The 115343-nt window shown below is 63.4% G+C and carries 102 protein-coding genes (2 of these 102 cut by a window edge); 49 read left to right on the forward strand and 53 right to left on the reverse strand.

Annotation, left to right across the window (positions count from 1 at the left end; genetic code table 11):
• The 3 genes in view from JWR51_RS13355 to JWR51_RS13365 are tightly spaced (each overlapping or abutting the next) and all read right to left on the reverse strand, a layout consistent with a single transcriptional unit that may run on beyond the window.
• On the reverse strand, positions 1 to 110 hold the 5' end (the start) of the coding sequence (locus JWR51_RS13355; RefSeq protein WP_299748151.1) for an ABC transporter permease. Its footprint begins 880 nt before the window's first position; 110 of the gene's 990 nt are visible here — the first part of the coding sequence; it begins with the start codon at positions 108 to 110; its stop codon lies beyond the left edge, outside the window.
• Positions 107 to 1705, reverse strand: a complete 1599-nt coding sequence (locus tag JWR51_RS13360; protein ID WP_299748153.1) for a sugar ABC transporter ATP-binding protein — start codon at positions 1703 to 1705, stop codon at positions 107 to 109. Before JWR51_RS13360 ends, JWR51_RS13355 begins: the two co-directional genes overlap by 4 nt.
• Complete coding sequence (locus JWR51_RS13365) at positions 1693 to 2793, reverse strand: sugar ABC transporter substrate-binding protein (protein ID WP_299748155.1); 1101 nt, start codon at positions 2791 to 2793, stop codon at positions 1693 to 1695. Before JWR51_RS13365 ends, JWR51_RS13360 begins: the two co-directional genes overlap by 13 nt.
• Positions 2794 to 3184: 391 nt before the next feature.
• Here JWR51_RS13365 and JWR51_RS13370 point away from each other — a divergent pair, with 391 nt between their 5' ends.
• Positions 3185 to 5263 carry a hydantoinase/oxoprolinase family protein gene (locus JWR51_RS13370; RefSeq protein WP_299748157.1) on the forward strand — a complete coding sequence of 693 codons (2079 nt, stop codon included), beginning with the start codon at positions 3185 to 3187 and terminating at the stop codon, positions 5261 to 5263.
• On the forward strand, positions 5260 to 7032 hold the full coding sequence (locus JWR51_RS13375) for a hydantoinase B/oxoprolinase family protein (protein ID WP_299748158.1): 1773 nt from the start codon (positions 5260 to 5262) through the stop codon (positions 7030 to 7032). The genes JWR51_RS13370 and JWR51_RS13375 overlap by 4 nt, the downstream gene beginning before the upstream one ends.
• Before the next feature lie 70 nt (positions 7033 to 7102).
• On the opposite strand, the gene JWR51_RS13380 is transcribed toward JWR51_RS13375, so the two are convergent.
• The 18 genes from JWR51_RS13380 to JWR51_RS13465 all read right to left on the reverse strand — a co-directional run bounded on the left by JWR51_RS13380 (position 7103) and on the right by JWR51_RS13465 (position 28296).
• Entirely contained in the window at positions 7103 to 8260 is a 1158-nt protein-coding gene (locus tag JWR51_RS13380) for an ABC transporter substrate-binding protein (protein WP_299748160.1), read from the reverse strand.
• Positions 8260 to 9258 carry a GntR family transcriptional regulator gene (locus JWR51_RS13385; RefSeq protein WP_299748162.1) on the reverse strand — a complete coding sequence of 333 codons (999 nt, stop codon included), beginning with the start codon at positions 9256 to 9258 and terminating at the stop codon, positions 8260 to 8262. Before JWR51_RS13385 ends, JWR51_RS13380 begins: the two co-directional genes overlap by 1 nt.
• Positions 9259 to 9408: 150 nt before the next feature.
• On the reverse strand, positions 9409 to 10251 hold the full coding sequence (locus tag JWR51_RS13390) for an NAD(P)-dependent oxidoreductase (protein ID WP_299748164.1): 843 nt from the start codon (positions 10249 to 10251) through the stop codon (positions 9409 to 9411).
• Positions 10248 to 11219: a mannonate dehydratase gene (locus tag JWR51_RS13395; RefSeq protein WP_299748166.1), complete on the reverse strand. Its 972-nt coding sequence runs from the start codon at positions 11217 to 11219 to the stop codon at positions 10248 to 10250. Before JWR51_RS13395 ends, JWR51_RS13390 begins: the two co-directional genes overlap by 4 nt.
• Positions 11220 to 11285: 66 nt before the next feature.
• Entirely contained in the window at positions 11286 to 12290 is a 1005-nt protein-coding gene (locus JWR51_RS13400) for an ABC transporter ATP-binding protein (protein ID WP_299748168.1), read from the reverse strand.
• Positions 12283 to 13335 carry an ABC transporter ATP-binding protein gene (locus JWR51_RS13405; RefSeq protein ID WP_299748170.1) on the reverse strand — a complete coding sequence of 351 codons (1053 nt, stop codon included), beginning with the start codon at positions 13333 to 13335 and terminating at the stop codon, positions 12283 to 12285. The genes JWR51_RS13400 and JWR51_RS13405 overlap by 8 nt, the downstream gene beginning before the upstream one ends.
• A 3-nt stretch (positions 13336 to 13338) precedes the next feature.
• Positions 13339 to 14235 (reverse strand): ABC transporter permease, encoded by an 897-nt coding sequence (locus JWR51_RS13410; protein WP_299748172.1) that lies wholly within the window; start codon positions 14233 to 14235, stop codon positions 13339 to 13341.
• 9 nt (positions 14236 to 14244) lie between these two features.
• Positions 14245 to 15243, reverse strand: coding sequence for an ABC transporter permease (locus tag JWR51_RS13415; RefSeq protein WP_299748174.1), 999 nt, complete (start codon positions 15241 to 15243; stop codon positions 14245 to 14247).
• A gap of 72 nt (positions 15244 to 15315) precedes the next feature.
• Positions 15316 to 17106 (reverse strand): ABC transporter substrate-binding protein, encoded by a 1791-nt coding sequence (locus JWR51_RS13420; protein WP_299748176.1) that lies wholly within the window; start codon positions 17104 to 17106, stop codon positions 15316 to 15318.
• A 477-nt stretch (positions 17107 to 17583) separates the two neighbouring features.
• Positions 17584 to 18555 (reverse strand): hypothetical protein, encoded by a 972-nt coding sequence (locus JWR51_RS13425; protein WP_299748177.1) that lies wholly within the window; start codon positions 18553 to 18555, stop codon positions 17584 to 17586.
• Positions 18552 to 20408, reverse strand: coding sequence for a glucose/sorbosone family PQQ-dependent dehydrogenase (locus JWR51_RS13430; RefSeq protein ID WP_299748179.1), 1857 nt, complete (start codon positions 20406 to 20408; stop codon positions 18552 to 18554). The genes JWR51_RS13425 and JWR51_RS13430 overlap by 4 nt, the downstream gene beginning before the upstream one ends.
• Positions 20409 to 20457: 49 nt before the next feature.
• Positions 20458 to 21615 (reverse strand): mandelate racemase/muconate lactonizing enzyme family protein, encoded by a 1158-nt coding sequence (locus JWR51_RS13435; protein WP_299748181.1) that lies wholly within the window; start codon positions 21613 to 21615, stop codon positions 20458 to 20460.
• Between the two features lie 10 nt (positions 21616 to 21625).
• On the reverse strand, positions 21626 to 22837 hold the full coding sequence (gene manD, locus JWR51_RS13440; protein WP_299748183.1) for a D-mannonate dehydratase ManD: 1212 nt from the start codon (positions 22835 to 22837) through the stop codon (positions 21626 to 21628).
• 21 nt (positions 22838 to 22858) lie between these two features.
• A complete protein-coding gene (locus JWR51_RS13445; protein ID WP_299748185.1) occupies positions 22859 to 23971 on the reverse strand; it encodes a lactonase family protein in 1113 nt (370 codons plus the stop codon).
• A gap of 58 nt (positions 23972 to 24029) precedes the next feature.
• Positions 24030 to 25079 carry a mannonate dehydratase gene (locus tag JWR51_RS13450; protein WP_299748186.1) on the reverse strand — a complete coding sequence of 350 codons (1050 nt, stop codon included), beginning with the start codon at positions 25077 to 25079 and terminating at the stop codon, positions 24030 to 24032.
• 27 nt (positions 25080 to 25106) lie between these two features.
• Complete coding sequence (locus tag JWR51_RS13455; protein WP_299748188.1) at positions 25107 to 25991, reverse strand: carbohydrate ABC transporter permease; 885 nt, start codon at positions 25989 to 25991, stop codon at positions 25107 to 25109.
• Entirely contained in the window at positions 25991 to 26911 is a 921-nt protein-coding gene (locus JWR51_RS13460; protein WP_299748189.1) for a sugar ABC transporter permease, read from the reverse strand. The genes JWR51_RS13455 and JWR51_RS13460 overlap by 1 nt, the downstream gene beginning before the upstream one ends.
• Positions 26912 to 26973: 62 nt before the next feature.
• Positions 26974 to 28296 (reverse strand): extracellular solute-binding protein, encoded by a 1323-nt coding sequence (locus JWR51_RS13465; protein ID WP_299748191.1) that lies wholly within the window; start codon positions 28294 to 28296, stop codon positions 26974 to 26976.
• A gap of 234 nt (positions 28297 to 28530) precedes the next feature.
• On the opposite strand from JWR51_RS13465, the gene JWR51_RS13470 reads away from it, so the two are divergent.
• Both JWR51_RS13470 and JWR51_RS13475 read left to right on the forward strand, forming a co-directional pair.
• Positions 28531 to 29181 carry a GntR family transcriptional regulator gene (locus JWR51_RS13470; protein WP_299748193.1) on the forward strand — a complete coding sequence of 217 codons (651 nt, stop codon included), beginning with the start codon at positions 28531 to 28533 and terminating at the stop codon, positions 29179 to 29181.
• A gap of 284 nt (positions 29182 to 29465) precedes the next feature.
• On the forward strand, positions 29466 to 31190 hold the full coding sequence (locus JWR51_RS13475) for a PQQ-binding-like beta-propeller repeat protein (protein ID WP_299748195.1): 1725 nt from the start codon (positions 29466 to 29468) through the stop codon (positions 31188 to 31190).
• Positions 31191 to 31244: 54 nt separating this feature from the next.
• On the opposite strand, the gene JWR51_RS13480 is transcribed toward JWR51_RS13475, so the two are convergent.
• Positions 31245 to 31946 (reverse strand): hypothetical protein, encoded by a 702-nt coding sequence (locus JWR51_RS13480; RefSeq protein WP_299748197.1) that lies wholly within the window; start codon positions 31944 to 31946, stop codon positions 31245 to 31247.
• Between the two features lie 125 nt (positions 31947 to 32071).
• Here JWR51_RS13480 and JWR51_RS13485 point away from each other — a divergent pair, with 125 nt between their 5' ends.
• Complete coding sequence (locus JWR51_RS13485) at positions 32072 to 32590, forward strand: cytochrome c (RefSeq protein WP_299748199.1); 519 nt, start codon at positions 32072 to 32074, stop codon at positions 32588 to 32590.
• Positions 32587 to 33339, forward strand: a complete 753-nt coding sequence (locus tag JWR51_RS13490; protein ID WP_299748201.1) for a pentapeptide repeat-containing protein — start codon at positions 32587 to 32589, stop codon at positions 33337 to 33339. Before JWR51_RS13485 ends, JWR51_RS13490 begins: the two co-directional genes overlap by 4 nt.
• Positions 33340 to 33389: 50 nt before the next feature.
• On the opposite strand, the gene JWR51_RS13495 is transcribed toward JWR51_RS13490, so the two are convergent.
• Together JWR51_RS13495 and JWR51_RS13500 are read right to left on the reverse strand one after the other, a co-directional pair.
• Positions 33390 to 33788 (reverse strand): PepSY domain-containing protein, encoded by a 399-nt coding sequence (locus JWR51_RS13495; protein ID WP_299748203.1) that lies wholly within the window; start codon positions 33786 to 33788, stop codon positions 33390 to 33392.
• A 123-nt stretch (positions 33789 to 33911) separates the two neighbouring features.
• Positions 33912 to 34586 (reverse strand): phosphatase PAP2 family protein, encoded by a 675-nt coding sequence (locus JWR51_RS13500; RefSeq protein WP_299748205.1) that lies wholly within the window; start codon positions 34584 to 34586, stop codon positions 33912 to 33914.
• A 138-nt stretch (positions 34587 to 34724) separates the two neighbouring features.
• Between JWR51_RS13500 and JWR51_RS13505 the strand changes: the two genes are divergently transcribed.
• The 4 genes from JWR51_RS13505 to JWR51_RS13520 all read left to right on the forward strand — a co-directional run bounded on the left by JWR51_RS13505 (position 34725) and on the right by JWR51_RS13520 (position 38231).
• A complete protein-coding gene (locus tag JWR51_RS13505; RefSeq protein WP_299748207.1) occupies positions 34725 to 35324 on the forward strand; it encodes a hypothetical protein in 600 nt (199 codons plus the stop codon).
• Positions 35325 to 35359: 35 nt separating this feature from the next.
• Positions 35360 to 36130: a hypothetical protein gene (locus JWR51_RS13510; protein WP_299748364.1), complete on the forward strand. Its 771-nt coding sequence runs from the start codon at positions 35360 to 35362 to the stop codon at positions 36128 to 36130.
• 87 nt (positions 36131 to 36217) lie between these two features.
• Positions 36218 to 36889 carry a response regulator transcription factor gene (locus JWR51_RS13515; RefSeq protein WP_299748209.1) on the forward strand — a complete coding sequence of 224 codons (672 nt, stop codon included), beginning with the start codon at positions 36218 to 36220 and terminating at the stop codon, positions 36887 to 36889.
• On the forward strand, positions 36882 to 38231 hold the full coding sequence (locus tag JWR51_RS13520; RefSeq protein WP_299748211.1) for a HAMP domain-containing sensor histidine kinase: 1350 nt from the start codon (positions 36882 to 36884) through the stop codon (positions 38229 to 38231). The genes JWR51_RS13515 and JWR51_RS13520 overlap by 8 nt, the downstream gene beginning before the upstream one ends.
• Here JWR51_RS13520 and pdxY read toward each other — a convergent pair.
• A complete protein-coding gene (pdxY, locus tag JWR51_RS13525; RefSeq protein ID WP_299748213.1) occupies positions 38218 to 39066 on the reverse strand; it encodes a pyridoxal kinase in 849 nt (282 codons plus the stop codon). The genes JWR51_RS13520 and pdxY overlap by 14 nt on opposite strands.
• 157 nt (positions 39067 to 39223) lie before the next feature.
• On the opposite strand from pdxY, the gene JWR51_RS13530 reads away from it, so the two are divergent.
• The 6 genes from JWR51_RS13530 (at position 39224) to JWR51_RS13555 (ending at position 45470) form a co-directional block, all read left to right on the forward strand.
• Positions 39224 to 40834 (forward strand): ABC transporter substrate-binding protein, encoded by a 1611-nt coding sequence (locus JWR51_RS13530; protein WP_299748215.1) that lies wholly within the window; start codon positions 39224 to 39226, stop codon positions 40832 to 40834.
• Positions 40835 to 40989: 155 nt separating this feature from the next.
• The gene (locus JWR51_RS13535; protein ID WP_299748217.1) at positions 40990 to 41979 is read left to right on the forward strand and encodes an ABC transporter permease; all 990 of its coding nucleotides are present in this window, start codon (positions 40990 to 40992) and stop codon (positions 41977 to 41979) included.
• Positions 41976 to 42806, forward strand: a complete 831-nt coding sequence (locus JWR51_RS13540; RefSeq protein WP_299748219.1) for an ABC transporter permease — start codon at positions 41976 to 41978, stop codon at positions 42804 to 42806. Before JWR51_RS13535 ends, JWR51_RS13540 begins: the two co-directional genes overlap by 4 nt.
• Positions 42803 to 43585: an ABC transporter ATP-binding protein gene (locus tag JWR51_RS13545; RefSeq protein WP_299748221.1), complete on the forward strand. Its 783-nt coding sequence runs from the start codon at positions 42803 to 42805 to the stop codon at positions 43583 to 43585. Before JWR51_RS13540 ends, JWR51_RS13545 begins: the two co-directional genes overlap by 4 nt.
• Complete coding sequence (locus JWR51_RS13550) at positions 43582 to 44361, forward strand: ATP-binding cassette domain-containing protein (RefSeq protein ID WP_299748223.1); 780 nt, start codon at positions 43582 to 43584, stop codon at positions 44359 to 44361. Before JWR51_RS13545 ends, JWR51_RS13550 begins: the two co-directional genes overlap by 4 nt.
• A gap of 2 nt (positions 44362 to 44363) precedes the next feature.
• A complete protein-coding gene (locus JWR51_RS13555; RefSeq protein ID WP_299748225.1) occupies positions 44364 to 45470 on the forward strand; it encodes an aminotransferase class V-fold PLP-dependent enzyme in 1107 nt (368 codons plus the stop codon).
• Here the strand turns inward: JWR51_RS13555 and JWR51_RS13560 are convergent.
• The gene (locus JWR51_RS13560; protein WP_299748227.1) at positions 45467 to 46366 is read right to left on the reverse strand and encodes a LysR family transcriptional regulator; all 900 of its coding nucleotides are present in this window, start codon (positions 46364 to 46366) and stop codon (positions 45467 to 45469) included. The genes JWR51_RS13555 and JWR51_RS13560 overlap by 4 nt on opposite strands.
• A gap of 134 nt (positions 46367 to 46500) precedes the next feature.
• Here JWR51_RS13560 and JWR51_RS13565 point away from each other — a divergent pair, with 134 nt between their 5' ends.
• Entirely contained in the window at positions 46501 to 47934 is a 1434-nt protein-coding gene (locus JWR51_RS13565) for an MFS transporter (protein ID WP_299748229.1), read from the forward strand.
• Positions 47935 to 47939: 5 nt separating this feature from the next.
• Here JWR51_RS13565 and JWR51_RS13570 read toward each other — a convergent pair whose 3' ends face one another.
• Positions 47940 to 49781: an EAL domain-containing protein gene (locus JWR51_RS13570; protein WP_299748231.1), complete on the reverse strand. Its 1842-nt coding sequence runs from the start codon at positions 49779 to 49781 to the stop codon at positions 47940 to 47942.
• A gap of 319 nt (positions 49782 to 50100) precedes the next feature.
• Between JWR51_RS13570 and JWR51_RS13575 the strand changes: the two genes are divergently transcribed.
• Positions 50101 to 51060, forward strand: coding sequence for a sensor domain-containing diguanylate cyclase (locus JWR51_RS13575; RefSeq protein ID WP_299748232.1), 960 nt, complete (start codon positions 50101 to 50103; stop codon positions 51058 to 51060).
• Between the two features lie 10 nt (positions 51061 to 51070).
• Here JWR51_RS13575 and JWR51_RS13580 read toward each other — a convergent pair whose 3' ends face one another.
• The 7 genes from JWR51_RS13580 to JWR51_RS13610 form a co-directional block, all read right to left on the reverse strand.
• Positions 51071 to 52783, reverse strand: a complete 1713-nt coding sequence (locus tag JWR51_RS13580; protein WP_299748234.1) for a thiamine pyrophosphate-binding protein — start codon at positions 52781 to 52783, stop codon at positions 51071 to 51073.
• A 13-nt stretch (positions 52784 to 52796) separates the two neighbouring features.
• Positions 52797 to 53867, reverse strand: coding sequence for a 3-isopropylmalate dehydrogenase (leuB, locus tag JWR51_RS13585; protein ID WP_366525590.1), 1071 nt, complete (start codon positions 53865 to 53867; stop codon positions 52797 to 52799).
• Between the two features lie 60 nt (positions 53868 to 53927).
• Positions 53928 to 54899 (reverse strand): tripartite tricarboxylate transporter substrate binding protein, encoded by a 972-nt coding sequence (locus tag JWR51_RS13590; RefSeq protein ID WP_299748237.1) that lies wholly within the window; start codon positions 54897 to 54899, stop codon positions 53928 to 53930.
• 114 nt (positions 54900 to 55013) lie between these two features.
• On the reverse strand, positions 55014 to 55904 hold the full coding sequence (locus JWR51_RS13595) for an isocitrate lyase/PEP mutase family protein (RefSeq protein ID WP_299748239.1): 891 nt from the start codon (positions 55902 to 55904) through the stop codon (positions 55014 to 55016).
• 1 nt (position 55905) lies between these two features.
• Positions 55906 to 57417 (reverse strand): tripartite tricarboxylate transporter permease, encoded by a 1512-nt coding sequence (locus JWR51_RS13600; protein ID WP_299748241.1) that lies wholly within the window; start codon positions 57415 to 57417, stop codon positions 55906 to 55908.
• A 1-nt stretch (position 57418) separates the two neighbouring features.
• Positions 57419 to 57955, reverse strand: a complete 537-nt coding sequence (locus tag JWR51_RS13605) for a tripartite tricarboxylate transporter TctB family protein (RefSeq protein ID WP_299748243.1) — start codon at positions 57953 to 57955, stop codon at positions 57419 to 57421.
• An 83-nt stretch (positions 57956 to 58038) separates the two neighbouring features.
• Positions 58039 to 59754, reverse strand: coding sequence for a thiamine pyrophosphate-binding protein (locus JWR51_RS13610; RefSeq protein WP_299748244.1), 1716 nt, complete (start codon positions 59752 to 59754; stop codon positions 58039 to 58041).
• Positions 59755 to 59911: 157 nt separating this feature from the next.
• On the opposite strand from JWR51_RS13610, the gene JWR51_RS13615 reads away from it, so the two are divergent.
• A complete protein-coding gene (locus JWR51_RS13615) occupies positions 59912 to 60595 on the forward strand; it encodes a GntR family transcriptional regulator (RefSeq protein WP_299748246.1) in 684 nt (227 codons plus the stop codon).
• Here JWR51_RS13615 and JWR51_RS13620 read toward each other — a convergent pair.
• Both JWR51_RS13620 and JWR51_RS13625 read right to left on the reverse strand, forming a co-directional pair.
• The gene (locus tag JWR51_RS13620) at positions 60592 to 61137 is read right to left on the reverse strand and encodes a hypothetical protein (RefSeq protein ID WP_299748248.1); all 546 of its coding nucleotides are present in this window, start codon (positions 61135 to 61137) and stop codon (positions 60592 to 60594) included. The two genes, JWR51_RS13615 and JWR51_RS13620, sit on opposite strands and share 4 nt — an antisense overlap.
• A gap of 1 nt (position 61138) precedes the next feature.
• The gene (locus tag JWR51_RS13625; protein WP_299748249.1) at positions 61139 to 61564 is read right to left on the reverse strand and encodes an OsmC family protein; all 426 of its coding nucleotides are present in this window, start codon (positions 61562 to 61564) and stop codon (positions 61139 to 61141) included.
• 367 nt (positions 61565 to 61931) lie between these two features.
• Here JWR51_RS13625 and JWR51_RS13630 point away from each other — a divergent pair, with 367 nt between their 5' ends.
• The 8 genes from JWR51_RS13630 (at position 61932) to JWR51_RS13665 (ending at position 70447) form a co-directional block, all read left to right on the forward strand.
• Entirely contained in the window at positions 61932 to 63389 is a 1458-nt protein-coding gene (locus JWR51_RS13630) for an ABC transporter substrate-binding protein (protein WP_299748367.1), read from the forward strand.
• Between the two features lie 45 nt (positions 63390 to 63434).
• Positions 63435 to 64382, forward strand: a complete 948-nt coding sequence (locus JWR51_RS13635; RefSeq protein WP_299748369.1) for an ABC transporter permease — start codon at positions 63435 to 63437, stop codon at positions 64380 to 64382.
• Entirely contained in the window at positions 64379 to 65227 is an 849-nt protein-coding gene (locus tag JWR51_RS13640) for an ABC transporter permease (RefSeq protein WP_299748251.1), read from the forward strand. Before JWR51_RS13635 ends, JWR51_RS13640 begins: the two co-directional genes overlap by 4 nt.
• Entirely contained in the window at positions 65224 to 66024 is an 801-nt protein-coding gene (locus JWR51_RS13645) for an ABC transporter ATP-binding protein (RefSeq protein ID WP_299748253.1), read from the forward strand. The genes JWR51_RS13640 and JWR51_RS13645 overlap by 4 nt, the downstream gene beginning before the upstream one ends.
• Positions 66021 to 66764 (forward strand): ABC transporter ATP-binding protein, encoded by a 744-nt coding sequence (locus JWR51_RS13650; protein WP_299748255.1) that lies wholly within the window; start codon positions 66021 to 66023, stop codon positions 66762 to 66764. The genes JWR51_RS13645 and JWR51_RS13650 overlap by 4 nt, the downstream gene beginning before the upstream one ends.
• 15 nt (positions 66765 to 66779) lie before the next feature.
• The gene (locus JWR51_RS13655) at positions 66780 to 67571 is read left to right on the forward strand and encodes a DUF1684 domain-containing protein (protein WP_299748257.1); all 792 of its coding nucleotides are present in this window, start codon (positions 66780 to 66782) and stop codon (positions 67569 to 67571) included.
• 135 nt (positions 67572 to 67706) lie between these two features.
• Entirely contained in the window at positions 67707 to 68681 is a 975-nt protein-coding gene (locus tag JWR51_RS13660) for an ABC transporter substrate-binding protein (RefSeq protein WP_299748259.1), read from the forward strand.
• A 98-nt stretch (positions 68682 to 68779) separates the two neighbouring features.
• Positions 68780 to 70447, forward strand: coding sequence for an iron ABC transporter permease (locus JWR51_RS13665; RefSeq protein ID WP_299748261.1), 1668 nt, complete (start codon positions 68780 to 68782; stop codon positions 70445 to 70447).
• Positions 70448 to 70611: 164 nt separating this feature from the next.
• Here the strand turns inward: JWR51_RS13665 and JWR51_RS13670 are convergent, their stop codons facing one another.
• From JWR51_RS13670 to JWR51_RS13695, 6 genes are all read right to left on the reverse strand, one after another.
• Complete coding sequence (locus JWR51_RS13670) at positions 70612 to 71634, reverse strand: ABC transporter ATP-binding protein (RefSeq protein WP_299748263.1); 1023 nt, start codon at positions 71632 to 71634, stop codon at positions 70612 to 70614.
• A 62-nt stretch (positions 71635 to 71696) separates the two neighbouring features.
• Positions 71697 to 72251, reverse strand: a complete 555-nt coding sequence (locus tag JWR51_RS13675; protein ID WP_299748265.1) for a flavin reductase family protein — start codon at positions 72249 to 72251, stop codon at positions 71697 to 71699.
• A gap of 348 nt (positions 72252 to 72599) precedes the next feature.
• On the reverse strand, positions 72600 to 73589 hold the full coding sequence (locus JWR51_RS13680) for an acryloyl-CoA reductase (protein ID WP_299748267.1): 990 nt from the start codon (positions 73587 to 73589) through the stop codon (positions 72600 to 72602).
• Between the two features lie 239 nt (positions 73590 to 73828).
• Positions 73829 to 74470, reverse strand: coding sequence for a ThuA domain-containing protein (locus JWR51_RS13685; protein ID WP_299748269.1), 642 nt, complete (start codon positions 74468 to 74470; stop codon positions 73829 to 73831).
• 21 nt (positions 74471 to 74491) lie between these two features.
• Entirely contained in the window at positions 74492 to 75592 is a 1101-nt protein-coding gene (locus JWR51_RS13690) for a Gfo/Idh/MocA family oxidoreductase (RefSeq protein WP_299748270.1), read from the reverse strand.
• Between the two features lie 3 nt (positions 75593 to 75595).
• Positions 75596 to 76837 carry an ROK family transcriptional regulator gene (locus JWR51_RS13695; protein ID WP_299748272.1) on the reverse strand — a complete coding sequence of 414 codons (1242 nt, stop codon included), beginning with the start codon at positions 76835 to 76837 and terminating at the stop codon, positions 75596 to 75598.
• A gap of 271 nt (positions 76838 to 77108) precedes the next feature.
• Here JWR51_RS13695 and JWR51_RS13700 point away from each other — a divergent pair, with 271 nt between their 5' ends.
• The 3 genes from JWR51_RS13700 (at position 77109) to JWR51_RS13710 (ending at position 80249) form a co-directional block, all read left to right on the forward strand.
• Entirely contained in the window at positions 77109 to 78365 is a 1257-nt protein-coding gene (locus tag JWR51_RS13700; RefSeq protein ID WP_299748372.1) for an extracellular solute-binding protein, read from the forward strand.
• Positions 78366 to 78517: 152 nt separating this feature from the next.
• Positions 78518 to 79378, forward strand: coding sequence for a sugar ABC transporter permease (locus tag JWR51_RS13705; RefSeq protein ID WP_299748374.1), 861 nt, complete (start codon positions 78518 to 78520; stop codon positions 79376 to 79378).
• Positions 79371 to 80249: a carbohydrate ABC transporter permease gene (locus JWR51_RS13710; RefSeq protein WP_299748274.1), complete on the forward strand. Its 879-nt coding sequence runs from the start codon at positions 79371 to 79373 to the stop codon at positions 80247 to 80249. The genes JWR51_RS13705 and JWR51_RS13710 overlap by 8 nt, the downstream gene beginning before the upstream one ends.
• 303 nt (positions 80250 to 80552) lie before the next feature.
• Here the strand turns inward: JWR51_RS13710 and ugpC are convergent, their stop codons facing one another.
• The 4 genes from ugpC to JWR51_RS13730 form a co-directional block, all read right to left on the reverse strand.
• The gene (gene ugpC, locus JWR51_RS13715) at positions 80553 to 81620 is read right to left on the reverse strand and encodes a sn-glycerol-3-phosphate ABC transporter ATP-binding protein UgpC (protein WP_299748275.1); all 1068 of its coding nucleotides are present in this window, start codon (positions 81618 to 81620) and stop codon (positions 80553 to 80555) included.
• Between the two features lie 107 nt (positions 81621 to 81727).
• Positions 81728 to 82495 carry a pyrroline-5-carboxylate reductase gene (locus JWR51_RS13720; RefSeq protein WP_299748277.1) on the reverse strand — a complete coding sequence of 256 codons (768 nt, stop codon included), beginning with the start codon at positions 82493 to 82495 and terminating at the stop codon, positions 81728 to 81730.
• A gap of 141 nt (positions 82496 to 82636) precedes the next feature.
• Entirely contained in the window at positions 82637 to 83869 is a 1233-nt protein-coding gene (locus tag JWR51_RS13725; protein WP_299748280.1) for a hypothetical protein, read from the reverse strand.
• Positions 83860 to 84447, reverse strand: coding sequence for an SH3 domain-containing protein (locus tag JWR51_RS13730; protein WP_299748282.1), 588 nt, complete (start codon positions 84445 to 84447; stop codon positions 83860 to 83862). The genes JWR51_RS13725 and JWR51_RS13730 overlap by 10 nt, the downstream gene beginning before the upstream one ends.
• A 147-nt stretch (positions 84448 to 84594) precedes the next feature.
• Here JWR51_RS13730 and JWR51_RS13735 point away from each other — a divergent pair, with 147 nt between their 5' ends.
• The 6 genes from JWR51_RS13735 to JWR51_RS13760 all read left to right on the forward strand — a co-directional run bounded on the left by JWR51_RS13735 (position 84595) and on the right by JWR51_RS13760 (position 90835).
• Complete coding sequence (locus JWR51_RS13735) at positions 84595 to 85035, forward strand: hypothetical protein (protein ID WP_299748284.1); 441 nt, start codon at positions 84595 to 84597, stop codon at positions 85033 to 85035.
• A 238-nt stretch (positions 85036 to 85273) separates the two neighbouring features.
• Positions 85274 to 86788, forward strand: coding sequence for a DUF4173 domain-containing protein (locus JWR51_RS13740; RefSeq protein WP_299748286.1), 1515 nt, complete (start codon positions 85274 to 85276; stop codon positions 86786 to 86788).
• Positions 86789 to 86824: 36 nt separating this feature from the next.
• A complete protein-coding gene (locus tag JWR51_RS13745) occupies positions 86825 to 87511 on the forward strand; it encodes a response regulator (protein WP_299748288.1) in 687 nt (228 codons plus the stop codon).
• Entirely contained in the window at positions 87508 to 88503 is a 996-nt protein-coding gene (locus tag JWR51_RS13750) for a HAMP domain-containing sensor histidine kinase (RefSeq protein ID WP_299748291.1), read from the forward strand. Before JWR51_RS13745 ends, JWR51_RS13750 begins: the two co-directional genes overlap by 4 nt.
• Before the next feature lie 287 nt (positions 88504 to 88790).
• Positions 88791 to 89396: a TRAP transporter small permease subunit gene (locus tag JWR51_RS13755; protein WP_299748294.1), complete on the forward strand. Its 606-nt coding sequence runs from the start codon at positions 88791 to 88793 to the stop codon at positions 89394 to 89396.
• Entirely contained in the window at positions 89393 to 90835 is a 1443-nt protein-coding gene (locus JWR51_RS13760) for a TRAP transporter large permease subunit (protein ID WP_299748297.1), read from the forward strand. The genes JWR51_RS13755 and JWR51_RS13760 overlap by 4 nt, the downstream gene beginning before the upstream one ends.
• 187 nt (positions 90836 to 91022) lie before the next feature.
• Here the strand turns inward: JWR51_RS13760 and JWR51_RS13765 are convergent, their stop codons facing one another.
• The 3 genes from JWR51_RS13765 to JWR51_RS13775 all read right to left on the reverse strand — a co-directional run bounded on the left by JWR51_RS13765 (position 91023) and on the right by JWR51_RS13775 (position 93312).
• Complete coding sequence (locus tag JWR51_RS13765; protein WP_299748299.1) at positions 91023 to 92129, reverse strand: TRAP transporter substrate-binding protein; 1107 nt, start codon at positions 92127 to 92129, stop codon at positions 91023 to 91025.
• A gap of 117 nt (positions 92130 to 92246) precedes the next feature.
• On the reverse strand, positions 92247 to 92711 hold the full coding sequence (locus JWR51_RS13770; RefSeq protein WP_299748302.1) for a group III truncated hemoglobin: 465 nt from the start codon (positions 92709 to 92711) through the stop codon (positions 92247 to 92249).
• Positions 92704 to 93312: a metalloregulator ArsR/SmtB family transcription factor gene (locus JWR51_RS13775; RefSeq protein ID WP_299748305.1), complete on the reverse strand. Its 609-nt coding sequence runs from the start codon at positions 93310 to 93312 to the stop codon at positions 92704 to 92706. The genes JWR51_RS13770 and JWR51_RS13775 overlap by 8 nt, the downstream gene beginning before the upstream one ends.
• 159 nt (positions 93313 to 93471) lie before the next feature.
• Between JWR51_RS13775 and JWR51_RS13780 the strand changes: the two genes are divergently transcribed.
• The 4 genes from JWR51_RS13780 to JWR51_RS13795 all read left to right on the forward strand — a co-directional run bounded on the left by JWR51_RS13780 (position 93472) and on the right by JWR51_RS13795 (position 95551).
• Positions 93472 to 94077 (forward strand): superoxide dismutase, encoded by a 606-nt coding sequence (locus tag JWR51_RS13780; RefSeq protein WP_299748308.1) that lies wholly within the window; start codon positions 93472 to 93474, stop codon positions 94075 to 94077.
• A gap of 7 nt (positions 94078 to 94084) precedes the next feature.
• The gene (locus JWR51_RS13785) at positions 94085 to 94627 is read left to right on the forward strand and encodes a flavin reductase family protein (protein WP_299748311.1); all 543 of its coding nucleotides are present in this window, start codon (positions 94085 to 94087) and stop codon (positions 94625 to 94627) included.
• A 71-nt stretch (positions 94628 to 94698) separates the two neighbouring features.
• Entirely contained in the window at positions 94699 to 94983 is a 285-nt protein-coding gene (locus tag JWR51_RS13790; protein ID WP_299748314.1) for a hypothetical protein, read from the forward strand.
• Between the two features lie 217 nt (positions 94984 to 95200).
• Positions 95201 to 95551 carry a hypothetical protein gene (locus JWR51_RS13795; protein ID WP_299748317.1) on the forward strand — a complete coding sequence of 117 codons (351 nt, stop codon included), beginning with the start codon at positions 95201 to 95203 and terminating at the stop codon, positions 95549 to 95551.
• Positions 95552 to 95721: 170 nt separating this feature from the next.
• Here the strand turns inward: JWR51_RS13795 and JWR51_RS13800 are convergent, their stop codons facing one another.
• Genes JWR51_RS13800 through JWR51_RS13815 form a run of 4 tightly spaced genes read right to left on the reverse strand, consistent with a single transcriptional unit; the run spans position 95722 to position 99463 of the window.
• On the reverse strand, positions 95722 to 96750 hold the full coding sequence (locus JWR51_RS13800) for a sulfate/molybdate ABC transporter ATP-binding protein (protein WP_299748320.1): 1029 nt from the start codon (positions 96748 to 96750) through the stop codon (positions 95722 to 95724).
• 15 nt (positions 96751 to 96765) lie between these two features.
• Entirely contained in the window at positions 96766 to 97638 is an 873-nt protein-coding gene (gene cysW, locus JWR51_RS13805) for a sulfate ABC transporter permease subunit CysW (protein ID WP_299748323.1), read from the reverse strand.
• Positions 97628 to 98482, reverse strand: a complete 855-nt coding sequence (cysT, locus tag JWR51_RS13810) for a sulfate ABC transporter permease subunit CysT (protein ID WP_299748326.1) — start codon at positions 98480 to 98482, stop codon at positions 97628 to 97630. Before cysT ends, cysW begins: the two co-directional genes overlap by 11 nt.
• Positions 98483 to 98485: 3 nt before the next feature.
• Positions 98486 to 99463 (reverse strand): sulfate ABC transporter substrate-binding protein, encoded by a 978-nt coding sequence (locus JWR51_RS13815; protein ID WP_299748377.1) that lies wholly within the window; start codon positions 99461 to 99463, stop codon positions 98486 to 98488.
• A gap of 436 nt (positions 99464 to 99899) precedes the next feature.
• On the opposite strand from JWR51_RS13815, the gene JWR51_RS13820 reads away from it, so the two are divergent.
• The 9 genes from JWR51_RS13820 to JWR51_RS13860 all read left to right on the forward strand — a co-directional run.
• The gene (locus JWR51_RS13820) at positions 99900 to 104567 is read left to right on the forward strand and encodes an NAD-glutamate dehydrogenase (protein WP_299748329.1); all 4668 of its coding nucleotides are present in this window, start codon (positions 99900 to 99902) and stop codon (positions 104565 to 104567) included.
• A gap of 224 nt (positions 104568 to 104791) precedes the next feature.
• Entirely contained in the window at positions 104792 to 105766 is a 975-nt protein-coding gene (locus JWR51_RS13825; RefSeq protein WP_299748331.1) for a class 1 fructose-bisphosphatase, read from the forward strand.
• Between the two features lie 237 nt (positions 105767 to 106003).
• Complete coding sequence (locus JWR51_RS13830; protein WP_299748334.1) at positions 106004 to 107266, forward strand: AGE family epimerase/isomerase; 1263 nt, start codon at positions 106004 to 106006, stop codon at positions 107264 to 107266.
• Between the two features lie 212 nt (positions 107267 to 107478).
• Complete coding sequence (locus tag JWR51_RS13835; RefSeq protein WP_299748335.1) at positions 107479 to 108264, forward strand: SDR family NAD(P)-dependent oxidoreductase; 786 nt, start codon at positions 107479 to 107481, stop codon at positions 108262 to 108264.
• Between the two features lie 372 nt (positions 108265 to 108636).
• Positions 108637 to 109509 carry a carboxylating nicotinate-nucleotide diphosphorylase gene (gene nadC / locus JWR51_RS13840; RefSeq protein WP_299748338.1) on the forward strand — a complete coding sequence of 291 codons (873 nt, stop codon included), beginning with the start codon at positions 108637 to 108639 and terminating at the stop codon, positions 109507 to 109509.
• A gap of 3 nt (positions 109510 to 109512) precedes the next feature.
• Positions 109513 to 110352 (forward strand): 3'(2'),5'-bisphosphate nucleotidase CysQ, encoded by an 840-nt coding sequence (cysQ, locus tag JWR51_RS13845; protein ID WP_299748341.1) that lies wholly within the window; start codon positions 109513 to 109515, stop codon positions 110350 to 110352.
• 134 nt (positions 110353 to 110486) lie between these two features.
• Positions 110487 to 111038 carry a PadR family transcriptional regulator gene (locus JWR51_RS13850; protein ID WP_299748344.1) on the forward strand — a complete coding sequence of 184 codons (552 nt, stop codon included), beginning with the start codon at positions 110487 to 110489 and terminating at the stop codon, positions 111036 to 111038.
• Positions 111039 to 111052: 14 nt separating this feature from the next.
• Positions 111053 to 112327 carry an efflux RND transporter periplasmic adaptor subunit gene (locus JWR51_RS13855; protein ID WP_299748347.1) on the forward strand — a complete coding sequence of 425 codons (1275 nt, stop codon included), beginning with the start codon at positions 111053 to 111055 and terminating at the stop codon, positions 112325 to 112327.
• Positions 112324 to 115343: the 5' portion of an efflux RND transporter permease subunit gene (locus JWR51_RS13860; RefSeq protein ID WP_299748350.1), read on the forward strand. It continues 346 nt past the right edge of the window; only the first 3020 of its 3366 coding nucleotides appear in the window; its start codon is at positions 112324 to 112326; its stop codon lies off the right edge, out of view. Before JWR51_RS13855 ends, JWR51_RS13860 begins: the two co-directional genes overlap by 4 nt.

Genomic DNA, 115343 nt, shown 5'->3' on the forward strand with positions numbered 1-115343 from the left:
ATGCCGAAGACCAGGATCACTGCCAGCCAGGCGACGATCAGCCCGTAGCGCTCGCCATTATCGATCCAGCTCTGCCGTCGCGCCGCCCGGGCGGCATCCATATCGCTCATTGTGGGGAAATACCTTCCTGGGCCGTGATGTAGCAGCTCTCGGCGATGGCGGCCTTGGAGATGGCCTCGCCTTCAAGCGTAGCGACGACGCGGCCGCGCGACAGGACCAGCACCCGGTCGCAAATGGCCGCCAATTGTTCGTGATCGGAGCTGGCGCAGACGATCGCCGCGCCCTGCCCGGCCATGGTGCGGATTTCGCCGAACACCTGTTCGCGCGCACCAACGTCGACGCCCTGCGTCGGCTCGTCGAGCAGCACCAGCTTGGGCTGCATCTGAAACCATTTCGACAGCACTACCTTCTGCTGGTTGCCGCCCGACAGAGCGCTCATCAGCGCATCCGGATTGCGTGGCCGAACCTCGAGCGCGTCGTTCAGCTCGGTCGCGCGCTTGCGCATGGCGCCGCGATTGAGCCACAGCCCGCCGCCGAACTGGCCAAGGATGGGCAAGGTCACATTATCGGTCACGCTCAGCGTCGGCACGATGCCGGCGGCGAGCCGGTCGCCGGGGATCAGCACGATACCGGCCTTGACCGATTTGTGCGGCGTCGCCGTCCGCAGCGGATGTTCGGCACCCTCCAGCGACAGGAAGCCGGCTTCCGCCGTGCTGGCCCCGAAGCACAGGTTGACCACGTCGTCATAACCCGAGCCGATCAGCCCCGTCAGCCCGACGACTTCGCCGGCCTTGACCGTCATGGAAAACTCCGCGACGGCGCGACCCTTGAGGCCGGAGACAATCACGGCCTCGGCGCCCAGATCGCGCTTGGGTGGGCGCATCGACGCCAGGTCGACCGAACGCCCCACGATCAGCTCGACGATTTCGGATTTCCTGGCGTCTTTCGTCACCAGTCGGCCCACCACCTTGCCATCGCGCAATACCGTGATCCGGTCGGTGATCTCGCTGACCTCGTCGATATCGTGGGAGACAAAAATCACGCTGGCGCCTTCGGCAACGATGCCGCGCACCAGCGTGAACAGCTTGCGTACATCTTCGGCCGGCAGGAACGGGGTTGGCTCGTCGAGGATCAACAGTTGCGCGGTGGCCGATTTGGCCTGCTCCAACTGATCGAAGGCGCGCACGATGGCCAGCAACGCGCGCTCCAGCGGCGTCAACCGCTCGACCAGCGTCATGGGATCGAGCGACAGGCCCAGCCGGGCAAACAGCGCCAGCGCCCGCTTGGCCTGCTGGCGCCAGCCGATATACAAATGGGCTTCGGTGGCGTTTTCGCCCACCAGCAGGTTTTCCAGCACTGTCATCGATGGCACCAGCGCCAGATGCTGGTGCACGAAGGCGATGCCGAGCTTGCGGAATTCGCCGGCCGAGAGCGGCAAGGCCACTTCCCGACCGCCCACAAACAGGCGCGCGCCGGTGTCGGGGGCGTGGAAGCCAGCCAAAATCTTGATCAGGGTCGACTTGCCCGAGCCGTTCTGGCCGAGCAGGCCATGCACTTCCCCGCGCCGGACGTCGAGCGTGACATCATCGAGCGCGCGGGCGCCGCCAAAATGCTTGGAGAGATGTTCGATCCGTAGCGCCAGGGCTGAGGGATCGGACGATCCCCCAGCCGGCTCAGTGTTGGATTTGGCTGCTAGAGCTTCCATAGGTCCTTGTAACCTGCCAGGTATGCATCGCCATAGCCCTTGGAGGCTTCGGCCGGTGTGCCTGCGGTTGCGGCATTGTCGGCGTCAAAGATCAGCAGCGGGATCTTCGGATCGGTCACCTCGGGCAACCCGCACAGAATGCGCATCTGCGCATCGAGCAGGCCATAGGCGATCCAGTCGAGATTTTCGCCGAGATCCATTTCGACCTGACCGTTCTGAATCATGTCGAGCACGAAGGGCGTACCATTGAAGGTGGCGATTTTGACGTGATCGGCGGCGCCGGTGATCTGCAGCGCCGGAACCACGAACTGGTTCATGCCGTCATAGATCGGGATGATGTAGTTCAGGGTCGGATCGGCAATCACCGCCGACTGAACGGTCGGCTGGATTTTGCTCGCCCAATCGGGGATCGACATGTTCACGGTGGTGAACTTGCAATCGGGGCACTTGGCGAAGGCCTCGGTCAGGCCGGCAACCATGGAGTCGGTCGACAGCACTTCGTTGGTGACCAGCACCAGCGCATTGGTCTTGCCGCCGGTCTTGGCGATGGTCCAGTCGGCCAGCAACGCACCGGCTTCCTTATAGGCAATCGGGATCACGGCGCTGACACCGCCCGGCACGTCCTGGCCGAAGCCGCTGACATGGGAGGCGGTGACGATCGCGCCGGCGTCGCGCGCTGCCTTGATCTGAGGCACCAGCGAGCGCGGATCGGCCCCGGCCAGCAGGTCGATCAGGCTGACCTTGTTGGCAGCACCGTAGTCCAGGCCCTGGGCCCACTGGGTCGGCTGGCCCTGGTTTTCCCAGATCTTGAATTCGAAGCCGACGGTCTTGGCGATTTCGGCCATCGAGGCATTGATCGTCTGCAGGAACGGAACGGCGCTGGAACCGGGGATCGACATGATCGACTTGCCGGCCATGCAGGTTTTGGCGTCGAACGGTTCGCCCGCCGCCGTAAAAGTCGGAATAACGGTGTACTTGTCCAGATTGGCCTGTGCCGCGGCCACCGCATCCTGCGCGGAGGCGGCGCCTATCGTCACCATGCCAAAGGCGAGCCCTAGGCCCGCCAGCGTGAGTGCATTCCTTATCATTACGCTTCCCCTGTTCCCTGTCACGGCTGTGTGCGATCTTAATCGCCACCCGATTACAGTCACTATGTATACAGAGTTCACGACGCACAACCGATTTTCGCAGATTCTGCACGAAGTTTTGCAGATTCTCGGCGCGCCACGGCGGCTCCGATGCTTAATAGCCAAGCTGCGCATAATAAAGCATCATACCGCTCAAACAAGCAGCATTTAGCGGTGAATCCGGAGCCTCCTTGACCACAACGGGCATTTGTCAACGGATGCGGGCCCAATTGCCGGACCGCCGGCCTGTGGCCAAGCGGATAAATTCCACAGGGAAGTCTGCGGATAAATTATGGACTATGCATCCATAGTACCGTATCTCTGCTGAACACGGATCTGAGCGGAGACTGGAATGAAGACCATTGGCGTGGACGTCGGCGGCACGTTTACCGACCTGGTGTTTTGCGACATGACCAACGGCGACATCGCCATCCACAAGGTCGCAACCACCCCGGATGACCCTTCCCGCGGCGTGATGACGGGCATCACCGAACTCTGCGCCGCCAGTGGCGTCGATCCGGCAAGCATCGACTATGTTTTCCATGGCACTACGACCGCCACCAATGCGGTGCTGGAAAACAAAGGCGCCAAGGCCGGCATGATCACCAATGAGGGCTTCCGCGACATCATTCACATCGCGCGCCACCAGCGTGTCGAGCACTATTCGATCATCCAGGAATTGCCCTGGCAGGCGCGCCCACTGGTCAAGCGCCAGCATCGCAAGACTGTCGGCGGGCGCCTGATCCCGCCCACGGGCGAAGAGTTGGTTCCGCTGGACCGCGATGCCGTCCGCCGCGCCGCCGAGGAGCTCAAGGCCGAGGGCGTCGAGTCGGTCGCCATCTGCTTCCTGTTCTCCTATCTCAACCCAGCGCACGAACTTGAGGCCAAGGCGATCGTCGAGGCGGTGATGCCCGACGCATTCGTCACCACATCGGCCTTCATCTCCCCGCAGTTCCGCGAATTCGAGCGCTTCACCACCGCCGCGCTGGCCGCCTTTATCGGCCCCAAGGTCGATCGCTATATCGACCATCTCGATACCGCGCTGAAGACCAATGGCGTGCATGGCGACCTGCGCATTATGGCCTCCAACGGCGGCGTCGCCACCACCAAGATGGTGGTCGAAAAGCCGACGCTGACCCTGCTGTCCGGCCTCGCCGCCGGTGTGCTCGGCGGCAAATGGATCGGTGACATCACCAACCGGCCGCGGCTGATCACCTTCGATATCGGTGGCACCAGCGCCGATATCGGCATCATCGTCGATGGGGTGTTTGCCGAAACCGATGCGCGTTCGACCTCGATTGCCGGCTTCCCGCTGCTGATGCCGATGATCGACATTCACACTATCGGCGCCGGCGGCGGCTCGATCGCCCATGTCGACCGTGGCGGCGCCTTCCGCGTCGGTCCGCAATCGGCAGGTGCCGTGCCCGGTCCCGCCGCCTATGGCCACGGCGGCAAGGAGCCCACGGTGACCGACGCCAATCTGGTGCTTGGGCGCCTGGTCCCGCAGGACTTCCTGGGTGGCAGCATGAAGCTGGATGCCGAGGCAGCAACTGAAGTGGTCGGCGAACTGGCGCAGAAGCTGGGTCTATCGCTCAACGAGACCGCCGAGGGCATTCTCACCATCATCAATTCCAACATGGGCAACGCTATTCGCTCGCGCACCGTGCAGAAGGGCATCGATCCGCGCGGCTTCGCGCTAGTCGCCTTTGGTGGCGCGGGGCCGCTGCATGGCGTGGAAGTGGCCAAGATGCTCGGCATTCCCGAGGTCATTGTGCCGCCCTTCCCCGGCATTACTTCGGCCATGGGCCTGCTGACCACCGACCTCAAGTATGACCTGACCCGGACGCAATTCCAGGTGTCGGGCGCCATCGACCTGACGCGCATCAACACTGACTGCGTCGCGATGGAAACCGAACTCTCGGCCCAGTTCGCGGCCGACAAGATTGCCAGTGCCGACGTGTCGTTCCAGCGCACCGGCGATCTTCGCTATGTCGGCCAGGGCTATGAGCTCAAGATCGCCTTCCCAGCCGGCGAGATCACCGAAGCGGGCATGGAAGAGGTTTTCGCGGCGTTCCACCGTGTCCACGCGGCCGAATATGGCCATGCCTTCCCTACCAGCCCGATCGAGATCGTCAACCTGCGCGTCAGCGGCATCGGCAAGATGCCCAAGATCACCAAGCTCAAGCCCCCGGCAGGCGGTTCGCTGGCCGAGGCGCTGGTGCACACCCGCCCCAGCGTGTTCCGCATCGATGGCACCTTGCAGACCTTCGACACGCCCGTCTATCACCGCGAGAAACTGCCCCTGGGCGAGCGCTTCAATGGTCCCGCCATCATCCTGCAGAAGGATTCCACGACCGTCATGACGCCCTATTGCAGCGCCGTGGTCGATCCGTCGGGCTCCATCCTCATCACGCTGGGAGACAGCAAATGACCGAGCAAACCGCAGCCGCCACCCGCGTCGATGCCGTCACCGGCGCCGTGATCCAGGGCGCGCTGGAGAACATCGCCATCGAGATGGGCCACAAGCTGATGCGCATGAGCTATTCCAGCATCATCCGCGAAAGCGAGGATTTCGGCACCGCGTTGACCGACGCCACCGGCCGCCAGATGTGCGAGTGCAAGATGAGCACGCCGCTGCAGTCGGGCCCGATCCCCGGTTATGTGCGCGGCATTCTCAAGCAGTTGAAGGCGCGCGGCCAAACGGTCCAGCCGGGCGACGTCATCATGCATAACGACCCCTATGGCGGCGCCAGCCACGGCCCCGACGTGGGCTTTGCGGTGCCGGTATTCCTCGACAACCAGCTGATCGGCTGGTCCGTCACCACGGCGCACCATCTCGATATCGGCGCCTCCACACCCGGCAGCACCGGCATCGTGGATGCCGTCGATACCTATGCCGAGGGCCTGCAATTCAAGGCCATTAAGGTGGTGGAAGCCGGCAAGCGCAATGAAGCGGTGTGGTCGATCCTGCGCGACAATATTCGCGCCTCGGCGCTGGTCGTGGGCGATATGGAAGCTCAGGTCCAGACGGCCCAGATCGGCGCCGAGCGGTTCCTGGCGCTGGTCAACCAATATAGCCTCAAGACCGTCATGGATGCCTTCGAGGACCTGCTGGATTATTCCGAACGTCTGATGCGCACCGCGATCGCGGCCCTGCCCGATGGCGATTACGCAGCCACCACCTTCATCGACGGCTTCCTCGACGACGCCGATCCGACCCGCAAGGATTTGCCGATCGCCGTAACCCTCAAGGTGCGCGGCGATAGCCTGACGGTGGACCTCACAGGCACGGCCCCGCAATTGCCCGACCGGCCGATCAACATGCCGCTGGTCGGCACGGTCGATATTTCGATCTGGCTGACGCTGCGCTCGATCCTGCTGGATAGCGTGCTGTATGGCGCCATCCCCCAGAACGAGGGCCTGAGCCGTCCCATCACCATTGTGGCCCCGCTCGGCAGCCTTGCCAATCCGATCTTCCCGGCGCCGGTGATCGCCCGCTTCTGCCCTGGCAATGCGCTGGCCGATACGGTGATGAAGGCACTGGCCCAGGCGGTGCCCGAGCAGATTTCGGCCGGCATCGGCAATCTGCGCGTCGTCGCCTTTTCAGGCACCGAGGCCGGCAAGCAATGGGTGCATATGGAAATTCTCGAGGGCAGCTATGGCGGCCGTTTCGGCTCGGACGGCATGGACGCCGTCGATACGCTGTTTGCCAACACCCGCAACAATCCGATCGAGGATATCGAGTCCCACCTGCCCATCCGAGTGGACCGCTATGAACTGCGCGAAAATTCGATGGCCGCCGGCCGCACACGTGGCGGCATCGGTACGATCCGCGAGTTCACCTTCCTGTCCGACGGAGCCTTCTCGGTCGAGGGCGATGGCCACAAGTACAAGCCTTGGGGCTATGACGGCGGCGCCGATGGTTACAATGCCTCGTTGCGGCTGATCCACAAGGCCGGCGGCGAAACGCAACTGGCCTCCAAGGTGCCCTATCACAAGATCAAGGCGGGCGATCACCTGATCTCGCAGGGCCCGAGCGGCGGCGGCTATGGCAATCCGCGCGAGCGCGATCCGGCCTCGGTCGTCTCCGACGTGCTGGAAGGCTTCATTTCCCCTGAGATTGCGGCCAACGAATATGGCGTGGTGATCATCAACGGCACGCTCGACACCACCGCAACCCAGGCCCGCCGCTCGGCCTAGAAACACTGATACCGGCTGTCGCCCTGCCCGGCGACGCCGGGGTGGGGTCGCGCCCCAAGGCGCGGCCCCTTCACCCCTCGAGAAATTCCCGCCAGCGCCGCACCAGATAACTGTGCTCGTCCATGAAGGCGTTCCACACCCGCACCCGCGACATGCGCTCGAAATAGGAGCCGCCCTCGCGCACTTCGCCCGGCGCGATGGCGGCTGCGCCCGTCGGATCGGTCAGCGTGGTTTCGGCGGGCTTGCCGGCATACCAATAGTCCCATTCCGCAGCGCTCAAATGCGGGCGCACCAGATCGGGCAGCACGAAGTAATAGCCCTGCCGGGCCACGATGGCCCCGCCTTTCCCGTTCATCCACCAGTTCAGATAGGCGTAAGCCGCGTCCAGTTGTTCGCCCTGGGCAGCCGAGGAAATGCACAAATCGACGTGCCAGCCGCGATAGCCTTCCTGCGGCACGGCGCAGATCACCGGGATGCCCTGGCGCCGCAACACGGCGATGGCGGGCGAAAACATCGATTGCAACACAGCTCCGCGTTGCATCGACCGCGCCGCATCCTGATAATTGCCCCAGATAGTCTTGAAGTGGCCAATCTTCTTTTTGTGCAACAGGATGTCGACCACCAGATCGATCTCCTCGATGGAAAGGTTGCCCACATCGGCAAAACTCACGCCCTCCGCCGCCTCGACCGCCAGCGCCGCCTCGATCATGCCCAGCACCGGGTCGCTCATGATAGCGACGCGGCCCTGCAGGCGCGGATCGAGCAGCCAGCCCCAGCTATTAGGGGTCCCCTCGGGCCATTCCTTGAGCGCCGAGGGCAGATAGCCGAACGCGTCCACGCCATGCAGCAGCGGCAGCATGACGACTTCGTCGCTGGGCGTCGCGCCGAGCAGCCCTGACGGCTGGCGGAACAATTGGTCGAACACCGAGCCGATGGCGCGCACATCGCCCTGCCGCGCCAACGCCTTGCCCTTGATCTGTGCCCCATTATGAATACGCCGCAGGTCGATCGCCTGGATCGCACGAGCCGTCCAGACCAGATCCACCGTATGCCACTGGTGATAGACATCGAAGGTGTCGGGCCGCGTCACCACGCGTTGCAGGCCCTTGACGCTGTCGATCAGCTCGAACTCGATATCGAAATCGAGATCGCGCGCCGCCGCCTCGAGCACCGGCTTGGGCAGCACTTCGCTGCGGCCGATAACCCGCAACTTGGTCCGAGGCGCCACTAATGCACCCGCGTCAGGTAAGGGGATATTTCGGGGGCATCGAACACCGACAGGACCTTGAGTCGCGCCCGCGCCCGCGCATGGTCGGCGTCAAGATGATGCCGCATCGCCACCAGCGCGCCTTCGCTGTCGCCCAGCAGCATATGATCCAGCACCAAGGCATGCTCGCGCAGCATGTCGGTCTCGTCATGCACACCGATATAGGTGCCGAACAGGCGATTGATCACCAGCGAGATCTGGCTCAGCCGCACCGCCTGCGCCAACCGTTTGTTGCGCAGGGGTCGCAGGCATTCGATGTGCAAATCGGCCTCGATCCGGTCCACCGATGCCTGGGACATGGCGCCCGCCTGTGTCAGTGCGGCATTCAGGCTGGCGCGCGCCGCAAGAGCCGCTTTCTGATCCAGATAGGCCATCGCCGCCGCCAGCGCGCTCGGCTCGATCAGCCGGCGCACTTCATGAGCCTCGTCCAGCATGCGCGCGCCAAAAGGCCCCGCAATCCAATGGGACGAGCGATCCTTGGCGATCAGCCCGCGCGCATCCATGCGCGACAGCACATCGCGCACCACGGTACGGCTGACGTCGAAATAGTCGCCGATCGAGGCCTCCGAAATCTGGAAGGTGCCGAACGGGATGCAGTTCATCACATCGGCTTCGACGGCTTCAAAAATCCGTTCCCAGCTCGCCTGGCCCAGGCTGCTGCCCAGTTCTTCCGGCAGGTCGAGTGTAAGCCGGTGTAGATTGGTGCGCCCCGGCGCCTGCGCCAGCGCGCCCTGCCCCACGACATAGCCTTGCGAGCTGAGCGCCGTCACCACGCCGTCCTGCGCCAAAAGCTCCAGCGCCCGCTTGACCGGCGGCCGGCTAACCCCCAGCCGGTCCGCAACCGCCGAGGTCAGCAGCCGCGTTCCCGCCGGCAAATTCCCCTGAGCGACGTTGCTCGCAAGGACTTCGCGCACGATTTGATAATAAGGCTTGGCCGCACCAGATTCGGATTTCTTCATCGCCGGTTAGCATAATCTACAACAACACATCCGCGAAGAACGATAGCGATCATTTTCAGCGGCCGAGGCCCATCTGTCGACGACGTGGCAATGAGGCTCGAGCTGGTGCTCAAGCCTCACCACCTGTAGTTTCGGTGGCGATGCGATTTCCTACCGCGCTTGCACCATTGCGGCGTCGTGGTTCCAGCCGAGCAGGCGTTCGGCCTTGGCCGAGCTGAAGAAGCTGCTCAACCCGCTCAGGTCCCCGGTGACGGGAATGTCGGGGAAATAGCGTGCCGCGAGGTCGAGACTCGGCACTTCCACGGTCGTGGTCGGCGAGACGATGTAGAACACCTCGTGCCCTTTGAAGGTGGAATTCACGCTGCGCAGGCATGCGTCGGCGGCGGCGTTGAGGTTGGTCCAGGCCCAGAGGTGTTTATCGACATTGGGACCGTGGGCCGGATAGACCCGCGCCGCCATTTCCCGCTCCGGCACCACGTAGTGAAACCGCATGCTGGCGATGGTCATGCCGTCGTAGCGGCGCACGAAAGCGTCCGCCTGCTGCTCGCAGATCCATTTCGAGAGGCTATAGGGGTCTTCACTGTAGTTGGCGTGGGTCTCGTCAAGCGGGAAGAAGTCATAGCGCGGGTGCCGGCTATAGGCGTGGCCGATAGCGTTGACGCTGGAGGCCTGGCAAATCCGCATGATGCCGTTTTCGGCGGCAGCGCGAAGGGCATTGTAGCTACCAACGACATTGTTGTTGTGCACGACATGATCGGGTTGCCGGCCGGGCGAGGGAATGGCCGCCATATGGATCAGCGCGTCGCAGCCGGCGAACGCCGCTACCAGGGCGTCATAGTCGTCCATTTCGGCCTGGATGAAGGTGACGGAATCCGGCAGTTCCTCGTGCTTGGGCACGCGGTCGATACCCACGATGCTGTGGCCCTGCGCCACGGCGAGCGCGGCAATGCCGCGGCCGACCCGGCCGCTGGCTCCGGTCAAGGCAATCTTCATGAAGCGCTCCCGCTGTAGACGGCTTCCTGCAGGCCGCGGATATAGCCGATGGCATAGAGCCGCCCGAACGCCGAATAGCCGGCATTGGCATTGCTGTCGCCCTCGACCGTCGGCACATGATCGGGTCGCAGCACGCCATCAAAACCGATGTCCCGATAGGCTTTCATGCAGGCCAGCATGTCGGTCTTGCCGGCGTCGTGCCAGGTTTCCTCGAACTTGGTGGGCACGCCGCGCACGTCGCGGAAGTGGATGAACGAAATCTTCTTGCCGAACTTGCGGATTTCACGCGGCAGGTCGTCGGTCATCAGGGTGAAATTGCCCTGGCACAGCGTGATGGTGTTCATCGGGCTGGGGACCAGTTCAATCAGGCGCTGGTAGTTTTCGATCGAGCGCATGATGCGCCCCACGCCACGGATCGGCGACAACGGGGGATCGTCCGGATGCATGGAGAGTTTGACCCCCGCCCGCTCGGCGACCGGCAGCACCTTGCGCAGGAAATAGTCGAGGTTGGTCCACAGAGCCTCCTCATCGATCGGTGGCTCCTTGGTCAGATCGGCGGGCACGTCGTTGATGTCAAAACTGGTCACCACCGAGCCACCGCGCGACGGCGTGGCCATATTGGTGCGCACCCAGTTGAAATCGGTCATCCACTCGTAGCACCAGACGGGAATGCCGAGCTTGCCCATGCTTTCGAGCAGGTTGCAGACCACGGCGATCTCTTCGTCGCGACCGGGCAATCCGCGCTTGGCCTTATTGAGCGGTGGGCGGGACTCGATAACACGCAGCTCAAAACCGGCGTCCTCATAGACCTGCTTCATGCGCTGGAGCGGCGCAAGATCGCCAACGGTCTCACCCGCCTGCAGCGTATCGAATGGCAGCCCGCCTACGGCGAGATTGACGCCCGCCTGCTGGGCAAGCTTCCACACCGGGGACGGCGCCGGGGAAATGAATTCGGCAATTTCGAGCATAAAACCTCACTCAGCAAAGACTGGCGCGTGGCCGTGGACGACCATGCATAAGTTGGGATGATTTGATCAGGCCGGCAGCAGTTCGGAAAGCCGCTCGGCCACGATCTCGGGCTGTTTGTCGTGCAGGTAGCACGCAGCGGCCTGACTGGGGTTGATCTGGAACAGCGGCGGACGCGTCTTGCAAATCTCCATCGCCTTCGGACACCGTGCGCGGAACGGGCATCCGGTGCTGACGCTATCGGCCTCGCGCGCAATGATCGGGTGTTCGCCCCAGCGCTGGTTCAGATTGGGCCACGGGATCGAATCCACCAGAAGCTGGGTATAAGGATGCTGCGGCGACTTGATCACCGCATCGACGTCGCCGGCCTCCATCACCCCGCCGCGATAGAGCACGATGATCGACTTGGCGATGTGATAGGCCGTGGTCAGGTCATGGGTGATGTAGATGATCGACACGCCATGGTCGCGCTGCAAATTGCGCAGCGTTTCCAGGATATTGGCGCGCAACGAGGCGTCGACCATCGACACCGGTTCGTCCGCGATCAGCAGGCGCGGCTTGAGCAGCAGGGCGCGCGCGACGTTGATACGCTGACGCTGGCCGCCCGAAAGCTGGTGCGGGAAACGCCCGAGAATGTCTTCGGGGCGCAGGCCGACGGCGGTCAGCGCCTCCTCCATGCGATTGCGTGCATCGGTCTTATTGCGGGCCAGCTTGAACCGCTTGATCGGCACAGTGAGCAGATGATCGACGGTGTAGAACGGATTGAAGACGGCAAAGGGGTCCTGGAACACCGCCTGCACTTCGCGGCGATAGGCCAGGCGGTCCTTGCCGGTGAGACCGGCAATGTTCTTGCCGCGGTAGAGGATTTCCCCGGTCGTCGCGGTGATGAAACCCAGCAGCAGCATGGCAAGCGTGGTCTTGCCGCTGCCGCTCTCGCCGGCCACCGTCATGATGGTCGGCTCGTCTTCCTTGAGGGTCAACGAGATATCGCGCAGAGCGATATTGGCATGCGGGCTGATGATGCCGCGCTGGTAGACCTTGGAGACGTTCTTGAGTTCGAGCAGGTTAGACATGACGCTGGCCCTCCTCCGCATAGAGGTGGCAGGTGACGGTTCGCCCGCCGGCTAGGGTTACGGATTCTGGACGCACCGTGCGCTGCAATTCCTCGGCATGGGGACAGCGCGGGTGGAACGCGCAACCGCTCGGCAAGCGCAGCAGCGACGGCGCGAGGCCCGGAATGCCCTGGAACACGCCTTTGTTGTCGAGATTGGGCAGGCTCGAAATCAGCGCCTGCGAATAGGGATGCTTGGGGTCGGTGAACATTTCGCGCACACTGGCCACCTCAACGAGGCGCCCGGCATACATCACCGCAACCTTGTCGACGAACTGGGCCATCAGGCCCATATCGTGGCCGATCAGGATGACGGCGGCGTTGATCTGGTCCTGCACCCGATCGATGGTTTCCATCACCTGCCGCTGGGTCACCACGTCGAGCGCGCTGGTCGGCTCGTCGGCGATGATGACCTTGGGTTCGAGCAGAATACCGATGGCGATGCAGACGCGCTGCTTCATGCCGCCGGAGAGTTCATGGGCGTACATGCGGAACACGCCGGAATCCAGATCGACGGAGCGCAGCGCGTGCATGCAGCGATCCATGATCGCCGAGCGGCCTTCCCGCGGCATATGGGATTTGATCGCATCGACCATCTGCGCGCCGATGCGCGTCACCGGGTTGAGCGAGTTCATCGCGCCCTGTGGGATATAGGCGATCTTGTCGAGACGGGCGCGGCGCATAGTGTCGTCATCGAGCGCCATCAGGTCGGTACCGTCGACGATGACGCTGCCGCCTTCGATGCGCCCCGGTGGCTTGATCATGCGCATCATGGCTAGGGCCATGGTGCTTTTACCGGAGCCCGATTCCCCGACCATACCGAGTTTCTCGCCGGCGCCGAGCGTGAAGCTGACATCGTCCAGCGCCTTGGCCCGGCCAAGGTCGGTGTAGTAGGTGACTTCGAGGCCCTTGACCTGCAGCACGGATTTGGCGCTGGCCGCGTCGTAGGCTGCGGTGGCATTGCGCGAGCCGGCCTGCGCGCCTGCGGCTTTTGTGTCCATCATCATTGTCTATTCCGACCTGCGTACGCGGGGATTGGCGAGTTCGTCGAGGCCCATATTCACCAGGGCAAGCGCGCCCAGGATCAGGATCATCGCGAAGGCGGGCTCCAGAGGCCACCACCACCAACCGTTGAAGAAGGCACCCTGGCTTTGCGCGGCCCAGATGATATTGCCCAGCAGCGGTTCGCGCAGCGGCCCGAGGCCGAGAACGGCCAGGTAGAACGAGGCGAACACCGCCGAAAACACCTGGCCGACAAAGGCCGCGGCGATGAACGGCAGCAGATTGGGCAGAATTTCGCGGAAGATGATGCCCATGTCGCTGACGCCGGAGAGCTTGGCGACGGCAACGAATTGCCGCTCCTTCATGGTCATCACCTGGGCGCGGATCACCAGGGTCGGCCCCATCCATGCAAGCATGGCAACGATGAGGGCCATGGTGAAGATGGTCACGTCGCGCTTGTCGAGCGAGCCGGCCACCACGACCTGGATCAGCAGCACCGGGATCGGCGTCAGGATCTGGCAGATAGTGCGAACGGTCGAGTCGACCCAGCCGCCAAAATAGGCCGAGGTGAACCCCAGGACCACGCCGACTAGCGTGCCGATGCCGCCGGCGAGCAGGCCTATGAAGGCGGTTTGCCACATGCCCACCACCATGGCCGCCAGCAGGTCGCGGCCGAAGAAATCGGTGCCGAACGGATATTTGAGGCTCGGGGCCTGCTTGAGGCCGGCCGACAGCGGATAGGCATGCTTGGGATTAACCACCATCAGGCCGATCACTGTGAACAGAAACAACGCGACGAGAATGATGACCCCGAGCGCCAACCCCTTGTTGCGGCGCAGATAGCGGAAGAACAGGACGACATTGCTGGGCTGGTTGACGGGGGAAACCATGGTGATGTTTGCCATGATGATCTCCTAATTGGCCCGAATTCGGGGATCGAGCAGCGGGTAGACGAACTCGAGGATCGTCATCAGCGCCGCGATGGCGATGGTGATGAAAATCACGATGCCATAGATTACCGGGAAGTCGTTGGCGCGGATGGCCAGGTTCAACGCCGTGCCAATGCCCGGCAGGCCGAATATGCCTTCGACGATCACCGCCGAGGTGATGACGGTGCCGAGCGCCAGCGCAAGGCCGGTCACCTGCGGCAGCAGGGCGTTCCGAAGGTAGTAGTCCCTGAAGATGCGCCCCCCGGTCAGTCCCTTATGCTCGGCGAAATTGACGTAGTCCTCGCCTTGTATGGTGATGCCCATGCCGCGCATGGAGAGCACCCAGCCGCCCACCGAACCGAAGATCAGGGCCAGCGCGGGCAGGATTTGGTGCTGCATCAGGTCGAGGAAGAATGACCAGGACCAGGTCGGCACGATGCCAGCCGAGTAGGCACCGCCGAGCGGCAGCCATTTCAGGCGGAAGCCGATGAAGAACAGCAAGAGAATGCCCATGATCACCGGTGGCACGCCGGTCAGCAGGATGAATGGTGTCGCGAGGGAACGGAGCCAGCCCGGAGCCTTGGGCCAAGCCGCAACTGCGCCAAGCAGGGTTCCGAGGACAAAACTGACAACGGTGGTGACCAGCAATAGCCCGATGGTCCATGGCAGCGCCTGGGCGATGACCTCGGTTGCGGTGGATGGATATTTGCTGAGCGAGTAGCCGAAATCCAACCGCGAGATATTGCCGAGATACTGCCAGTATTGCTCCAGCATCGGCTTATCGAGGCCGAACTGCTGCTGCATGGAGGCGATCATTTTTTCAATATCACCGGGCGAGAAACCGCCGGTGCGGGCCAGTTCGCCGAAGCGTTCGCGAATGGCGTTGCGCGATGACAGGCGCGGAATGAAGAACACTATGGTCGAGGCGGCCCAGACGACCAGGACGAAAAACAGCAGGCGTTTCACGACGATCTTGAAGTTCAATGGACTAATCCCGAAAGGTCTTGGCCGGCAGGAGGGGTTACGCGCCACCGGCGCGTAACCCTGGAGTGCGGACTACTTGGCGCCTGAAGGCTGCAGCCCGGTGATGACCAGCATTCCGGTGTGAGCCCAGAACGCGCCGTTCGTACCCATCCCGACATTGGTCGAGGACGGCCAGTTCTTCCAATAGTGGTTGTTGTACGGAATACGGTGCAGCCACTGGATGACCGGGACGTCGATGGTATCGCGCCAGTAGATCCCCAGAGCCCGAGCGGCACCGGCGATGAACTTCGGATCCTTCGAGTCGAGCGACTGGATGCTCTCGAGCAGGGCATCGTATTCAGGGTTGGAATAGCGCGAGAACCGGTTATTGCCGGCCGATGAACCGATGGCGTTGCTATACTTGCCGTTGAAGAGGTTGAGCGCTTCGAACGGGTCGAACAGGCTGGCGCCATGACCGAACATGTAGAGGCCGGCCTTGCCGTCGACCATGTTCTGATAGGCGTCGGTACCGAAGTTCACGTTGGAGTCAAAGCCCGCCTGACGCAGCATTTCGGCCAGGATCGGGGCGATGTCGCCGTGGATGTTTTCGAAGGCCTGGATGGTGGCGTCGAACGTCTTGCCGTCCTTCTCCCACAGGTCGTCGCCATTCTTGGCCCAGCCAGCTGCTTCCATCAGCTTGGCGCTTTCTTCGAGGTCGTACTTGCCGGGTTCGTACTTGGCTTCCTCGGCCTTGACTTCAGGCGAGTCGGCGAAGGCCTGCAGGTTCGGGTAGAGCGGGAATGGATAGATCGTAGCGATCTTCGCACCCTCGTAGAGCACTTCATTGATCTGGTCGCGGTTGATGGCGAGGCTGATGGCCTTGCGCACGTTCGGATCGCTGTAGGGCTCGAGCTGGTCGTTCATCCACAGCGAGTTCGGCCACCAGTCGAGATAGCCATAGGGCGACTCGGTGCCGGTCCAGGACTGAACTTCGGGGTTCTGCTGCAGGATGTTGCCGATGATCTGGGCCCGCATGTCCACCGACGAGTCAAACTCGTTGTTGACGATGCGCTGGGCGACCGTATCCATCGGCTGGTTGAGGATATTGACCACAACCACACGCTTCACAGCCGGTTCGGCCATACGGCCGGCTTTGACAGCCCACCAGTCCTCACGCAGGTTGAAGATCTTCTGGTTGGTGTTCCAGGCGACGATATCAAATGGCCCGGAATGAGGAATCGCGTCGCGGCCCGGCGCCTTGGTCGGATCGGCCTGTTCCGACAGATAGCCGGCTGGCACGATTGGAATGCCGGTGTCGAACTTTTCCGTCAGCACTTCGAACTTGAAGCGCGGTGCGGGCGCGTTGAACGTTACCTCGATGGTGAGGTCGTCCTTGGCGGTAACGCTTTTCACCAGCTCGGCGAACTGCACATGGTAGGGCAGCGTCTCATACTTGATCTGGCCTTCGAACGTGTAGACCACGTCCTTGGAGGTCACGGGCGAGCCATCCGACCACTTCGCGTCCTTGTTGAGCTTGATTTCCAACGCGGTGAAGGTGTCGTCGGTATAGTCCATGCTGTCGGCCAGCCACGGGATGAACTCGTTCTTGTAGATGCCGAAGTACATCAGCGGCTCCCACATCAGGTTGTTGCCTTCCTGATGGGTGTAGCCGGGCAGAACCCATGGATTGGTGGTGCCGATGGACGAGCCACCGGAAACGCCCCAACCCAGAATGACCGTCTGGTCGCGCGGCACGTCCGCCAGCGGGCTGGTGGGCACGATTTCGGTAGCGGCGACGGGCGCGGCATCCTGCGCGAACGTCGCGACTGGCGTAAACGCCAGTGCAAGCACTGCTAGTGCTGTAGCGAGTTTGAATTTGACCATGTGACAGCTCTCTCCCTTTGTCTGTCAGTGGATGGAGACGCTTGCGCGCCGAACTTGCAGAAATTGCCGCTCGCGCGCGGCTCCTCGTCCTCCCCTGCCCTCGGCAACCTCAAGTTACCCGGATCGCTTATTTTCTCGCGCCAATCGCGAATACATCGCCACCGACGCAATAGATTATCATGTTGCTTTTCTCGATTGATGAAGTCATAAAAACATCGTCCGCCGAACACAGGTTCGTCAGAACAGTCATCGCGATCGAAAAAACAATATTCGAACCGCCAGCCGTCACAGGACATTTATCCCGTTGCGGCCGGTCTGGCGCTCCTCCGAACCAGTGTTGCCAGCGCCAGCATGACAACCCGGTTTTATTATTATGCCATCAATGATTAGCCGTAGGGATATCCCGAGTCAACGCGCGAAATTGTAACGTTGCAATTCTCGCCTTGGTCGGGAAAAAAGTGATCGCAGCAGCCTCCTTCAGCTCAAAAATGCCACCACACTGTGGCGAATAATGGTGGGTGTTTCGGGGCGGATTTCGATGGCGGTGGCGACGCCCCGCCGGTTGATCGGATTGGGTCCGGTCGAGATGGCGTCGTTGAGATCGAAGGCCGCCGCGATCGGCTCGAGCCCGAGGCCACGATATTGGCCGTTCCAGGGCGGCGCCTCGACGCCACGGTTGGTGTGCCAGATCTGTAGCGACGGCAGTTGCGTGCGGTCCCAGTCGAGGATCATGCCCGCCCCTTCATCGAGCCAGGTGGCTTTCATCGGGCTGCGCATTCCGCAGAGCTGGACATTGAGGTTTTTCTGACTGCGTAGCGGCGGATGGCTCAGGTCTACCGGGCCATTGGCTTGCGGTACGGCGGCGAGACTGGAAAATTCCTGCTCCCCCGCGACCTGGCGCGGATGCACCAGCCCGAAGGCGAACTCGGCCTCGAGCCGCAGCCGCCCCGCCTGCTCAGGCAGCCGAAAAATCGGATGCAAGCCGACCGAGAGGGGCGCTGCCCGGCGGGCGAAGATGGTCAGCGTCGAATCCAGCGCAGGCGCATTCGGGCGAGCCGCCACACGGCGTTCGAGGCGCAGCACCGGCGAGGTTTCGGGATAGTCGAGCGCCAGCGTCACCGAGGATGCATCGGCGGAGACGACGGTCCATTCCTCGTCGGCGGCGGGACCATGGATCGGCCAGTCGCGCGGGCGGTCCATCAGCGCGGCCCATTCGGGCGGCGCACCCGGCGCCGGTCCGCCCGAGCCCATCGGGACGCAGACGAAATCACCGCCCAGCTCGCGCAGATGGCCGATGACGGACATGTCGGTCACGGTGCCCATCCAGGGCGCGCGCGCAAATGGCCGGAACGACTTGCCGCCCAGATCGAAGCGGCAATCGGCCAGCACCGCGGCGGTCGACAAGACCACCGCTTCGCCATGCGCCCATTTGAGAACGTGTTCGCTCACTGGGCAGCACCTGTGATGATGGTCATGCCGTCGAGCGTGGCCGGATCGGGCGGCAGTTCGGCGTCCCCCGCCGCAAGTCCATTGACTGACAGGACATAGGCGATGATGTCGGCGTAATCGCTGGCCGGCAGCGTCCCCGGACGCGACGGAGGCATGGTGTCGTGCGCCTTGCGGTAAAGGTCACCCACCGATTTGCCATTCCAGTTGCCGGCAAAATACTCGCCAGCCAAAGGTGTGCCATAGGTGGCGCTGATCAGGTTCTGGCCGTGACAGGACACGCAGTTGGCATTGTAGGCGATCTTGCCACGATCGGCCTGGGCGGCTGTGAAGCTCGGCGGCAGGCCGGCCGCGGCAGCGGCTTCGCCCGGCACGACCATGAGAGCCTCCGAAGTCGGCGCCGTAGTCGAAGCAGTCTTGCCGGTATAGCTGAACACCAGGATCGAGCCGGGGTTTTGCATCGTGGTGGTGGTGCCGCCGGCCAGCGCTTCAGCCAGCCCGCCCGGATCGGTCGCGACATAAATGGTCTTGCTGTCGGGGCTGAGGGCGACGTCACGGAAGCGGTTTTCAGACTGGAAATAGCGCTCGATCGGACCGCGCAGGGACTTGCCATCGGCGGCGAGCGGCAGGCGGTAAATCGAGCCACGCTTGAGCGTGGTGACGATCAGCGAATTCTCCCAGCCGGGAATGCCTTCGCCGGTGGGCATGTAGGTCTGGATGCTGGACGCCGCCACGGTCGGCCAGCAGATGAAATCCACGCCCTTGCAGACCGGATCGGTGAAATCCCAGTCGCTGGGCACGGTGAACAGGGTCGCCAGCGGGTCCTGCATCGGCTCGGTCCAGCTCGTTTCGTCCTCGACGGGAACGGAAGGATCGATGGTGATATCGGAGAACTGGAGCTGTTCGCAGGGCGTCGTGGCGTCCTTCCAGCGGGCATATTGATAGGCTTTGTCATCGCGGAAGCCCGCCACGTGCGGCCAACCAAAATTGCCGCCGGGGACCAGGATATTGACCTCGTCATCGGTCTTGGGACCCTGCTCCGAGGCATACAGCGTGCCGTCGGGGGCGAAGTCGATGCCCTGCATATTGCGGTGGCCATAGGTGAAAATGTGGCTCACCACGCCGTCGATCTGCGGATTGTCGGCGGGGATCGAGCCATCCAGATCGAGCCGCAGGGACTTACCCTGATAGGCGATGAAATCCTTGGCGGCGAGTTCGTCCGCTGTGGGCAGGCGCTGGGCTTCGATCGGCTGGCACCAATTGCCGAGCTGGTCTTTACCGCCATCGCCGATGGTGTAATAGAGCTTGCCGTCCGGACCGATCTTCATGCGGCCCGAATTGTGGTCGCTGCTCGCCGGCAGGCCGACGATGAGGTCCACCGGATCGATCAGCTTGTCGGTCGCCGCATCGTAGGTCAGGCGGACGATCTTGGTATAGAGGAAGCGATAGGGGCTGGCGGGATCGGTAACCACCGGATCGGCGCCGCGCGCGTCATCGACATAGGTATAGGCGGTATAGACGTAATCGTTGCCGGTTCCCCTGAGCAGGTCGGGATGCAGCGCCAAGCCCAGCAGGCCGTCCTGCCCGCCGGGCGCGGAGACTTCTTCGATATCGATCAGCGTGGTCTTGCTACCGTCGGCGGGGTTGATGCGATCGATGCGGCCGGCTGTGCGTTCGGTGACCCAGAGATAGTTGTCAGGCCCCCAGGTCAGCTCCCACGGCCCTTCAAGACCGGTGGCTAACACCTTCATTTCAAAGGGGACGGTCCCGGCGACGACGGCATCGGGGCTGTCCTGCGCCAGGGCCGGAGCGGCCATGGACAGAAGGGCGAAGACAAGAGCAACGTGACGTTTCATCTCAAGAACCTCCCTACTGCGCCGGTTGATCCGGCGGTTTTCGTTCAGGCTACCAGTTGGTCACCGACCCGTCACGCCGCCGCATGTGCGGCGCCTCCCAGAATTTGAAGCTTGCCGCCGTCAGCGCCGCTTCATTGACCTCGATGCCAAGGCCGGGGCCATCGGGCACTTTATACACAGCACCATCGAGCATCGGCATTTGCGGGAACATCTCCGCCGTCGGCGTGCCATTGTAGAGGTCAGTGGGATTGGCCCGGGTTTCGAGCGCGAAGAAATTGGCCACTGCGGCCGAGAAATGGATGGTCGCGGCCGTGCAGATCGGCCCCAGCGGATTGTGCGGCATCAGGTCGACGTAATGCGCCTCGCTCCAGCCGGCGACCTTCATCGCCTCGGTGAAGCCACCAACATTGCACAGGTCGAGCCGGTTGAACTGATGAATGTCGCGCTCGATGTACGGCAGGAACTGCCATTTCGAGGCGAATTCCTCGCCGATAGCGAAGGGCACATCGGTGAGCTTGCGCAGTGCCTCATAGGCCTCGGGCGTCTCGTCGCGGATCGGCTCTTCTAGGAAATCCAGCGTGCCCGAAGGCATTTTCTGACAGAAGCTGGCGGCTTCGGCCACCGAAAGGCGATGGTGATAGTCGATGCCGAGCACCACCTCATTGCCAAGCGCTTCGCGTGCCTTGGTCAGGAACGTCGCGCTCTTGCCGATGGATTCCCGCGGCTCGAAAATGCCGCCCGGATTGTCCCAGGCGGCGGGGAAGAAGCGGATCGTGGACCACCCGCGCTCAATCAGAGCGCGGGCGGCATCCAGAGTTTCCTCGCCATTGATAGAGCCGGTGGAGGCAAAGGTGGGGATGACGTCGCGGTGCTTGCCGCCGAGCAGTTGATAGACCGGCACACCCAGCGCCTTGGCCTTGATATCGTGCAGCGCGATATCGATTGCGGATTGGGCGGCGAGCAATACCCGCCCCCCCTCGAAATACTGGCTGCGATAAAGCTCCTGCCAGATCGCCCCGATAGCCATCGGATCGCGGCCGATCAGGAATTCGCGATAGTGCTCGATGGCGCCGACCACCGCCTTTTCGCGGCCGGAGAGCCCGCTTTCGCCCCAGCCGAACACGCCTTCGTCAGTCTCGATCTTGACGATGAGCTGGTTGCGGTGGCCGACCCAGACCGGATACGGCTTGATGGCGGTGATCTTCATGGCGCTTGCCTCACCAGCTCGTCATCGAGCCGTCTTGCAGGCGGGCGACCGGCAAATAAGCCTGTTGGTACGGATGCTTGGCGGCGAGGTCTTCGTCGATATCGACACCGTGGCCCGCCACTTCGCCGGGCTGCAGATAGCCGCGGTCATAGCTCCAGGCGCATTTGAACACGTCGTGCATCAGCTCGGTGTAGCCGGAGAATTCCTGGATGCCGAAATTGGGGATGGCGACGTCGACATGGATATTGCACCCCATGGCGATGGGCGACACGTCCTGCGGGCCGTGGCAGGCCGAGCGCACGTGATAGATGGCCGCAAGGTCGAAAATCTTCTTGAGCCCGGTGACGCCACCGGCATGCACCGAGGTGACGCGGGCATAGTCGATCAACTGCTCGGTGATCAGCGTGTGCGTATCGTAGATCGAGTTGAATACCTCGCCCACCGCCAGCGGTGTCGTGGTGTGCTGGCGGATAATGCGGAAGCCTTCCTGCAGTTCGGCGGGAATGGCATCCTCCAGCCAGAATAGCCGGAACGGCTCCAGGTCCTTGCCCAGGCGTGCCGCCTCGATCGGCGTCAGGCGGTGATGCACGTCGTGCAGCAGGTGGACATCCCAGCCCACCGCGTCGCGCACCTTCTCGAACAGCTTTGGCACCAGCGGCAGGTATTTGTGGGTGGCCCAGACTTCCTCATGCGGTACCACGCGCCTATTGACCAGCGCATCCTGGTCCGTCGAATGGCCGGTGCCATAGATCGGCGGCAGGCCGGGAATGGCGACTTGCGCGCGGATGGCCTCAAGCCCCTGCTCCCGCAGCGCCACGACGCCTTCGGCGACCTCGGAAATGTCGAGGCCGCCAACGTGCTTGTAGACCATCACCTTGTCGCGCGAACGCCCGCCCAACAGTTGATAGAGCGGCATATTGGCGGCCTTGGCCTTGATGTCCCACAGTGCCATGTCGATGGCGCCGATCGCCGCCATGGTGATCGGGCCACGGCGCCAATAGGCCCCCTTGTAGAGATATTGCCAGATATCCTCGGTGCGCAGCGGGTCCATGCCGATCAGGGTGGGCGCGACATGGTCCTCAAGATAGGAGGCGACCGACAGTTCGCGGCCGTTCACCGTGCCGTCGCCGACGCCATAAAGCCCCTCGTCCGTAATAATCTTGACCGTGACGAAATTGCGCCCTGGGGAGCAGACGATAACTTTGATATCTTTGATCTTCATGGCGAAGTCCTTGTGGTCTCTTCAGCGGACCGTGGGATGGAAAGCGATGGCGGTGGGCGAGCCGGTCTGGATCGGCGCGCCGAACGGAATGAGTGCCCCGGTCTCGGGCTGGTAGCGGAACAGATTGATGCAGTCGCTTTCCTGATTGGCGACGGCGAGCACCTGCCCCGTCGGATCGAAAGCGAAATCGCGAGGAATGCGACCGCCGGTCGGCGTCGTGCCGATGAATTTTGCGATGCCTGTGGTCTGGTCGATGGCGAAGCCGGCAACGCTGTCATGGACGCGATTGCCTACATAGATGTGCTTGCCGCCGGCCGCGATCCCGATTGCCGAGCCTGACGTGCCCTTGTGACCGCCCGGCGGTAAGGTCGACGCGCTGGACAGCAGGGTGAAAGTCCCATTAGCAGCGTCGAAGGCAAGACTCGCCAGCGTGCAGGTCATCTCGTTGACCAGATAGGCATAGGGCAGCGTCGGGTGGAACACGAAGTGGCGCGGGCCGGAGCCCGGCGGCAAAACGGTTTCGCCATGCGGCGTCAGCGCGCCAGTCTGCGCATCGAAGCGATAGACCAGCAGTTTGTCGATGCCCAGATCGGCGACGACGACGAACTTATTGTCCGCTGTCCAGCGGATACAGTGGGCATGCGGGCGATCCTGCCGCGCCGCGTCGGGACCCTTGCCGTTATGGGTGACTTCGGCCACGAGCGATCCAAGTGTGCCGTCGGCAGCGCGCGGATAGATGGCGATGGATTTGTTCGGCTTGGCGGTGATCGGCAGGCCGCCATAGTTGGCGATGCCGACGAAGCGGCCGGAATTGTCGTGGCTAAAATGCGCCGTGTAGTCGCCGCGGGTCGGCTGCTTGGACAGATATTCCAGTGCGCCGCTGGCGGGATCGATGGCGTAGCCGGTGATCAGGCCCTCGTTCCAGCCGCCCACTTCGCTGACTGCGGCCAGCGACTTTCCGTCTTTCGCCACCTCAACAAAGGTCGGGTTATCGATGCCCTCGGTGATCCCGAGCAACTCAGCCGCACCGGTTTCGAGGTTCAGACGAAAGGCGGCGATGCCTTTGGCGGCGGGCTTGGCGACATAGCCGATGCCACGATTGACGCCACCGACATAGAACAGAACTGAGGGCATACGAACTCCAGATATTCTTGATTGAGCGGCCCGCGCCGATGCGCGGACCGCCCCTACTCTAGGCGGCCTTGAGGAATTCGGCCATGCGGACCAGGCCCTGCATGTAGCCGATGGCGTGCGAGCGCCCGCGATGGTTCCAGTCGCTGTCGCCGTCCATCTTGGGCACGTGGTCGTCGAGCAGGAAGCCGTCGAAACCCAGCTTGGCCAGTTGGACAATGACCTCGGCAGGGTCGAAATTGCCGTCGCCGATAAAGCATTCGGTGAAGTTCGGCACCGAGCCCTGCACGTCGCGGAAGTGGATGTAGGAAATCCGGCCCTTGGGCGCGAAGAAGTCGATCATCTCGGTGACATTGGCTTTGCCGCCCGGCATTTCCGAGCAGCAACCCAGGCACAGGTCGAGCGTCCACGCCTCGGACCGGCCGACCAGGTCATAGGCCTTCTTGAAGTTTTCTGGCTTGTAGAACAGCCGCGCCACGCCACCCAGCATCGGCACCGGGGGATCGTCCGGGTGGAGGGCAAGCTTGAGGCCTTCCTGCTCGGCGACGGGCAGAACCGCGTTCATGAAATAGGTGTAGTTGGACCACATCTGGTCTTCGGTGATCACCGGACCATCCTTGCCGAACAGCGGCATGGACGATGCGCGACCCAAGGTCGTCGGCATGAAGGAGCGCAGCGTCTCGAGGTTGTCCTCATTGGCTTCGACCACGGCCATGTCGAACTGGCGCGCCGTAGCTCCGCCGCGCGTCGTGCCCTTGCGATCGGTGGTCCACACCGAATTGGGCATAAAGTGTAGGCCCAACACCGGAATACCGGCGCGCGCCACGGCCCGGATGGTGGCCTGATAGTTCTCGATCTGCTCGTCGCGGCCGTCCAGCCCCATCATCGCCTTGTGGTAGAAATGCGTAGGCACGTTTTCGATCGCCTCGAATTTGAGGCCGGCGGCTTCGACCTGGTCGACCAGCGCCCGCACGTCGGCCTGTTCCCAGCGGGTATCGCCCGGCAGGGTGGGATTGTTCATCTGCAGGCCGCTCGCGCCGATCTGGGCGGCAAAGCGCAAGCGCTCCTCGCTCAGATCGTGAAACTGCCCAACTGCAACTCTGATCGCCATGTCCGTCTGTCCCTTAATCCTAAAAAATCAGCCTTTGACCGAGCCGTCGGCCAGTCCGGCCACCATGAAGCGTTGCGCCACGAAGTAGAGGATCATCAGCGGCAGCGAGGAGATGACCGCGCCGGCCATCAACGGCCCCCAGGGCAGCACGTCGCTGGTGATGAGATAATTGAGCGCCAATGGCGCGGTGCGCTGGCTCTCCGAGGTGATCAGCACCAGCGCCAGCAGCAGCTCGTTCCACGCCCCGGTGAAGGTGAAGATGGCCACCGCCGCGATGCCCGGAGCCGACAACGGCAGCACGATGCGGAACAGCACGCCGATGCGGCTCAGCCCGTCGATCAGGCCCTGCTCCTCGACCTCGCGCGGCACGCCCTTGAAATAGCCCTGCAGCAGCCACGTCGACAGCGGCAGCGAGAAGGTCAGGTAGACCATGATGAGACCAAACAGCGAATTGCCGAGGCGCAATTGCGCCATGATGATCGACAGCGGAATGAACAGCAGCGAGCCGGGTGTCAGGTACGCAAACAGGATCAGCCGACCCACAAAGCCACGGAACCGGTAGCGGAAGCGCACCATGGAATAGGCGGCGAAGGAGGAGATGATCACCGAGATGATGGTGACGGTGAACGACACGATCAGGCTGTTGCGGATAGCAATCAGGAACTGCCCGTCGCTGAGCAGCTTGCTGTAATTGTCGAGCGTGAAGGTCTTGGGCCACAACGACGGCACGCGATAGATTTCGCGCGGCAGCTTGAGCGAGGTGATGATCATCCAATAGATCGGGAACAGTACCAGCAATACGGCAATGGCAAGCGCCGCATAGCTCAACACACGGCCGATGAGGAACCGGCGGCGGAGGCGTTGGCCGGCCTTGCTCTTGGCGAGCGGGATAGTGGCGGTGAGCGTGGCCATCAATCTTCGTCCCGCATCATCAGTGAGGTGGCGAAGATGACCAGGATTGCGAGGATGGGCAGCATGGCGACGGACACCGCGGCCGCCTCCCCCACGCGCTGGGTCTGCATGCCGAAATAGGCCAGCACGGGGAACACCATGGTGGCGTCGGACGGCCCGCCCGCGGTCAGCAGCCAGACATGTTCGAAGCCATTGGCGGTCCAGATCGACGACAGCAGCGTCGTGACGATCACCACCTGGCGAATGCCCGGAACGGTCACGACCCAGAACCGTTTCCAGGCATTGGCGCCATCGATATGGGCTGCCTCATAGAGGTCCTTGGGCACCGATTGCAGGGCCGCCAGGATCGAGATGAACCAGAACGGAAAGCCGCGCCATACCGAGGCGGCGATAACCGAGCCCATGGCGGTCTGCCGCTGGCCCAGCCAATCGACGACGTGGGGGTAAATGCCCGTGCCGGTCAGCACCAGATTAATGCCGCCGCCGATCGGCTGGTACAGCACGCGCCAGGTCAGGAAAGCGACGAAGGCCGGCATGGCCCAGGGCAGCATGAGGAAAGAGCGGAATATGCCCCGGCCGGGAATGGCCTGATGCACCAGCAGAGCCAGTCCGAGGCCGATCAGCAGCTTGAGCCCATCCGACACCAAGACGATGATCACCGTGTTCCAGATCGCGGCGGTAAAGGTCGCGGATTTCGAGAGGTAGACGAAATTCGCGAAGCCGATGAACTTGCCGACGCTGCCCACCACCTGGTCGGTGAACGACACATAGATGGCGAAGAAAAACGGATAGGCCACGAGCCCGATGATCAGCAGCACCACCGGTGCCACCAGCGCATAGGCAAACAGCTTTGCACGCACACCGGTCGGCAGGCGCCGCCGGCGTGATGGTCTGGTTGATGGGTCTGCGGCTAACGACATGGTCTATCCCGATAGAGAACCCCGGAGGGCCGAGCCCCCCGAGGTCGAATAAATCTGGCGGGTCAGTACTTGTCGTAGATGATCTGGCCCTGGGTCTGGGCTTCGTCCATCGCCTTGTCGAAATCCCAGCCGTCGACGACGACGCGCTGGCACATCTTGGGGATGATGAAGTTGGACGACAGGTCGGCCCAAGCGGCGTTGTAGACATCCGGATAGGCTGGAGCCGTGCCCGCCTTGGCGAGATTCAATAGGCCGGCAAGGATCGGGTTGGTGCCGTCGAAGGCACTCAACTGTTCCTGGTTCTTCAGCACCGGGCCATAGATCGCCACATTGAAATAGGCGTTCATGAATTCGGGCTGCGCCAGGTGTTCCAGCAACGCCTTGGCCTCATCCTGTGCACCACTATTCTTGGTGATCGCGCGGGTTTGCGGGGTGATCGGCGAGATGGTGCCCTTGGGTCCGGCGGGCAGCGGCGAGAAGGCGCTGCCGTCGTATAGCTCCGGATCATCCTTCTTGGCGGCGATGCCGACCGAGCCGGTGTTAGCGATGAAGGCGGCCTGCCCCGAAAGATAGGCCTGATTGTCGCCGGCGCCGTCCCAGGTGGTGTTGCCGGGCGGGAAGATGCCCTTGTCCCAAGCGTCCTTGAGCCAGGTCAGGTAAGTGCGGGTTTCCTCGGACTTGATGGTGACCTTTTTGCCCGCGTCATCGGCGATACGGCCGCCATAGGACTGCAGTACGTTGACCTGCACGTTGGCGTCGCCAACGTTGGACAGCGCCAGACCAAGGCCGGAAACCGGAGATTTATTGACCGCAACGGCCTGCGCCACCAGCTCGTCCCAAGTCTTGGGCGCGTCGGTGAAGCCTGCCGGCTCCAGCAGATCCTTGCGGCGGAGCAGAAGGTTGCCATTGACGCCAAAGGGTATGCCAGTTCGCCCGCCTGCATCGGCGGTGGTATCGGTGGCGCGATCGGTGCCTTCGAACCAGCCGCCCTGCGCGTCGCCGATCTTCTTGTAGAGATCGTCGAGCGTGATGAACTGATCCTGGCGCGACAGCAACAGCAACAAATCCAGCCCGAGATCGAGGGCATCGGGCATGGTGTTGGACGATACCGCAGCCGAGACCTTCTGCACGGTTTCGTTCTGGTTGATCATCACCACTTCGGTGGCGACGCCATTAGCGGCGCCCCAGGCGTTGATGGTGTCGGTCAAAAGCTTGTTGGCGTCATCGGAAAAAATCAGGCCGCCCCAATAGGTCAGCTTCTTGCTTTGCGCGATGGCCGGCATAGGAAAACTGCCCACGGCGGCGATGGCGAGGCTGCTGGCGGCGGTGCCGAGCACCCGGCGGCGCGTCCATCCACGCGCAGCACTAATAGGCTTGTCGTTCATGAAAATCTTCCTCCCACCCCGGCTGGCGCCTTTGCGGCTGCTCAGCAAGACCATCCAGAAGCTGTCGCTGCGGCGGCAGGCGACCATCCGGCGATGACTGCGACCCTCCTCCGGGCCCGACGCGCTCTACTTAAATATATTTCAACGCGTCTAGAAAATGTTAGAGCCGTGTCGTAAGAGCTGTCAACGGCTTATCGCGTCAGAATTACCGATAATCTTCATTGGGGGCATGCAGTGGGTCAGGGGATCGACAATCCCGGCTATCTGGCGTTCGTCGAGGCGCTGCTCGACGGACGGCTTAAGCTTGGGCAAACCCTCACGCAGGAGGAAATCTGCGACATACTCGGCATTTCGCTGTCGCCATTCCGCGAAACCACGACCCTGCTCGAGGCGGAGGGCCTCGTCACCGTGCGCCGCCGCATCGGGCTGACCATCTTTTACCCGGACGTCAAATTCGTCGGCAACACCTTCCAGCTTCGCGGCATCCTGGAGCGCGAGGGCCTGTCCAAATTTGCCCGCTCGGTGGGCAAGTCCTGGCTGTCCAAGACGCGCGCCGACCATGACGCGATCATCAATTTTGTGGAAACGGTCGCCGACCCGGCGGTCTATCGGGAACCGGTCCGGCAACTGGAATGGGCGTTTCACAACAGCTTCATCGCCGCGTTCGAAAATCAGCAGATCGCGGTGATCTACGAGCGGCTGCACCAGAAAATGTACCTGATACGATTGGTCAATCTGGAATCGGTGGACCCCACCAATACGATCAAGTCGATGCGCGAACATGTCGCCGTCATCGAGGCTCTGGAGCGACGCGACGCCCAGGGCGCCGTCGACGCGCTGGACAACCATCTGCGCGGCGTCCTCCATCGCACTCTCACCACCTGAGGCACATCCAAAGCCCGACAATACCGGCCTTTCCGCAATGCCGACTTGGCCGGCGCGACCGCGCGATATTCTGCCAATATGTCTCATTGGTATTTGCATCGACCAGTACGGGGCGGTCCGATTGACAGTGACGTCGGGTACTCCGACTATCCGCTCGTTGATCGCCCGCAGGCACAACAAGCAACTCCCGAGCAACGGCGAAACGTCCACTTGTGGGCGCCGTTACGGCTGACCCAGCGGGCAGGCCGGCTAGGGAATGTGGCGGTATAAAAAGGACCACAACCATGACTTTGAAGATTTCAGCAGCACGCCGTGCGGCGCTGGCTGGCGCTTACGCGTCAGTTCTGCTCGCCGGCGTAGCGGCCATGCCGGCAGTCTATGCAGCCGAAGTAACGGGCGATCGCATCGTCAAGGCCGATAGCGAGCCGCAGAACTGGTTGACCAACAACCGCGACTATACCGCCCAGCGGTTTTCCCCGCTCGACACCATCAACAAAACCAATGCCAGCGGCCTCAAGCTGCTCTACTCGGTGGCGCTGAACAACCTGGTTCCCAACTATACGGAATCGACGCCCCTGGCCGAGGACGGCTTCCTCTACCTCACAGATACCTGGGGCGTGGTCTACAAGATCGACGCCACCTCGGGTGATGTGGGCCGCATCGTCTGGAGCATGGATCCGGGCCAGGAAAAGGCCTCGCAGGCCAATCGCGGCGTGGCTTTGGCTGGCGATTTCGTCATCTCCGTCGCCAATGGCCCTGCCCGCCTGATCGCCTCCAGCAAGGAGACCGGCGAAGTCATGTGGGAAAAAGACGTGACCGGCGATACGCCGCGCGTCGAGCTGACCGGCGCACCCCTGCTGGTCAACGGCAAGATTCTGGTCGGCGCGGCCGGCGGCGATGCGGGCACCCGCACATGGCTGGCGGCGTATGACGTGGCGACCGGCGACGAGATCTGGAAGAAGTACAATATTCCGGCACCGGGCGAGCCGGGTTCGGAAACCTGGACCGACGGCAACAATGCCTGGGAAACCGGCGGTGGCGCCATGTACACGACGGGCAGCTACGATCCGGCCAAGAACCAGCTCTATTGGGGCACCGGCAACCCTGTCCCGCCCTATGATCCGAGCGTGCGCGCCGGCGATAACCTCTTCACCAACAGCGTGCTGTCGCGCAATCCCGATACCGGGGACATGAACTGGTACTTCCAGTACACGCCCAATGACGCCTGGGACTATGACGAGTCGGGTACCCACATCCTGTTTACCAGCGGCGACCAGACCCTGATCACCCATTCGGGCCGCAACGGCTTCCTCTACACCTTTGAGGCCGATAACGGGCTGTTCCTCAAGGCCGAGCCCTATGCCGAAGGCATCAACTGGACCAAGGGCATCGATCCCAAGACCGGCAAGCCGCTGGAATATGACTCGGCACAACAGTTGCAGACCTATTCGGTGGAAACCCACCGTACGGCCGACGAGCCCACCAAGCGCGCCTGCCCGGCCAATGTCGGCGGCAACAACTTCTGGCCCTCGACCCTGAGCCGCAAGACCAACCTGATCTACATTCCGGCGATCACCGGTTGCGTCGAATACACCACCGATCCGGCCAAGCACACGGTCGAGCTGGGCTTTGGCGGCGGCGGCTATGTGGTCAACGAACGTCTCGAAAGCGAGCTGATCGCCGCCGACCCGGTGAGCGGCGAGATCAAGAAGCGCGTCCAGCTCAAGTACCCGAACTATTCGGGCGCCCTGAGCACGGCCGGTGGCCTGGTATTCACCGCCCTGATGGACGGCACGCTGATCGCCTTCGATGACGAGACGCTGGATGAAGTGTGGAAGATCAATGTCGGCGTCGGCTTCACCGCACCGCCGATGACCTTCGCGGTCGGCGACAAGCAGTATATTGCCATCGCTTCGGGCCTGTCCGGCTCGGCGCGCGGCAAGCTGCGCATGACCCCCGAACTGGCCGAACAGCGCAACTCCGCCATGCTGTTCGTGTTCGGTCTCTAGACCAGATGCGGGGCCGGGATTGCCTTGGTGCAGTTCCGGCCCCGCCCCTGACGGTTACATCACATGCATTTCAAACCGGACGCTGCTGTCGAACTGTCCTTCGGTGAACTGGCCGGTATGGGCGTCCACCTGCCGCTGGCCCGCACCACGCAGGTAGCGGGCGCTCACGGCATAATCGATGCCATTAGCCTGCAGCGTGCAGTCCTGCTTGAGGAACACCCCGCTGACCGGCGTCTCGCCGCGCGCGGCGGGCAAGTCGACGCACGTCCAGTCGCCGCCCTGCGGACGGAACCGCGACAGCAGGAACGGCTCAAGGAAGCGCGCCTCGTCGCGGCTGACCGAGGTATCGCGCGGATCGCTGACCAGCCGCAGCCCTTCGACCACGCCCGCTTCGTTGATCAACACCGACATCACCACCGGCATGCCATAAACCTTGGTGCCGGACGCGGCGATCTGCACGTCGAGGTTGTTGGCCTTGGCCCAATATTCCAGCTCGTCGTCATAGCGGAAATACACCTCGCGCCAGCCGCTGGGTTCGGGCGTGCAGGTCATGAAATCGGCGAAACCCGCCAGCGGCAGGCTGGGCGGACCGCCATTGGAGCCGCAGGCAAAATCGGCAAAGCCATCGGGAATCGCCGCGATGGGTTGGCCGAGCTTGATCTTCCACACATCGGCAGCCGGCGGCGCCTCCGCAGCCATGGCCGGAGCGGCGGTCATCAAGGCGAGCAGCACAGCGCGCATGATCGGTCTAGGCATCGATCGCAATCCTTCATCGTGGAGCCATTCCGGCAGTCGGCGGTTGAACTCGCCAACCACTGTAACCGTCGCGCGGGCCACGAGAAGCAATTCACAATATTTCGTTTTTGAAAGGACCCACCATCATGACTACCCTATCCAGCAGGCTGCGCCCGGGTTCCCGTTTCATCCTCGCCGCGGCTGGCACGCTGACGGCGGCGGGCCTGGCACTCGCCTTCGCGACCCCGGCCGCCGCCCAGATGACCGGCGGTGAGCGCATCTATTTCGAAAAGGGCCAATGCAACCAGTGCCATGGCAAGGCCGGCAATGGCGTGGGCGACGACCCGCGCGAAAACGGCGCCAATTTCCGCGAGAGCGGCCTCGACAAGGAGACCATGGTAATGATCATCTCCTGCGGCGTTCCCGGCACCAACATGCCCTATTTCGACAAGTTCTCGTACACCGACGACCGCTGCTACGGCATGACCAGCGAAGACGCCGGCACCGATAAGCCGCAGCAGCCGATCTCCACCTTCCTCGCCAAGCGCGATATCGACGCCGTCGCCGACTACATCCTCGAAACCTTCGTCGGCAAGGGCCCCGCGACCCCCGAGGAACTTGCGCCGTCGGCAGCACCTGCCGCCCCGCCCGAACCCGAGCATTGAGCCAGTTCGTGCAACGGTTCGGCCTGATCGTCCTGCTCGCGCTTCTGAGCGGGCCGGTGGCGCTGGCGCAGGAGGCCGAACCCCCGGCATCCTGCCCCGGATGCAGCCTGCCGGAGGCGCAATACAAACGGCAAAACCTGGCCGGGGCCGACTTTTCCAAAGCGGTCCTGACCGGAGCGATCTTCCACCGCGCCGTGCTGACCGGCGCCGATTTTGCCGGCGCGAACCTCGCCGAGGCCAATCTCAACAAGACCAGCGCCACCCAGGCCGACTTCACCGGGGCGGACCTGACCAATGTGCTGTTCTACGAATCCGATGGCGGCAAGGCCCATTTCGACCGCGCGATCATGCGCGGCGCCAAGATGCAGGGCGCGCGCGTATTCGGCGCCATCTTCGACGGCGCCGACATGAGCGAGGCTTTCCTCATGGGCACCCGGTTCGACGGTGCCAGCCTCAAGGGCACGGTGCTGGAGCGCTCCAACATGACCGATGCGGTGTTTTCGCAGGCCAACCTGGAGGGCGCGCGCCTCGCCAATAGCGGCCTGCTCAATGCACGGCTGCGCGGTACCAACCTGCGCAATGCCGACCTGTCCGGGGCCGACCTCTATCGCGCCGATCTCACCGATGCCGACCTGACCGGCGCCAACCTGTCGGGCGCCCGCCTAAGCCTGGCCCACACCAATGGCGCCATCTTCGACGGCGCCGATCTCACCGGCACCTACATGCCCGACGGCTCGCTGCACGATTGAACGCGACGGCCGGAGTGTCCCCACCCTGGCCGCCGCATGCATGGAACCGATTAGTTGGCGTCTTCGGTTTCCGCGCCGTTATCCTGGCCTTCGTCACCGCCTTCGCTCTCGTCAGCGGCATCGGTGGACGATTTGGTGTCCTGGGACAGGGTTGCCGTTCCGGTCGTCGCGTCGACCACATAATTGGTCTCGGTGCCGTCCTTGGCGACGGCGGTGATCCGGTAGCCCGGCCCGCTCGCTTCCATATCGAGCGACAGCTCCACCACCTTGCCGCCAGATGCGGTCTCAACTGCAGCCACCGCATCGGCCGCCGCGATCTTGGTGGCGCTCAGCGCCTGCATCTCGGTGTCGTTGGGGGCGACCATATCGGCCTGGGCAAAGGCGGCCGTGACCGGTGCGCTCAAGACCAGAGCCAGGATGGCGGTGCTCGTCATCGTATTGAACTTCATTCTCTCTCTCCGTTTGCGACGACGCGCCGTTGCGCCGTCGTGGGAGAGACTTAGGGACCGCGTCTTGCAGCGGCCTGTCGGCGGAGATACGGCTGCGTATAGCTTGCGGCCGAAATGGGGCGCTCAGCGCCGGTTCAGCCCCAGCACATTGGCGCCGACCCAGCATACCAGCGCCCAGGCCGCGCCGAGCGACCAGCCCGCAATCACGTCGGTGGGGTAATGCACACCCAGATAGACGCGCGAGACGCCGACAAGCAGCGTGAGAAAAACGCCGGCACCGAGGCACAGAATTGCCAGCCGCCGGTCGGCGCATAATGGCGCAAGCAGCGCCGCGAGCGTCAGGTAGACCACGGCCGACACGGTCGCGTGGCCGCTCGGAAAGCTCGAGGTGAACACCCGCATCGCCTCCAGCATTTCTGGCCGCGGCCGATCGTAGATCTGCTTGAACACCGATGACAGAATGGTGCCGCTGAGCACCGCGAAGGTCACATAAGCCGCCGTCCAGGGACGCTTGACCAGCAGCAGGCCGATCAGCACCAGGATGACGATCAGGCCGAGCACCGAGAAACTGCCCAGCGAGGTCACGTCGCGGCCAGCCTCTTCAAGCCAGGCCGGCCCGATCGGGTTCATGATGTCGCCGTTGTCGCGCAGCACCATGGTGACGGCGCGGTCGAACACCACCGTATCGCCCTCGATGACCTCATCGGCAACAAAGCCGAAGGCGCCGAGCAACACGGCCAATGCCAGGGCGGCGAACAGGATGGGGCGGCGCGAAGCGGGAATAGTGGGTAACTTCATAGCTCTGCTATGCCATGCCACGCGGGCGGCGTCTCCCACCCGGTTGAATTCTTACACCGATGTATAGCCGCTGACAGGCTGGCGTGACCCAGCCCTGCCTATGGTGAGTTCCAGCCAATCCACGCTTTGGAGCTCACGATGAGACTTTCGCACCTTGCCCTTGCTGTCTGCCTGTTCGTCCTGCCGATAGCGGGTGCCGCGACATTCCCCGCCTTGGCCGCGGTCAAGGTAAGCGAGTTGGGCGACCTCTCGGCCATGCACACCATCGTGGCCGACACCCAGGCCCTGGTGGCGTCCAATGACCTCGCTGGCGCCAAGGCCAGGATCACCGAATTCGAGACGGCATGGGACAATGTCGCCAACGACCTGCGCGCCAAGAATGCGCAAAAGTGGGACGCCATCGACGCCGCCTCCGATGTCGCGCTAGAGGCGGTGCGAGCAGACTCACCGGCGGCCACGTCTGACGCAGCGCTGACGGCGCTCTTGGCCCAGCTCGACAATCCGGGCGCCACCAATGCGGCCGGCGTCGTCACCACCGATACCTCCGGCAAGCCGCTGCCCTGCGAGGACATGCTCGCCCAGTACCGCGCCGTGCAGCCCAAGGCCGCCAGCCTCGACGATGCCACCAAGGCCAAGGTCGCCGACCTCGAGGCCAAGGGCCTGGAGCGCTGCAATGCCGATGACGACAAGCGTGCCGATGACTTCTTCGGCCAGGCCATTCAACTGATAGGTGCATGATGGAAATCGCCAGCACAACACGTTCCGGGCCGGAAATGGCCATCATCGACGGCGTCGAGGCCTATAACCGCGTCCCCCGCGCCACCGTCGATTTCTGGCTGATCAAGCTGATGGCCGTCACCGTCGGCGAAACCGCCGCCGACTTCCTCGCCCTCAATATGGGCATCGGCCTGCAGACCACGACCATCATCATGATGGTCGTTCTGGCCATCGCCATCGGCCTGCAGTTCAGCCGCAGGCGCTATGTACCGTGGACCTACTGGCTGGCCGTGGTGCTGGTCAGCGTCGTCGGCACGCTGATCACCGACAATCTGGTCGATACGTTCGGCATTCCGCTGGAGACCACCACGATCGGCTGCACCATCTTGCTCGCGCTGACTTTCGGTGCCTGGTACGCCAGCGAAAAGACGCTTTCGATCCACACCATCGTCACTACGCGCCGTGAAATCTTCTACTGGCTGGCGATCCTGTTCACCTTTGCCTTGGGGACCGCCGTCGGCGACTACATCGCCGAAACCCTCGGCCTGGGATATCTCGCCACTGGCGGGCTGTTCGCCGCCATCATCGCGCTGATCGCCGTCGCCCATTTCGTGTTCAAGGCCGATGCCATCCTGACATTCTGGCTGGCCTACATCCTGACGCGGCCGCTGGGTGCTTCCTTCGGCGACCTGCTGTCACAGCCGATGGAATATGGCGGGCTGGGCCTGGGCACGATCATCACCAGCGCCATTTTCCTCGCGGTGATCGCCGGCCTCGTAATCTATATGAGCCTGATGGCGCCGCGACGAGATGCCAGCGCGGCATGAGCCCGAAAGGCCATGTGCAGAGGCGGCGATCCCCCGATCGCCGCCCATTTCGTTGACGCGGCCGCTATCCTGATCGAGACTTGCCCCATGCGTATACTGTTCGTCGAAGACGATGCCCGCACCGCCGACTATGTGAACCGGGGCCTGACCGAGGCGGGCCATGTCGCCGATGTGATCCGCGACGGCCGCGATGCCCTGGTGCATGGCATGAACGAGCGCTTCGACGTCATGGTGATCGACCGGATGCTGCCGGGCCTCGATGGCCTGTCGCTGGTCAAGGCGTTGCGCGCCTCCGGCAATACGACCCCGGTCCTGTTCCTCACCGCCGTCGGTGGCGTCGATGACCGCGTCGATGGCCTTGAAGCCGGCGGCGACGATTACCTCGTCAAGCCATTCGCCTTTTCCGAACTGCTGGCCCGGCTGAATGCCCTGGCCCGCCGCCCACCGGCCCAAACCGAAAAGATCAAGCTGCAGGTGGGCGATCTCGAAATCGACCTGGTGCGCCATAGCTGCCGGCGCGGCTCGGTGGCGATCGACTTGCTGCCGCGCGAATTCGCCCTGCTGACCTATCTGATGCAGAACGAAAACCGGGTGCTGACCCGCACCATGCTGCTGGAGCGGGTGTGGGATTTCCATTTCGACCCGCAAACGAGCGTGGTGGAGACCCATATCAGCCGCCTCCGCGCCAAGATCGACAAGCCGTTCGACCGGCCCCTGCTCCATACCATCCGCAATACCGGCTACAGCCTGCATGCTTAAGGCCCTCTATCGCAGCACGCCGTTCCGGCTGATGGCGCTGCTGAGCGTCGCCTTCCTGGTGTTTCTGGGGCTGGCGGGCTTTATCGCCTTCGGGCTGATCCGGGCGGAGCTCGACGCCCGCCTGCAACAACAGCTAGAGCAGACCTTTTCGATCATCGCCCAATCGTATGGCGAGAACGACCTCACCGATCTGGTCGACTTGGTGCGCAGCAATGCTGCCGCCAATCCGGCACTGGAACGAGTCTTTTTGCTGCGCGGTCCGGCGGACGAGGTGCTTGGCGGCAATATCACGACCGCGCCGATGGCCACGGGCTGGTCAGTCGCCACCGCCGCCCAATTGGGCCTGACCGCCGATGACGAACTGTACCGCATCTATTCCGGCCCGGTCGGTGACAACACGCTGGTCGTCGGCGCCAGCTTTGCCGAGACGGACGCCGTGGGCGAGATCGTGCTCAACAGCCTCGGCATGGCCGGGGTCTTCTTCGTCATCCTCGCCATCCTGGCCGCCGTGCTGATCGCCACACGCGGCCAGCGCCGGATGGATCGCATTGCCCATACGATGGCCCTGATCGGTCGCGGCGAGCTGGCGGCTCGCATTCCGGTGCACCGCAACCGCGACGATCTCGACGACCTGTCCACCCAGATCAATCACGCGCTGGAACGGCTGGCCGGTCTCGTGGAAGGCATGCGCCAGGTCAGCGTCGACATCGCGCACGATCTCAAGACGCCGCTCAACCGCCTCAGCTTCACAGTGCAGAACGCCATCGAAAGCGAGGAAGCCGGCCAGTCGGTCGCCACTTTGTTGCAACAGGCGCAGGAGGAGACGAGGCAGATCAACATGACCTTCGAGGCCCTGCTGCGCATCGCCCAGATCGAGTCTGGCGCCAGGCGAGCGCGCTTCAAGGAGGTCGCGGTTGGGCCGATCCTGCAAAACCTGTTCGAAGCCTATGCCGATGTCGTGGAGGAAAACGGCCAGACCCTGACCATCGCCGTCGAGCCGTTGCCCGACATCCAGGGCGACAAGGACCTGCTGACCCAATTGTTCGCCAACCTGATCGAAAATGCCATTCGCCATTGTTCCCCCGATACCACGATCGCCATGTCCGCCAGCACGACCGGCGAGCATGGCTTCGAAATTGGCGTCTGCGACAACGGTTCGGGCATTCCCGATGCCGAACGCGACAAGGTCTTCCAGCGGCTCTATCGCCTCGACAAGAGCCGGAGCACCCCGGGCCATGGCCTCGGCCTGAGCCTCGTCAAGGCCATCGCCGAACTGCACGGCGCCACGATTGTGCTGGCCGACAACAAGCCCGGCCTTTGCGTGCGCGTCAGATTCCCCTGACGCCTCCGGATACCGGGCCACTCGCAAATCGGCGCGGTGGCGTGAACAGCCGTGCCGATTGCCGCACGAGGTCCAACTCCAGCCCATCCTGCGCCACGGTCGCCTCGATGATGGCGAAGACGCCGGAAACCGCGTCGGCCAAGGCATCGGGCGTCGCCCTGCCCTTGAGCGTCGCCGCCACGAACAGCGCGGTCAACAGGTCGCCGGTCCCCGATGCCTTGGTCACCAGCGCCGGCGTCGCCACCCTCCACGCCGCCGCTCGCTCGACCGCGATCGTCTCGATGCTCTGCTCCGCCGGACTACCCGTCACCAGCATAACGCGCTTGCCCAAAGCTTGCGCTGCCGCAACCAGTGCGCTGGTGTCGGGGCTGGCGCGGCCCACCAGTGCGTCGAACTCGAACCGGTTAGGCGTCAGGATATCGGCGAGCGGCACGAGCTGGCCGATAATGGCCTCGCGCACCTCTGCCTTGACGTAGAAACCCGGCCCGAAATCGCCCATCACTGGATCGCAGACATAAAGCAGGCCCGCATTGCGCGCCTTGGCGCGCGTCACGAAGTCGACCACTACCGCAGCGATCTCGGCCGAGCCGATATAACCGGTCATCAAGACGCGCGTGCTTTCCAGCAGTCCGCGATCCTCCAGCCCGGCCAGCAGGTCAGCGACCAGCCCCGCATCCATGACGCGGCCCTTGACGCTGGGATAGGCCGGGTGATTGCTGAGCAGCACCGTTGGCACCGCCGCCACTTCGAATCCGGCCAATTGCAGCGGAAACACTGCCGCGCTGTTGCCGACATGGCCGTGGATAACCTGGGACTGGATGGAGATGACGCTCATGTTATGCCGTTCGCGGTCTTTGCTGTGTTGGGAACCTGGGCCGGTTCGGCAGAATTTTCTAGCCCACGCCGCGTCGGCTAGAATGCCATCTCTGGCATAACCCCACTGAAGGGCTAGAGTAAGAGTTAATTACGCAACCATGACAAGGGCATAGCAGATGACAAAGTTTCTCGTTTCCCGCCGTACCCTGTTGAGCGCCAGCGCCGCGCTGCTGGCATCCACCGCGTTGCCCCGTCTGGCTTTCGGGCAAGATGCCGTCAAGGGCGGCCGCCTCATCGTTGCCGCCGATTCCGAACCGCGCAATCTCAATCCGGCCATCGTCGCCTCCAATGGCGTGTTCTTCATTTCCAGCAAGGTCATCGAGCCCCTGGCCGAAGCCTCCTTCGACGGCGAAAACGGCCTCGCGCCGCGCCTCGCCACTGCTTGGGAGGGCTCGGCCGATGGCCTCTCCGCCACCTTCACCCTGCGCGAGGGCGTCACCTGGCACGACGGCAAGCCGTTCACCTCCGACGACGTCGCCTTCTCCGCGCTCCAGGTGTGGAAGCCGCTGCAAAATCTGGGCCGGCTGGTCTTCGCCAACCTCGAATCCGTCGACACGCCCGATCCGCTGACGGCGATCTTCCGCTTCTCCAAGCCGACCCCGTTCCAGCTCATCCGCAACGCCCTCCCCGCCACCACCAGCGTCCTGCCCAAGCACCTCTATGACGGCACCGATATTGCCGCGAACCCCGCCAATGCCCAACTGGTCGGCACCGGCCCGTTCAAGTTCACCGAATACAAGCCGGGCGAATATTACCTGCTCAGCCGCAACGAAACCTATTGGGGCGAGGGCGAACCGAACCTGGATGAAATCCTCTATCGCGTGCTTCCCGACCGGGCCGCTGCGGCGAGCGCATTGGAAGCTGAAGAAATCCAGCTCGCTGCATTCTCGGCCGTGCCACTGGCCGACCTCGACCGCATCAGCAAGGTCGACGGCATCGAGGTCATCTCGAAGGGCTATGAGGGGCTGACCTATCAGCTCGTCGTCGAAATCAACCATCGCACCGAGCAATTGGCCAACCTCAAGGTGCGCCAGGCCATCGCCCATGCCATCGACAAGAAGTTCGTCGTGGACACCATCTTCCTGGGCTATGCCAAGCCCGCGACTGGCATCGTGCCGCAGAACGCGCCGGAATTCTACGACGCCAGCGTTCCGCAATATGACTTTGATGTCGACAAGGCCAACGCCCTGCTCGATGAGGCCGGTTACGCCCGCAGCGCCGACGGCACCCGGTTCACCCTCCGCCTGCTGCCGGCCCCATATTTCAACGAAACCACCCAGTTCGGCGCCTATCTGCGCCAAGCGCTGGCCGTCGTCGGCATTGACGCACAAATCGCCAACAACGACAGCGCCGCCCACCAGCAGGCCGTTTACACCGATCATGCCTTCGATATCGCGGTCGCTCCGCCGGTGTTCCGTGGCGATCCGGCGATCTCCACCGCCATCCTGGTCCGCACCGCGACCGCCGAAGGGGTGCCGTTCTCCAATCAGGGTGGCTACAGCAATCCGGCGATCGACAAGATCATCGACGACGCCTTGGTAACGGTCGACGAAAAGGCCCGCACGGAGCTTTATAACCAGTTCCAGCAGGCGGTTGCTGAGGATCTGCCCTTGATCAACGTCGCCGAATGGGGCTTCATCACCGTGGCGCGCACCAGCGTGCACAACGTTTCGAACAATCCGCGCTGGGCGGTTTCGAACTGGGCCGATACCTGGATCGATGGGTAATTACCCCCACCTAACCTCCCCCTGATAGGGGGAGGAACCCCTCCGTTAGCGTCGCACAATCTGGCCAAACCCGCCGGTCCGTCCCTCCCCCTATCAGGGGGAGGCTAGGTGGGGGTATCCTTCTCGTAAGACTCAGCCCAAGCCGGAATAACCCTTTGCAGCGTGCCGGAGAACTCGTCATCCGCCGCCTGATCGGCAGCATTCCAGTGCTGCTGATCGTGCTCGTCGGCACGTTCTTCCTGCTCGAACTGGCCTCCGGCGACGCCGTCGATGCCTATCTGGTGTCCAGCGGCGGGGGCGACGCGGCACTAGTGGAAACCCTGCGCGCCGATTGGGGGCTAGATCAGTCTCCCATCACCCGCCTCGGCCTTTATCTGTGGAATATCATACACTTGGACTTCGGCCATTCGGTCCTGCTCAACCGGCCAATCCTCGATGTGGTGCTTGAACGACTGCCGAACACCTTGCTGCTGATGGGCAGCGCCATCGCGCTGTCCTTCGGCATCGGTTCCTTGCTCGGCATCGTCGCTGGTTCCCGCCCCGGAAGCGCCCGCGATCGACTCCTGTCCATCGGCTCGCTGGCCCTTTATGCCGTGCCCAGTTTCTGGCTCGGCCTCGTGCTGGTTGTGGTGTTTTCCGTGCAATTGCGCTGGCTGCCCCTGTCCGGCATCGAAACGCTGGCTTCCGGCAAAGCCGGGCTCCACCGCGCCTGGGACATTTTCCGCCACCTCGTCCTGCCGGTTGGCGCACTGGCGCTGATCTACCTCGCGCTCTATCTGCGCCTGATGCGCGCCGGAATGGTAGAGGTCTGGCGGCAGGATTTCGTACTCGCCGCCCGCGCCAAGGGCTTGTCGCGCCGCCGCATCGTCTGGCGTCATGTTGCCCGCAACGCCCTGTTGCCGCTGATCACCATGCTGGGCCTGCAATCGGCCACCATGCTGGGTGGCAGTGTCGTGATCGAAAGCGTCTTTTCCATCCCCGGCCTCGGCCGTTTGGCGCAGGAAGCGGTCAGTGGTCGCGACACGCCGCTGCTCATGGGTATCATCGTTATCAGCGCCGTACTGGTCATCGTCACCAACCTGATCGTCGACGTGGTCTACGCCCTGCTCGATCCGCGCGTCGGCGCCAGCGAGGCCAGCGCATGAGCTTGATCGCGCGCTTCAGCCGCTCGCCCGAAGGACTGTTCGGCGCCGCCGTGCTGGCCGTTTTGATAGCGGTTGCTCTGGCCGCGCCATTGTTGTTTCCCCGCGATCCGCTCTCCATTGTCGGCCCCGCCCTGACCGCCCCCTTCACCGACTGGGCCCTGCCCCTCGGTACCGACCGGCTGGGCCGCAACGTTCTGGCCGAACTGGCGCACGGCTCTCGCGCATCCCTGCTGGTCGGCTTCGCCGCCACCCTGGCCGCAATTCTCATCGGAGCCAGCGTTGGCACCATTGCGGGGTTTGCTGGTGGCCTGGTCGATGAAGTGCTGATGCGGGTGGTCGACGCCTTCCAGACCGTCCCCGGCTTCCTGCTGGCGCTGGCCTTTGTCAGCGTCATCGGCGCCTCTTTGCCGGTCGTCGTACTCGCCATCGCATTGGGTGCATGGACCGGACCGGCCCGCCTCGCCCGTGCCGAAGTCCTCTCCCTCCGCGAGCGCGACTATGTCGCCGCCGCCCGCGTCATCGGCATGCACCCGGCCGAAATCGCCTTCCGCGAAATCCTGCCCAATGCCCTCGCGCCGGTGCTGGCGCTCAGCGCGGTCATCGTCGCCGGCGCCATCCTGACCGAGGCGGCTTTGTCCTTTCTCGGCCTGGGCGATCCCAACATCGTCACCTGGGGCTCGATGATCGCCGAGGGCCGCGCCGTGCTGCGCTCGTCGCCGTTCCTCTCCATCATTCCCGGCCTTGCGTTGGTCGTCACCGTGCTCGGGGTCTACCTGTTCGGCGAAGGCCTGTCCGAAGCCCTCAGCCGCCGACAGGTGCGGCTGTGACCGTGCTGACCACGATAGAGGATCTGAGCGTCGCTTTTCGCCAGGGCACCAGCAGCGTCACTGCGCTCGATGGTATCAATCTGACCATCAAGAATGGCGAACAGCTGGCCATTATCGGCGAGAGCGGCTCGGGCAAGAGCACACTGGCCCTCACTCTCGCCGGGCTGCTGCCGGCATCCGCCAGGCAGACCGGAACGATTGACTGGCCGGGCGGTCCACCCATTCCCGGCCGCGATATCGGCATGGTGTTCCAGGACCCGTCCGCCAGCCTCGATCCGGTACTGACCATCGGCGAACAGGTCGCCGAAGGCGCCGTGGCGCATCTCGGCCTCGGCTGGAAAGCCGCCGGCCTTCGTGCCCGTGACCTGCTGGCCCGGGTGCAGCTTCCCGATCCCGACAGCCTACTCCGCGCCTATCCACATCAATTGTCCGGCGGGCAGCGTCAGCGCGTCGCCATTGCCGCCGCCATAGCCGCCGGGCCGCGCCTGCTGATTGCCGACGAAGCCACCAGCGCCCTCGACACCATCGTCCAGGCGGAGATCGTGACGCTGCTTCGGAGCCTCGTGGCGGAGGAAGGCATGACGCTGCTCTTCATCACCCACGACATCGCGCTTGCCTCCAGTCTGGCCGACCGCATCGCTGTATTCCGCCAGGCAAAGCTGGTCGAAATCGGAGCCGCTGCCGACATCACAAGGCAACCTCGCGAGCCCTACACCGCGAGCCTGCTCGGCGCCCACATTGACCTGACCACTCCGCCATTGGTCGGAGCACGCGCATGACCGCCCTGCTCGTCGCCGAGGGCCTGGGCAAGTCTTTCCGTCGCGGCGGCGCTCGGCTGGTTGCAGTTGACGGTGCCAGCTTTTCCGTCGATGGCGGCGAAACCCTTGGCATTGTCGGCCCGTCCGGCAGCGGCAAGACCACGCTGGCCCGGCTCATCATCCGCCTGATCGATGCAGATACAGGCACGCTGCGATTCGAAGGCGCCGACCTTTTGGCGCTTCGTGGCAAGGCCCTGCGCGCCACACGCAAACGCATCCAGATGGTATTTCAGGACCCGCTCGCAGCGCTCAATCCGCGCGCCAGCGTGGCCGATGTGATTGGCGATCCGTTGCGCATCCATCGTCTGGCCGATCGCGCCAATCGGCCCGCCGCCGTAGCCCACCTGCTCGATCGCGTCGGCCTCCCCGCCGCTTTAGCCAGCCGAGCCGTCCACGAAATCTCCGGCGGTCAGCGCCAGAGGGTCGCCATTGCTCGCGCGCTTGCTACCGAGCCCCGGCTGATCGTGCTCGACGAGGCCGTGTCCGCCCTCGATGTTTCCGTGCGGGCACACATCCTCAAGCGGCTGGTGGAGCTTCAGGTCGAAAGCGGCATCAGCTATATCTTCGTGTCGCATGATATTGCCGTGGTACGCGCCGTCGCGCATCGCATTGCCATCATGGATCACGGCCGCATCGTGGAAACCGGCCCGACCGCGCAGGTGATCGCCGCCCCGCAATCGGCGACCGGCAAGGCGCTCATCGCCGCCGTGCCCCGCCTCATGCCAGCTGAGGATTGATGATGCCAACCCTTGCTCCCAACCCGCTGCTGGACCTGCAGCCGTTCCCGTCCGAGGGTTATGCCGATATCGTCGATCGCCTGGCTGTCCTGCTCGGCACCAGCAACGACGTATTGCTGGTTCAAGGCGAAGCCATCGTGGCGCTGGAAGCGGCGGCGACCAGCCTCGGCCAGCCTGGATTGACGGCCATCAACATCGTAACCAGCCCCTATGGCCACATGTTCGGCTCCTGGCTGCGCCGGGCAGGCACAACGGTCGTGGACGTCATTGCCGAACCGGGTCTGCCCGTCACTGTCGATGCTGTCCGCAGCGCGCTCGATGCCAATCCGGATGCGCGGCTGCTGGCACTGGTCCATGCCGAATCCGCCAGCGGCATTCTCAACGCCCTTGAACAGATCGCGGCACTGGCGCGCGAACGGGGCATCCTGACCGTGATCGACGCGGTCGCATCTGTAGGCGGCCACGCGCTCGATACCGACGCGCTCGGATTGGATGTCGTGGTCATCGGCGCGCAGAAATCGCTGGGCGGGTCGCCGGGCCTCTCGGCCATCAGCATCAGCCCCGCGGCCTGGAGCCTCGCCGGCCATGCAGCGGCGCCGACAGGTTCCATCCTATCGCTGCTCGATCATCGGCGGCTCTGGCTCGATACCGGTCGCGGCGCCCTGCCTGGCATGCCGTCGGCGCTGGAATTCTGGGCGCTAAGGGCCGCGCTAGAGCGGGTCGAAACCGAGGGCCTGCCGGCGCTGATCGCCCGTCATGTCCGGGCCGCCGATGCCACCCGTTCGAGCCTTGCCGCGCTTGGCTTGACGCCCTGGGTGGCACCAGACCACGCCTCCAACCTGGTCACCGCCGCGCGCTTGCCGGACCACCTCGCTGCATCGCAAGTGCTGGCGGCGACGGGTCACTCGTCCGGACTTTCGGTCGGCGTCGGCAGCATTGCCGAGCGCCTGGTTCGCCTCAATCATACCGGCGGCAATGCCAGCTTTGAGCAAGTTCTGGCCAATGTGGTTGCTTTGGGCGGCGCTTTGGCAAGTCTGGGGGAACAGGTCGACATCGGCGCGGCCGCTGAGACGGTGGCCGACGCTTACCGCGTCAACCGGGCCTCTTAGGGACGTTGCTCGGCGCACACGTCGCGCACGCATTGGCGCAACCAGCGATGGGCGGGATCGGCATCCAGTCGCGGGTGCCAGAGCAGTGAAACCGTAATTTCGGGCATGGAAACTGGCAGCGGAAAACTGTGCATGCCGAGGCGCAGGGGTTGCGTATGCCGTTCGGGAACGCTGGCGATCAGGTCGGACGCTCGAGCCAGCGCTAGCGCTGTCGAAAAGCCGCCGACCACGGTGACGATCTGCCGCTGCAACGCCAACACAGCCAAGGCTTCATCGATCGGTCCCTTGTCGAGGCCCCGTCGGGAGACGTGAACGTGCCTGCCGGCGGCGTAGAGCGACGGCGTGACGTCGCCCAAGCTCAAGGCGTGCCCCAGGCGAACGACGCCGATGAACCGGTCTCGGAACAGGGCCTGTGAACGCACCTCCGGCCCAGTCGTGATGCCGACAACGCCGGTTTCCAGATCGACGCTGCCGTCGCGCAGGGGAGTGCTGTCCTTGTCCGGCTTGGGCACGAAGCGCAGGCGCACTCCAGGGGCATCCTGCTGCGCGCGGGCAATAAGGGCTGGGCCGAAATTCTCGACAAAGCCCTCGTTGGTTCGCAGCGTGAAGGTGTGGACCAGGTGCTGGAGGTCGAGATTTTCCGCGGGACGCAGCACGGCTTCGGCGTCTTCGACGAGTTGGCCGACGCGTGCGCGCAGCTCGAGCGCCCTTGGCGTGGGCACGAGGCCGCGCCCGGCCCTGACCAGCAATGGATCGCCCGTGGTTTGGCGCAAGCGCGCCAGTGCCCGGCTCATCGCCGATGGACTCAGGCGCAACCGCCGGGCTGCGCGCGCCACGCTGCCCTCGGTGAGCAACACGTCGAGGGTCACGAGCAGATTGAGATCGGGTGTCGTCATAGCCCGATCCTTAGCACGGTTGAATCAATATGCGGCGTCAAACGCACGAATAGAGTGCAAACAGTGCGCCTTCCGCCATATATCGACAATGTCTAGGTCTCAGGCAGCTCCGTTGCGGAGCAGGGACAAAGATCATGACGAAGCCAGCCAGTGTCGGACACAATGCCGCCAGCGCAATGCAAGCGCAGTGGGCGCTTGCGGCCCTCTCGCTCTGCATGTTGCTGTCGTCGCTGGGCACCAGCATCGCCAATGTTGGTTTGCCGGTGCTGGCGGAAGCGTTCGACGCTTCGTTTCAGGCGGTGCAGTGGATCGTGCTGGCCTATCTGCTGGCGATCACCACGCTGATCGTCAGCGTCGGGCGGCTGGGCGACCTCACCGGACGTCGGCGCTTGCTGGTGGGCGGCGTGGCGCTATTCACCCTGGCCTCGGTTCTGTGCGGCATCGCGCCCACGCTCTGGGTTCTGGTGGCTGCGCGGGCGGCGCAGGGACTTGGCGCGGCGATCATGATGGCCCTGACCATGGCGTTTGTCGGGGAGTCGGTTCCGAAGGCCGTTGTCGGCCGGGCCATGGGGCTACTGGGCACGATGTCGGCGATCGGCACTGCGCTCGGTCCATCGCTGGGCGGCGTGCTGATCGCGGGGTTGGGCTGGCGGGCGATCTTCCTCGTCAACGTGCCGCTGGGTATCCTGACGCTCGCGCTCGCCTATCGAACCCTGCCCCCGGACCGCCGGCGGCAGAGCGTGGAGCGCGTTCGTTTCGACGTCATTGGCACGCTGGTGCTGGCCCTGACACTCGCCGCCTATGCCCTGGCGATGACGCTTGGGCGCGGCAGTCCGGGCCCGCTCAATGCGGCCTTGCTGCTGGTTACAGTGCTGGGCGTGGGACTGTTCGTGGTCGCGGAAACGAAGGTCAAATCGCCCTTGATCGCGTTGGGGATGTTCCGCCAATCCGGGTTGAGCGCGGGCCTTGCGATGAGCGCGCTCGTATCCACGGTGATGATGACGACCCTCGTGATCGGGCCGTTCTACCTCTCCCGCGCGCTGGGGCTCGCCCCTGTCCTCGTAGGGATCGTCCTGTCGGTCGGCCCATTGGTCGCCGCATTGGCCGGAGTGCCGGCCGGCCGCATGGTGGACTGGGTTGGCGCACAGCGCATGACCATTGGGGGGCTGATCGCGATAGCGCTGGGGTGCTGCAGTCTGGGTCTGATGCCGACCACATTCGGCGTCATCGGCTACAGCACTGCCATCGCGGTCGTCACCGCAGGCTATGGGCTGTTCCAAACCGCCAACAGCACCGCCGTCATGAGCGATATCCGCCCCGATCAGCGCGGCGTCATTTCGGGCATGCTCAATCTGTCGCGCAATCTGGGGCTGATCACTGGCGCATCCGTGATGGGCGCAGTGTTCGCGCTGGGATCGGCGGCAGTTGACGTGGCCACTGCTCAGCCCGCCGATATTGCCACCGGCATGCGGATCACCTTTGGCGTCGCGGCGGTGCTGATCGTGATCGCACTGGCGATTGCGGCGGCAGGTCGGGCGGCGCGGGTTCCGGCTCCCGTCGAGCCGTAACGCTGCTAGGCCCGACGCTGCTCACTGCCAGCCTCAGGCAGCTGCTGGGCAAAGTTCTGCAGCAGGATCATGGTTTCGGCTGCCGAACAGGGCCGCCCGAACAGATATCCCTGCCCCAGGCTGCAGCCGAGTTCCCTCAGCTTGTCGACTTGTTCCGCCGTCTCCACGCCTTCCGCGACGACCCGCATGTTCAACTTGCGAGCGATATCGAGAACGGCGCCGACGATGACCGAACTGGGCGCGCTGGTGGTCAATCGATCGATGAACGACTTGTCGATTTTGATCACGTCGACCGGAAAGCTCAGCAAATGGGTGAGCGAGGCAAAGCCGGTGCCGAAATCGTCGAGCGCCACCAGCAGCCCGCGCTTGCGCAGGGCATCCACCGATTTGGGGATGCGGTTGTCGCTGCCGCCGACGAAGACGGCCTCGTTGACCTCAAGCAGTACGTGGCGCAGCGGCACACCCACGGCCCCAAAGGTGCGGACCAGCCTTTCTTCCAGGTCGCCGCGCTCGAAATCGCCGGTGGTGACGTTGATGCCCACATGCTGGAAATGGATGCCGGCGTCGAGCCAGAGGCGGATGTCCTTGGCAACCTGGCTCAGCATCTGGCCGGTGAGCTGGTAGGCGATGCGCGGGTCGGAAAACGCCTCGTGAAATTCGGCGGCCGAGGCAATGCGGCCATCGGGACGACGCATGCGTGCCAGCGCTTCCAGCCCAACGATATCGCCGGTATCGAGCCGAACGATGGGCTGGTAGTGCGGCAACATCCGCTCGTCCGCGATCGCCTGGCCGACGTCGCGGACCATGTTGATGCGATTGACGATGGCGGTCCGCAGATCGCGGGTAAACGGCACATAGCCACCGCGATTGGTTTCCTTGGCGTGATACAGCGCGAAATCGGCATTCTGGCAGAGCGTGTCGGCGTCCTGGGTCGCAGCGTCGAACAGCGCGCCGCCGACCGTGATGTGCGGCTCGACGCTGTAGCCGGCGGCCAAAAGGAGGCCATTGACCTTGGACAGCACCTTGCCAGCGGTCGCTTCGAGTTCGCCCGCGCTGGTGCAGGCAGGGACGATGATGGCAAATTCGTCGCCCGCCAGGCGGCAGGCGGTCAATGCGGGATCACTGGCGTGGATGCGTTCGGCTATGGTGCGGATCACCGCGTCGCCGGCCGCGTGGCCCATGGTGTCGTTGATGGTCTTGAGCTGGTCGATATCGGCCAGCAACAGTCCAAATGGCGTCCCGCTGGCGATCTGCTGCTGCAGCAGGCCGTTGAAATGCAGGCGGTTGGGAACCCCGGTCAGGGTGTCGAAATAGGCGAGCCGGTGATTGGTGGCCCGAGCTTCCTCATGCTCGATGGCGATGGAGCAAAGATGGACGCTGGTCTGGACGATTAATCGTTCCAGCTCATTGGGACCGCGAGGTTCCTTGAAGTAAAACGCGAAGGTTGCCGCAACGCCGCCATCGCGATTTGGAATGGGCGTGGACCAGCAGGCCTTCAACCCCAACGGGATCGCCAGAGCCTTGTAGTCTTGCCAGAGCGGGTCATGCTCGATGTCAGTGACGAGGACCGGCTCGTTGCGCCACGCCGCCGTGCCGCAGGAGCCGACATTGGGCCCAATGGGCCGGCCATTGATCGCCTTGCTGAAGCTGGCCGGCAGGCCCGGGCTAGCAATCGTATGCAATATGCCCGGCGCCTCGACGGCCAGTATCGTGCAGGTCGTGCCTGGCGCCATGGCTTCGGCGCGCCGACATAACAGGCCAAGCGTCGAGGCCAGCGACTCGCCGCGCGCTATAGCCTCCAGCACCTCGGTTTGCAGGTGCAATAGTGATGCGCTAAGGACACTCATGTTGCACCTCATGCCGGTGACTACGTATTAAACCATAGCTCTAAAGTATGGATGCCGCAGAACCTGCGGTTTTTAAGAGCTATGACAGCACAAGATTAACCTCTCCTGCTCATTGCTATGAGTCAGCACTTCAGCGGCCGCTCTCACCGACTAAAATTATGCCTGTCCCATAGCAGGCAGGCTGCGTACGAAATTTACGCAAGGCCGTGATTTTTCAGGCAGAACAGTTTTATTTACTCTCTGTAGGATATCTTCTGCGGAGGCATTAAATCTGCTTGGGACACCAAGTCAGGCCATCGACCGATTGCCACGAGGTCCCATGGACGACTTTGAATTCTTCGAGGATGACGCGGAGTCGGTCAAAGCCGCGGCTTTGACGCAGCAATCTCTGGTGGACACGCAAAACCAGTTGGGCGCCATGCTCGACGTAATGCCGATCGGCCTGCTGATCCATACCGAGCAGGGCGTGCTATTTGCCAACAAGGAGGCCTGCCGGCTCCTGACGGTGACCAAGCGGGAAATCCTCGGGCACCACCTGCTCGACTATATTCGCTCCGCCGATATCGAGAAGATTTCCCAGCAATTGCGGTCTTCGTTCCTGGGCGAAGGCAAGACCTTCGAGCAGGAAAGCACGCTGCAACGACCGGACGGGTCGCAGCGGCTGGTCAAGTTGATTTCGGGGCGCCTGCCCTGGGATGGCAATCCGGTGATCCAGTTGCTGTTCCAGGACATTACCGACCAGCGGCGCGCCGAGTTTTCCATGCGCCAGCTCACCATTACCGATGAATTGACCGGCGCCTATAATCGCCGGCACGCCAACTACGAGGCGGCGCTCTATATCTGTGCGGACGCGGCTACCCGCCTGCCGCTGAGCGTCATCATGGTCGATATCGATCACTTCAAGCGCGTCAACGACACCTATGGCCATCCGGTTGGCGACATTGCGCTGAAGCACTTGACGCGGCTGGCACACGATTTCGTTCCGACCATCGAGGGCACCGATTCAGCGCTGTTCGCGCGGATGGGTGGCGAGGAGTTCATCATCCTGCTGCCCGGCGTCGAAATCGCTGCAGCCGGCACTGTCGCGGAGCGGTTCCGGCGCGCGGTACAGAACATGAGCATCGCTTTGCTCGACGGCGAGCTGAAATTCACCATCTCGCTGGGCGTCGCGAGCTATCGCGATGCGGACTGCACGTTCGATGGCCTGCTCGGACGGGCGGATGCTGCGCTCTATGACGCCAAGGCCGGCGGCCGCAATCTGGTGCGCCTGGCGGGGTAAATCTGGCGGATCAGCCCATCCACTGGCTGACCGGCGCCTGGGCGTCCTGCAGCGGCTGGGTAATGATATCGACCAGGGTCGGACCATCGTGGCGCACGGCTTCGCGCAAGGTCGCGGCGAGCTGGGCCGGGTCGCTCACCGAATAGGATTTGACCCCATAGGCGGCGGCGACCCTGGCGTGGTCGGTGCGGGAAAAATCAACCGAAAAGTAGCGCTGGTCGTAGCCGGCCTTCTGGCTCGCCTTGATCCAGCCGTAGACGGCGTTGCTGAACACGATCATGGTCAGCGGCACGTTCTTGCGGACGATGGTTTCGAGCTCGCCGACAGTGAAACCGAAGCTGCCATCGCCCATCAAGGCGACGACTTTGCTCGACGGGCTGGCGTACCAGGCGCCGACTGCCGCCGACATGGCATAGCCCAGCGCGCCGTGGGCGCGGTTCGTGATGAAATGGCGGCCCGGCTGCTTCAGGTTGAAATAGGCCGCGACGTAGGGGCATGGCGTGCCGGGATCGGCGACGACGATGGCGTCGGGCGGCAGCACGCGGTTAAGTTCGGCAATGATGCGCTCGGGGCGGATCGGGGTTTCGAGGCTTTCCGCCAGCGGCAGGAACTGCGCACGCCTAGCGGCTTTAGCTGTTGCTACGGCGGCGGTGCCATCAGCGGCCAGTGGATTGCCGTCGGCAATATTGTGCCGAACGGTCGCAGCCAGCGCAGCGAGCGCCAGCTTGGCATCGGCGACGATGCCGACCGTCGTCGGATAGTTGGCGCCGATCACCATGGGATCGATATCGATGTGGACGATGGTGGTGCCACGCTTGGGAAAGCGCCAGTTTTCCGTGGTCGTCGAGCCGGCGCGGCAGCCGATGAACAGCACCAGATCGGCGGCAGCCACAATTGCCCGCGTGGCCATCACGCCGCCATTGGCGCCGACGACACCGGCATTGAGCGGGTGGCTGTCAGCCAGCGCGCCCTTGCCGCTGACGGTGGTGCAGACGGCCATGTTGAGCAGGGTCGCCAAGGCATCCAGTTCGGCGGTGGCGCCAGCTGAGATCACGGCGCCACCGCAGATCACCACGGGATTGGCCGCACGAAGGAGCAACTCGGCCGCGGCATCGACGGCCGCGGTATCGGGGGCGCTACGGCGCGCCGGAGCCGTGGCATGGGCGGGGTCAGCCCACAGATCCTCATCGTCGCGCAGGGTCTGTTTCTGCACGTCATAGGGCAGGCAGATATGGGCCGCGCCTGGGCGGCCGGTGGTCATGGCCCGGAAGGCAGTGCGCATGATGCCCGGCACCTGATCGGGCAGGTCGATCGTGCCGTTCCACTTGGTCACGGGGCGGTAGAGCGCCTGCTGATCCAGCTCGGTCAGCGGGTAGCGACCACGCGAGGTCACCGGCACGTCGGAGGTAATGCCCAGCACCGGCACGGAGGATTCATTGGCCTCAGCCAGTCCGGGCAATAGATAGGTCGCCCCGCCCCCACTCGGGCCTTCGCAGACGCCCACCCGGCCCGATACGCGCGCATAGCCATCGGCCATGTAGGAGGCGCTGCGCTCGTCGCGGGTCAGGATGTGTTCGATGCCGTGATCGAGGCGGTACAGCGCATCGTAGAGCGGCAGGCTGGTATCGCCACAGAGGCCAAACACATGCTTGACGCCGTGCAGTTGCAACATGCGCACCATGGCCTCGGCGCCATTGGGTGCATTGGCCTTGGTGTCGCTCATGGCACTCTCCGGCCTAGTTCAGCGCATTGACGATGATATCGCCGGCCTCGCGCGTGCCGCTGACACTATCGCCCTTCCGGGCAATGTCGCCAGTGCGCAAGCCATCGGTCAGGGCCTTGAGCACCGCTGCCTCGACCCGGTCGGCCTCGGCCGGCAGGTCGAAGCTGTGCCGCAGCATCATGGCGGCCGACAGTATGGTGGCAATCGGGTTGGCCATGTTCTTGCCCGCCAGATCTGGGGCCGAACCGTGGATCGGCTCGTAGAGGCCGAACTTGCCCTCCCCCATCGAGGCGGAGGGCAAGAGCCCAATCGAGCCAGTGAGCATCGAGGCCTGATCAGACAGGATGTCGCCAAACAGGTTGGGTGTCAGCATGACATCGAACTGGGTCGGATTGCGCACCAGCATCATCGCCGCCGAATCCACCAATTGATGGGTCAGCGCCACGTCCGGATATTGCTTGCCCACGGCAGTCACGACTTCGCGCCACAGGCCCATGGTTTCGAGCACGTTGGACTTGTCGATCGAACACACCTTGCCGCGGCGGGTGCGCGCAGCCTGAAACGCCACATGGGCGATCCGCTCGATCTGGCTCTCGGTGTAGCGCATGGTATTGGTGCCGACGCGCTCGCCGTCCTCGATCGTGATGCCGCGCGGCGTGCCGTAATAGATGTCGCCATTGAGCTCGCGGATGATCAGCAGGTCGAGCCCAGCAATGATTTCCGGCTTGAGGCTCGACGCGTCCTTGAGGGCATCGAATAACGTCACCGGGCGCAGATTGGAAAACAGCCCGAATTCCTGCCGCATCTTGCGCAGAGCGAAGCCGGGCTTCTTGTCCTGGGGCAGATGATCGAATTTGGGGTCGCCGACGGCGCCGAACAGGATGGCGCCCGAAGCGCGCACCACAGCCAGGGTTTCCTCCGGCAGCGGATTGCCGAACAGGTCGATTGCCGTGCCACCAACCGGGGCTTCGGTGAAATCGAATTTCAGCCCCGGCCGTTCCAGCACCTTGAGCACCTTGACCGCCTGCGGCACGATTTCCAGACCAATCCCGTCGCCGGGCAATACCGCGACCTGCATGTCAATTCCTGATATAGGCATAAAAGAAATGGCCGCCCGCGAACAGGCGGCCACGCCGATCGATACTTACTTCGGCAGCGCCGCCGTCAAGGCCGTGAGGCGCACGATTTCGCTGTCCCAATATGCGCCGTACTGGGTGTGGTCCATGTACTTCAGTTCCAGACCCTGATCCTGCACGCGCTTGATCATCTCGGGATCGGCGGCCATCTTGCCGATCGCGTCGCTGAGGGCGGTCGCTGCGGCTTCGGGCGCACCGGCCGGCAGGGCGAAGCCGCGCGAGGTACCCGAATAGATCTTGAAGCCGGATTCTTCGGCCGTCGCGACGTCAGGCATGAAGGTGCTGCGCTTGTCGTTGAACACGGCCAGCACGCGGATACGACCATTGGCCACCTGCGCGGTGAAATCGCCGACGCTGCCCTGAACGGCGGTGATGTTGCCGCCCATCAGGTCGTTGAGCGCGAGGCCCGAGTCATTGTGGAACACGGGGGTGAACTTGACCCCGGCGGCCTGCTCGATGCCGATGACGTCGAGATGTTCGCGGCCACCCGGCCCGGTAACGCCAACGGTCAGCTCTTCGGGCTTTTCCTTGGCGGCGGCGATGAAGTCGGCCAGCGTCTGGTACGGGCTGTCGACCTGGACGGCGATTGCGCCGGGATCATAGGCGAAATTGGCGACAGGGATGAAGCTGTCGCGATTGAACTGAGCGCCACGCGCCGCGTCCATCGACAGGGTGATGACGGTGGGCAGCGAGGTCAGCCCGAACGTGTAGCCGTCCTTGGGCGCATCGGCCAAAGCCTGCATGCCGACCTGAAGGCCGGCGCCCGGCAGGTTGACGACCTGATAGCTATTGCCGGGGAATGCGGCTTCGAGGCCGCTCGTGACCAGGCGACCGGTGATGTCCGCGCCGCTCCCGGCAGTAGCGGCGACGATCACCGAGCTGCGCTTGTTGGCTTCGGGGTAAGTCTGGGCCTGTGCGGCGGTGACACCCGCCACGATCAGGCATGCGCCGGCCAAAACGGCGGCAAATCGCTTCGTCATATTTTCCTCCCGGAAGATGTTGCGGGTGCGTCACGTTCTGAACTGACGCTTGACCCTTGAGTAGAGTTATACAACTGGCATTGAGCCATTTGTCAACCAATATGAACCAATCTACTATTGGCTCATATTGGCGTAGTGCCGATCGGCCTGCATGAAGCCATCGAGCCCCAGCAGCGCGCTGCGCTGGTCGAGGCTCATCATCCGATCTGGATAGAATTCGTGCACGCCGCCGGTGCGGGCGAGCGAGGCCATCAGTTCCTGCATGGCGTGGAGCGCGGTCTTCTGCAGCGCGCCCGGATAGGTGACGATGCCATAGCCCATGGCCGCCAATTCGGGATGCGTCAGCAGCGGCGTCTTGCCGCCTTCGGCCATGTTGGCCATCAGGGGCACTTTAAGGTCGGCCAATGCTGTCACATTGCCAGCCAATTCGTCACGCGAAAGGGGCGCTTCGATGAAAATGCCATCAGCCCCCGCCGCCACATAGGCCCGCGCCCGCGCCAAAGCGCGCTCCGGCCCCTCTATCGCCCGCGCATCGGTGCGGGCGATGATCAGCAGGTCCGGATCGGTCCGAGCATCGGTGGCGGCCCGCAGCTTCTGCACCATCTCGTCGACCGGGACGACGTCCTTGCCGGCGAAGTGGCCGCAACGCTTGGGCGCCACCTGATCCTCGAGGAACAGCGCGGCGACGCCGGCACTTTCAAACGCCCGCACCGTGCGCTGTACGTTCAAAGGGTTGCCATAGCCGGTATCGCAATCGGCGATCACCGGCAGGTCGGCGGCCTCGACGATTGCCCGTGTGACGTTGAGGCTTTCGGTGAAACTTAGCAGCCCAATATCTGGGACGCCGAGCGCACTTGCCGCCACCCCGGCCCCCGACACCATCATGGCCGGGAACCCCGCCTGCTTGACCAGCAGCGCGCTCAGGCAATCATAGACGCCGGGGGCGAGCACGCAGGCGCCCTCGCCTAGCAGTTTCCGCAGCGTAGCCTTGTGGGTCTGGCTCATCTCAATCCACCGCATCCGCGCCCAATACGGCGCTGCGCCGCCTCACCTTGCCGCTCCATAGCGGCATGGTGAGAATAATGATGGCGATGACCAGCAGCGAGATCGACAGGGGGCCACGCACCAGGATTTCGAGGCCCCCGCGCGAAATGCTGAGTGCCTGCCGCAATGCGCCTTCCATCAGCGGCCCCACGATCATGGTCAGAGCCAGCGGCGCCATCGGGAAGTTGAGCTTGCGCAGGATAACGCCGAGCAGGCCGAACAGCAGCATGACCCAGACGTCGAAGGGGTTGTTGTTCACCAGGAACGTGCCCAGGCAGATGAACATGATGATCAGCGGATTGAGGATCTTGAGCGGGATCTGCAGCACTTTCACCCACATGCCGACCAGCGGCACATTGAGCAGCAGCAGCATGAAATTGCCCACGATCATGCTGGCGATGATCGGCCACACCACCTGGGGATGCTGCGAGAACAGCAGCGGGCCGGGGGTCAGCCCGTTCATGATGAAGGCTCCGAGCAGGATCGCCACGCTGGGCGAGCCGGGAATGCCCAGGGTGAATAGCGGGATCAGCGCCGCATTGGCATGGGAATTGTTGGCGGTTTCCGGGCCGGCGACGCCCTCGATCGCACCCTTGCCGAAGCGTTCGGGATGGCGCGAAACACCCTTTTCGACCGCATAGGACAGGAACGAGGCCAGCGCCTGCGTGGTGCCTGGGACCAGACCAAGGAAGAAGCCCAGCACCGTGCCACGGGCGATCGGCATGCCGGAATCCTTGAACTCCTGCTTGCTGGGATAGAGCGCCTTCATCGACACATTGGCGACTTTGCCAACCGGGTTTTGCGAGGCCAGCAGCACTTCGGAGAGGCCGAACAGACCCATGACCACGGGGACGAAGTCGAGACCACCCAGCAACGGCGTCAGCCCGAAGGTAAAGCGCGGCATGCCCATGGTGGGATCGGACCCAATCACGCCGAGCATCAGGCCGAATACGGCCATGGCCAGAGCGCGCAGCATGGACTCGCCGGCGAGCAGCGACAGTGTCGCCAATCCGACGGCAAGAAGCGCGAAGAATTCCGGCGGGCCGAAGCGCAGCGCTACGTCGGTCAGCAGTGGTGCGATCAGCACCAGTGCCAGCACCGCGCAGGTTCCGCCGACGAACGAGCCGATGGCGGCGATACTCAGCGCCGCGCCGGCCCTGCCCTGCTTGGCCATCGCCGTCCCATCGAGCATGGTAACCACCGAGGCCACCTCGCCCGGCACACTCAGCAGCACGGTCGAGATCGTGCCGCCATAGTAGCTGCCATAGAAAATGGCCGAGAGCATGATGATCGCGCCGGTTGGGTCCATTCCATAGGTGATCGGCAGAAGGATCACCATGCCGCCGGCCGAGCCGATGCCCGGAAGCACGCCGACCAGCGTGCCGACGAGGCAACCAATCAGCGCATACATCAGGTATTCGGGCGTCAGCGCGGTGCCCAGACCCGCGACGAAATAAGAGAGTGTGTCGAGCATCTTACAATCCGATCGCGGACAGCGCGCCGTAGGGCGCGGGCGGCAGGTAGACATGCAGCCAATTGGAGAAGGCGTAGGACGCGCCCAGCCCGCCACCCAGCGCCACGGCCAGCGCCATCAGCACATGCACGCGATTGACCAGCAGCAACACCAGCAACACGACGAACATCGAGAGCACGAAGCCGAGCGGCACCACGGTGAGGGCAAAGAACCCGACCATGACGAAATTGATCGCCATCTGCGCGCTCGCGGCGGGTTCGGGGATGATCATGTCCTCAAACACGACCGGCATCTTGGACACGAAACTTGCAATCACCGACGCCGCTGACAGCGCGATCAGCAGCAGGCCGAGCCAGAACGGGAAGAAGCCCGGACCCGGGCCAACCGGCGTGTAATAAGACAGTGCCAGTGACTGGACGACGACATAAAGGCCCAATGCAATCAGCACGATGGAGACGCCGCGTTGCAGCGTTACTCCAAGCCGATTATTGGCAGCCACCGCCGCGGGGTCGGGCGGCAGCTCCTGTTCGAGTGTCATTGCATTCTCCTCAACCTGCGAGCTTTGCCAGGTCGGCGGCGGAATATGCTTCCGTCTCTGCCCCGGGCCAGGCCCGATAATACTTACGCCTGTGCGGCCTCTGCCGCACGTTGCCGCTCTGCTGCGGCTGACCTCAGTTTGGTCAGCGTGGTACGCACGCTGATCGCCTCGGGGTCGGTAATCAGTTCGATCAAAGCATTGCCCGGCGCCGCCAAAGCCCGCTCCAGCGCCGCGGCGAAATCCTCCGTCCGCTCGACGCGTTCGGCGGGAATCCCGTAGGCTCCGGCCAGCGCGGTGAAATCGGGATTGACGATGTCGGTCCCCACTTTACGACCAGGAAATTCGCGCTCCTGATGCATGCGGATGGTGCCGTAAATGCCGTTATTGACCACGATGAACAGCACCTTGGCGCCATATTGCACCGCGGTGGCCAGCTCCTGGCCATGCATCTGGAAACACCCATCGCCTGCCAGCGCCAGTATCCGCTGGCCCGGATTAGCAACCGAAGCCGCGATCGCCGCCGGCACGCCGTAGCCCATGGCCCCGGAGGTCGGCGCCAGTTGCGTGCGATACTGCCGGAATACCCAATGCTTATGCAGCCAGCCGGTATAATTGCCGGCGCCCGAAGCCACGATAGTGTCTTGCGGCAGGCGCTGGCGCAATTGGGTAATGACCTGACCCAAATCGACGGCAGCGCTGGTCGGCTGGGGGACGAGGCTTGCCTCATAATCGGCGCGCGCGGCGCGCACCCAATTTTTGCGGACCGCGCTGGCGATGGCGGGCAGGCCAGCCAGCGCGGCCGCCACCAGGCTCGGCGCCGCGTTTATAGCGAGGTCGGCCTGATAGACGCGTCCGAGCTCTTCGGGATCGGAATGGATATGCACCAGCGGCTTGCCGATGCGTGGCGGCTTGAGCGCCGCATAACCCGCAGTGGTCATTTCGCCCAGCCGCGGCCCCAGGGCCACGACCAGATCGGAGGCCGCCAGCCGCGCCATCAGGCTCGGTTCAGCGCCAATGGTGAAATGGCCGACATAGTTGGGATGGGTATTGTCCACATAATCCTGACAGCGCAGTGACACAGCCACCGGCACGTCATGGGCTTCGGCGAAGGCCAGCAGTTCAACGCCGGCCTGCCCGGTCCAGCCACCGCCGCCGAGGATCAGCAGCGGCTTTTCGGCCGCATGGATCATGGCGGCGAGCTTGTGGATATCGCTGCTTCGCGGCGCGGCCGGAATTGGTTCAGCACGCAGGCCGATTTCGATATCGCCGGCCACCAATTCGCTCAGCATATCTTCCGGCAGCGACAGCACCACCGGGCCCGGCCGTCCGGCCATGGCCGTCTGGAAGGCGCGATGGACATATTCGGGAATGCGGCGCGCATCGCTGATTTCGGCTGCCCATTTGGCCAGCGGCGCGAACATGGCGGGGAAGTCGACTTCCTGGAAACCCTCGCGATCCTTGATCTCGCGCGATACCTGCCCGATGAACAGCACCATCGGCGTGGAATCCTGAAATGCTGTGTGTACGCCCGTCGAGGCATTGGTTGCACCTGGTCCGCGGGTGACGAAGCAAACGCCGGGCCGACCGGTCAGCTTGCCATGGGCTTCGGCCATGTTGGCGGCGCCGCCTTCCTGGCGGCAAACCACCAAGTTGAACTCATCCTGGCGATCGTGGAAGGCATCGAGGACGGCAAGATAGCTTTCGCCGGGAACGCAGAAGACCTGGTCAACGCCCTGTTTATGCAGGCATTCGACCAGCAATTGTCCGCCAGTCCGCGCCAAGCCGGCCGTTAACGCCATACCATCCCCTCCCTGGGTGATCCAATTCCGGATTAATCCGGCCATTTCTGGACCAATAGCGTCTCGCCGGAATGGTTGCAAGCTTGTTTTCGCCAGTGTAAGTGCCAATATGGCGATGAACCAATTCGATTTGCCGCGATCAGGCGACGAGGAAAATATGGGTACCAGAGCGGCATCGGACGGCAGCAGCCAGGCGATTTATGAAGACTTGCACCGGCGCATTGCCGAAGGTGCATTGATGTCGGGCGCAAGGCTGCCGACCGAGCGCGAACTGGCGATCCAGTATGGCGCGGCCCGCAACACCGTGCGCAAGACCATGGTGCGACTGGTGGCGGAGGGGCTGATCGAGCGCCATGTCGGTCGCGGCAGCTTCGTCACTGAGCCAAAAGCCGCTAATAACAATGTCGATTCGGCCGCCTCGCGCTTTCAGCTCAATGAATTGCTCGAAGCGCGCCTGCTGTTTGAGCCGGCGCTCGCCGCTCTCGTGGTCGAGCGCGCCAGCGATGACGATCTGGCGGCATTGGAAAACAAGCTCGATGTGCTGCGCGCGGCAAAAAGCTGGTCGGAGTTCAAGGAAGCCAAATACGCGCTGCATTTCGCCATCGTGGCGCTCTCGCACAACAGTTTTCTCGAATTCGTCTTCAGCGAAATCATCGCCGCCCGCCGCGCCGTTGCCTGGCGTCGGCCGGGACCGGCCGTACCCTTGTCGATGGTGCATGACGTGGCCATTGCCGAGAACGTGGCCATCGTCGCGGCGCTGCAGGATCGTAACGAGAAACTGGCCGCCGAGCTGATCAAAGCGAACCTGTTGCGGGTGTTCCTGTCGCTGTCGGGAACTTAAACCGGTAGCGGCCGCACTGCCCCAGCCAGAAATGGCAGCAGTTCATCATCGAGGTCAGTGTCGACGGCGTCGGTGAAGACATTGGTGGCGATCATCAGACCGGCAAAGGCGATCAGATCGACCAGCGTCTTGTCGGTGTAGCGCGCGGCGAGCGCCAGCCACACATCGTCGGGAACGGATTTCGGATCCTTGCCGATCGCGGCGCCAAGGCGCTGCAGTAGCGCTTCGGCCTCAGTCGGCACCAACGCATCGGGATCGTCACCGCCCTGGATCAGGGCGCGACGCATGAAATTGGTGCCGACCCCGCTGCCAGACGCGAGGCTGATGGCGTGGGCGAAAATCCAGATCGGGCGGTCTCCGAGCACTGGTCTCAACTCATCGCGCAGGGTGAACCATTCGCCATAAACCCGCAAAGCCGCGGGAGAATGCAGTAGTGTGCGCTTCATATTGGTCATGCGACCGCGCAGGCGCAACTCCTCGTCATGCGCCGCCTGCTGGTCCGATGTCGCGGCGGCGTAGTCGAGCTGCGGGATGCGTGCCATGTCAGAGAACGACCGGCTCGACGTCGCGAACAATGGCGCCATGCTCGAAGGTATTGCCGACAGTGCAGATTGCGTGGGCCTCGGCGATCAACGCCTGCCGCTCTTCATCCGAAAACTCACCCGCGATATCGAACGTAGTGGCGAAAGACGCCACGCGCGATGGCAGCTCGTGGGCTTTTTCGTGGGTCACCTCGACATCGACTTTAACCAGCCGGTCGAGCAGGCCCAGCTTGCGGGCGGCGATGCGTACGCTCAGCACCAGACACCCGGCTAGAGCCGCATCCATGAATTCGAGCGGGGTGAACCCTTCATCGGAGGCCAGATTGGCGAGCTTGGCGGCGGCCCCCGATTTCGCCTGCACGCCGCCATGCCCGGCATGGTCCAGCGTGGCGCCGACTGTGGTGGGACGGGTGACAATATTGGGCATGATGGCGGGGCTTTCGGATAGGGGCGGCAGTATTTTAATAGCTTAGATTGGCGACGTCGCCCACTCGCGCAAGGCGAAGATGCGCACGAACCGATGCAAAGAATGGCTTTATCAAAAGCGAGGCAGAATCGAGAGATCGATTTTACTGCACCTAAAAAAAATGGAACCGCACCGCAGGGCGTTGAGTAGGCATTCGGCAAGTGACATTGTATCGATACACCAGACGGCGCCACGCGGTTGCGTCAACCGTGCGCCCCGCTCGACCGAGCGGAACGATCAGGAGTTTTTATAGATGAGCAATTCGATTTTCCGCGGCAGCGTCACGCGCCGCCAGTTTGGGGCGCGCGCCATCGCCGCGACGGCCGCCATGGTCGCCCTGCTCGGCGTCAGCCCGGCCGTGTTGGCCCAGGCCGCGTTCGACAAGGATGCCGTTATCGAGATCGGTTCGCTCTATGAGCCACAGAACCTCGACAACACCGCCGGCGCCGGCCAGGGCGTCAACGAGGCCTTCAACGGCAACGTTTATGAGGCGCTGTTCGCACTGACCGATGCCGGGACCGTCGAAAACTCGCTGGCAAAGGACTACACCGTCAGCGAAGACGGCCTGACCTACACCTTCACGCTCCAGTCGGGCGTGACCTTCCACTCCGGCGATCCGCTGACCTCGGCCGACGTCAAGGCCAGCATTGAGCGCGTCACCGCCGAGGCCTCCAAGAGCTCGCGCAAGAAGAGCCTCGCGACCATCGCCAAGATCGAAACGCCGGATGACGCTACCGTGGTCATCACGCTGTCGGAAAAGTCGATCTCCCTTCCCTATAACCTGAGCTATGTGTGGATCGTCAACGATACCGCCACCAGCCTCACCGATAAGGAAGACGGCACCGGCCCCTACACTCTGGCCGATTGGCGCCGCGGTTCGACCCTGTCGCTCGACCGCAACGACAAATACTGGGGCACCGCGCCGACCAATGCCGGCGTGACCTTCAACTATTTCACCGATGCCACAGCGCTCAACAATGCGCTGCTGACCGGCGCCGTCGACATCATCACCTCGGTGCAGAGCCCCGATGCGCTGGCGCAGTTCAAGGATAATGCCGACTTCACCGTCACCAACGGCCAGTCGACCACCAAGGAAATCCTGGCCTTCAACGACCGCGTCGCGCCGTTCGACAACGTCAAGGTGCGCAAGGCCATCGCCCGCGCCATCGACGACAAGAAGCTGCTCGAATCGATCTGGGGCGAATACGGCACGCTGATCGGCTCGTTCGTACCGCCGACCGACCCGTGGTACACCGATCTGACCGCCGTCGACGCCTATGACCCGGAAAGCGCCAAGGCGCTGCTGACCGAGGCCGGTTACCCCGATGGCTTCACCTTCAAACTCGATACGCCCGACTACGACCCGCATCCGATCGTCGCCGAATTCATCAAGAGCGAGTTGGCCAAGGTTGGCGTAACCGTCGAGATCAACATCATCACGGCTAACGAATGGTACACCAAAGTGTATCAATCGCTGGACTTTGCGGCGACGCTTCAGGAGCACGTGAACCACCGCGATATCGTGTTCTACGGCAACCCGGATTTCTATTGGGGCTATAACAATCCCAAGGTGATCGAGCTGATCAAGCAGTCCGAAGCGAGTGCCACGGTGGACGAACAGACCGCCAAGTTGCTCGAAGCCAACAAACTTATTGCCGAAGACGCGGCATCGGATTGGCTATATCTCTATCCCCAGATCGTGGTATCGGCTGCCTCGGTAACCGGCTATCCGGTCAACGGGTTGAACTCTCAGTTCTTCGCCTACGACATTCAAAAGGCGGAATAATTCCGCGCGAGCCGGCGAAAGGGGCTGCCTATTCTCAGCTATATCCTGCGCCGGCTCGCCATTCTCATTCTCTCGCTGCTGCTCGCCTCGGTGGTGCTGTTCGCGCTGTTGCGCCTGCTGCCGGGCGATCCGGCAAATGCCCTGCTGGGCGTTGGCGCCACCGCCGAGCAAATCGCCGCGGCAAAAGCCCAAGTCGGCTCGGACCTGCCGCTGGCTGAACAATTCGTGCGCTTCGTCTCCAGCCTCGCCCGCTTCGATCTGGGCACCTCATTCGTCAGCCAGGCGCCGGTGGGCGCGGAAATTCCTAACCGGTTGACGGTGACGATTCCCGTCACGCTGCTGTCGTTCGCGCTGGCCATCGTCCTCGCCGTGCCGCTAGGCATCGTCGCCGCGGTCAAGGCCGATCGCTGGTATGGCGGTGTGATTTCGGTGGTATCGCAGCTCGGCATCGCCATTCCGGTGTTCTGGGTGGGCATCTTGCTGGTCACGGCTTTTGCCATCAATATTCGGCTATTTCCCTCGGGCGGATTTCCCCGCCACGGCTGGGCGGAGCCGCTGGAGGCGCTGCGTAACCTGGCGCTGCCCGTGCTGACTATTGCGGTGGTGATGGCCTCTTCGCTGCTGCGCTATGTGCGTTCCGCGACGCAGGATGTGCTGGGCAGCGATTACCTGCGTACCGCGCGAGCGCTCGGCTCCGGATTTACGGAGGCGCTGCTGCGCCATGGCGTGCGCAATGGCGTGGTGCCGATCATTTCCATTATCGGGATCGAGCTGGCCTCGACCTTTTTGGGCGCCGTGGTGGTGGAGAGGGTGTTCGCCCTGCCCGGCCTTGGCTCCATGCTGCTGCTGGGGATTTCGCAACGCGACTATCCCAACGTGCAGGGCGTGCTGTTCGTCTCGACGCTGCTGGTGCTGCTGATCGGGTTTATCGCCGACCTGGTGCAGCGCCTGGTCGATCCGCGCCTGCGGGATCGCATGGTGGGATCGCCATGAGCGCAGTGGCTGCACTACCGACGCGGAAATCGCGGCGCTCGTGGCTCTTCGCCCTCGGGTTGACCCTGGTGGGGATCAATGTGGCCGTGGCGCTGCTGACGCTGGTCTGGCTGCCCTATGATCCGTCCAGCACGGCGGGCGGGCGGCTGGAAACGCCATCGCTATTGCATTGGGCTGGCACGGACCGGTTGGGCCGCGATCTGTTTACGCAGATCATGATCGGTTCGCGCATCGCCCTGATGGTGGGTGCCGGCGCGGTCGCCATCGGGGCGGCCATCGGGGTCACGCTGGGCGTGCTATCGGCCTTCGCCACGCGGCTGCTCGACGACACCTTTGCCGCGGCATTCGACATTCTGATCGCCTTTCCCACCCTGCTGCTGGCCATGCTGGTGGTGGCGGCCAGCGATACGGCGAGCCTGTGGACGGCGATCCTGGCGCTAGGTATCGCCATTTCGGCCATCGTGGCGCGGTTGACGCGCATCCTCGCCAAACGGGTCATCGGCATGGACTACATCACCGCTGCCCGCACCTCGGGCACGTCATGGCCGCAAATCGTGGTCAAGCATGTGCTGCCCAATATCTGGCCGACGCTGCTGGTCAATTTCGCGCTGCAGTTCGGCATCGCCGTCACCGCCGAGGCCTCGCTGTCCTATCTGGGCCTGGGCGCGCCGCCGCCTAATGCCTCATGGGGGCGCCTGCTGCAGGAAGCGCAGGGCACGGTCTATACCGCGCCCTTCGGCGCCATCGCGCCGGGGCTGGCCCTGCTGATCCTGGTCATCGGCATCAACCTGTCGGCCGACGGATTGCGTGACATCGGCGACCCGACACGGCGAGGCTCGCGATGAGCCTGTTGTCGGTCAAAGGACTAAAGATTTCCGCGGCGGAACGGCCGCTGGTGTCCGACCTGTCGTTCACGGTCGCTGTGGGCGAGCGGGTGGGGCTGATCGGCGAGTCGGGGTCCGGTAAGTCACTGACGGCGATGGCGATCATCGGGCTGTTGCCGCGCAATATCGTGGCCAGCGGCTCGATCACTCTGGATGGGCAGCAGGTTATCGGCGCATCCGAACGCAATCTCGGGCAATTGCGTGGCAGCGCTACGGCGGTGATTTTCCAGGAGCCACTGACGGCGCTGGATCCGCTGATGCGGCTCGGTCGCCAGATCGAGGAGCCGCTGCGGCGGCGCTATCGGCGCGAGGGGCTCGACCCGAAAGCCATCAAACACGAAGTGCTCGAACTGATGGAGCGCGTCGCCCTGCCCCAGCCGGAGCGCATTGCCGCCGCCTATCCCTACGAAGTTTCGGGCGGACAACGGCAGCGGGTAGCGATCGCCATGGCACTGGCGTGCCAGCCAAAGCTACTGATCGCCGACGAGCCAACCACGGCGCTGGATGTGACGACGCAGGCGGAAATCCTGAAGCTGCTCGACAGCCTGGTGCGCGACCTCGGAATGGCGCTGCTGTTCATCAGCCACGACCTGCCGGTGGTCGCCAACGTGGTCGATCGGCTGACGGTTTTGCGCAACGGCGTGGCCGTGGAGCAAGGCGCGGTGCGCGACGTGCTCGGCGTGCCGAAGAACCCCTACACGAAGACCCTAGTCGAGGCTGCGCGCGCCTTCGATCAAGCGCTGGGCCGCACGCCATGATCCTGTCCGTCGACCATGTCAGCTTCGGCTATGCCCGCGACCGGCAGGTGCTGGACGATGTCAGCCTCGTGGTCAAGCGCGGCCGGAATCTCGGCATCGTCGGTGAATCGGGCTCCGGCAAGACCACACTGCTGCGGCTGCTGCTGGGGCTCAATCGACCGACCAAGGGGACTATTCGCTTTGGCGAGCAGATGCTGGACGCCGGCAATCGCGGCTTCATGCGCGCGTATCGCCGCTCCGTGCAGGCGGTGTTCCAGGACCCCTATTCCTCGCTCGACCCACGCCAGAACGTCTTCGGCATCATTGCTGAACCGCTGCAATCGCTGAATATCGCGGTGCCGCATCGCGAGGCGGTCGAGGCAGCGCTGGTGTCCGTTGGATTGCCTGCGGATGCCATGAACCGCTATCCGCATGAATTCTCCGGCGGGCAGCGGCAGCGCATCGCAATCGCCCGCGCCATCGTTTCGCGCCCCGAACTCATACTCGCCGACGAAGCCGTCAGTGCCCTCGACCTCTCGACACGCATCCGCATCGTGGATTTGCTGAAGACGCTTGGACGGAAAATGACACTGGTGCTGGTCTCGCACGACCTCGGCGTCGTCGCCTCGCTGTGCGAGGACATCGTGATCCTGGAGCGCGGCCGCATTGTCGAAAACGGCAAGACGCGCCAGATACTCGACCACCCGCAACATCCCTATACGCGTAAATTGATCGACAGCGCTCCGCGCATGCCGGCCTGAACTTTGGTGGATCCTATGGCTTCTGATTACGACGCGACGATCAAGGACTGGCAGGCGCAGCGCATTGCCCATCTCACCGCCGAAGATGGCTGGCTCAACGTCATTGGCCGGTTCTGGCTGGAAGACGGCACCGCCAGTGTCGGTTCAGACGAAAGCAATGACATCATACTGTCCGCCGGCCCCGCCCACCTTGGCAGCATTACGCAGGACCAAAACGGCGTGACGTTCCAGCCAGCAGAAGCTGGCGCGGCGCCCATCGTGCTCAAGATCGATCCCGTCAATCCGCCCCGCTTCGCCCTCGGCTCGCTGCGGCTGGAAGTGACGACGATGGACGGCCGTAACGCCTTGCGGGTGCGCGACATCGATGCGCCGGAACGCGTGAACTTTCCCGGCCTGCCCTATTTCCCGATCGACCCGAACTGGCGAAAGATCGCCGACTGGGTGAAGCTGGACCGGCCTATAGAGATGGATGTCGACACGGTCCTCGGCATTCCCACGACGGTGACGATAACCCGCAAGGCCGTCTTCACCCATGACGGCGTCACCTACGAATTGCTGCCCACCCATGGCACTGCCGCCAAGCCGCAATTCGTGCTGCGCGACCTCACCTCCAAGACCGAGACCTATGGCGCGTCGCGGTTCCTCTACGGGGAAGAGCTGACCGACGACACCATCATTCTCGACTTCAACAAGGCGTTCAATCCGCCCTGCGCCTTCACGGTCCACGCGGTGTGCCCGCTGCCGCCGCCGGAAAACATCCTGCCCATCCGCATCGAAGCGGGAGAACAGCGACCGAAGGGACATTGAGCCGCCGCGTTATTGCGGCGCGGTGCAAAGCCCGGCCATTGTCATCGAACCGTCAACCGCAGCCGCTAGGGCTCCCGCCAACGGTCGGCCCGCCTCGGGTCGGCATCGACTGCAACGGCAGATCAGGAGCTCTCCATGCGCCACCTCATCCTTGCGGGCCTCATGCTCGCCACCGCGTTCACCCCGGCCCTCGCTGCCGATGACACGCTGGTGCTCTATACCAGCCAGCCCAATACCGATGCGCAGGCCACGGCCGACGCGTTCATGGCCGCCAATCCGGGCATCAAGGTGGAGTGGGTGCGCGACGGCACCCCGCTGATCATGGCCAAGCTGCGCACCGAAATCGAAGCCGGCGCGCCGCAGCCCGATGTGCTGCTGATCTCGGACATGGTCACCATGGAAGGCCTCAAGCAGGAAGGCCTGCTGCAGGCCTATCCCGAAGCCAATGTGGCGGGCTTCGAGCCGGGCCTGATGGACAAGGACTTCAGCTATTTCTCGACCAAGCTGATCACCACCGGCATCATCTACAACACGGCGGCGCCAATGGTGCCGACCAGCTGGCTGGACCTAACCAAGCCGGAAGCCAAGGACCAGATCGCCATGCCCAGCCCGCTGACTTCGGGCGCGGCGATGATCCATGCGGTGACGCTGACCGGTAATCTCGACGGCGGTTGGGACTTTTACACGGCGCTGGCGGCTAATGGCGCTCTCGCCTCGGGCGGCAATGGCGATGTGCTGAAGGCGGTTGCCGGTGGCGACAAGCTCTATGGCATGATCGTCGACTACCTGCCGATCCGCGAAGCCGCCAAGGGTGCGCCGGTTGGTTTCGTGTTTCCCACCGAAGGCGTTTCGGCGGTGACCGAGCCGGTGGCGATTCTCAAGTCGGCCAAGCATCCCGATGCGGCCAAGCTGTTCATCGATTTCCTGCTGTCGGAAAAAGGCCAGCAGCTCGCCTCGTCCATGGGCTACATCCCTGCCAGCGCCAGCGTGGCCCTGCCCGCCGGCTATCCAGATCGCGCTTCGATCCACGTGCTCGGTTATGACGCGGCCAAGGCTCTTGCCGACGACGCGGCGAACAAGGAAAAGTTCACCGAAATCTTCGGCCAGTAATCTTCAAAGTCAGCGTGACCGAAACACGGCTAAACAGTTCCAGCGACACGGACATTCGCCTCTCCCTCTCGGGCAGGATGGGTGTGTCGCTTGGTCGGATGACCGGCACTGCATTGCCCGTCATTTTCGTTTTTGTCGTGATTGGGGTGCTGTGCCTGCTGCCGATGGCGCGACTGGTTTGGGCGGCGCTGGCGCCGGGCGGGGTGCTGGATTTATCGATTTTTCTGGAGCGAGCTGCCAAGGCGGCGACGCTGAGGGCCACGCTCAATACGGTAGATACGGCGTTTTTCGGGGCCGTGCTGGCGCTGCTGATCGGGGTGCCGTTTGCGCTGCTGGTGTCGATGAGCGACATGGCTGGGCGCAAGCTTGCTGGATTTCTTCTTTTGCTGCCGCTGATGGTCGCGCCGCAGGTGACGGCACTGTCGTGGATGCACCTGCTGGGGCCGTCGAGCGCTCTTTTGGGAGCGTTCGGATTGGCGCCTCCACCCGGCTCTAGCAATCCGCTGCTTGGACGCGGCGGCATCATCGCGCTCTACGGGTTTCAGCATGCGCCGATCGTGTTCATCACCGTGCGGGCGGGGCTGGCGGGAATTCCGCGCGACTATGTCGAGGCCGCAAGAGCGTCGGGCGTTCGGCCGCTGCGGGTCTTACTCGATGTGGTGCTGCCGCTCGTACGGCCTTATCTGGCGGCGGGGGCGGCGCTGGCTTTTGTGGCCGGCATCGGCAATTTCGGCATTCCGGCACTGCTGGGCATGCCGGTCAATTACCTGACGCTGACGACGCTGATCTACCAGCAGCTTTCGAGCTACGGCTCCGGGGTGTTGCCGCAGGTGGCGTCGCTGTCGATCCTGATCGGGGTGCTGGCGCTACTTGGGGTTGGGTTGCAGGGTTTTGCCTTGCGCGGACGTGGGCATCGTTTCACGGCGGGGACGTCGGCGCGGTTCAGCCTCCGCGGATGGCGCCTGCCCGTGTCGGTCCTGGCGTTTATCGTGCTGCTGGTAATGATCGCGCTGCCGATCCTGGCGCTGGTCGGCACGTCGTTGATCCCGTCCTATGGCGTGCCGTTGACTTGGGCGACGCTGACTTTCGACAATTATGCCGAGGTGCTGACGCGACAGGCGTCGACGATCCGGGCATTCGTCAATTCCACAAGCCTCGCCGGTGCGGCGGCAGTGATCCTGGCGCTGGGTGCGGTGCCGCTGGCTATTGCGCTGACGCATCTGTCGCGACGGGGGCAACGGCTGGCGCATGGGCTGGTTGATTTGCCCTATGCGCTGCCGGGGATCGTGTTGTCCAGCGCCTGTATCCTGTTGTTCCTCAAGCCGCTGCCGTTGATCGGCAGCCTATATGGCACCGCCTGGATAATCCTGATCGCTTATCTGATGCGGTTCCTGGCGCTGGCGCTCAAGCCCGTCACCACCGCTATCGGGCAGATGTCGCATGATCTGTTGGAAGCGGCAGCGTCGTCGGGCGCCGGGCCGCTGCGGAGGCTGTTGACCATCACGACGCCGTTGGCGGCGCCGGCCGCAGTCGCGGGAGCGCTGCTGGTGTTCATGACGGCGTTCAATGAATTGACAGTTTCGGCGCTGCTGTGGTCGGGCGGGCACGAGACGCTGGGAGTGATCCTGTTCAGCCTCGAGGAGGCGGGCCTAGCCACCCACGCGGCGGCGGTCGCGGTGACCACCATCGTAGCGGTTGTCGTCTTGCTGCTGGCGGTGGACCGGCTGGGGCACAAACTGCCGGCAGGCGTTTTGCCCTGGCGTTGAGGGGCTGAGTGATATTCGAGCTTACCACTCCTTCCTTCCCGCGGACTTGATCCGCGGGCCGTTCGCCGCTTGTGCCGGATTGAGAGCGGCCCGCGGGTCAAGCCCGCGGGAAGGACGGTGGGTGGGGATGGATCAGGTACAATAGATCGAGCGTACTCTTGGCGCTAGCCAGGAACGATCCAGGCGTCGGTGACGGCGACATGAACCTTGGCACCAACCGCGACGGGCTCGGGGCTATCGAGGACAAGGCGCTCACGCGAGCCGGTGATGGTCAGATGCAGCTCATAGACCGGGCCCTTGTAACTTAGGCCGTCCACTGTGGCAGCGATGCCGGCATCGGCCAGGTGGAGGGATTCGGGGCGGAGCAGCAGCTTGGCGGGACCGGTCTGAGCAGTTCCCCGCGCCGCGAAGTGATGGCCAGCCACGCTCGCGCCCTGCCCGTCCACCGTGGCGCTCACGATGCTGCCGCGGCCGACGAATCCGGCGACCATGGCGTTGGCCGGGGAACCGTAAATCTGCTGCGGGGTGCCAAGTTGTTGTAGGCGTCCACCATCCAGCACGGCGATACGGTCGGCCAGGGCCAGCGCCTCGGCCTGATCGTGGGTGACATAGATGATGGTGGCGCCGGTGCGCTGGTGGATGGCGCGAAAGGCCTCGATCATCGAGGCGCGCAGGTGGACGTCGAGATTGGCCAGCGGTTCGTCGAACAGGATGGCCTGGGTTTCAGCGACGAGGCACCGCGCCAAAGCAACACGCTGGCGCTGGCCGCCGGAGAGTTCATCGACGCGGCGAGACTCGAAACCGGCAAGGTCCACGGTTCGCAACGCCGCCGCCACCCTGGGGGCGATCAGCGAGGATTCTATGCGGCGAGCCCGGAGAGGATAAGCAATGTTCTGCGCCACATCCATGTGCGGCCACAGCGCATAGGACTGGAAAACGATGCCGACGCCGCGATCCTCGGGTGCATCCTGGTGCTCCGGCGTGGCGACCGTGCGGGTGCCGAACAGGATTTCGCCAGCGCTGGGGGTTTCGAAGCCGGCGATCAGGCGCAGCAAAGTGGTCTTGCCGCAGCCGGAGGGGCCGAGCAGTGCGGTGAACGAGCCGGCGGCGAAGTCCAGGTCGATATCGGACAGCACCGGCGCGCCACCAAAGTTCTTGGCGATGGATTGCAGTTTGATATCGGTCATGCGCCCTCCAGTCGTCTGCGCGACCTATAGGCGTCATATGTCAAATTGGCGACAGCTATGACCTAGCTGCTCGACGGACCTCCGATGTGACGGTAGCTGCCGTGCCAGTAGATCAGCGGCTGGGCATCGCCACGCGTGGTGACGGCCCGGACCCGGCCAATCAGGATCGCATGGGAGTGACGGTCGATGGCTTCTTCCAGCTCGCAATCGAGGACGGTCAGGGCATCGACCAGGGCCGGCGTGCCGGTAACGAGTTCCTGCCACTGGCCGCCGAGATAGCGGTCGGCGCCCTTGATGCCGCCCCGGCCGGAAAAGCGGTCGGCAATGTGCTGCTGGTCATGGGCGAGGACGTTGACGGCAAAATGGCCGTGGCGCTGCAGCGTCGACCAGGACGAGGACGCGCGGTTGAGGCTGACCAGGATCGAAGGCGGATCGACCGACAGCGACGACACCGAAGTGGCGGTGAAGCCGGTGCGGTCATCGCCCTTGCCGACCGTGATGACACTGACGGCCCCAGCCAGATGGCGCATCGAATCCTTGAAGCTATCGCTATCGACCGAGGACAGTAGACCGGGATCAAAGGCGGGCGACAGGGTGGCCAGATCAAGCACGGACATGGAGGTTTTTTCCTTCGAACACGGCATAGCGGCGACAGGACAATACGAGCACGCCGTGCTGGTCCACGGCGAGAGCGGGCGTTGCGAATGCGATGGGCGCGGGACAAATTGCTTGCCCCGACGGGGAGGCTGGTAGAATTGAAATCTACAAAACGATAATGTCTATGTTTTTAGTAGAATATTGTATGATGGGCTGATGGTGGTAGCCGACCTTCACCTCGCCCCTTTGGGGAGAGGTCGACCCTCTTGGGTCGGGTGAGGGGCCTTTACTGGGTGACGCGCGTGGGAAAGGCCCCTCACCCGTCGCTGCGCGCCGACCTCTCCCCGGAGGGGCGAGGTGAAGAGCGGCTATCGAAGCTTCACCAAGGTCCGCCCCTGCACCTTGCCGGCCAGGATATCGCGGGCGGCCTGGGGCAGTTCGGCAAGGCCGACTTCGCTGACGAAGGGTTCAAAGGCGACGGGATCGAAGAGTTCGGCGAGGCGGGTCCAGGCCGGGATGCGGGCCGAATAAGACTGCATGACGCTGTCGATGCCGAGCAGGGCGACGCCGCGCAAAATGAAGGGGAGCACGGTGGTGTTGAGTTCTATCCCACCGGCATTACCGAAGGCGGCGACGGCGCCTTGGGCTTTGACCTGTTTGAGCACCTTGCCCAGCATGGCGCCGCCAACCGTATCGACAACGCCAGCCCAGCGGGCGCTTTCGAGGGGTTTGTCGGGCGTGGCCATCAGTTCGTCGCGGGCGATGATGCTGGTCGCGCCAAGTTGGCGGAGGCCCTCGGCCAGCTGCGGGCGCCCGGAGACGGCGACGACCTGGTAGCCGAGCTTGCCGAGCAGGTGCACGGCGATGGAGCCGGTGCCGCCCCCTGCCCCGGTCACCAGCACTTCGCCGCCACTGGGGGTGAGGCCATTGGCTTCGAGCCGGTCGATGGCGCGCATGGCGGTGAACCCGGCGGTGCCCAGCATCATGGCGGTGCGGGTGGACATGCCCTTGGGCAGCGGCACCAGCCAGTTGGCGTCGAGCCGCAGCTTTTGCGCGTAACCACCCCAATGGGTTTCGCCGACGCGCCAGCCGGTGAGGATGACCTGATCGCCGGGGGCATAGCGGGGATCGGCGCTGTCGAGGACCGTGCCCGAGGCGTCGATGCCGCCGATGTGAGGATAGGTGCGGACGATGCCGCCACCGCCGGTGAGGGCGAGGCCGTCCTTGTAGTTGAGGCCAGACCACTCGACGGTGAGGGTGACGTTGCCGTCCGGCAGGCGGGAGTTATCCAGCGTTTGGACGCTGGAGGTGATGGCGCCGGCTTCGGACTTTTCGGTGAGGAGGGCTTGGAAGGGCATGGGCGTTGGGCTCAGGGGCGGCGTAGGTGCCCCACCCTAGCCCTCCCCATAAGGGGGAGGAACAGGTTTGTGAATGTGGCAATGCCGCCGAGAGCAAAGACCCCTCATCCGCCCTTCGGGCACCTTCTCCCACAAGGGGAGAAGGGGACAGAGCCGAGAACTGTCAGTCGTCACCCTCGCCCCTTGTGGGAGAGGGACAGCTTGGGACGCGTTCAGCGGAGCAAGCAGGGTGAGGGGTTCTACCGTGCCGCCCAGTTCATGCCGCGACGCAGGATGGTGTTCATCTGCGGCACCTTGAACTCGCTGGCGACGTGGCCGAGCGAGGAATAGAACACCCGGCCCTCGCCATGCTTGCGCTTCCACACCACCGGCATGGTGACACCGTTGATCCAATAGGCGTGATCGCCATTGAACGTCGTGGTCGCCAGCACCTCGTTGGAGGGGTCGACATGCATGTAATATTGCTCGGAACGGTAGGCGAAGCTGTCGACGCCGGCCATCACAGGGTCATCCGAGCGGGTGATATCGACGCGGTAGTCAATGATGTTGCCGGGGTGAGCCACCCACTGGCCGCCGACCATGAACTGGTAATCGACCGCATCGCGGAAGGCGTCGCCCATGCCGCCGTGATAGCCGGCAAGGCCCACGCCACCCTGGACCGCGGCGACGAGGTTGGAGACCTCTTCCTTCTCGATCTTACTCATGGTGAAGATCGGCACGATCAGGCTCAGGTCCTTGATCGAGGGATCGGCAAAAGCCTCGGTGGTGTTTTCCACATAGACCTTGAAGCCGTCTTCTTCGAGCATGGTCTTGATGATGGCGGCGCATTGTTCGGGCTCATGCCCGCTCCAGCCACCCCAGACGATCAGTGCTTCGCGCATAGTAGTTCCTCCGAATATGCTTTAGCCCAGCCGGCCGTCGACCAGCGATTCCGATAGCGGCGCCGGTCGGGTGACCGGCGTGGTGATGTCAATGACCCGGCCCGATTGCGACGAGGTCTCGAACGCTTCCATGACTTCGAGCACGTGCAAAGCCAGATCGCCACTGGCACGATGCGGGCGATTGGAGACGATGGCGTGGGCCATGTCGGCCAGGCCGATGGAGCGGTAATTGCCCTCGCCCGCATAGGGCATGTCAGTTTCTATATCGGCCCATTCGCCGCCCTTTTTTAGCAGCTGGATCTGGCCGCCGAAATGGTTGGGATCGGGCACGATCAGGGTGCCTTCGGTGCCGTAGATTTCCAGCGGCACGTGCTTGTGGGCGGCGACGTCGAAGCTCATCGTCACCTGGACAACGGCGCCGTTCTGGAACACCAGCGTGCCCGAGACATGGGTGGGAACGTGGACGGGGATAACCTCGCCATTGCGTTCCTTGGACGTGATGGTGCGGGTCGGACGCACCATGGTGCCGAAGCCCGATACCTTGGCGACGGGGCCAAACAGGTTGACCAGATCGGTGATGTAATAGGGACCCATGTCGAGCATCGGACCGCCGCCGGCTTCGTAGTAGAAGGCGGGATTGGGGTGCCAGCGCTCATGGCCGGGGCACATGAAATAGGCGGTGCCGCCGACCGGCTGACCCAGCGTGCCCTCGTCGACAATGCGGCGCGAGGTCTGGTGCGCGCCACCGAGGAAAGTGTCGGGTGCCGAGCCGACGCGCAGGCCCTTGGCCTTGGCGGCGGCAAGCAGCTTCTGGCCCTCGGAGAACACCACGCCGAGCGGCTTTTCCGAATAGACGTGCTTACCGGCAGCGATGGCGCGCAGACCAACATCGACATGCGCATTGGGGATGGTCAGGTTGAGGATGATATCGATCGACGGGTCGGTGAAGATATCGTCGAGGGCGACGGCCTTGAGGGCGAATTCATCGGCGCGGGCCTTGGCGGCGGCCGGGTTCATGTCCGCGACGGCGCGGATATCGAGAATGGGGAAATCCTTGCTCGCCTTGAGATAGGCAGCCGAAATATTGCCCAGGCCGATAATGCCGATACCAACTTTGTCCATGATTTATCTCCCCGCTTCGGTGTCTGAAAATTCGGTTGTATTGCTGCGGCGCGCCGGGCCGGTGGTGCCCCAGGGCGAGCCATAAAGTTCGCCGAGCGCCACGGCGGCGGCGCCGCGGGCCCATAGCTCATCGCTGACCTCGTCGATGACGATCTGGGCGACGTTCTTGAGCGGATCTGGAATGGCCTTGGCGAAGGCGAGGCGCAGGGAATCCAGCAGGTAATCGCCCAGAGCCAGGGTCGAGCCGACGAGGATGACGCGCGGTGGCGCGAACAGGGCGACGAGGTTGGCGATGGCGATGCCCAAAGCCGAGCCAGCGCGGGCGGCGGCGATGCGCAATTCGTTGTCGCCCTCTTCGATCAGCCCACGGACGCGGCCCATGCCCTGCCCCAGGCGGATGGCGTCACGGACGCGCGAGTCGCCATGGTCGCCGTCGAGGATGGCGCGCTCGCTGGCCAGTTCGGAGAGTTTGATGGCATGTTCGGGGTCCGAGCCCATGATCATGTCGCCCAGAGTGAGGCTGAGTTCGCGGGCGCCGCGGAACAATTGGCCGCCATGCAACACGCCGAGGCCCAGGCTTTCCTCGATGGCCACCAGCACGAAATCGTCGCAGTCGCGGCCGCGGCCGAACCAGTGCTCGGCCATGGTGATGGCGTTGGCGTCGCTTTCGACGATGGTGTCGATATCCAGCCGTTTGACGATGGCTTCCTTGAGCGACACATTGGCATCGCGGAACACGGCACTGGAGCGGACACGGCCGGTGCCGTGCTCGATGATGCCGGGCAGCGACAGGGCTACGGTCTTGATTTCGTTGAGCGCCAGGCCCGCATCCATGACGCAGCGGCGCACGCCGTCCTCGACCAGATCGGCAATGACCTCAACCGGCAGGCGATCGACGCGCACCGGCAGGGTGAGGCTGGCGAGCACGTCCCCCTGGAAATTGGTGACGCAGAACACCAGCCGGTTGGACGCGATCTTGGCGCCGACGACGCGGGCGGCTTCGGGATTGAGCGTCAGCATGACGCGGGGCCGGCCGCGGGCGCCGCCGCTGCGCAGATCGCCTTCGTGGCGGGTGGAAATCAGTCCGTCATCGAGCAGCGAGGCGGTGATGGCGGAGACCGTGGTGGCGGAGAGCACGGTGCGCTCGCCGATCTCGACACGCGAAATCGCCCCGAACCGCCGAATGGTGTCGAGAACGTGGAAGCGGTTGATCGCCCGCATCAATTCGGGGTCGGCGGTCTTCATCGGGCGGCAATAACTCGGTTCGTCCCCTCGCGGCCGCAATTACAACGCGACGCGAATTAAGTGCGGTGGTTGTAGCCGCGGGTTCGGTAGGCGCGCAAGAGCAAAACGCCCGATATCCGGCAATTTCCTGCTCGGTCGCGGACACGTTTCCAGCGAGGCCTTGACAGATCGATAAACCCGCGCACTATTTAATGCGCATCAAGGACAAATATGTCCATGCGGGAGGATTACCATGAAATTGCATTTTGGCCGCGCCACGCGGCGTTCGTTTATGGTCGCGCTGGGTGCGATCGCCCTGACCGCCGGTGTAACCGCGGCCTACGCGGAAAGCACCATCAAATGGATGCATCTGGAAGCCAATCCGGATCGGCTCAAGACCTGGCAGGACATCGCGGCTGCTTATGAGGCCAGCCATCCAGACGTCAAGATCGAGTTCCAGTTCCTCGAAAACGAGGCCTTCAAGGCCAAGCTGCCGACCCTGCTGCAGTCCAATGACGCGCCCTCGATTTTCTACACCTGGGGCGGCGGCGTGCTGAAGGCACAAACGGAAACCGGCAAGATCCGCGACATTACCGCGGCGATGGATGCCGATGGTGGCGCGTGGCGCAACACGATCTCGCCTGCTGCCGTCGATGGCCTGAGCGTCGATGGCAAAGTTTATGCCGCGCCAACCCAGTCCGGCCTGGTTTCGTTCTTCTACAACAAGGCGCTGTTCGAGAAAGCCGGCGTAGACGCGACGACGATCAAGACCTGGGCCGATTTCCTGGCCGCCGTGACCAAGATCAAAGCCGCCGGCATCACCCCGATCGCCGGTGGCGGTGGCGACAAGTGGCCGCTCCATTTCTACTGGAGCTATCTGGCGATGCGCGAAGCCGGCAAGGCCGGGTTCGACGCTGCCAAGGGCGGCGAAGGCTTCCAGGGCGAGGCTTTCGTCAAGGCCAGCCAGGATCTCGCCGATCTGGGCAAGCTGGAACCCTTCCAGGACGGCTATCTCGGTGCCAACTGGAACGACACACAGGCCGTTTTCGGCGATGGTCGCGCGGCCATTCTCCTGGCCTTTGAAAACACTGCAACGCCGCAGAACCAGGCCAACGTGGCCACCGACGGCAAGGGCCAGCCGCCGGAAAACCTGGGCCGCTTTGCCTTCCCGCTGGTTGATGGCGGCGCCGGTGTCATCACCGACGACTTCGGCGGCCTCAATGGCTGGGTGGTGACCACCAATGCGCCGCCGGAAACTGAGGATTTCCTCAAGTTCCTGACCAGTGAGGCTAATGAAGCCACGATGGCCGAGAAGAATAACATCCTGCCGACGACGCTGGGCGCCGACAGCGGCGTCAAGGACCCGTCAATGGCCGATAGCGCTGGGCAGATGGCCAAGGCCACCTGGCACCAGAACTATCTGGACCAGGACCTGGGCCCCAATGTCGGTCGCGTCGTGAACGACATGTCTGTGGGCATCGTCTCTGGCGAAGTGACGCCGGAAGACGCCCTGCAGCAGATCCAGGATGCGTTCTCGCTCGAACAATAATTCCTCCTGCCGCCGCGTCGTCTTAGGATGGCGCGGCGGGTTTTCGTTTTATGCAGGAGCGACCGGCTACAATGAGCCAGATCACTACCGCGAGTGGCGTGTCAGCGCGCCCAACCAGTTTCCTGGGATTGACCACCCGCCGTCGCGCGCAGATGCGCGGCAAATGGCCGGTGCTGGTGCTGTTCCTGCCGCCGGCGCTGCTGCTGTTCACCGTCTTTGTCATCCTGCCGATGGGCGAGGCGGCCTGGTATTCCTTCTTCAACTGGAATGGCTACGGCCTCCCCGAACAATGGATCGGCTGGAAGAATTACGAGCTGGTGTTCAAGCAAAGTGCGTTCCGCAACGCGCTGGTCAACAACGGCCTGATCATCCTGATTTCGATCTGCATCCAGGTGCCGCTCGCGATGTGGCTGGCCACCATGGTCACCAAGAGCATCAAGGGCGCGACGTTTTTCCGCCTGATTTTCTTCCTGCCCTATGTGCTGGCCGATGTCGCGGCTGGCCTGATCTGGCGCTTCGTCTATGATGGCGAATTCGGGCTGGTGGCAAATATCGCGCGCACTTTCGGGCAGACGCCGCCATTCTGGCTGGCCGACAAGCAGGTAGCGTTCTATGCCGTACTGGCGGTCATCGTCTGGAAGTATTTCGGCTTCCACATGATGCTGTTCATCGCCGGGCTGCAGTCGCTCGACAAGAGCGTGCTGGAAGCCGCCGATATCGATGGCGCAACGGGGTGGCAGAAATTCTATCGCGTCACCCTCCCCCTGCTCGGCTCGACGGTGCGGCTGTCGATCTTCTTTGCCGTGGTTGGCTCGCTGCAATTGTTCGACATGATCATGCCGCTCACTGGCGGCGGTCCGTCCAATTCCACCCAGACGCTGGTGACCTTCCTGTTCTCGTTCGGCGTGATGCGCATGCAGGTCGGCTTCGGCTCGGCTGTGGGCGTGATCCTGTTCATCATCTGCGTCACCCTGGCGTTCAGCTACAAGCGGGTTTTCATGAAAAATGACTGAGCTGACCGCACCCCCGATTGACGCCGCGACGGCCGCTACTGGCGGTCGGCGGCTGAATGTGAAGACGCAGACTTACCTCTACGCCTGCCTGATAATCGTCGCGGCGATCGTCGTGGTGCCGCTGCTCACCACTGCCTTTGGCGGCTTCCGCACCATTGGCGATCTGCGCGGCAATGCGTTCGGGATTCCCAGGGAGTGGATCTGGTCGAACTATGGGGACATCCTGTTCAGCCAGCGCTATTGGCTGCAGATGGGCAATTCGCTGCTGATCGCGGTGCTAACAGTGTTTTTGACGCTGCTGTTCGCCTCGATGGCGGCCTTTACCTTCGCGCATGTGAAGTTTTTCGGTTCGGACTTTTTGCTGAATTACTTCCTGGTCGGGCTGATGTTTCCCGCCGCAACGGCCATCCTGCCGCTGTTCATCCGCATCCGCGATCTGGGGCTGCTCGATACCTATTGGGGCGTGGTGCTGCCGCAGGTAGCGTTCGGCCTGGGCATGAGCATTCTCTTGTTTCGCAACTATTTCCGCAATCTGCCCAATGAGTTGTTCGACGCGGCGTTTGTGGATGGCGCGGGCTATTTCCGGTTTTTCTGGCACATTTCGTTGCCGCTGAGCCGGCCAATCATCGCCACGGTGGGTATCATCTCGTTCGTGGGGAGCTGGAACAGCTATATCCTGCCGTTGATCATGCTGAACTCGGAGAGCAAGTATCCCTGGCCGCTCGGGATCATGGTCTACAAGGGCGAATTCGCGACGGACTGGCAGCTGATCCTGGCGTTTATTACGCTGACGATCTTGCCGACCGTGATCGTGTTTTTTGCCGCGCAGAAGCACATCATAGCGGGGCTGACGGCTGGGGCGGTGAAGTAGGGTGGGGCACGCACTCGTGGTTCGAGGCTCGCGAAGTGCTCGCACCTCACCATGAGGGCTACTGGGAAATCGCAAGTCCAAGAGTAGCCCTCATGGTGAGGTGCGCCGCTTGGCGCCTCGAACCACGAGGATGTGGCACATTGTTCCCCACTCACCGTTCTTCCCGCGGGCTTGACCCGCGGGCCGCTCTCAACACGGCGTGGGCGGTGAGAGGCCCGCGGATCAAGTCCGCGGGAAGGAAGAAAGTAGAAGGTGGCGCAAGAGCAGCGCCTAGCCGCTCATCTCCACCCGCCCGCTGCTCCTCTAAGCGCTGACCCGCGCCCCGCTTTCGGCATCGAACACATGCACCTGGTCGCGGCCGGCGCGGACGCTCAGGCGGCTGCCGGCCACGACGTCGACAGCGCCGCTGACCACAACCGTGATCGCGCGTTCCCCGATCTTCAAATTCACGAAGGTCTGCCCGCCTGTGGGCTCGACATAATCGACATCGCCATCCAGCACGGTGCCGGGGCCGTCGAGCAGCAAATGCTCTGGCCGTAGGCCTATGATGACCGCCTGCCCCGCTGTCACCGCCCCACCGGGCACGAAATCGAACACTACGCCTTCGGGCGTCCTGGCCTGCCCCGGCCCGACGATAACTGCATCGAGGAAGTTCATCGATGGCGAACCGATGAAACCCGCGACAAAGACATTGGCTGGGTGGCGGTACAGCTCCATCGGCGTGCCCGACTGCTGGATTACGCCCTTGTCGAGCACCACCACGCGGTCGGCCAGGGTCATGGCCTCGACCTGGTCGTGGGTGACGTAAATCGAGGTCACGCCGACCTTCTTGTGCAGGGCCTTAATCTCGCCGCGCATCTGCACGCGCAGCTTGGCATCGAGGTTGGACAGCGGCTCGTCGAAAAGGAACACGGACGGATCGCGCACGATGGCGCGGCCCATAGCGACGCGCTGGCGCTGGCCGCCGGAGAGCTGGCTGGGCTTGCGCTCGAGCAGCGGTTCCAGTTCCAGCATGCGGGCGGCGTTGGCGACACGCTTGGCGATTTCGGCCTTGGGCTTGCCCGAAAGCTCGAGGTTGAAGCTCATATTGCGCGACACGGTCATGTGCGGATAGAGCGCGTAGCTCTGGAACACCATGGCGATATTGCGCTCGCGCGGGGTCATGTCGTTGACGACCTGATCGCCGATGGCGATCTCGCCGCCCGTGATATCCTCAAGCCCGGCGATCATGCGCAAAATGGTGGACTTACCGCAGCCGGAGGGGCCGACCAGGGCGACGAACTCGCCCTCATCGACATGCAGGTCGATGCCCTTGATGACCGAAACGGTGCCGTAGCCCTTTTCGATATTGCGCAAATCCAAAGATGCCATTGGTCCGTCTCCACCCTGCTGGTCATTGCCAGTCTATTGGGGGACGATATTATTTGGATTGCGCAGAAAATCAACGGCGCTGTCGCTTGCCTGCCAGCATTTTCGCGTTAGCGGCCCTTAACGCGGGTGAAAAGCGCATCAAGGCCCTCGCTATAGCTCTGCTGCGCGCCGGTCTTGTCCAGATGCTGGCGCAATTGTTCGTTGAGGCCGCCCGGCGTGGCATAGTTGTGCACCAGTTGGGCATAGCTGACGTTGGGATGATCGGCGGCGGCGGCCGCGAGCCCGATGCCAAGCTGGGCCAGATAGGCCCGCGACTGCTCGGCCGGAATGCCCTTTTCCACCAGCCAGCTGTCGATATTGGCCATGGTGGCGAAGTAGGCGCTCATGGTGGCGCTGGCGACGGTCAGGACATCGATGTCGTCCTCGCTGGCCAGGGTGATGGCGCGGCCGAGGCGATCGAACAGCGCCGCGATTTCGGGATCGGTTGGGTAGAGCAAGGTGCCGCCCAGCCCGACCGCGACGAAAGGCAGCGGCACGGCGCGGCGCAGACGTCCGGCCGGCTCCACCAATTCGGACAGGCGGCGCATCGAGACGGTGGCGACGAGGCTGATGACGCGGTGGCGGGGCTCGAAGCGCAAGTCCCCCATCACCTCGGCGACCACCTGCGGCGTCACGGCGATGAAGACGGTGTCGCAGCGGTCGAGCACATCCTGGTTGGAGGCGGCAACCTGGACGTCTGGAAGACCGGCAGCCAGCTCGGTGGCAAGCACCGCATTGCGCGGCGACAGCACTATGGGCCGATCATCGCCGTCGCGCCGCAGCCCCCGCACGATTGCGGCCGTGATCGTACCCGTCCCAACAAAACCCAGCGTCATCGGCAAATTCCTACAAAAATACAGGGACTTAATGCATGCTGAAAATCGGCTGGCATGTGACCGCCGAAGCGCGTCGTATCAATTTCGCAACCGTGGTTGTGTTCTCCTCAATGCGCAATGCCGGACGGGTCAGCGCGTTCCTCAGGATTTCAGCGATGGGAAATAATCGACGGCGGTGTCGGTCAGCAGGTCCTTGATATCGGCCAAAGGCGCGGCGACGATGGCGCCCATGCAGGCGGCCTGGTCGATGCCTCCGATCAGGAATACGGCGGTGTCGTCCGGCGCAAAGCTGATGTCGAGATGCTTGGCGATGTTCTCGTTGATCTCGCATTCCGCCGCATAATCGGCGTCATAGTCGGGCGTCTTGGGATAGGCAGCGATGACCCAATCGATCAGCGCCTGAGCCGGATCGTCGGTAGTGGCATCCCAGTCCTTGAAAATCGCGCCGAGATCCAGCGCGCCACCGGCACGGACATCATAGGTGTAATAATCGATGTGATTGTGGGGGGAGGCGCCGCCGCAATAGAGGCTGCCGCTCTGGCTGATGCTCATCACGGTGTCGCTGACATAATCGACCGAAATGCCTTCCTGGTCGACATCGCCCAGCGGGCTATAGCCATCGCCGACGCGCCGCTCATCCCAGCCACCGCTCAGATAGTCCTGGCCCAGGCACTCGAGCCCGATGAAACTGGTGGCCCAGCGCTGCTGGTCGAGCATGAGGTTGACCGGGGCGATGTCGCCACCAGCCGGCAGCGCGACGACGCGGGGAAAGGTGAACTTGGTGCGCGGATCGACCACGTCGTGATAGGTCGCGCCGTTCATGGTCTGGAGCGGCCCCTCGGTCAGCGGCACCTGCATCTTGGCGTAGTCGTAGGGCGTGGTCTCAAGCGCGATCGGGGCGCCGGTATAGTCGTTCCAGAGGAAGTTATCGTAGGCGAAGGTGTCCTGGCGATCGTAAGTGCGCTGGCCGATGCGGGTCAGCATCACCTCGACCACCGCGGCGGACGGCGGATCGGCGCGCCAGAGGCCGGTCAGGGTCGAGCGGTCGGGCGCGTAGTGGAGAATCCAGTGAGCGCCCAACGGCGCGGTGCTGTAGTCGCCGTCTTCGGGCACTACGCAAATCTCAGGCGTACAACGCTTTTCCTCGGCGAGTTCAAAGCCGTCCTTGCCTTGAATGATGAAGTGCAGCGGCACGTCAGCGCCGTCGGATAGCTGAGTATAACGACCGAGCACCGGGCCATCTTCGGGTTCGGTGAGTTCGAGGATGATCTTCTGGTCACCGCGCGTACCCGTATAGGTCACGGCCGCAGCGAAGGCCGGAGCAGCGGCAAGGCCGATCAACAGGGCGGCGAGGGCGACGGACCTCATGGACATGTAGTGGCCTGGCTGCCGCAGAGATCGTTGACCCAGCCGCGCTTGGTCTGGCCGGCGGGATTGGTAATCGTCACGTCGAGAAAGCCGCCGTCGCAGGCATGGACTGTCTGCACGCGGACCTCATCCAGGTTCCATGGATTGACCTGATCGTCGAGGCTATGCATGTCGAGGACGGTTTTGGCATCCGGTGATGGGCCGTCACGCAGCAGCGGGTCTTCGATGACGAAGTCCACTAGCTTGGCGGACACCCAGCCGGGGCCCTTGAAGACCTTGTGTGGGGGGATGTCGCCAAAGTCGCCTATGCTCGCATCGCCGATCTGGAACCAGCCACTATCAAATTTGGTGACGTCAAATTCCGGCGACCAGTCATAGTCCGACGCGTCGTGGACCGCCTTGAGCACGCCGATAACTTCGTGACTGGTGCCGGGGCCGCTGCGCACATTGGTGCCGGCGGGATCCGAGCCATCCGAATAGGCGTGAAAATCGCAGATATTGCTGGCGGCGAGAGTGGGCAGGCTGGTGGCGAGAACCAGCGTGGCGGCGAGCAGCGCGGTGACGTGGGCAGGACGCTTGGGCATGAATGCTCTATTCGAAAAACTGTTGCGGCGGGACTGCTTTGTCATCGCCCGCTGCGGGTGAACCCAGACTGAATGAACTGCGGGTCGGAGGTTCAACCTGGGGCCATTATAGGCGCCCCAACACATCATCAGCCAAGGACCGTCACCATGCGTCTGCCCACTATCGCTTTGAGCGCCCTCGTACTGTTGGCCGGTATCGCGCCCGCGGCAGCCACTGGGACGCTATCCTGCAGCGTGCAAGATCAGCATGTGGCCTTCGACATCATGGGCGTGGTGCCGCATGGTTCGGGCGATCCAGTGCTGCAATTGCGCACCGAGCTGCGGGCCGGCCTCGACGGGCCGGCGTCAGATCAGCCAGTTGTGGTGTTCACCGATGCGATGCTGACGCAATATTGGTACGACGAAAATTTGCTAAACCTGCGCTTCTATACCGAAGACAATAGCGGCGCCTTTTCGTCGTCCGAATTGCTCATCACCACACACGCCGACGCAGAGCAAGACGGCTTCTTCCCCGGCCATTATCACGTCAGCCTTTATCGCGACGGTCCTGTCGAGATCGACGGCGACGTGACCTGCTCGGCGGACTGACGAACTCCTCAATACCTCCTCCTCGCCTGCACAAATTCTGCAATCGGGGAGCGCATCTTCTTTTTCATGCGCAACACCGACACGACCCAGCCCGATCGTTCCGCCCAGATGCCTTACCGTCTTCGTCATGACGGCTGGTGGCTGGTCGGCGACCTCCAGATCCCATGCACAGGACAAGGGCCGGATCGTGTGGGTTGCGCTCTTTCATTGATCGATTGCCGTCCCGAGGAGGACCTGAATGACCGAAACGACAATCAGCGTATCGGCGCCGCCCAGTTCGCGGCTGCGCCACGCCGGTAGGGCAATCGCCGCGACCCTGGCGCTGATCACCGTCGCCGACCTGCTGTTGTTTCGGCACGAGCCGGGGCTGTCGCTCGCCATCCTGGTTGCCGCCATCGCCACTGGCATCGTAGTGACGGCGACACGGAAAATCACCTTCAAATCGCTCGTCGCGGCCATCGTTCTGACCATGATTGCCGCGCTGCCCTTGGTCGAGGCGCCGAGCATTCCCGGCGCCCTCTGTGCAATGGTGGCCCTGTCCATCCTGTCGCTGACGCTGTCGGGACGCTTGCCGGCCCGATTTACCACCCTGCCCGGAAAGCTGTTCGGCTTTGCGCTCCTCGCCCCGTTTCGCTGGCTCGAGGACGGGGTGCAATTGCTGGCCAGCCAGAGCGGCACCGGCATCGGCCGCAGCATTATCCGCCAGGTCGTGATCTGGCTGGTGCCGGTCGGCTGCGCGCTGGTGTTCGTCTGGCTGTTCAGTTCGGCCAATCCACTGATCGAGACGGTGCTGGCCAAGCTCGATCCGTCGTTTCTCGCCCAGTTCGGCAATCCGGCTCGCATCATGCTCTGGATGATCGTGGCTATCGTGGTTTGGCCGCTGCTGATCCCGCGGCTGTTCCAGAAGCGCCGCTTCAAGGCCGACGCAGCGATCAGCACGCTGCCCGACGGACTGCTGTTCGGCTCGGCCGCGATCCTGCGTTCGCTGATCGTGTTCAATGCCATTTTCGCGGTGCAGACGGCGCTGGACCTGATCTATCTGTGGGGCGGCGTTGCCCTGCCCGAGGGCATGACCTTTGCCGACTATGCCCATCGCGGCGCCTATCCGCTGATCGCCACCGCCCTGCTGGCTGGAGCCTTCGTGCTGGCGGCCATGCGGCGCGGCGGTGCGGGCGAGAGGAACAAGGTCATTCGCTGGCTGGTCTACGCCTGGATCGCGCAAAACATCATGCTGTGCGTGTCCTCGCTGCTGCGGCTGGATCTCTATGTGGACGTCTATTCGCTGACCGAATTGCGCATTGCCGCCGGCATCTGGATGGCGCTGGTAGCCGTCGGCCTGGCGCTGATCCTGGCACGTATCGCGCTACGGCAGAACAATGCCTGGCTGGTGGCGGCCAATTGCGTGGCGCTGCTGGCGACGCTCTATGCCTGCGCGTTCGTGGATTTCTCAGCGGTGATCGCAGACTTCAATGTCAGTCATAGTGCCGAAATGGCTGGCGAGGGTGAGGCGCTCGATCTTGTCTATCTCAGCAGTCTGGGACCCACGGCGTTGCCGGCGCTCGACCGCTACATCACCGATCCCAAGATTGCCGCGAATGGCGACAGCGATAATTCATATGACATGCTGGCTTATTATCGCCGCGAACTACGCAAGCCCTTCGCCCTCCGTGAGCCCGATTGGCGCGCCTGGAGCTTCCGCAACTGGCGGCTGGAGCAATATCTGGAGCGTCCGGGCATTGCGGATTTGCCGTGAAGCGATAAGTCTGGCGACGCCAGCCGGTAGGAAGCCATGCCCCAGCGTATTCTTGTCGTCGATGACGAGCCTCACATCCGCGACGTGATCTGCTTTGCACTCGACAAGGCCGGGTTCGCCACCACCACGGCGCGCAACGGCGCCGAGGCCATGATGGCGGTGGGCCGCGGCGGCGTGGATTTCATGGTGCTGGATATCGGCATGCCGGAGATGGACGGACTGGACGTCTGCCGGCAGGTTCGCAAATCCAGCAACCTGCCGATCCTGTTCCTCTCTGCCCGCGACGAGGAAATCGACCGCATTCTTGGGCTGGAGATCGGCGGCGACGATTACGTCACCAAGCCGTTCAGCCCGCGCGAGCTGGTGGCGCGGGTCAAGGCCATCCTCAAGCGCAGCAACGGCAGCGCCGGGCCGGACAAGGTGCTGGCTCATGGCGATCTGCGGCTGGATCGTGCCCGCCACAGCGTTGCCGCCGGGGAGAAGGAGATTGCGCTGACCGGGCTGGAATTTTCCATCCTCGAAGTGTTGCTGGCGCGGCCGGAACTGGTATTCAGCCGCGAGCAATTGATGAGCGCCGCCTATGGGGCGGGCATCTATGTGGCCGATCGCACCATCGACAGCCATATCCGCAATATTCGCGCCAAGTTCTCCGACGCCGGGCGCGCGACAATCATCACCACCGTGCACGGCGTCGGCTTCAAGCTCAGCCCGGACGCAGCATGAGCGGTCCCCGCATCATTCCCAAATGGCGGCCCTCGCTGGGGCAGATCGTGTTTTCAGTGCTGCTGACGGTGCTGGCTTTGCCCGCCTCGGTGGTGATCTGGTTCCGCGCGCTGGACAATACGTCGAGCCGGATGGGGCCCATCGAATTGGGCGCGCTGCTGGTGGCGCTGGCGTTGACCATTGGCATCGCCTTCGTTTTGACGCGCACCATCACGCTGCCGATCGCGGCGCTGGTCGTGCGGGCGCGAGAAATCGGCACTGGGGGCCGTGCCGCGATCCAGCCGCTGGACAATTACGGCACCAGCGAAATCGCCACGCTGGCACAGGCGTTTTTCGATCTCGCAGCGCGGCTGGTTGACCGCTCGGATTATGTGCAGTCGTTTGCCGCGCATGTGTCGCATGAGCTGAAATCCCCGCTGACCGCCATTCGGGGCGCGGCCGAATTGCTGCGAGATGCCGAGATGACGGCCGAGGAACGCCGGCGCTTTCTCGACCACATCGTGGCGGATGCCGACCGGCTGGATGGCCTGCTGGTGCGATTGCGCGAGCTGGCGCGGGCCGAGCTGCCGATGAGCGGCGGGCACACCAGCCTGGGCGATATTGCCGCTGATCTGGCGGCACGGTTTCCAGAGCTGGCCGTGGATTTCGATGCCGAGATCAATCCCGCCATCGCTCTGTCGCCAGAGGTTGCGGCCATCGTGTTCGGGCATCTGGCGGATAATTCGGTACAGCATGGGGCGACCCGGCTGACGCTTTCGGCGGCGGCCAGTGCAGGGGCGGTCAGCATCATCGTGGCGGACAATGGTCCGGGCATTTCGCCGGGAAATCGGGCGCTGGTGTTCCAGCCGTTCTTTTCCACCCGCCGCGCCGAGGGCGGCACTGGCATGGGGCTGGACATCGCCCGCGCCATGCTGGAGGCCCATGGCGCCAGCATCGCGCTGGTCGACAGCGACGGCGGCGCAGCGTTCGAGATAGTGGTGCCGGTCACTTAGCATATTGCCACGCCCTCGTGGTTCGAGGGTCGCTACGCTCCCACCTCACCATGAGGACTACTGACTAATCGCAGCTACCCAGTAGCCCTCATGGTGAGGTGCGAGTTCTTACGAGCCTCGAACCACGAGGGCGTGGCGCGATGCTCAGGCAAGAACGGATTCCCGCTTTCGCGGGAATGATGCGGTGGTTGGGGATCGCGAGACGCCAGGCGTTTGCATTTCCGTCCAACCATGGCAGTCTCCCGGCAAGGGGCGCAGACCCCAGGGAGATCAGGGAGGAAAGTCGCGTGGCATTCGCCCTGCGCATTACCCGCATCATCGACGAAATCAGCCGCCTGGTCGGCCTGGTGGCGGTCTGGATGGTGCTGCTCTCGGCGGCCGTCAGCGCCGTCAATGCGTTGTTTCGCTATTCCACCGGGGGCATGCTGTGGTTCGAGCGGACCTATGGGGGCGGCGTGTTCGGCTGGTTGCTCAAGCTCTACAGCACCAATTCCAACACCCTGTCAGAGTCCGTCTGGTACATGTTTGCCGCCATGGTGATGCTCGGCGGCGCCTGGGCGCTGAAGATGAACGAGCATGTCCGCGTCGACCTGATCTATGGCGCCGTCAGCGAGAAGGCGCGCACATGGATCGACCTGCTGGGTGGGCTGTTCTTCCTGATGCCGCTCTGCGTGTTGATGATCTATTTTACGTGGCCGTGGTTCGTTCAGTCCTATGTCAGCCATGAGGGGTCGCTGAACGCTGGCGGGCTGATCCGCTGGCCGGCCAAGCTGATGATTCCGCTGGGCTTTGCGGTGCTGGGCCTGCAGGGCGTCGCCGAAATCATCAAGTGCATCCTGGCGCTGACCACCGACTATGTGCGCGAATTCGCCTACGAGAAGCCGCTGCAATGATCGATTTCATCCGCGCCAATATGGCGCCGCTCATGTTCGGCGGCCTGGTGCTGTTCATGGTCATCGGCTATCCGGCGGCCTTCGCGCTGGCCGCCGTCGGGCTGTTTTTCGGGCTGGGGGCGATCGAATTGGGGCTGATTGCGCCCAATTTCCTAGGCAACCTGACCTATCAATTGTTCGGCGTGCTCTCCAATGAGCTGCTGCTGGCCATTCCGTTCTTCACCTTCATGGGGGTGATCCTGGAAAAATCCGGACTGGCCGAAGACCTGCTCGAAGGCTTTGGGCAGTTGTTTGGCGGGGTGCGCGGCGGGCTCAGCTATGCGGTGATCCTCGTGGGCGCGGTGCTGGGTGCCATTACCGGCACGGTGGCGGCCTCGGTGATCGCCATGGGGCTGATTTCGCTGCCGATTATGGCGCGCTATGGCTATAATGTGCGCCACGCTACCGGCGTCATCGCCGCCTCGGGCACGATTACCCAATTGATCCCGCCTTCGCTGGTGCTGATCGTGCTGGCGGCGCAATTGCAGGTGTCGCCGGGCGATATGTATATCGGGGCGACGGGCGCCTCGATCGTGCAGGTGTTGCTGTTTGCGGGCTGGGTGCTGCTGCTGTCGATCGTCCGGCCGCAGGATGTGCCGGCCTTGCCGCCCGAAGCGCGCACGCTGCGCGGCTGGGCGCTGGCGGCGAAGGTGGCGCGCGGCATCATCCCGTCGCTGGCGCTGATCTTCATTGTGCTGGGCACCATTTTCCTGGGGCTCGCGACGCCAACCGAGGCCGGCGCCATGGGCGTGGTCGGCTCGATGCTGCTGGCCTGGATGAACGGCAAGATGAGCCGGGCGCTGGTGTGGTCGGGCATGCAATCGACCATGCGGCTGACCGCCATGGTGGTGTTCATCCTGCTCGGCTCGCGGGTGTTCTCGCTGGTGTTCCAGGGCGTTGGCGGCGGCCACTGGATCGAGGCCATGCTGGCCAATCTGCCGGGCGGCGTGATCGGCTTTCTCGTGGTGGTCAACCTGTTCGTGTTCGTTTTGGCGTTCTTCCTCGATTTCTTCGAGATCGCCTTCATCGTCATTCCGCTGGTGGCGCCGGTGGCGCAGGCGCTGGGGATCAACCTCGTGTGGTTCGGGGTGATGATCTGCGCCAATATGCAAACCAGCTTCATGCACCCGCCCTTCGGCTTCGCGCTATTTTATCTGCGCAGCGTCGCGCCGCGCGAGACAGTCAAGACGCGGGACATCTATTTGGGCGCCATTCCGTGGCTGGTGCTGCAGCTGATCCTGGTGGGGATTTTGATTGTCTGGCCGGGGCTGGTGACGACGTTTCTCAACGACGGGCCGGCGGTGGATCTGGACACCATCCACATCACCTTGCCGCAGCAGGGCGAGGGCACCACGCCGCCGCCCAAGTTCGACATGAGCGCGCCGCCGAGTTTTAACTGAGGCACTCATTCCCTCCCCATTCGCCGCCCTTCCCGCGGACTTGATCCGCGGGCCTTCATCAGCATGGCGCAAGGTGGGAGTGGCCCGCGGGTCAAGCCCGCGGGAAGGACGGTGGGGAGGAGCCATCCTGCCAAAGGAAAAGCCCGGTGCTTCCACACCGGGCCTCATTCACTCCGCGTCCTAACCCCTAAAGCGTCCCTGCCCGCTGCTGGGTCATCATGAACTGGTCGTAGTTGTATTCGGCGATCTGTTCCCAGAGGTAGTGGTCCTTGCGGAACGCGGTGATCGAGTCCCAGACTTTCTTGAAGCCCGGATTGCTGGCCGACATTTCGGCATAGACTTCGTTGGCGGCCTTGAAGCTGGCTTCCATGATGTCCTGGCTGAAAGGACGCAGCTGGGCGCCGGCGCCGACCAGTTTCTTGATCGCGGTTGGGTTGACGAAGTCGTATTTGGCCAGCATGTCGGCGCTGACGGCCTGCGAGGCGGTCTTGAACAGGGATTGGTAAGCGGGCGTCAGCTCGTCCCATTTGGCCTTGTTGATCATGGCGTGGACCGTCGGGCCGCCTTCCCACCAGCCGGGGTAGTAGTAGTAAGGCGCGACCTTCTGGAAGCCGAGCTTTTCGTCGTCATAGGGGCCAACCCATTCGGCGGCGTCGAGAGTGCCTTTTTCCAGCGCCTGGTAGATTTCGCCGCCGGGCAATTGCTGGGGAATGACGCCGAGCTTTTGCAGCACGGCGCCGGCAAAGCCGCCGACGCGGAATTTGAGGCCTTCGAGATCGGCCACGGTGTTGATTTCTTTGCGGAACCAACCGCCCATCTGGGCCGCGGTATTGCCGCACGGGAAGGCGACGATGCCTTGTTGGGCGAAGAACTCGTTGGAGAGCTCTAGGCCGCCGCCATAATAGTACCAGGCGCTCATGCCGCGGGCATTGAGCGAGAACGGCACCGAGGCGAACAGCGCCCAAGTGGGGTCCTTGCCCCAGAAATAATAGGAGACGCTATGAGCCATCTCCACCGTGCCGGCCGCTACGGCGTCGGCTACCTCAAGGGGCGGCACCAGCTCGCCGGCACCAAATACGTCGATGGTGAAATTGCCGTCAGTGGCCTCGGAGAGGTATTTCGACAGCGTCTCGGCGCCGCCATAAATGGTATCGAGGCTCGGCGGAAACGACGAGGCCAGGCGCCACGAGACCTTGGGCTGGCTCTGCGCAATGGCAGGTGCGGCCAGTGTGGTGGCAGCCACGGCGCCGGCAGTGACGACACCGGCCTTGGTGAAAAACGAGCGACGATCCAAAACAAAACCTCCCTGTTTGCCGGGCGTGTTCGCCTCGGCGCAATGGGGGAAGAATACACGGCGGTGTGAGCCTGTCCAGCAAGGGCGGGCCGCGCAGCGACGTCGATTTGGATCGACTTATTCGCGCGGCAGCGGGCCCATACGGGTGATATCGGCGCCGCGGCGCGCTGCGATATTGAGTCGGAAACCCTGGCCAACCCGTTCGGAACGCTCAATAAAAAGTTCAGCGATATCGGGCGGGCAGAGCTCGATCGCGGTCTGGCGGAACAGCGAGAGCCAACGCGAAAAATGCGCGTCGGAGAGTTCGGGGATGGCCATATGCTTGGGCATCGGGCGGCCGCCATAGGTGCCGGTGCCAAGCAGCATGGAGGACCAGAAACTGGCGATCTTGGTGAGGTGTTCGGGCCAATCGGCCTCGGCGATGACGCGGTTGAACACCGGGCCGATCACGTCGTCCGCACGCGCCTTGGCGTAGAAGCTTTCGACCACGGCGCGGACCATCGCCTCGTCGAGCCCCTCGGGAGTCTCCCAGCCGGAGCGGGTCAGTCGCGTGCCGACCGGTGGGCGGGCGGGCTCAGTCATGGGTGTCATCCTCGCCCTGCGTGATGGTGTAAGCGCAGCGGCGGGCGCCGGAGAGCATGTGTTCGGTACGGCGCACGTCGGCGCCAAGCACTGTCTGGAACACTTCCAGTTCCGCACGGCAAAAGCCCTGACAGACGGCGGCGGCGGCGCAGATGGGGCAGTGGTTTTCCATGAGCACCAGACTGCCGTCCGGCTCCTCGCGCCATTCGGCCATGTAGCCTTCGGCCGAGCGGATATCGGCCAGGGCCGCCACCTTGTCGCGCAGGCTGATGCGGTCTTCCATCGCCGCGCCGTAACTGGCCAGCGTCTGGGTTTCACGGGCGGCAACGATGGTGTCGAGAGCGCCCTCCCCCAGCGTCGCGCGGACGATGTCGAGCATCTGCACGGTGAGGGCCGCATGGGTATCGGGAAAGCGCGTCGCGGCCTCTGGCGTCAGCCGCCAGATTTGGAGCGGCCGGCCAACGGGGCCTGGCTGGTCACTGGCCGCAACCAGGCCGTCCTTGGCGAGTTTGACCAACTGCTGTCGCGCCGCTTCGCCGGTGGTGCCCAGCAAGTCGCCGAGCCGCGCCGAAGACAGCGACCCATGCATTTTCAAGGCCATGAGAATACGCTCCGCCGGATCGCGTGGCGACCAGGCGGTGTTTTGCATTCCCTGACTTGACTTAGGCGTGGTGATGGTTTTCAAAGCCATGGCTTGGAATTATACGTCCCGGCGACGAATTGCAAGATTCGCCGCGCAACGAAAAAAGAGGAGCCGACCATGGCCTTCACCCTTCCGAACCTGACCTACGCGCATTCCGCCCTTGCCGACAAAGGCATGAGCCAGGAAACCCTTGAGCTGCACCACGACAAGCACCACCAGGCTTATGTGACCGCGCTCAACGGCTTCGTGGAAAAGAACGCCGACCTGCAGGGCAAGTCCCTCGAAGAAATCATCGCCTTCGCCAATGGCAAGGCCGACCTGGCACCGGTGTTCAACAATGCCGGCCAGCATTGGAACCACATCCATTTCTGGAACGCACTGAGCCCCACCGGTGGCAAGCTGGGCGGTTCGCTGGAAGCCAAGATCGTCGCCGATTTCGGCAGCGTCGATGCGTTCAAGGACGCCTTCAAGACCGCCGCGACCACGCAGTTCGGTTCGGGCTGGGCCTGGCTCGTGCTCGCCTCGGACGGCAAGCTCAAGACCGCCAAGACCCCGAACGGCTCCAATCCCCTCGCCACCGGCGAAGGCAAGCCGCTGCTCGGCCTCGACGTGTGGGAACACAGCTACTACGTCGATTTCCGCAATCGCCGCCCCGACTACGTGACCAACTTCCTCGACAAGCTGGCCAACTACGAATTCGCCGAAGCCAACCTCAAGGCCTAAATATCCCGTGTTGCCCGATGATGGTTTCGCGCTGACCGAAATGCGCCTGCGCGAACCGGCTCATCCGCCGGTTCGCCTCGCCGAGTTCCGCGAGACCATGGGGTCGATGGCCGCGACCGTCAGCGTCGTGACCACGACCCACGCGCGCGAAACCATTGGCAGGACGGTTACCGCCGCCCTGTCGCTGGGCGCAAATCCGCCCTCCGTCCTCGTTTCCATCGACATCACCGCGCGCCTGGCCGATCTCATCCTGATGTCGCGCGGCTTCTCCATGGCCATGCTGGCCCAGGGGCAGGAGCTGATCGGCGATGCCTTTGCGGGCAAGCTGGGCGACGATCGCTTCACCTATGGCGAATGGGGCAATTGGCCATCGGGCAATCCGATGCTAATGGGCGCCGTCGCCGCGCTGGATTGCGAACTGATCGGCACCATCGAGACCGGCACGCATGTGCTGTTCGCCGGCGCCATCGTGCATAGCGAGATTTCGCCCCAGCTCGAGCCGCTAATCTGGCATCGCCACCGCTATCGGACATTGACGGATCAGGTTTGAGGCGAGCACACTGCTCGGGCTGCAACCATTGTTCGCGTTGCGACTTTTCCCTTCCTCCCAGGAAGCTCACCGTGCCGAAATACTATTTCCACTACCGCACTGATGACGGTGTCGTCCGTGACGACAAGGGCGACGACCTCGAAGACCTCGACGCCGCCGAGCGCCACGCCGCTGAACTTGGCCAGGCCATCATTGGCCGTGCGCTCGGCGAGGGCGACGACCCCAAGGCGCCAAGGTCCATTGAGATCACCGACGCGACCGGCGAGGAACTGCTCTACGTCGTGTTCTGGGCAAGCCCCGAGCCAGTGGAGAAGGGCAAGCCGGGGACGGTGGTGGAGCCGGTGACGCTGCACTGATTGCCGATTGAGTCACAATCTCACCCCACCCCCGCCCTTCCCGCGGGCTTGACCCGCGGGCCATTCTCAACACGGGATGAGCGGCGAGAGGCCCGCGGATCAAGTCCGCGGGAAGGATCGTGGGTGGGGCGTGTTTGTGCGATTATCCTGCTCCGGGAACCCCACCAGCGCTAGACAGCACCACCGCCATTTGCTTACGTCCGCGCGGAGGATTTGCATGGAAGTCTCGATCATCATCGCCGGCGTCGTGGCTATCCTGGCCATCGTACTGGCCATCGTGCTGTTCATCTCGCTGAATGCCCGGCGGCGGCTCAAGCTGATGGCCAAGTATAACGACCAGCAAGCCGTCGACATGATCATGTCCAAGCGCATCTGGGAGGGCATGACCGAGGCGCAACTGATCGAGGCCTGGGGCAGGCCCGCGGAGATCGATGAGCGCGTGCTCAAGACCAAGACCGCGCATGTGTATAAGTACAACCGGTCCGGCAAAGCCAGCTTCCGCGACAAGGTGAAGCTGGATGATGGCGTGGTGATCGGGTGGGATCAGAAGGGACGGCGGGAGAGCTGAGGTTTGGCGTAGGGAGCTAATGCAACCCACCCACTGCCTTCCCGCGGACTTGATCCGCGGGGCACTGGCCGCATGTGCCGTGTTGAGAGAGGCCCGCGGATCAAGTCCGCGGGAAGGACGGTGGGTGGATGAGATCGCGTAGGTAGCTGTCGATTTCTAGCGGCCAGCCCCTAAAATAACCGCCACCGCTTCGGCCTGAACGCCAACCGTGTCTTTTCCCCAGCCGGATGATCGAATGGCAAATCGATCTCGACCTTGTGGCCTTCGCCGCCGATTTCGAGTTCCACCCGGCGCGTGCCGCCGACGCGGCGTGATGAGGTGACGACACCGGCAAGCGATGCATCGTGCTCGACCAGTTCCACATCGTGGGGGCGGAAGAACAGGCGGGCCTCGCCGGTCTTGCTATCGGGGGCCGGAACGCCGATCGCGCGGCCGCCGGACCACAGTTCGCCGTTTTCCACCGTCACCGGCAGTTCGCTGGATTCACCAATAAAGCCGAACACGAAGGGCGAGGTGGGCTGGTCATAGACCGTGTCGGGCGAGCCGACCTGCTCGATCTTGCCCTGGCTCATGACGCAGAGCCGGTCGGCCAGTTCGAGCGCCTCTTCCTGGTCATGGGTGACGAACACCGTGGTGTGACCCGTGCGGTCGTGCATTTCGCGCAGCCATTTGCGCAGTTCGCGGCGCACCTGGGCGTCGAGGGCGCCGAAGGGTTCGTCGAGCAGCAGCACGCCCGGCTCGATCGCCAGGGCCCGTGCCAAGGCCACACGCTGCCGCTGGCCGCCCGAGAGTTGGTTGGGATAGCGCTTCTCCAGCCCTGAAAGTTGCACCAGGTCGAGCAGCTCCAGCGCGCGGCGGCGGATTTCGCCGGCCGGCGGCCGCGTGGCGCGGGGGCGCACGCTCAGACCGAAGGATACGTTTTCCAGGATGGTCATGTGCCGGAACAGCGCATAATGCTGGAACACGAAGCCGATATTGCGCTCCTGCACGGTCTTTTCGGAGGCGTCGATATCGCCGAAGAACACCTTGCCGGCGGTGGGCATTTCGAGGCCGGCAATGAGCCGCAGCAGCGTGGTCTTGCCGGAGCCGGATGGCCCCAGCAGCGCGATCAGTTCGCCCGAATTGATATCGAGCGAGACGTCGTGCAGCGCGGGAAAACGGTCGAATTCCTTGCGCACATTGGCAATGCGAACTTGCATATGAAAGACTGATCCCTAGTGACGGCCGGTGGCCGCGAGTTCATCGCCGAAGCGCCATTCCAGAAACGACTTCAGCACCAGTGTCAACAGGGCCAGCATGGCCAATAGCGACGCCAGAGCAAAGGCGGCGGCGCCATTGTACTCGTTGTAGAGGATTTCCACCTGCAGCGGGATGGTGGTGGTCTGCCCACGAATGCGGCCAGAAACCACCGCCACCGCGCCGAATTCGCCCATGGCGCGGGCGTTGCACAGCAACACGCCATAGAGCAGGCCCCAGCGGATATTAGGCACCGTGACGCGCCAGAAGGTCTGCCAGCCGTTGGCGCCGAGCGACAGGGCCGCCTCCTCGTCGCCAGTGCCCTGGTCCTGCATCAGCGGGATCAGTTCGCGGGCGACGAAGGGGAAGGTGACGAAGATGGTGGCGAGGATGATGCCGGGCAGCGCGAACAGCACCTCGATGCCATAGGATTTGAGCCAGGGCCCCAAAAAGCTGCCGGCGCCGAACAGCAGGACATAAACCATGCCGGAAATGATTGGCGACACCGAGAACGGAAGATCGATCAGGGTGATCAGCAGCGCCTTGCCCTTGAACTCAAACTTGGCGATGGCCCACGAAGCGCAGACGCCGAAAACCACGTTCAGCGGCACCGCCACGGCGGCCACCAGCAGGGTCAGGCGAATGGCGCTCTGGGCGTCCTTGTTGGCCAAGGCCGAAAAATACGCCCCGACGCCCTTGGCAAAGGCTTCGATAAAGACCGACCACAACGGCAGGATGAGGAACAGCGCCATGAACAGCAGGCAGAGGAAGATCGCGATCACCTGGACCGTCCGGCTTTCGCTGACCGGGGAGGTGTGGTGGCGGTGAAGATGTCTGATCTTAGTTGCCATAGCCAAACCTCTTGCGGCTCCAGGCCTGGATCAGGTTGATGATGAACAGCATCGCGAACGAGATGATGAGCATCACCGCGGCGATCACCGTGGCACCGACATAGTTGAATTCCTGCAGCCGGATATAGATCAGCAGCGGCGCGATTTCCGACACGAACGGAATATTGCCGGCGATGAAGATCACCGAGCCATATTCACCGACACCGCGGGCGAAGGCCAGAGCGAAGCCGGTCATGATGGCCGGCGTCAGGCTGGGCAGGATGACGCGGGTAATGGTCTGGAAGCGCGATGCGCCCAGGGTGGCGCTGGCTTCCTCGACCTCGCGGCTGACCTCTTCGAGAATGGGCTGGATGGTGCGCACCACAAACGGCAGGCCAATGAAGATCATGGCGATGACGATGCCGATTGGTGTGTAAGCGATGCGGAAGGGAAACCAGTGCCCCACAATGCCGTTCGGCGCATAGATGGCGGTCAGGGCAATGCCGGCGACCGCCGTCGGCAGCGCGAATGGCAGGTCCACGACGGCATCGAAGATGCGCCGGCCGGGAAAACGGTAACGGACCAGCACCCAGGCGATCAGGGTGCCGAAGATGACATTGACGCCGGCGGCGATCAGCGCGGTGACGAAGCTGACCCGCAATGCGCCCAGCACCCGCGGATCGGTCGCGGCTTTCCAGAACCCGTCAAAGCCCAGCCCGGCACTGCGAATGCCGAGCGCGATCAAGGGGATGAAGACAATCAGAGAGAAGTAGGCGAGCGTAAAGCCGAGCGTCAAACCGAAACCCGGTATGACGCTCGGCTGTTTCAATCGCCAACCATCCCGTTTCGGGGTGGTTGATGTCATATGTTACTGCCCTGCGACTGGTGCGTAGATCTGGTCGAAGATACCACCATCGCCGAAGAATTTAGCCTGCGCTTCTTTCCATCCACCGAAATCCTCGATGGTGGACAGCTTGATGTCCGGAAAGCGCGCAATATCCTCAGGCTTGGCCAGTTCGGGATGGAACGGACGGTAGTAATTGGCGGCCGCGATGGTCTGGCCTTCAGCGGAATAGAGATACTTCAGATATTCCTCGGCGATATCGCGGGTGCCCTTCTTGTCGACATTGACGTCGACCACGGCAACCGGCGGTACGGCCAGGATGGAGAGCGACGGATTGACGATTTCGAAGGCGTCGGGGCCGAGTTCGTCGAGCGCCAGATAGGCCTCGTTTTCCCAGGCCAGCAGCACGTCGCCGATGCCGCGCTGCACGAACGTGGTGGTCGAACCACGGGCGCCGGTGTCGAGCACGGGGACATGCTTATAGAGATTGCCGACGAATTCCTGCGCGGTGGCATCGCTGCCGCCCGGCTGTGCCTTGGCCCAGGCCCAGGCTGCGAGCAGGTTCCAGCGCGCGCCGCCGGAGGTCTTGGGGTTCGGCGTGATCACTTCCACGCCGTCCTTGACCAGATCGCCCCAATCCTGAATGCCCTTGGGATTACCCTTGCGGACCAGGAACACGATGGTGGAGGTATAGGGTGCGTTGTTGTTCTCGAACGTGCCCTTCCAGTCCTTCTTGATCAGCGCGCCCGGCGAATTGGCGATGGCGTCGATGTCGCTTTCCAGCGCCAGGGTCACCACATCGGCTTCAAGGCCGTCGATCACGGTACGGGCCTGAGCACCGGAGCCGCCATGGGTGGCTTCGACCGTGATGGCCTCACCCTTCAGTTCCTGCCAATGCTTGACGAAGGCCTCGTTATACGCGGCATAAAGCTCGCGGGTCGGATCGTAGGAGACGTTGATGATGCTGCGTTCCTGGGCATGCGCCGTGACGGCAAAGCCCATCGACAGCGATGCCGCCAGCGCGACATAGGCGAATATTCTGGTAGCGCTTTTCATATCTCTAGCTCCCCATAAACCGATGTCTAAACACTACTTGAACAGTGGGGTATTACAAGGCGCAGCCCCTGCCCCGAATCCCCCTCCGCAGAAAATGCTTTGCCAAAAACGGCTCCAGCGGCAGAAAATGATCGCCGCGATGGCCGATATGGCTATTCCGGCGCAATTTCATTTCAAATCTTAACAGGGCCCTAATTGCCGCGGGAAGGGCATTTTCAAAATGGCAACGGGCGGGATCGTGGCCGGTTCCCAGATCGCGCGGCGTGGGAACCACATTCCGGGCCGTCATCAGGCTATTGCGCGAGGTGACTACGTCTTCAAGCTAGGCGACATCGGGCCGACGGTGCGCCAAACTCGTCGCAACGATAAGGGGAGAATCACGGTGCAGGCGACTATCCATTCCGTCCGCGATGCGGTGCTGAGCCGCGCCGAGGCGCTGAGCGATGACGAGGCGGACTTCGCCCATTTCCTCAAGACCGCCACGCTGGCCGGCGCCGCCGAGGATCTGGTGGGACTATCCCCCGATTGGCTCGAAGCCGTGCTGCGGCGCACCTATGCCCATGTGGGCAATTATAGCGGCACCGCCAGCAGCGTCATCCTCACGCCGCCGGAGACCGCATCGGCACCGCTGGTCATCGATATCATCTCGCCGGACATGCCATTCATCGTCGATAGCGCGCTGGCGGCAGTTCGCGCCGCTGGTGGCACGATCCGGCTGTTCGCCCATCCGGTCATCCACCACGATGGCCGCGCGCTGAGCGTGCTGCATATCCATAGCGATCCGGTGGCGGACCTCTCCGCCATGCAGGCCGAGCTGGACGGCACCATGGCCGATGTGGGCCGCGCCGTCGCCGATTGGCAGCCGATGCTGGAGCGCGTGCGCGCCGCAGCGAAGGAATTGAGCACCTCGCCGGCCAAGAGCCGCGACGAGGCGGTGCTGTTCCTCGAATGGCTGGGGGAAAACAATTTCACCTTCCTCGGCGCACGCCAATATCGCCTGGAAGGCGCGCAATTGGTGCCCCTGCGCGAGACCGGGCTTGGCATAATGGGCGATCCGGCGCTCAAGGTGCTGCGCAGCGGCGCCGAATTCGTCGAAACCACCCCTGCTCATACCGATTTCATGGCTTCGTCCGAGCCGCTGCTGATCACCAAGGCCAATATCCGCGCCCGCGTGCACCGGCGCCAGCACCTCGATTATGTCGGGGTCAAACTCTATGGCGCGGACGGCAAGGCCACCGGCGAATTGCGTATTGTCGGCCTGTTCACCTCGCAGGCCATGGCGACACCGCATAGCGAAGTGCCGATCATCCGGCTCAAGCTGGGCGAGGTGATGCGCCGATCCGGTGTCGATCCGCAGGGCCATGACGGCCGCGCGCTGCTCAGCGCACTCGACAGCTATCCGCGCGACGAGCTGTTCCAGGTGACCACCGACGAGCTGCTGGAGTTCACCACGGCGATTGCGGGCCTCTATGATCGCCCGCGAGTCCGGGTGCTGCCGCGTATCGACCGCTTCGACAATTTCGTCTCCATCCTCGTTTTCGTGCCGCGCGACCGCTACGATAGCGCCGCCCGCTCGCGCATCGCCCAATACCTCGCGCAGCAATATGATGGGCGCATCTCGGCCTATTACCCGCATTTTCCTGAGGGCGACCTGGTGCGCCTGCATGTCATCATCGGCCGCGTCGCCGGCGCGACGCCGCGTCCGAGCCGTGCCGAGCTTGAGGCGCGCGTCGAGGAACTGACGGCTACCTTCGGCGATACATTGATGGCCGCAGCCGCAGACCCAGCCACAGTCAGCGACTATCGCAACGCGTTTTCACAGGCTTACCAGTCCCGCCACGGGGCGGCTGACGCGCTGGCCGACATCGCCATTTTGCAGACTTTGACCGACGGCGCGCATATCGCCATCCGGCTGCACAACCGCACCGGCGGCGATGGCGCGCTGGGGCTCAAATTCTATCATCACGGCAGCGCAATTCCGCTCAGCGACCGTGTCCCCATGCTCGAGGCCTTCGGCTTCCGGGTCATCGACGAGCGCACCTATACGCTGAACCCGCGCGACGGCACCGAGCGCTATATCCACGACCTCGTACTCGCTCGCGCCGATGGCAGGGCCTTCGATATGGCCGCGCTCGGCCCTGCGGTGGAAACCGGCCTGCTGGCTGTGTGGGAAGGTCGCGCCGAGAGTGATGGGCTCAACGCGCTGGTGCTGACGGCCGGCCTGAACTGGCACGACGCCGCCCTGCTGCGCGCGCTGTCGCGCTATTTGCGCCAGATCGGCATTTCCTATTCGCAGCGCTATATCGCCCAGGTTCTGGTGACGCAGTCGGCGGCTGCGGCGGCGCTGATCCGGCTGTTCGATGCCCGGCTCAACCCGGCCCAAACCGGCGATGCGGACGCGGCCCGCGCCGATATCGACACGGCGCTCGAAGCCATGGCGTCGCTCGACGAAGACACCATCATCCGCCGCTTCCTCAACTTGGTGGAAAGCGCGCTGCGCACGAATATCTGGCAGCACGATGCCGATGGCAACGCGCGCCCTGCCCTGTCGATCAAGTTCGACAGCGCCAAGGTCGACGGCATGGTCGCCCCTCGCCCGTTCCGCGAAATCTTCGTCTATTCGCCGCGTGTCGAGGGCATACACATGCGCTTCGGCGCCATCGCGCGTGGCGGTATCCGCTGGTCGGACCGGCCCGAGGATTTCCGCACCGAGGTGCTGGGGCTGGTCAAGGCGCAGCAGGTCAAGAACGCCGTGATCGTGCCGGTTGGCGCCAAAGGCGGCTTCGTGCCCAAGCGGCTGGTCGCCGGCATGGCCCGCGAGGCTTTCGCCGCCGAAGGCGTCGCGAGCTACAAAATTTTCATCGGCGCGCTGCTCGATATCACCGACAATCTGGTGGGCAATGACGTGGCGCCGCCCAAGGACACCGTGCGCATCGACGGCGACGACCCCTATCTGGTGGTCGCCGCCGACAAGGGCACGGCGAGCTTTTCCAACACGGCCAATGCCATCGCCATCGAGCGCGGTTACTGGTTGGGCGACGCCTTCGCGTCGGGCGGCTCGGCCGGCTATGACCACAAGGAAATGGGCATTACCGCACGCGGCGGCTGGGAGGCCGTCAAGCGGCACTTCCACGAGATCGACCGCGATATCCAGAAAGAGCCGTTCACCGTGGTCGGCGTCGGCGACATGAGCGGCGACGTGTTCGGCAATGGCATGCTGCTCTCGCCCGAAATCCGCCTGCTCGCCGCCTTCGATCACCGCGATATCTTCATCGATCCCAATCCGGACCCGGTCGCGAGCATGGCCGAACGGCACCGCCTGTTCGAGCTGCCCCGCTCGAGCTGGCAGGATTACAAGGCGCCGATTTCCGAGGGCGGCGGGATTTTCCCGCGCAGCCTCAAGGCCATTCCGCTCAGCCCGCAGATGCGGCGCATCCTAGGCTTGGGCGGCGCCCATGCCACGCCAGCCGAAGTTATCTCCGCCATCCTCAAGGCCGATGTGGACTTGCTGTGGTTCGGCGGTATCGGCACCTATGTGCGCGCCAGCAGCGAATCCAATCTGGCCGTAGGCGACCGCGCCAATGATGCGGTGCGTGTCACTGCCAACCAGTTGCGCGCGAAAGTGGTCGGCGAAGGCGCCAATCTGGGCACCACCCAGCTCGCCCGCGTCGAATATGCGCTGGCCGGCGGCCGGATCAATTCGGACGCCATCGACAATTCGGCCGGGGTGAACTCCTCCGACCTTGAGGTCAACATCAAGATCGCGCTGCAACCGCTATTGGCCGACGGCACCTTCACGCAGGAACAGCGCAACGCCTTCCTCGCCTCGATGACCGAGGAAGTGGCGGCGCTCTGCCTGCGCAATAACTACCTGCAGCCGCTGGCCATCTCGCTGGCGCAGCGTGCGGGCCTGGCCGAACTGCCGGACCATCGCGAACTGATGGCTCGGCTGGAAGCGCGCGGCCTGCTCGACCGGGCCGTGGAATTCCTGCCCAGCGACGCCGCGCTCGACGCCCGCGCCGCCACCGGCAAGGCCCTGACGCGGCCCGAGCTGGCCGTGCTGCTGGCCTACGCCAAGCTGACGCTTTACGCCGACCTGCTCAATGACGGCGAGCTGGATGACGAATATCTGGCGGGCGAATTGTTCCGCTATTTCCCCGAAACGCTGCACACGACCTATCCGCACGCCGTGCAAACCCACCGCCTGCGCCGCGAAGTCATCGCCACGGTGCTGGCCAATGCCATGATCAACCGCGGCGGCCCGGCCTTCGTCACCGAGCTGACCTCGGCCTCCAGCGCCAGCGCCGGCGAAATCGCGTTGGCCTATGCGGCCACCCGCGATGTCTATGGCCTGACCGAGCTCAACACCGCGATCGATGGCCTCGATGGCGCGGTGGGCGGCGAAGTCCAACTCTCGCTCTATGCCGCGGTCGAAGCGCTGTTGCGGCAGGAGACGCTATGGTTCCTGCGCAATGCCGACGTCACCAAGGGCCTCGCGGCCTTGGTGGCTCGCCATGCCGATGCCGTCGCCAGCCTGCGCACCCTGCTCGCCACCGCCCTGCCCGCGCCTTTGGCCACGGCAGTGGGCAATACCGCGCAAGCGCTGGTGGTGCAAAAGGTCCCCGCCGCCATCGCCCAGCACATCGCCGAATTGGGCGTGCTGTCCTTCGCCAGCGATATCGCGCTGGTCAGCGAGCGCAGCAGCGTCCCGGTCGCCGATGCGGCCGAAGCCTTCTTCGCGGTGCTGGCGCAGTTTTCGCTGTGGCCGGTCATCGAGCAGGGCCGCACGCTGGTGCTGTCCGACCGCTTCGAGCGCATGGCGCTGGACCGCGCCTTGGCAAACCTGCTGCGTGCCCAACGCGACCTGACCGCCGACGTGCTGGCGGCCGGCAGCGGTCCGATCACCGAGCGCATCGCCGCATGGAAAGCGCAAACGCCAGGTGTGGACCGCTCCGCGCAATCGGTCGGCGAATTGACGCAAGGCACGCTGACCGTGTCGCGGCTATCGGTTGCGGCCGGCTTGCTGGCCGATATCGCGCAGGCGTCATAAGCCCCCCATCCGCCCTACGGACACCTTCCCCCACGGGGGAGAAGGTGACAGAGCTGAGAGTTCTCAGTCGTCTCCCCTCTCCCCTCGTGGGAGAGGGACAGCTTGTGACGCGTTCAGCGGAGCAAGCAGGGTGAGGGCGCGCGATCTCACCCATCCCAAAGTCCCCCTTGCGCCAGCCGCCTCAATCGCCAAACTGCTGTTCATCAGCCCCGTGAGTACCCTCCATGTCCCAGCCCCTCGCCCACTGGCTCGCCGCCGCCGTCGCCAATGATGGGGTGGATCTCAAGCTATCCGGCGTGGTGGAAACCATCGCTGCCGCTTGTGCGGAACTGGCCGGTATTTTGCGGCTGGCGCCGATTGCCGGGCAAACCGGGCTCGCTGGCCACACCAATGTGCAGGGCGAAGCGCAAAAACAGCTCGATGTCATCTCGAACGACATATTCATCAAGCACTTAAGGAGAAATCCCGATATTTCGATTCTCGTGTCCGAAGAGCTGGATGAAGCCCTTCACATGGAGAATCAGGGAGGCTTCGCGGTCGCCTGTGACCCGCTGGACGGCTCTTCAAATCTCGACGTAAACGTCACTGTCGGCTCGATTTTTTCCATTCTCGCCGTTGATGCAAAGAATCCGGATCTGCTGCAGCCGGGCACGAAACAGCTTGCCGCCGGATATGCCGCTTATGGGCCCTCAACCAGCGTGGTGCTGACCTTCGGTACCGCCGTCGTCTGCTTTACGCTGGATGAAAACCAGCAGTTCGTGCTGACCAAGGATGGCATTTCCGTTCCCGCCGCCTCGAGCGAATACGCCATCAACACCGCCCGCGAACGCTTCTGGGATGACGCCACCAAGGCCTATGTGACGCAGAACGTCGCCGGGGAAACCGGGCCGGCGGGCAAGCGCTACAACATGCGCTGGATCGGCTCGATGGTGGCCGACATCCACCGCATCCTGATGCGCGGGGGCATTTTTCTTTATCCGCTGGATAGCGAAACCACCGACAAGGGCGGCCGCCTGCGGCTGCTCTATGAGGCCAATCCGATGGCGCTGATCATGGAGGCTGCGGGTGGTGGTGCGACTACGGGGCATGGCCGTATTCTCGAAGTGGCGCCGACGGCAATCCACCAGCGCATTCCGGTGATGGTCGGCTCGAAGGACGAAGTCGAGCGGGTGAATGCGCTTTACGCGAAGCACTCATAGTCACCCACCATCCCGCCTCACCCACCGCCCTTCCCGCGGGCTTGACCCGCGGGCCACTCTCAACACGGCACATGCGGCGAGAGGCCCGCGGGTCAAGCCCGCGGGAAGGACGGTGGGTGGGGAAAACATCGTGCTCTCAAGGAGCACCTTGCGAACCTAAATTGCAACGTTGCGACGTGGCCCCTATAACCGAAGGCAAAACAGGAACCGGCGGCTCTTCGCCGGTTGGGAGCCATAATGACCAACGAGATATTTCCGCTGCCGCTTACCAATTCCAGCCCGTGGAGCGCCCGCCCGTTCCACCGCCAATTTCTTGCGCGGCAGGCCAATCGGCTGTTCGATTTTTTCCAGAAGGCTTCGATCAATCCCAAGGGCGGCTTCCACGAGCTGGATGACGAAGGCCACCCGATCAATACCGACAATGATATCCGCCAAATTCACGTCACCGCTCGCATGGTGCATTGCTTCGCCATTGGCAGCCTGATCGGCCGGCCGGGCTCCGACGAAATCGTCGATCACGGCATGCGCGACCTGTGGGACAAGCACCGCGACGCCAAATATGGCGGCTATGTGTGGGGCCACGACGACAAGGGCTTCACCGATGACAAGAAGCAGGCCTATGGCCATGCCTTCGTGTTGCTCGCCGCCTCCAGCGCCAAGCTGGCTGGCCATCCGCTGGCCGACCAGATGATCGCCGACGTGACCAAGGTCATTAACGAGCGGTTCTGGGACGAAAAGGTCGGCGCGGTATCGGAGGAATACAATCGCGACTGGTCGCCGATCAGCGACTATCGCGGCCAGAATTCCAACATGCACATGACCGAAGCGCTGATGGCGGCCTACGAGGCGACCGGCGACAAGGTCTATCTGGCCAAGGCCGAGCGCATCGCCAGCCACATCATCGGCAAGATCGCGGTGCCGCTGGGGCATCGCGTCGCCGAGCATTTCAATGACAAGTGGGAGCTGGACAAGGACTATCTCGGCTCCGAGATGTTCCGCCCTGCCGGCACCACCCCTGGCCATTGGCTGGAATGGTCGCGGCTGCTGATCCAGCTCTGGATTTTGGGCGATAAGCGCCTGTCCTGGCTGACCGACGCGGCGCGCGGCCTGTTCCGCAACGCCATCACCCTGGGCTGGGACAAAAAGTATGGTGGGTTCTTCTATAATCTCGATTGGGACGATAAGCCGCTGATGCGCGAAAAGCTGTGGTGGCCGGTCACCGAGGCGATCGGGGCGGCGTCGTTCCTCTGCGCCTATGATCGCGATCAATATTACCAGGTCTGGTATCGCAATCTGTGGGACTTCGCCGCCAATCATGTGATCGATCACGAGCGCGGCGGCTGGCGGTCGGAACTACGCGAGGATTTGACCCCCGCCTCGCGCCTGTTCACCGGCAAGCCCGATATCTACCACGCGCTGCAGGCCTGCTTGATCCCGCTCTATCCTTCGATCGGCGGCATCACTGCCGCGATCATCAAGACCGACCACGGCAAGCACTAGCTCCTGGGCACAGATGGGGTTGGGTCGGAAAATGGGGGCATATTCCCACCCCTCCGAGTCATCCCCGCGAAAGGCGGGACCTCTGTTTTCTGGCACGCTCGGCAAACGGAGGTTCCCGCCTTCGCGGGAATGACTCCGTGAAAATGCCGGTCCGTTCTGGCTCTGCCACGTTTCCGGCGCTCACGCGTTGAGTGTCGGAAACGGAGAGCACAATGACCGATCTGACAGGCAAAGTGGCGCTGGTGACGGGAGCGGGTTCGGGCATCGGCAAGGCCGCGGCGCTGAGCTTGGGCATGGCTGGGGCGAATGTGGTGGTGATGAGCCGCACCGCATCGGAAGTCGACCAGACCGCCAGCGAAATCCGCAGTGCCGGTGGCGAGTCGCTGGCGCTGAGCGCCGACACTTCGGACGACGCGGCGATGGCCGAACTGGTCAACCGCGCGGTCAGCCACTATGGCCGGCTCGATATCGTCGTTGCCAATGCCGGGATCAATGGCGTCTGGGCACCGATCGAAAGCCTCAAACCCGAGGAGTGGGACAAGACTATCGCGGTCAACCTGCGCGGTACCTACCTGACTATCCATTATGCCGTGCCGCATCTGGCGCGTGCGGGCGGTGGCTCGATCATCGTGGTGTCCTCGATCAATGGCACCCGCACCTTCACCACGCCGGGCGCGAGCGCCTATTCGGTCACCAAGGCCGGGCAGTTGGCGCTAGTGCAGCAATTGGCGCTGGAACTGGGCGACCGGAAAATCCGCATCAATGCGCTATGCCCCGGGGCGATCGAGTCGGAGATTTCCGACAATACCGAGCAGCGTGGCAAAGAACTCACCGAAGTGCCGGTGGAGTTTCCCGAGGGGGATATTCCGCTGACGGATGGCGCGAAAGGCAAGGCGCAGGATGTTGCGGACGCGGTGCTGTTTCTGGCGTCGAACGCCTCGCGGCATATTACCGGGACGCCGATCTGGATCGATGGCGGGCAAAGTTTGCTGCGGTAGGCGGATGTCGCGGCAGTCACCTCGAACGGGCCTAAAACCACGGCGTCATTCCCGCGAAAGCGGGAACCCATCTCTCTGTGAGCGTCCAGTAAGAGTGGGTTCCCGCTTTCGCGGGAATGACGCTGATGGAAGACAATGACGCCGCGCTGGGCAGACACCCTCACCCGCCCTCCGCTTCGCTCGGGCACCCTCTCCCCGACGGGGAGAGGAATTCTGATAGCTCGGCGCTTCTTATTCTTCTCACCGTCGGGAGAGGTGGCTCGGCGCAGCCGAGACGGATGAGGGTGCCCTTTCAAGTCAACTACAATCCTCCTGGCCAGTTGCAACCGCACCTTGCCGCGCGTACATCAGCGGCTTGCAATGAGAACAGCCATGCCCCGCCCGACCAGTTTTGCTGCCCAACTTCCCCACCTTCTGGTGGAGCGTGCCGTCATGGCTGCGCTGGAGGAGGATTTGGGCCTGGCCGGCGACCTGACCAGTCAGGCGACGCTTGCCCCAAGCGCGACCGCTACCGCGACGCTGTCTGCGCGTGAGCCCGGCACCATTGCAGGCCTCGATCTCGCTGCTGCGGCGTTCCGGCTGGTGGGCGTGGGCGTCACCTTCACGCCGCAGATTGCCGATGGATCGCGGATCGCTGCCGGCGGCGTGGTTGCCACCGTGGCCGGCCCTGCCCGGCTGGTGATGTCGGCCGAGCGCGTGGCGTTGAATTTCCTCAATCATCTCAGTGGTATCGCAACGCTGACGCGAACCTACGCGGACGCCGTTGAAGGCACCAATGCCCGTATCTGCGACACGCGGAAAACCATTCCGGGCCTGCGCGCCTTTCAGAAATACGCTGTGCGCTGCGGTGGCGGCTCCAATCACCGCTACTCGCTCGATGACGCCATCCTCATCAAGGACAACCACATCGCCGTCGCCGGCAGCGTCACCGCCGCCTATCAGGCGGCCGCCGCCTTTGCGGGCCATCTCGTCGCTATCGAAATCGAGGTCACGACGCTGGCCGAGTTGGACGAAGCGCTGGCCGCTGGCGCCCGCATCGTGCTGCTCGACAATATGGACAATGCCATGCTGGCCGACGCCGTCGCGCTCAATGCCGGCCGCGCCCGGCTCGAAGCCTCCGGCAACGTCAAGCTCGACCGGGTGCGCTCGATTGCCGAAACCGGGGTCGATTTCATCTCCACCAGCCAGATTACCATGGGCGCCAAGCCGCTCGATCTGGGCCTCGATGTGACGATCGGGGGCTGAGCCATGACCACTTTGATCGCCCCCGCTCAAGCCGCCACCACATCAGATCTCACCGATCTGTGCCTCGCCGCGTCGATCGCCGCTGCGCGCGTCATCACCGATGTCTATGCGCGACCCTTTGCCGCAGTCGACAAGGCCGATGGCTCCCCAGTCACCGAGGCCGACGCTGCTGCCGAGGCCGTAATCCTCGACTATCTGCGCGCCACCGGCATTCCGGTATTGGCCGAGGAAAGCGCCTCCGCGGGGCATATCCCGATCCTGGGCGACCGCTACTTCGTGGTCGATCCGCTCGATGGGACCAAGGAATTCATCAAGCGCAATGGCGAGTTTACCGTCAATATCGCGCTGGTCGAGCACGGGGTGCCGGTACTCGGCGTGGTGCTGGCCCCGACCACCGGTGCGGCATTTGTGGGTGACCGGCATGGCGCCTACGAATGCAACACGCTGACCGGCATAGCCCAGGAAAAGCGCGCGATTTCGACGCGTTCCGCCGATCCGCTGCGTATTGTGGCCAGTCGCTCGCATGGTCATGCGGCGCTCGCGGCGCTGTGCGACACAATGCAGATCGGCAGCGACGTTTCGGTCGGCTCGTCACTCAAATTTTGCCTGCTGGCACGAGGCGATGCCCAACTTTATCCGCGGTTTACTCCAACCTGCGAATGGGACACCGCGGCCGGGCAGGCCGTTCTGGAAGCGGCGGGCGGCGCCGTTCTGACGCTCGACGGGAAGCGGCTGGCCTATGGCAAGTCGATGACGCGCTTCCTCAACCCCTATTTCGTGGCGGCGTCGAACCACGATCTGGCGGCGCGCGCGGCGCAGGAAATGCAGGCGCTGGTGGGCTAAACACCAGCATTACTGCAAGACTCGCTTAACTGATGTCCTTTAGACGCATGGCTCACACGCTTGCGCGATGGGCGACCAACATATACAGAACGAGCATATAACGGCCCGGCATATGTCTGGCGGAGTGCTGCTGTATGAACGTCAGAACGGTTTGCCTGTCCATCCTCTACGGGGGCGATGCTACTGGATACGAAATCCGGCGGCTGTGTGTCGAGGGCGAGTGCTCGTATTTCGTCGAGGCCAGTTTCGGCTCGATCTATCCGGCGCTAGCCAAGCTCGAAGACGATGGCCTGGTCAGCAGCCATGTCGAGCAGCAGGACGGCAAGCCGTCCAAAAAAATCTATTCGATCACCGAGGCCGGCCGCACGGCGTTTACGCAGGCTCTGTTCGAGCCTTTGGGCGAAGAAGTGTTCCGCAGTCCCTTCCTGCTGTTTGCGCGTTTTGCGCATCTGTTGCCGGCAGGACTGGTCGAAGATCGCTTGCACGAACAACTGCAACGGACCCTCGATGCGAAGAAAAAACTGAACGACGCACTGGGTGAAGACACCGTCAGCGCATCGGACAGGTGGGTAATCAACTACGGATTGTCGATTATGGAGGTTGCGGAACGTCATATGCGCAACCACATGACTGACTTGATCACATTAGCGCGAGCCGAACCGGCTAAAAAAGACGCGGCTGAATAAGGGGCGAATTGGGTATGCGTGCACTTTTATCTTACGGCTTGGCTTTTGTGTTCCTGGTTGTCGCGGGCCTTTGGCTCGGCACCGGCACCTTGGTCATTGGCGGCAACGGGCCCGGCAAGGGCGAACAGCCGATCATTTCGGTGTTCGAAGGCGAGCCGGACGGCCCGATCCACAACCAATTGGCCGATGCCGGCGTGCTGGCGCCCCCTCCTAGTGAGGAGGGCACCACCCATATCGATCCCCATCTGACCATTGCCCAGCGCAATGAAGAAGAGACCGGCGCCGCCGTGCCGGCGCAGTCGGTTCGTACCGTCACCTACATGGCCCAGGCCATGCCGATCATGGTGCCGCTGCGCGGCCGCACCCAGGCCAAGTCCTCGGTCAGCGCCGTTGCTGAAACCGCCGGCATCATCGATACGGTCGCCGTCACCAAGGGCCAGAAGGTTGCCGTTGGCGATCTGCTGTGCACGCTCGACCAGGGCACACGCCAGGCTGCGGTGAACCAGGCCGATGCGGGCCTTGCCCAGGCCAATGCGGGCCTCGTGCAGGCGCAGCTTGATTTCGACACCAATGCCGACCTGCGCAACAAGGGCCTGGCGGCTGCCAATACCAGCCGTCCGCTGGAAGTCGCCCTGACCTCCGCCAAGGCCTCCGTCACCTCGGCCCAGGCCGCGGTGGACAATGCCAAGGCCGAATTCGATCGCACCGAAATCGTCGCCAAGGTTGCGGGCGTGGTGCAGGACCCGCTGGCGACTGCCGGCTCGATGCTCGCCATGGGCTCGCCCTGCGCCAGCATCGTCCAGCTCGACCCGATGGTGTTCATCGCCCAGGTTCCGGAAAGCCGCATTAGCCTGGCCAAGACCGGCCTCGACGCCTCGATCACCACGGTGACCGGCCAGACCGTCGACGGCAAGGTGAGCTTCATCTCCGAGACCGCCGATCCGGCAACCCGTTCGTTCCCGATCGAAATCGAGATCCCCAACAAGGACGGCGCCCTGCGCGACGGCCTTACGGCAACCGCCACCGTCAATCTCGGCTCCGCGCCGGCCCATCTGGTCCCACAGTCGGTGCTGACGCTGAACGATGATGGCGAATTGGGCGTGCGGGCCGTCGAGGACAGCAAGGCCAAGTTCTATCCCGTGCAGATCGCCAGCGACACCCGCCAGGGTGTGTGGGTGCTGGGCCTGCCCCCCAAGGTCGACATCATCACGGTCGGCCAGGAATTCGTGAATGACGGCCAGGCCGTCACTGCCACCAACGTCGCCGCTGCTGAGGGTACAGCATCATGATGAACTTCCTCGAACGAATCCTGCGCATGCCGCGAGTGGTCTTGACCGTCATGGTCCTGCTGCTCGGGGCAGGCGTGGCCGCCTATGTGTCATTGCCGAAGGAAAGCTTCCCGGCGATCGATATCCCGTATTTCTACGTTTCGGTCAGCCAGACCGGCGTGTCGCCGCGCGACGCGGAGCGCCTGCTGGCCAAGCCGATCGAAGATCGCGTCAAGGATATCGACGGGCTGGAGAACTACTCCACCACCTCGACGACCGGCCATGCTTCGGTGTTCCTGGAATTCAACGTCAATGCCGACAAGGACAAGGCGCTGACTGATATCCGGGCCGCCATGGACGGCATCGTGGGCGACCTGCCCGACGACGCCACCGTGCCCACCGTCAACGAAATCTCGTTCACCGACATGCCGGTCATCTCGGTTGCCGTCTATGGCTCGGCGCCCGAGCGCCAGCTCGTGACGCGCGCCAAGGACCTGCAGGACGAGCTTGAGGCCCTGCCCGACGTGCAGAGCGTGACCATTTCGGGTTCGCGCGATGAAATGCTGGCCGTCACCATCGACCTGAACAAGCTCGAAGCCTATGACCTGACGGCCGCGCAACTGCTCGATGCTCTGGCCAAGAACAACATGGTGGTGCCCGGCGGTACGCTGGATACCGGCCAGGGCTCGTTCAACGTCGAGGTTCCCGGCCTGATCAATAATGCCGCGGACATTTATTCGCTGCCGCTCAAGACCAGCGGCGACACTGTCGTCACCTTTGGCGACGTGGCGACCATCACCCGCACCTTCGAAGATGCGACGCAATACGCCCATGTGAACGGCCAGCCGGCCATCACCCTGGGCGTGGCCAAGAAGCTGGGCACCAACGTCATTACGGTGTCCGACGAAGTGCGCCGCGTCACCTCCGAATTCACCAATGATTGGCCGACCAGCATCCAGACCAGCTTCCTGGTCGACCAGGCTGACTCGACCAAGGGCCTGTTCCGCTCGCTCGAAGCGGCCGTTTTGACCGCCGTTGCGCTGGTGCTGATCACCTGCGTCGCCACCCTGGGCCTGCGCCCGGCCATCATGATCGGCATGTCGATCCCGATCTCGTTCATGATTGCCTTCCTCGTGGTACAGATGCTGGGCATGACCATCAACATGATGATCATGTTCGGGCTGGTGCTCGCCGTGGGGGTGCTCGTCGACGACCCGATTGTGGTGGTGGAATACGCCGAGCGAAAGCTGATGGAGGGCGTCCCCAAGCGGGAGGCCTTCATCATGGCCGCGCGGAAAATGTTCGTGCCGGTGGTTTCGGCCACCTTCACCACGCTGGGCGCCTTCGTGCCGCTGCTGTTCTGGCCGGGCATTATCGGCAAGTTCATGAGCTACCTGCCGATCATCGTCATCGTGGTGATGTGCGCCTCCCTGGTTTCGGCCCTGATCTTCATGCCGATCATCGGCGCGATCATCGCTTCCACCAAGGTCGACCAGCACCACAAGGAAGCCGCGGACATCGTCATGTACGCGGACAAGTTCGATCCCAAGAAGGTCAAGGGCGTGACCGGCGGCTATGTCCGCACGCTGGAGCACCTGCTCAAGCATCCGGTGATGACCTTGCTGGTGGGCTTCAGCCTCGTCGGCCTGATGTTCTACAGCTACATCTCCAACCCGACCGGCACCGAGGCGTTCCCGGCGTCCGAGCCTGAATACGGCACGGTGAACGTGATCGCGCGCGGCAATTACTCGCCGATCGAGATCCGGAACTTCATGGTCGAAGTCGAAAATGAACTGCTGCAGGTGCAGGGCATCCAGGACGTCATCATGACCTTCGCGGGTGGCCAGAGCGGCGGCGGTCTGGGCAGCGCTTCGCCCGCCGACACCGTCGGTTCGTTCAACCTGCAGTTGCAGCCCTATAACGAACGCGTCAAGGCCGAGCAGATCTTCCAGGAGATCCGCACCCGTGTCGCCGACATTTCGGGCCTGCAGGTGCAGATCGCGGCGCAGGAAAACGGTCCTCCGGCCGGCAAGGCGATCAACCTGCGCGTCGAGAGCACGGTCTATGAAGACCTGGCTCCCGCCGTCGCCAAGATCCGCGATTATATTCAGAACGACCTGGGCGATACCATCGACATCGAAGACGGCCGCCCCTCCCCCGGCATCGACTGGGAAGTGACGATCGACCGCGTCGAAGCCGCCAAATACGGCATCGGCGTGCGCGAACTGTCGCCTTACGTCCAGCTCGTCACTTCGGGCGTAAAGCTCGGGAGCTACCGTCCCGATGACGGCAGCGACGAACTCGATATCCGTGTCCGCCTGCCCGAAGCCGAGCGCACCTTCGACGCGCTGGATTCGATGCGGATCGTCACGGCCCAGGGCCTGGTGCCGGTCAGCAACTTCATCAAGCGGACGGCCGTGCCGAAGGTTGCCAATATCGAGCGGCGCAATGGCGTCTATGCGATGAACGTGATGGCCAACCTGAACCCGACCAATGCCGCCGGCGAAGCGGTGACGTCGGACGTCAAGGTCGCCCAGCTCAAGGAATGGCAGGCAACGCAGGAGTTCCCCGCCGCGGTCAAGATCGTTTATGGCGGTGCGGCCGAGCAGGTGGATGACACCAATGCCTTCATCGTTTCGGCGTTCGGGGCGGCGATGTTCCTGATCTTCCTGATCCTGCTGCTGGAGTACAACAGCTTCTGGCAGGTGCTGGTCACCCTCTCGACGGTGATCATGTCGCTGGCAGGCGTGCTGCTGGGCATGACCATTACCGGCATGAGCTTTTCGGCGATCATGACCGGTCTGGGCATCGTGGCTTTGGCGGGTATCGTGGTGAAGAACGGCATCGTGCTGATCGATACCTACAATCACTACAACCGCGACGAAAAGGTCGAGCCGGTCAAGGCGATGCTCATCACCGCCGCCCAGCGCGTGCGGCCGGTGCTGCTGACCGCAACCGTGACCGCATTGGGCGTCATCCCGATGGCGTTCAACGTCGAGTTCGACTTCATCCGCCGCGAAGTGGTGGTGGGTGGCAT

It is taken from the genome of Devosia sp., from assembly GCF_028290625.1.
GTDB lineage: Bacteria > Pseudomonadota > Alphaproteobacteria > Rhizobiales > Devosiaceae > Devosia.

What these genes read in the sequence shown, in the direction of transcription:
- JWR51_RS13360 (WP_299748153.1), bottom strand. Translation starts at nt 1,705, where the DNA reads ATGGAAGCTCTAGCAGCCAAATCCAACACTGAGCCGGCTGGGGGATCG.
- JWR51_RS13365 (WP_299748155.1), bottom strand. Translation starts at nt 2,793, where the DNA reads ATGATAAGGAATGCACTCACGCTGGCGGGCCTAGGGCTCGCCTTTGGC.
- JWR51_RS13370 (WP_299748157.1), top strand. Translation starts at nt 3,185, where the DNA reads ATGAAGACCATTGGCGTGGACGTCGGCGGCACGTTTACCGACCTGGTG.
- JWR51_RS13375 (WP_299748158.1), top strand. Translation starts at nt 5,260, where the DNA reads ATGACCGAGCAAACCGCAGCCGCCACCCGCGTCGATGCCGTCACCGGC.
- JWR51_RS13385 (WP_299748162.1), bottom strand. Translation starts at nt 9,258, where the DNA reads ATGAAGAAATCCGAATCTGGTGCGGCCAAGCCTTATTATCAAATCGTG.
- JWR51_RS13390 (WP_299748164.1), bottom strand. Translation starts at nt 10,251, where the DNA reads ATGAAGATTGCCTTGACCGGAGCCAGCGGCCGGGTCGGCCGCGGCATT.
- JWR51_RS13395 (WP_299748166.1), bottom strand. Translation starts at nt 11,219, where the DNA reads ATGCTCGAAATTGCCGAATTCATTTCCCCGGCGCCGTCCCCGGTGTGG.
- JWR51_RS13400 (WP_299748168.1), bottom strand. Translation starts at nt 12,290, where the DNA reads ATGTCTAACCTGCTCGAACTCAAGAACGTCTCCAAGGTCTACCAGCGC.
- JWR51_RS13405 (WP_299748170.1), bottom strand. Translation starts at nt 13,335, where the DNA reads ATGATGATGGACACAAAAGCCGCAGGCGCGCAGGCCGGCTCGCGCAAT.
- JWR51_RS13410 (WP_299748172.1), bottom strand. Translation starts at nt 14,235, where the DNA reads ATGGCAAACATCACCATGGTTTCCCCCGTCAACCAGCCCAGCAATGTC.
- JWR51_RS13420 (WP_299748176.1), bottom strand. Translation starts at nt 17,106, where the DNA reads ATGGTCAAATTCAAACTCGCTACAGCACTAGCAGTGCTTGCACTGGCG.
- JWR51_RS13430 (WP_299748179.1), bottom strand. Translation starts at nt 20,408, where the DNA reads ATGAAACGTCACGTTGCTCTTGTCTTCGCCCTTCTGTCCATGGCCGCT.
- JWR51_RS13435 (WP_299748181.1), bottom strand. Translation starts at nt 21,615, where the DNA reads ATGAAGATCACCGCCATCAAGCCGTATCCGGTCTGGGTCGGCCACCGC.
- manD (WP_299748183.1), bottom strand. Translation starts at nt 22,837, where the DNA reads ATGAAGATCAAAGATATCAAAGTTATCGTCTGCTCCCCAGGGCGCAAT.
- JWR51_RS13445 (WP_299748185.1), bottom strand. Translation starts at nt 23,971, where the DNA reads ATGCCCTCAGTTCTGTTCTATGTCGGTGGCGTCAATCGTGGCATCGGC.
- JWR51_RS13450 (WP_299748186.1), bottom strand. Translation starts at nt 25,079, where the DNA reads ATGGCGATCAGAGTTGCAGTTGGGCAGTTTCACGATCTGAGCGAGGAG.
- JWR51_RS13455 (WP_299748188.1), bottom strand. Translation starts at nt 25,991, where the DNA reads ATGGCCACGCTCACCGCCACTATCCCGCTCGCCAAGAGCAAGGCCGGC.
- JWR51_RS13460 (WP_299748189.1), bottom strand. Translation starts at nt 26,911, where the DNA reads ATGTCGTTAGCCGCAGACCCATCAACCAGACCATCACGCCGGCGGCGC.
- JWR51_RS13465 (WP_299748191.1), bottom strand. Translation starts at nt 28,296, where the DNA reads ATGAACGACAAGCCTATTAGTGCTGCGCGTGGATGGACGCGCCGCCGG.
- JWR51_RS13475 (WP_299748195.1), top strand. Translation starts at nt 29,466, where the DNA reads ATGACTTTGAAGATTTCAGCAGCACGCCGTGCGGCGCTGGCTGGCGCT.
- JWR51_RS13480 (WP_299748197.1), bottom strand. Translation starts at nt 31,946, where the DNA reads ATGCCTAGACCGATCATGCGCGCTGTGCTGCTCGCCTTGATGACCGCC.
- JWR51_RS13485 (WP_299748199.1), top strand. Translation starts at nt 32,072, where the DNA reads ATGACTACCCTATCCAGCAGGCTGCGCCCGGGTTCCCGTTTCATCCTC.
- JWR51_RS13495 (WP_299748203.1), bottom strand. Translation starts at nt 33,788, where the DNA reads ATGAAGTTCAATACGATGACGAGCACCGCCATCCTGGCTCTGGTCTTG.
- JWR51_RS13500 (WP_299748205.1), bottom strand. Translation starts at nt 34,586, where the DNA reads ATGAAGTTACCCACTATTCCCGCTTCGCGCCGCCCCATCCTGTTCGCC.
- JWR51_RS13505 (WP_299748207.1), top strand. Translation starts at nt 34,725, where the DNA reads ATGAGACTTTCGCACCTTGCCCTTGCTGTCTGCCTGTTCGTCCTGCCG.
- JWR51_RS13510 (WP_299748364.1), top strand. Translation starts at nt 35,360, where the DNA reads ATGGCCATCATCGACGGCGTCGAGGCCTATAACCGCGTCCCCCGCGCC.
- JWR51_RS13515 (WP_299748209.1), top strand. Translation starts at nt 36,218, where the DNA reads ATGCGTATACTGTTCGTCGAAGACGATGCCCGCACCGCCGACTATGTG.
- JWR51_RS13520 (WP_299748211.1), top strand. Translation starts at nt 36,882, where the DNA reads ATGCTTAAGGCCCTCTATCGCAGCACGCCGTTCCGGCTGATGGCGCTG.
- pdxY (WP_299748213.1), bottom strand. Translation starts at nt 39,066, where the DNA reads ATGAGCGTCATCTCCATCCAGTCCCAGGTTATCCACGGCCATGTCGGC.
- JWR51_RS13530 (WP_299748215.1), top strand. Translation starts at nt 39,224, where the DNA reads ATGACAAAGTTTCTCGTTTCCCGCCGTACCCTGTTGAGCGCCAGCGCC.
- JWR51_RS13540 (WP_299748219.1), top strand. Translation starts at nt 41,976, where the DNA reads ATGAGCTTGATCGCGCGCTTCAGCCGCTCGCCCGAAGGACTGTTCGGC.
- JWR51_RS13550 (WP_299748223.1), top strand. Translation starts at nt 43,582, where the DNA reads ATGACCGCCCTGCTCGTCGCCGAGGGCCTGGGCAAGTCTTTCCGTCGC.
- JWR51_RS13555 (WP_299748225.1), top strand. Translation starts at nt 44,364, where the DNA reads ATGCCAACCCTTGCTCCCAACCCGCTGCTGGACCTGCAGCCGTTCCCG.
- JWR51_RS13560 (WP_299748227.1), bottom strand. Translation starts at nt 46,366, where the DNA reads ATGACGACACCCGATCTCAATCTGCTCGTGACCCTCGACGTGTTGCTC.
- JWR51_RS13565 (WP_299748229.1), top strand. Translation starts at nt 46,501, where the DNA reads ATGACGAAGCCAGCCAGTGTCGGACACAATGCCGCCAGCGCAATGCAA.
- JWR51_RS13570 (WP_299748231.1), bottom strand. Translation starts at nt 49,781, where the DNA reads ATGAGTGTCCTTAGCGCATCACTATTGCACCTGCAAACCGAGGTGCTG.
- JWR51_RS13575 (WP_299748232.1), top strand. Translation starts at nt 50,101, where the DNA reads ATGGACGACTTTGAATTCTTCGAGGATGACGCGGAGTCGGTCAAAGCC.
- JWR51_RS13580 (WP_299748234.1), bottom strand. Translation starts at nt 52,783, where the DNA reads ATGAGCGACACCAAGGCCAATGCACCCAATGGCGCCGAGGCCATGGTG.
- JWR51_RS13590 (WP_299748237.1), bottom strand. Translation starts at nt 54,899, where the DNA reads ATGACGAAGCGATTTGCCGCCGTTTTGGCCGGCGCATGCCTGATCGTG.
- JWR51_RS13595 (WP_299748239.1), bottom strand. Translation starts at nt 55,904, where the DNA reads ATGAGCCAGACCCACAAGGCTACGCTGCGGAAACTGCTAGGCGAGGGC.
- JWR51_RS13600 (WP_299748241.1), bottom strand. Translation starts at nt 57,417, where the DNA reads ATGCTCGACACACTCTCTTATTTCGTCGCGGGTCTGGGCACCGCGCTG.
- JWR51_RS13605 (WP_299748243.1), bottom strand. Translation starts at nt 57,955, where the DNA reads ATGACACTCGAACAGGAGCTGCCGCCCGACCCCGCGGCGGTGGCTGCC.
- JWR51_RS13610 (WP_299748244.1), bottom strand. Translation starts at nt 59,754, where the DNA reads ATGGCGTTAACGGCCGGCTTGGCGCGGACTGGCGGACAATTGCTGGTC.
- JWR51_RS13615 (WP_299748246.1), top strand. Translation starts at nt 59,912, where the DNA reads ATGGGTACCAGAGCGGCATCGGACGGCAGCAGCCAGGCGATTTATGAA.
- JWR51_RS13620 (WP_299748248.1), bottom strand. Translation starts at nt 61,137, where the DNA reads ATGGCACGCATCCCGCAGCTCGACTACGCCGCCGCGACATCGGACCAG.
- JWR51_RS13625 (WP_299748249.1), bottom strand. Translation starts at nt 61,564, where the DNA reads ATGCCCAATATTGTCACCCGTCCCACCACAGTCGGCGCCACGCTGGAC.
- JWR51_RS13630 (WP_299748367.1), top strand. Translation starts at nt 61,932, where the DNA reads ATGGTCGCCCTGCTCGGCGTCAGCCCGGCCGTGTTGGCCCAGGCCGCG.
- JWR51_RS13640 (WP_299748251.1), top strand. Translation starts at nt 64,379, where the DNA reads ATGAGCGCAGTGGCTGCACTACCGACGCGGAAATCGCGGCGCTCGTGG.
- JWR51_RS13645 (WP_299748253.1), top strand. Translation starts at nt 65,224, where the DNA reads ATGAGCCTGTTGTCGGTCAAAGGACTAAAGATTTCCGCGGCGGAACGG.
- JWR51_RS13650 (WP_299748255.1), top strand. Translation starts at nt 66,021, where the DNA reads ATGATCCTGTCCGTCGACCATGTCAGCTTCGGCTATGCCCGCGACCGG.
- JWR51_RS13655 (WP_299748257.1), top strand. Translation starts at nt 66,780, where the DNA reads ATGGCTTCTGATTACGACGCGACGATCAAGGACTGGCAGGCGCAGCGC.
- JWR51_RS13660 (WP_299748259.1), top strand. Translation starts at nt 67,707, where the DNA reads ATGCGCCACCTCATCCTTGCGGGCCTCATGCTCGCCACCGCGTTCACC.
- JWR51_RS13665 (WP_299748261.1), top strand. Translation starts at nt 68,780, where the DNA reads ATGACCGGCACTGCATTGCCCGTCATTTTCGTTTTTGTCGTGATTGGG.
- JWR51_RS13670 (WP_299748263.1), bottom strand. Translation starts at nt 71,634, where the DNA reads ATGACCGATATCAAACTGCAATCCATCGCCAAGAACTTTGGTGGCGCG.
- JWR51_RS13675 (WP_299748265.1), bottom strand. Translation starts at nt 72,251, where the DNA reads ATGTCCGTGCTTGATCTGGCCACCCTGTCGCCCGCCTTTGATCCCGGT.
- JWR51_RS13680 (WP_299748267.1), bottom strand. Translation starts at nt 73,589, where the DNA reads ATGCCCTTCCAAGCCCTCCTCACCGAAAAGTCCGAAGCCGGCGCCATC.
- JWR51_RS13685 (WP_299748269.1), bottom strand. Translation starts at nt 74,470, where the DNA reads ATGCGCGAAGCACTGATCGTCTGGGGTGGCTGGAGCGGGCATGAGCCC.
- JWR51_RS13690 (WP_299748270.1), bottom strand. Translation starts at nt 75,592, where the DNA reads ATGGACAAAGTTGGTATCGGCATTATCGGCCTGGGCAATATTTCGGCT.
- JWR51_RS13695 (WP_299748272.1), bottom strand. Translation starts at nt 76,837, where the DNA reads ATGAAGACCGCCGACCCCGAATTGATGCGGGCGATCAACCGCTTCCAC.
- JWR51_RS13700 (WP_299748372.1), top strand. Translation starts at nt 77,109, where the DNA reads ATGGTCGCGCTGGGTGCGATCGCCCTGACCGCCGGTGTAACCGCGGCC.
- JWR51_RS13705 (WP_299748374.1), top strand. Translation starts at nt 78,518, where the DNA reads ATGCGCGGCAAATGGCCGGTGCTGGTGCTGTTCCTGCCGCCGGCGCTG.
- JWR51_RS13710 (WP_299748274.1), top strand. Translation starts at nt 79,371, where the DNA reads ATGACTGAGCTGACCGCACCCCCGATTGACGCCGCGACGGCCGCTACT.
- ugpC (WP_299748275.1), bottom strand. Translation starts at nt 81,620, where the DNA reads ATGGCATCTTTGGATTTGCGCAATATCGAAAAGGGCTACGGCACCGTT.
- JWR51_RS13720 (WP_299748277.1), bottom strand. Translation starts at nt 82,495, where the DNA reads ATGACGCTGGGTTTTGTTGGGACGGGTACGATCACGGCCGCAATCGTG.
- JWR51_RS13725 (WP_299748280.1), bottom strand. Translation starts at nt 83,869, where the DNA reads ATGTCCATGAGGTCCGTCGCCCTCGCCGCCCTGTTGATCGGCCTTGCC.
- JWR51_RS13730 (WP_299748282.1), bottom strand. Translation starts at nt 84,447, where the DNA reads ATGCCCAAGCGTCCTGCCCACGTCACCGCGCTGCTCGCCGCCACGCTG.
- JWR51_RS13735 (WP_299748284.1), top strand. Translation starts at nt 84,595, where the DNA reads ATGCGTCTGCCCACTATCGCTTTGAGCGCCCTCGTACTGTTGGCCGGT.
- JWR51_RS13740 (WP_299748286.1), top strand. Translation starts at nt 85,274, where the DNA reads ATGACCGAAACGACAATCAGCGTATCGGCGCCGCCCAGTTCGCGGCTG.
- JWR51_RS13745 (WP_299748288.1), top strand. Translation starts at nt 86,825, where the DNA reads ATGCCCCAGCGTATTCTTGTCGTCGATGACGAGCCTCACATCCGCGAC.
- JWR51_RS13750 (WP_299748291.1), top strand. Translation starts at nt 87,508, where the DNA reads ATGAGCGGTCCCCGCATCATTCCCAAATGGCGGCCCTCGCTGGGGCAG.
- JWR51_RS13760 (WP_299748297.1), top strand. Translation starts at nt 89,393, where the DNA reads ATGATCGATTTCATCCGCGCCAATATGGCGCCGCTCATGTTCGGCGGC.
- JWR51_RS13770 (WP_299748302.1), bottom strand. Translation starts at nt 92,711, where the DNA reads ATGACTGAGCCCGCCCGCCCACCGGTCGGCACGCGACTGACCCGCTCC.
- JWR51_RS13775 (WP_299748305.1), bottom strand. Translation starts at nt 93,312, where the DNA reads ATGGCCTTGAAAATGCATGGGTCGCTGTCTTCGGCGCGGCTCGGCGAC.
- JWR51_RS13780 (WP_299748308.1), top strand. Translation starts at nt 93,472, where the DNA reads ATGGCCTTCACCCTTCCGAACCTGACCTACGCGCATTCCGCCCTTGCC.
- JWR51_RS13795 (WP_299748317.1), top strand. Translation starts at nt 95,201, where the DNA reads ATGGAAGTCTCGATCATCATCGCCGGCGTCGTGGCTATCCTGGCCATC.
- JWR51_RS13800 (WP_299748320.1), bottom strand. Translation starts at nt 96,750, where the DNA reads ATGCAAGTTCGCATTGCCAATGTGCGCAAGGAATTCGACCGTTTTCCC.
- cysW (WP_299748323.1), bottom strand. Translation starts at nt 97,638, where the DNA reads ATGGCAACTAAGATCAGACATCTTCACCGCCACCACACCTCCCCGGTC.
- cysT (WP_299748326.1), bottom strand. Translation starts at nt 98,482, where the DNA reads ATGACATCAACCACCCCGAAACGGGATGGTTGGCGATTGAAACAGCCG.
- JWR51_RS13815 (WP_299748377.1), bottom strand. Translation starts at nt 99,463, where the DNA reads ATGGGCTTTGCCGTCACGGCGCATGCCCAGGAACGCAGCATCATCAAC.
- JWR51_RS13825 (WP_299748331.1), top strand. Translation starts at nt 104,792, where the DNA reads ATGTCCCAGCCCCTCGCCCACTGGCTCGCCGCCGCCGTCGCCAATGAT.
- JWR51_RS13830 (WP_299748334.1), top strand. Translation starts at nt 106,004, where the DNA reads ATGACCAACGAGATATTTCCGCTGCCGCTTACCAATTCCAGCCCGTGG.
- JWR51_RS13835 (WP_299748335.1), top strand. Translation starts at nt 107,479, where the DNA reads ATGACCGATCTGACAGGCAAAGTGGCGCTGGTGACGGGAGCGGGTTCG.
- nadC (WP_299748338.1), top strand. Translation starts at nt 108,637, where the DNA reads ATGCCCCGCCCGACCAGTTTTGCTGCCCAACTTCCCCACCTTCTGGTG.
- cysQ (WP_299748341.1), top strand. Translation starts at nt 109,513, where the DNA reads ATGACCACTTTGATCGCCCCCGCTCAAGCCGCCACCACATCAGATCTC.
- JWR51_RS13850 (WP_299748344.1), top strand. Translation starts at nt 110,487, where the DNA reads ATGAACGTCAGAACGGTTTGCCTGTCCATCCTCTACGGGGGCGATGCT.
- JWR51_RS13855 (WP_299748347.1), top strand. Translation starts at nt 111,053, where the DNA reads ATGCGTGCACTTTTATCTTACGGCTTGGCTTTTGTGTTCCTGGTTGTC.